The organism is Nocardiopsis sp. CNZ308 (assembly GCF_004217075.1).
In genome coordinates, this window is record NZ_SHKJ01000001.1 from 1 (window position 1) to 115343 (window position 115343).

98 protein-coding genes and 2 pseudogenes (1 of these 100 running past the window's edge) are annotated in these 115343 nt (G+C 72.9%); 42 read left to right on the top strand and 58 right to left on the bottom strand.

Translation table 11 applies throughout. The annotated features are described in order from the left end of the window. Positions 1 to 34 precede the first annotated feature (34 nt). The 3 genes and pseudogenes from EV372_RS00005 to EV372_RS29295 all read left to right on the top strand — a co-directional run bounded on the left by EV372_RS00005 (position 35) and on the right by EV372_RS29295 (position 3861). Positions 35 to 1162: a MarR family winged helix-turn-helix transcriptional regulator gene (locus EV372_RS00005; RefSeq protein ID WP_486484394.1), complete on the top strand. Its 1128-nt coding sequence runs from the start codon at positions 35 to 37 to the stop codon at positions 1160 to 1162. Further along, positions 1054 to 3133, top strand: a pseudogene (locus EV372_RS00010) (helix-hairpin-helix domain-containing protein). The gene EV372_RS00005 and the pseudogene EV372_RS00010 overlap by 109 nt, the downstream one beginning before the upstream one ends. 221 nt (positions 3134 to 3354) lie before the next feature. Beyond that, complete coding sequence (locus EV372_RS29295; protein WP_486484395.1) at positions 3355 to 3861, top strand: hypothetical protein; 507 nt, start codon at positions 3355 to 3357, stop codon at positions 3859 to 3861. A 605-nt stretch (positions 3862 to 4466) separates the two neighbouring features. Here EV372_RS29295 and EV372_RS00025 read toward each other — a convergent pair. The 5 genes from EV372_RS00025 to EV372_RS00045 all read right to left on the bottom strand — a co-directional run bounded on the left by EV372_RS00025 (position 4467) and on the right by EV372_RS00045 (position 6163). Continuing rightward, positions 4467 to 4673: a hypothetical protein gene (locus EV372_RS00025; protein ID WP_130394109.1), complete on the bottom strand. Its 207-nt coding sequence runs from the start codon at positions 4671 to 4673 to the stop codon at positions 4467 to 4469. Positions 4674 to 4810: 137 nt separating this feature from the next. Further along, positions 4811 to 4990: a DUF397 domain-containing protein gene (locus EV372_RS00030; RefSeq protein WP_130394111.1), complete on the bottom strand. Its 180-nt coding sequence runs from the start codon at positions 4988 to 4990 to the stop codon at positions 4811 to 4813. Positions 4991 to 5051: 61 nt separating this feature from the next. After that, positions 5052 to 5225 carry a DUF397 domain-containing protein gene (locus tag EV372_RS00035; protein ID WP_130394113.1) on the bottom strand — a complete coding sequence of 58 codons (174 nt, stop codon included), beginning with the start codon at positions 5223 to 5225 and terminating at the stop codon, positions 5052 to 5054. A 3-nt stretch (positions 5226 to 5228) separates the two neighbouring features. Then, positions 5229 to 5405 (bottom strand): DUF397 domain-containing protein, encoded by a 177-nt coding sequence (locus EV372_RS00040; RefSeq protein WP_130394115.1) that lies wholly within the window; start codon positions 5403 to 5405, stop codon positions 5229 to 5231. Continuing rightward, the gene (locus tag EV372_RS00045) at positions 5402 to 6163 is read right to left on the bottom strand and encodes a Scr1 family TA system antitoxin-like transcriptional regulator (protein WP_130394117.1); all 762 of its coding nucleotides are present in this window, start codon (positions 6161 to 6163) and stop codon (positions 5402 to 5404) included. Before EV372_RS00045 ends, EV372_RS00040 begins: the two co-directional genes overlap by 4 nt. 229 nt (positions 6164 to 6392) lie before the next feature. On the opposite strand from EV372_RS00045, the gene EV372_RS00050 reads away from it, so the two are divergent. Together EV372_RS00050 and EV372_RS00055 are read left to right on the top strand one after the other, a co-directional pair. After that, on the top strand, positions 6393 to 6845 hold the full coding sequence (locus EV372_RS00050) for an ATP-binding protein (protein ID WP_130394119.1): 453 nt from the start codon (positions 6393 to 6395) through the stop codon (positions 6843 to 6845). A gap of 199 nt (positions 6846 to 7044) precedes the next feature. Beyond that, positions 7045 to 7257 (top strand): helix-turn-helix domain-containing protein, encoded by a 213-nt coding sequence (locus tag EV372_RS00055; protein ID WP_130394121.1) that lies wholly within the window; start codon positions 7045 to 7047, stop codon positions 7255 to 7257. 143 nt (positions 7258 to 7400) lie between these two features. On the opposite strand, the gene EV372_RS00060 is transcribed toward EV372_RS00055, so the two are convergent. After that, positions 7401 to 8027, bottom strand: a complete 627-nt coding sequence (locus EV372_RS00060; protein WP_130394123.1) for a TetR/AcrR family transcriptional regulator — start codon at positions 8025 to 8027, stop codon at positions 7401 to 7403. Positions 8028 to 8089: 62 nt separating this feature from the next. On the opposite strand from EV372_RS00060, the gene EV372_RS00065 reads away from it, so the two are divergent. Continuing rightward, the gene (locus EV372_RS00065; protein WP_130394125.1) at positions 8090 to 9508 is read left to right on the top strand and encodes a serine hydrolase domain-containing protein; all 1419 of its coding nucleotides are present in this window, start codon (positions 8090 to 8092) and stop codon (positions 9506 to 9508) included. Between the two features lie 144 nt (positions 9509 to 9652). Here EV372_RS00065 and EV372_RS00070 read toward each other — a convergent pair whose 3' ends face one another. The 5 genes from EV372_RS00070 to EV372_RS00090 form a co-directional block, all read right to left on the bottom strand. After that, on the bottom strand, positions 9653 to 10414 hold the full coding sequence (locus EV372_RS00070) for an SDR family NAD(P)-dependent oxidoreductase (protein ID WP_130394127.1): 762 nt from the start codon (positions 10412 to 10414) through the stop codon (positions 9653 to 9655). 207 nt (positions 10415 to 10621) lie between these two features. Further along, positions 10622 to 11386 (bottom strand): enoyl-ACP reductase FabI, encoded by a 765-nt coding sequence (fabI, locus tag EV372_RS00075; protein ID WP_019608363.1) that lies wholly within the window; start codon positions 11384 to 11386, stop codon positions 10622 to 10624. A gap of 85 nt (positions 11387 to 11471) precedes the next feature. Further along, the gene (gene fabG, locus EV372_RS00080; RefSeq protein WP_130394129.1) at positions 11472 to 12176 is read right to left on the bottom strand and encodes a beta-ketoacyl-ACP reductase; all 705 of its coding nucleotides are present in this window, start codon (positions 12174 to 12176) and stop codon (positions 11472 to 11474) included. Positions 12177 to 12518: 342 nt separating this feature from the next. After that, positions 12519 to 13178, bottom strand: a complete 660-nt coding sequence (locus tag EV372_RS00085) for a response regulator (RefSeq protein ID WP_130394131.1) — start codon at positions 13176 to 13178, stop codon at positions 12519 to 12521. Further along, a complete protein-coding gene (locus EV372_RS00090) occupies positions 13153 to 14439 on the bottom strand; it encodes a sensor histidine kinase (RefSeq protein ID WP_197044342.1) in 1287 nt (428 codons plus the stop codon). Before EV372_RS00090 ends, EV372_RS00085 begins: the two co-directional genes overlap by 26 nt. Positions 14440 to 14773: 334 nt before the next feature. On the opposite strand from EV372_RS00090, the gene EV372_RS00095 reads away from it, so the two are divergent. Both EV372_RS00095 and EV372_RS00100 read left to right on the top strand, forming a co-directional pair. Then, complete coding sequence (locus EV372_RS00095) at positions 14774 to 15541, top strand: ABC transporter ATP-binding protein (RefSeq protein WP_130394132.1); 768 nt, start codon at positions 14774 to 14776, stop codon at positions 15539 to 15541. A gap of 5 nt (positions 15542 to 15546) precedes the next feature. Further along, on the top strand, positions 15547 to 18315 hold the full coding sequence (locus tag EV372_RS00100; protein WP_130394134.1) for an ABC transporter permease: 2769 nt from the start codon (positions 15547 to 15549) through the stop codon (positions 18313 to 18315). A 208-nt stretch (positions 18316 to 18523) separates the two neighbouring features. Here the strand turns inward: EV372_RS00100 and EV372_RS00105 are convergent, their stop codons facing one another. From EV372_RS00105 to EV372_RS00120, 4 genes are all read right to left on the bottom strand, one after another. Next, on the bottom strand, positions 18524 to 18955 hold the full coding sequence (locus EV372_RS00105; protein ID WP_019608358.1) for a hypothetical protein: 432 nt from the start codon (positions 18953 to 18955) through the stop codon (positions 18524 to 18526). A 131-nt stretch (positions 18956 to 19086) separates the two neighbouring features. Further along, a complete protein-coding gene (locus tag EV372_RS00110; RefSeq protein WP_130394136.1) occupies positions 19087 to 19905 on the bottom strand; it encodes a polyprenol monophosphomannose synthase in 819 nt (272 codons plus the stop codon). A 130-nt stretch (positions 19906 to 20035) separates the two neighbouring features. Continuing rightward, positions 20036 to 20842: a DeoR/GlpR family DNA-binding transcription regulator gene (locus tag EV372_RS00115; RefSeq protein ID WP_019608356.1), complete on the bottom strand. Its 807-nt coding sequence runs from the start codon at positions 20840 to 20842 to the stop codon at positions 20036 to 20038. A 52-nt stretch (positions 20843 to 20894) separates the two neighbouring features. Further along, positions 20895 to 21122 (bottom strand): hypothetical protein, encoded by a 228-nt coding sequence (locus EV372_RS00120; protein WP_130394138.1) that lies wholly within the window; start codon positions 21120 to 21122, stop codon positions 20895 to 20897. A gap of 94 nt (positions 21123 to 21216) precedes the next feature. Here EV372_RS00120 and EV372_RS00125 point away from each other — a divergent pair, with 94 nt between their 5' ends. Then, complete coding sequence (locus tag EV372_RS00125) at positions 21217 to 22041, top strand: 4'-phosphopantetheinyl transferase family protein (protein ID WP_130394140.1); 825 nt, start codon at positions 21217 to 21219, stop codon at positions 22039 to 22041. A gap of 188 nt (positions 22042 to 22229) precedes the next feature. Here EV372_RS00125 and EV372_RS00130 read toward each other — a convergent pair whose 3' ends face one another. Continuing rightward, the gene (locus tag EV372_RS00130; RefSeq protein ID WP_130394142.1) at positions 22230 to 23387 is read right to left on the bottom strand and encodes an acyl-CoA dehydrogenase family protein; all 1158 of its coding nucleotides are present in this window, start codon (positions 23385 to 23387) and stop codon (positions 22230 to 22232) included. A 220-nt stretch (positions 23388 to 23607) separates the two neighbouring features. Here EV372_RS00130 and EV372_RS00135 point away from each other — a divergent pair, with 220 nt between their 5' ends. After that, positions 23608 to 24600: a LysR family transcriptional regulator gene (locus EV372_RS00135; protein WP_130394143.1), complete on the top strand. Its 993-nt coding sequence runs from the start codon at positions 23608 to 23610 to the stop codon at positions 24598 to 24600. A gap of 213 nt (positions 24601 to 24813) precedes the next feature. Next, positions 24814 to 26124 (top strand): ABC transporter substrate-binding protein, encoded by a 1311-nt coding sequence (locus tag EV372_RS00140; RefSeq protein ID WP_130394145.1) that lies wholly within the window; start codon positions 24814 to 24816, stop codon positions 26122 to 26124. A gap of 112 nt (positions 26125 to 26236) precedes the next feature. Here the strand turns inward: EV372_RS00140 and EV372_RS00145 are convergent, their stop codons facing one another. The 5 genes from EV372_RS00145 to EV372_RS00165 all read right to left on the bottom strand — a co-directional run bounded on the left by EV372_RS00145 (position 26237) and on the right by EV372_RS00165 (position 32261). Further along, positions 26237 to 26893: a VTT domain-containing protein gene (locus tag EV372_RS00145; protein WP_130394147.1), complete on the bottom strand. Its 657-nt coding sequence runs from the start codon at positions 26891 to 26893 to the stop codon at positions 26237 to 26239. Positions 26894 to 27091: 198 nt separating this feature from the next. Then, entirely contained in the window at positions 27092 to 28510 is a 1419-nt protein-coding gene (locus EV372_RS00150; RefSeq protein WP_130398680.1) for a sensor histidine kinase, read from the bottom strand. A 102-nt stretch (positions 28511 to 28612) separates the two neighbouring features. Beyond that, positions 28613 to 29386, bottom strand: a complete 774-nt coding sequence (locus tag EV372_RS00155) for a TIGR03943 family putative permease subunit (RefSeq protein ID WP_130394149.1) — start codon at positions 29384 to 29386, stop codon at positions 28613 to 28615. Further along, positions 29383 to 30489 (bottom strand): permease, encoded by a 1107-nt coding sequence (locus EV372_RS00160; RefSeq protein WP_130394151.1) that lies wholly within the window; start codon positions 30487 to 30489, stop codon positions 29383 to 29385. The genes EV372_RS00155 and EV372_RS00160 overlap by 4 nt, the downstream gene beginning before the upstream one ends. Before the next feature lie 140 nt (positions 30490 to 30629). After that, positions 30630 to 32261, bottom strand: coding sequence for an alanine/glycine:cation symporter family protein (locus EV372_RS00165; protein WP_130394153.1), 1632 nt, complete (start codon positions 32259 to 32261; stop codon positions 30630 to 30632). A 192-nt stretch (positions 32262 to 32453) separates the two neighbouring features. Between EV372_RS00165 and EV372_RS28930 the strand changes: the two are divergent. Next, positions 32454 to 32642 (top strand): annotated as a pseudogene (locus EV372_RS28930) (MFS transporter); the annotation flags it as partial. Between the two features lie 315 nt (positions 32643 to 32957). On the opposite strand, the gene EV372_RS00175 reads toward EV372_RS28930, so the two are convergent. The 6 genes from EV372_RS00175 to EV372_RS00200 all read right to left on the bottom strand — a co-directional run bounded on the left by EV372_RS00175 (position 32958) and on the right by EV372_RS00200 (position 40084). Beyond that, the gene (locus EV372_RS00175) at positions 32958 to 34592 is read right to left on the bottom strand and encodes a DEAD/DEAH box helicase (protein WP_130394155.1); all 1635 of its coding nucleotides are present in this window, start codon (positions 34590 to 34592) and stop codon (positions 32958 to 32960) included. 425 nt (positions 34593 to 35017) lie between these two features. Continuing rightward, positions 35018 to 35857: an enoyl-CoA hydratase/isomerase family protein gene (locus tag EV372_RS00180; protein ID WP_130394157.1), complete on the bottom strand. Its 840-nt coding sequence runs from the start codon at positions 35855 to 35857 to the stop codon at positions 35018 to 35020. An 82-nt stretch (positions 35858 to 35939) separates the two neighbouring features. Then, positions 35940 to 36146: a helix-turn-helix domain-containing protein gene (locus tag EV372_RS00185; protein ID WP_013153820.1), complete on the bottom strand. Its 207-nt coding sequence runs from the start codon at positions 36144 to 36146 to the stop codon at positions 35940 to 35942. 209 nt (positions 36147 to 36355) lie between these two features. Further along, positions 36356 to 37954, bottom strand: coding sequence for an ABC-F family ATP-binding cassette domain-containing protein (locus tag EV372_RS00190; protein WP_013153821.1), 1599 nt, complete (start codon positions 37952 to 37954; stop codon positions 36356 to 36358). A 269-nt stretch (positions 37955 to 38223) separates the two neighbouring features. Beyond that, the gene (locus EV372_RS00195) at positions 38224 to 39528 is read right to left on the bottom strand and encodes an AI-2E family transporter (protein ID WP_253797480.1); all 1305 of its coding nucleotides are present in this window, start codon (positions 39526 to 39528) and stop codon (positions 38224 to 38226) included. A gap of 148 nt (positions 39529 to 39676) precedes the next feature. Beyond that, entirely contained in the window at positions 39677 to 40084 is a 408-nt protein-coding gene (locus EV372_RS00200) for a YccF domain-containing protein (RefSeq protein WP_130394161.1), read from the bottom strand. An 802-nt stretch (positions 40085 to 40886) separates the two neighbouring features. Here EV372_RS00200 and EV372_RS00205 point away from each other — a divergent pair. Beyond that, complete coding sequence (locus EV372_RS00205; RefSeq protein ID WP_013153824.1) at positions 40887 to 41186, top strand: WhiB family transcriptional regulator; 300 nt, start codon at positions 40887 to 40889, stop codon at positions 41184 to 41186. Positions 41187 to 41362: 176 nt separating this feature from the next. Here the strand turns inward: EV372_RS00205 and EV372_RS00210 are convergent, their stop codons facing one another. Next, a complete protein-coding gene (locus tag EV372_RS00210) occupies positions 41363 to 42694 on the bottom strand; it encodes a phosphoribosyltransferase family protein (RefSeq protein ID WP_130394163.1) in 1332 nt (443 codons plus the stop codon). Between the two features lie 130 nt (positions 42695 to 42824). Beyond that, on the bottom strand, positions 42825 to 43385 hold the full coding sequence (locus EV372_RS00215; protein WP_130394165.1) for a GNAT family N-acetyltransferase: 561 nt from the start codon (positions 43383 to 43385) through the stop codon (positions 42825 to 42827). 509 nt (positions 43386 to 43894) lie between these two features. Here EV372_RS00215 and EV372_RS00220 point away from each other — a divergent pair. Further along, positions 43895 to 45091, top strand: a complete 1197-nt coding sequence (locus EV372_RS00220) for an MFS transporter (protein ID WP_130394167.1) — start codon at positions 43895 to 43897, stop codon at positions 45089 to 45091. Positions 45092 to 45227: 136 nt separating this feature from the next. On the opposite strand, the gene EV372_RS00225 is transcribed toward EV372_RS00220, so the two are convergent. The 5 genes from EV372_RS00225 to EV372_RS00245 all read right to left on the bottom strand — a co-directional run bounded on the left by EV372_RS00225 (position 45228) and on the right by EV372_RS00245 (position 50378). Further along, a complete protein-coding gene (locus tag EV372_RS00225; RefSeq protein WP_130394169.1) occupies positions 45228 to 46082 on the bottom strand; it encodes a hypothetical protein in 855 nt (284 codons plus the stop codon). Positions 46083 to 46112: 30 nt separating this feature from the next. Next, entirely contained in the window at positions 46113 to 47609 is a 1497-nt protein-coding gene (locus tag EV372_RS00230) for a hypothetical protein (protein WP_130394171.1), read from the bottom strand. A 393-nt stretch (positions 47610 to 48002) separates the two neighbouring features. Continuing rightward, positions 48003 to 48776, bottom strand: coding sequence for a hypothetical protein (locus EV372_RS00235; RefSeq protein ID WP_486484077.1), 774 nt, complete (start codon positions 48774 to 48776; stop codon positions 48003 to 48005). Further along, entirely contained in the window at positions 48773 to 49228 is a 456-nt protein-coding gene (locus tag EV372_RS00240) for a hypothetical protein (protein ID WP_130394175.1), read from the bottom strand. Before EV372_RS00240 ends, EV372_RS00235 begins: the two co-directional genes overlap by 4 nt. A gap of 139 nt (positions 49229 to 49367) precedes the next feature. Next, positions 49368 to 50378, bottom strand: coding sequence for a YihY/virulence factor BrkB family protein (locus EV372_RS00245; protein WP_130394177.1), 1011 nt, complete (start codon positions 50376 to 50378; stop codon positions 49368 to 49370). Between the two features lie 128 nt (positions 50379 to 50506). On the opposite strand from EV372_RS00245, the gene EV372_RS29300 reads away from it, so the two are divergent. The 10 genes from EV372_RS29300 to EV372_RS00290 all read left to right on the top strand — a co-directional run bounded on the left by EV372_RS29300 (position 50507) and on the right by EV372_RS00290 (position 62307). Continuing rightward, positions 50507 to 50596 (top strand): putative leader peptide, encoded by a 90-nt coding sequence (locus tag EV372_RS29300; RefSeq protein WP_017564358.1) that lies wholly within the window; start codon positions 50507 to 50509, stop codon positions 50594 to 50596. 178 nt (positions 50597 to 50774) lie between these two features. Beyond that, positions 50775 to 52472: a nitrite/sulfite reductase gene (locus EV372_RS00250; RefSeq protein ID WP_013153833.1), complete on the top strand. Its 1698-nt coding sequence runs from the start codon at positions 50775 to 50777 to the stop codon at positions 52470 to 52472. Positions 52473 to 52599: 127 nt separating this feature from the next. After that, positions 52600 to 52806: a hypothetical protein gene (locus EV372_RS00255; RefSeq protein WP_013153834.1), complete on the top strand. Its 207-nt coding sequence runs from the start codon at positions 52600 to 52602 to the stop codon at positions 52804 to 52806. Next, positions 52803 to 53507: a phosphoadenylyl-sulfate reductase gene (locus tag EV372_RS00260; protein WP_130394179.1), complete on the top strand. Its 705-nt coding sequence runs from the start codon at positions 52803 to 52805 to the stop codon at positions 53505 to 53507. The genes EV372_RS00255 and EV372_RS00260 overlap by 4 nt, the downstream gene beginning before the upstream one ends. Before the next feature lie 103 nt (positions 53508 to 53610). After that, the gene (locus EV372_RS00265; RefSeq protein WP_130394181.1) at positions 53611 to 54402 is read left to right on the top strand and encodes a sirohydrochlorin chelatase; all 792 of its coding nucleotides are present in this window, start codon (positions 53611 to 53613) and stop codon (positions 54400 to 54402) included. 386 nt (positions 54403 to 54788) lie between these two features. Continuing rightward, on the top strand, positions 54789 to 55478 hold the full coding sequence (locus EV372_RS00270) for a pyridoxine/pyridoxamine 5'-phosphate oxidase (RefSeq protein WP_130394183.1): 690 nt from the start codon (positions 54789 to 54791) through the stop codon (positions 55476 to 55478). Between the two features lie 584 nt (positions 55479 to 56062). Then, positions 56063 to 57694, top strand: a complete 1632-nt coding sequence (locus EV372_RS00275) for an acyl-CoA dehydrogenase family protein (RefSeq protein ID WP_130394185.1) — start codon at positions 56063 to 56065, stop codon at positions 57692 to 57694. Between the two features lie 390 nt (positions 57695 to 58084). After that, positions 58085 to 60247 carry a glycogen debranching protein GlgX gene (gene glgX / locus EV372_RS00280; protein WP_130394187.1) on the top strand — a complete coding sequence of 721 codons (2163 nt, stop codon included), beginning with the start codon at positions 58085 to 58087 and terminating at the stop codon, positions 60245 to 60247. Between the two features lie 290 nt (positions 60248 to 60537). Beyond that, the gene (locus EV372_RS00285) at positions 60538 to 61347 is read left to right on the top strand and encodes a dihydrofolate reductase family protein (protein ID WP_130394189.1); all 810 of its coding nucleotides are present in this window, start codon (positions 60538 to 60540) and stop codon (positions 61345 to 61347) included. 174 nt (positions 61348 to 61521) lie between these two features. Continuing rightward, positions 61522 to 62307, top strand: coding sequence for a GntR family transcriptional regulator (locus EV372_RS00290; RefSeq protein ID WP_130394191.1), 786 nt, complete (start codon positions 61522 to 61524; stop codon positions 62305 to 62307). Between the two features lie 133 nt (positions 62308 to 62440). Here the strand turns inward: EV372_RS00290 and EV372_RS00295 are convergent, their stop codons facing one another. Further along, positions 62441 to 62872: a hypothetical protein gene (locus EV372_RS00295; protein ID WP_253794269.1), complete on the bottom strand. Its 432-nt coding sequence runs from the start codon at positions 62870 to 62872 to the stop codon at positions 62441 to 62443. A 205-nt stretch (positions 62873 to 63077) separates the two neighbouring features. Between EV372_RS00295 and msrB the strand changes: the two genes are divergently transcribed. The 3 genes from msrB (at position 63078) to EV372_RS00310 (ending at position 65241) form a co-directional block, all read left to right on the top strand. Further along, the gene (msrB, locus tag EV372_RS00300) at positions 63078 to 63521 is read left to right on the top strand and encodes a peptide-methionine (R)-S-oxide reductase MsrB (protein ID WP_013153843.1); all 444 of its coding nucleotides are present in this window, start codon (positions 63078 to 63080) and stop codon (positions 63519 to 63521) included. A gap of 261 nt (positions 63522 to 63782) precedes the next feature. After that, positions 63783 to 64451, top strand: a complete 669-nt coding sequence (locus EV372_RS00305) for a phosphatidylserine decarboxylase (protein WP_130394193.1) — start codon at positions 63783 to 63785, stop codon at positions 64449 to 64451. Next, complete coding sequence (locus EV372_RS00310; RefSeq protein ID WP_165435947.1) at positions 64438 to 65241, top strand: CDP-alcohol phosphatidyltransferase family protein; 804 nt, start codon at positions 64438 to 64440, stop codon at positions 65239 to 65241. The genes EV372_RS00305 and EV372_RS00310 overlap by 14 nt, the downstream gene beginning before the upstream one ends. A 70-nt stretch (positions 65242 to 65311) precedes the next feature. On the opposite strand, the gene hemQ is transcribed toward EV372_RS00310, so the two are convergent. Next, positions 65312 to 66022 carry a hydrogen peroxide-dependent heme synthase gene (gene hemQ / locus EV372_RS00315; RefSeq protein ID WP_013153846.1) on the bottom strand — a complete coding sequence of 237 codons (711 nt, stop codon included), beginning with the start codon at positions 66020 to 66022 and terminating at the stop codon, positions 65312 to 65314. Continuing rightward, positions 66019 to 67485 carry a protoporphyrinogen oxidase gene (hemG, locus tag EV372_RS00320; protein WP_130394195.1) on the bottom strand — a complete coding sequence of 489 codons (1467 nt, stop codon included), beginning with the start codon at positions 67483 to 67485 and terminating at the stop codon, positions 66019 to 66021. The genes hemQ and hemG overlap by 4 nt, the downstream gene beginning before the upstream one ends. Before the next feature lie 197 nt (positions 67486 to 67682). On the opposite strand from hemG, the gene EV372_RS00325 reads away from it, so the two are divergent. After that, positions 67683 to 68777: a DUF4349 domain-containing protein gene (locus EV372_RS00325; RefSeq protein WP_165435948.1), complete on the top strand. Its 1095-nt coding sequence runs from the start codon at positions 67683 to 67685 to the stop codon at positions 68775 to 68777. Between the two features lie 233 nt (positions 68778 to 69010). On the opposite strand, the gene hemE is transcribed toward EV372_RS00325, so the two are convergent. Next, positions 69011 to 70036 carry a uroporphyrinogen decarboxylase gene (gene hemE, locus EV372_RS00330; RefSeq protein WP_130398684.1) on the bottom strand — a complete coding sequence of 342 codons (1026 nt, stop codon included), beginning with the start codon at positions 70034 to 70036 and terminating at the stop codon, positions 69011 to 69013. 302 nt (positions 70037 to 70338) lie between these two features. On the opposite strand from hemE, the gene EV372_RS00335 reads away from it, so the two are divergent. The 3 genes from EV372_RS00335 to EV372_RS00345 all read left to right on the top strand — a co-directional run bounded on the left by EV372_RS00335 (position 70339) and on the right by EV372_RS00345 (position 73492). Further along, positions 70339 to 70914, top strand: coding sequence for a DUF3000 domain-containing protein (locus EV372_RS00335; protein ID WP_130394197.1), 576 nt, complete (start codon positions 70339 to 70341; stop codon positions 70912 to 70914). Between the two features lie 89 nt (positions 70915 to 71003). Continuing rightward, positions 71004 to 72257, top strand: coding sequence for a ribonuclease D (locus EV372_RS00340; protein WP_130398685.1), 1254 nt, complete (start codon positions 71004 to 71006; stop codon positions 72255 to 72257). Positions 72258 to 72457: 200 nt separating this feature from the next. Then, positions 72458 to 73492: a tetratricopeptide repeat protein gene (locus EV372_RS00345; protein ID WP_130398686.1), complete on the top strand. Its 1035-nt coding sequence runs from the start codon at positions 72458 to 72460 to the stop codon at positions 73490 to 73492. A gap of 178 nt (positions 73493 to 73670) precedes the next feature. Here the strand turns inward: EV372_RS00345 and EV372_RS00350 are convergent, their stop codons facing one another. Next, entirely contained in the window at positions 73671 to 75443 is a 1773-nt protein-coding gene (locus EV372_RS00350) for an ABC transporter ATP-binding protein (RefSeq protein WP_130394199.1), read from the bottom strand. Between the two features lie 260 nt (positions 75444 to 75703). Here EV372_RS00350 and EV372_RS00355 point away from each other — a divergent pair, with 260 nt between their 5' ends. Next, the gene (locus EV372_RS00355) at positions 75704 to 76903 is read left to right on the top strand and encodes an acetyl-CoA C-acyltransferase (protein ID WP_130394200.1); all 1200 of its coding nucleotides are present in this window, start codon (positions 75704 to 75706) and stop codon (positions 76901 to 76903) included. Then, positions 76900 to 78993 (top strand): 3-hydroxyacyl-CoA dehydrogenase NAD-binding domain-containing protein, encoded by a 2094-nt coding sequence (locus tag EV372_RS00360; RefSeq protein ID WP_130394202.1) that lies wholly within the window; start codon positions 76900 to 76902, stop codon positions 78991 to 78993. The genes EV372_RS00355 and EV372_RS00360 overlap by 4 nt, the downstream gene beginning before the upstream one ends. Positions 78994 to 79055: 62 nt before the next feature. On the opposite strand, the gene EV372_RS00365 is transcribed toward EV372_RS00360, so the two are convergent. Continuing rightward, complete coding sequence (locus EV372_RS00365; RefSeq protein ID WP_130394204.1) at positions 79056 to 79355, bottom strand: YrhK family protein; 300 nt, start codon at positions 79353 to 79355, stop codon at positions 79056 to 79058. Between the two features lie 128 nt (positions 79356 to 79483). On the opposite strand from EV372_RS00365, the gene EV372_RS00370 reads away from it, so the two are divergent. Further along, entirely contained in the window at positions 79484 to 80344 is an 861-nt protein-coding gene (locus EV372_RS00370; RefSeq protein WP_130394206.1) for a hypothetical protein, read from the top strand. A gap of 55 nt (positions 80345 to 80399) precedes the next feature. Here EV372_RS00370 and EV372_RS00375 read toward each other — a convergent pair whose 3' ends face one another. Beyond that, positions 80400 to 81038 carry a Rossmann-fold NAD(P)-binding domain-containing protein gene (locus EV372_RS00375; protein ID WP_130394207.1) on the bottom strand — a complete coding sequence of 213 codons (639 nt, stop codon included), beginning with the start codon at positions 81036 to 81038 and terminating at the stop codon, positions 80400 to 80402. A 117-nt stretch (positions 81039 to 81155) separates the two neighbouring features. On the opposite strand from EV372_RS00375, the gene EV372_RS00380 reads away from it, so the two are divergent. Then, positions 81156 to 81617, top strand: coding sequence for a MarR family transcriptional regulator (locus tag EV372_RS00380; protein ID WP_130394209.1), 462 nt, complete (start codon positions 81156 to 81158; stop codon positions 81615 to 81617). A gap of 43 nt (positions 81618 to 81660) precedes the next feature. Here the strand turns inward: EV372_RS00380 and EV372_RS00385 are convergent, their stop codons facing one another. Together EV372_RS00385 and EV372_RS00390 are read right to left on the bottom strand one after the other, a co-directional pair. Next, positions 81661 to 83883: an MMPL family transporter gene (locus tag EV372_RS00385; protein ID WP_130394211.1), complete on the bottom strand. Its 2223-nt coding sequence runs from the start codon at positions 83881 to 83883 to the stop codon at positions 81661 to 81663. A 458-nt stretch (positions 83884 to 84341) separates the two neighbouring features. Continuing rightward, complete coding sequence (locus tag EV372_RS00390) at positions 84342 to 86558, bottom strand: MMPL family transporter (protein WP_130394213.1); 2217 nt, start codon at positions 86556 to 86558, stop codon at positions 84342 to 84344. A gap of 149 nt (positions 86559 to 86707) precedes the next feature. Between EV372_RS00390 and EV372_RS00395 the strand changes: the two genes are divergently transcribed. Both EV372_RS00395 and EV372_RS00400 read left to right on the top strand, forming a co-directional pair. After that, on the top strand, positions 86708 to 87490 hold the full coding sequence (locus tag EV372_RS00395; protein ID WP_130394215.1) for a TetR/AcrR family transcriptional regulator: 783 nt from the start codon (positions 86708 to 86710) through the stop codon (positions 87488 to 87490). A gap of 94 nt (positions 87491 to 87584) precedes the next feature. Continuing rightward, the gene (locus EV372_RS00400; RefSeq protein ID WP_130394217.1) at positions 87585 to 89042 is read left to right on the top strand and encodes a neutral zinc metallopeptidase; all 1458 of its coding nucleotides are present in this window, start codon (positions 87585 to 87587) and stop codon (positions 89040 to 89042) included. A 38-nt stretch (positions 89043 to 89080) separates the two neighbouring features. On the opposite strand, the gene EV372_RS00405 is transcribed toward EV372_RS00400, so the two are convergent. The 8 genes from EV372_RS00405 to EV372_RS00440 form a co-directional block, all read right to left on the bottom strand. Next, the gene (locus EV372_RS00405; protein ID WP_130394219.1) at positions 89081 to 90481 is read right to left on the bottom strand and encodes an FAD-dependent oxidoreductase; all 1401 of its coding nucleotides are present in this window, start codon (positions 90479 to 90481) and stop codon (positions 89081 to 89083) included. 54 nt (positions 90482 to 90535) lie between these two features. Further along, on the bottom strand, positions 90536 to 92464 hold the full coding sequence (dxs, locus tag EV372_RS00410; RefSeq protein WP_130394221.1) for a 1-deoxy-D-xylulose-5-phosphate synthase: 1929 nt from the start codon (positions 92462 to 92464) through the stop codon (positions 90536 to 90538). 222 nt (positions 92465 to 92686) lie between these two features. Beyond that, complete coding sequence (locus EV372_RS00415) at positions 92687 to 93472, bottom strand: sulfite exporter TauE/SafE family protein (protein WP_130394223.1); 786 nt, start codon at positions 93470 to 93472, stop codon at positions 92687 to 92689. A 37-nt stretch (positions 93473 to 93509) separates the two neighbouring features. Continuing rightward, positions 93510 to 94775 carry a styrene monooxygenase/indole monooxygenase family protein gene (locus EV372_RS00420; RefSeq protein WP_130394225.1) on the bottom strand — a complete coding sequence of 422 codons (1266 nt, stop codon included), beginning with the start codon at positions 94773 to 94775 and terminating at the stop codon, positions 93510 to 93512. 407 nt (positions 94776 to 95182) lie between these two features. Next, the gene (locus EV372_RS00425) at positions 95183 to 96463 is read right to left on the bottom strand and encodes a sugar ABC transporter permease (RefSeq protein ID WP_130394226.1); all 1281 of its coding nucleotides are present in this window, start codon (positions 96461 to 96463) and stop codon (positions 95183 to 95185) included. Further along, positions 96463 to 97260 carry an ATP-binding cassette domain-containing protein gene (locus EV372_RS00430; RefSeq protein ID WP_130394228.1) on the bottom strand — a complete coding sequence of 266 codons (798 nt, stop codon included), beginning with the start codon at positions 97258 to 97260 and terminating at the stop codon, positions 96463 to 96465. The genes EV372_RS00425 and EV372_RS00430 overlap by 1 nt, the downstream gene beginning before the upstream one ends. An 88-nt stretch (positions 97261 to 97348) precedes the next feature. Further along, positions 97349 to 98491 (bottom strand): ABC transporter substrate-binding protein, encoded by a 1143-nt coding sequence (locus EV372_RS00435; RefSeq protein WP_130394230.1) that lies wholly within the window; start codon positions 98489 to 98491, stop codon positions 97349 to 97351. Between the two features lie 413 nt (positions 98492 to 98904). Next, positions 98905 to 100077, bottom strand: a complete 1173-nt coding sequence (locus EV372_RS00440) for an ROK family transcriptional regulator (protein ID WP_130394232.1) — start codon at positions 100075 to 100077, stop codon at positions 98905 to 98907. Positions 100078 to 100187: 110 nt separating this feature from the next. On the opposite strand from EV372_RS00440, the gene EV372_RS00445 reads away from it, so the two are divergent. After that, positions 100188 to 100796 (top strand): AAA family ATPase, encoded by a 609-nt coding sequence (locus EV372_RS00445; protein ID WP_130394234.1) that lies wholly within the window; start codon positions 100188 to 100190, stop codon positions 100794 to 100796. A 95-nt stretch (positions 100797 to 100891) separates the two neighbouring features. Here EV372_RS00445 and EV372_RS00450 read toward each other — a convergent pair whose 3' ends face one another. From EV372_RS00450 to EV372_RS00465, 4 genes are all read right to left on the bottom strand, one after another. After that, positions 100892 to 101584: a potassium channel family protein gene (locus EV372_RS00450; RefSeq protein WP_486484078.1), complete on the bottom strand. Its 693-nt coding sequence runs from the start codon at positions 101582 to 101584 to the stop codon at positions 100892 to 100894. A 77-nt stretch (positions 101585 to 101661) separates the two neighbouring features. Continuing rightward, positions 101662 to 104001, bottom strand: coding sequence for a serine/threonine protein kinase (locus tag EV372_RS00455; RefSeq protein WP_130394236.1), 2340 nt, complete (start codon positions 103999 to 104001; stop codon positions 101662 to 101664). 204 nt (positions 104002 to 104205) lie between these two features. Continuing rightward, positions 104206 to 105567, bottom strand: a complete 1362-nt coding sequence (locus tag EV372_RS00460) for a hypothetical protein (RefSeq protein WP_130394238.1) — start codon at positions 105565 to 105567, stop codon at positions 104206 to 104208. After that, on the bottom strand, positions 105557 to 107566 hold the full coding sequence (locus EV372_RS00465) for a hypothetical protein (protein WP_130394240.1): 2010 nt from the start codon (positions 107564 to 107566) through the stop codon (positions 105557 to 105559). Before EV372_RS00465 ends, EV372_RS00460 begins: the two co-directional genes overlap by 11 nt. A gap of 348 nt (positions 107567 to 107914) precedes the next feature. Here EV372_RS00465 and EV372_RS00470 point away from each other — a divergent pair, with 348 nt between their 5' ends. Beyond that, on the top strand, positions 107915 to 108166 hold the full coding sequence (locus EV372_RS00470; RefSeq protein ID WP_013153881.1) for a hypothetical protein: 252 nt from the start codon (positions 107915 to 107917) through the stop codon (positions 108164 to 108166). A 557-nt stretch (positions 108167 to 108723) separates the two neighbouring features. Further along, positions 108724 to 108987 (top strand): hypothetical protein, encoded by a 264-nt coding sequence (locus EV372_RS00475; RefSeq protein ID WP_130394242.1) that lies wholly within the window; start codon positions 108724 to 108726, stop codon positions 108985 to 108987. A gap of 166 nt (positions 108988 to 109153) precedes the next feature. Here EV372_RS00475 and EV372_RS00480 read toward each other — a convergent pair whose 3' ends face one another. The 3 genes from EV372_RS00480 to EV372_RS00490 all read right to left on the bottom strand — a co-directional run bounded on the left by EV372_RS00480 (position 109154) and on the right by EV372_RS00490 (position 113844). Continuing rightward, positions 109154 to 109585, bottom strand: coding sequence for an SRPBCC family protein (locus tag EV372_RS00480; RefSeq protein ID WP_013153883.1), 432 nt, complete (start codon positions 109583 to 109585; stop codon positions 109154 to 109156). 206 nt (positions 109586 to 109791) lie between these two features. Further along, positions 109792 to 112515, bottom strand: a complete 2724-nt coding sequence (gene acnA, locus EV372_RS00485) for an aconitate hydratase AcnA (protein ID WP_130394244.1) — start codon at positions 112513 to 112515, stop codon at positions 109792 to 109794. Positions 112516 to 112908: 393 nt separating this feature from the next. Beyond that, positions 112909 to 113844, bottom strand: coding sequence for an LLM class F420-dependent oxidoreductase (locus tag EV372_RS00490; protein WP_130394246.1), 936 nt, complete (start codon positions 113842 to 113844; stop codon positions 112909 to 112911). Positions 113845 to 113969: 125 nt separating this feature from the next. On the opposite strand from EV372_RS00490, the gene EV372_RS00495 reads away from it, so the two are divergent. Together EV372_RS00495 and EV372_RS00500 are read left to right on the top strand one after the other, a co-directional pair. Continuing rightward, complete coding sequence (locus EV372_RS00495; protein ID WP_017564300.1) at positions 113970 to 114557, top strand: RNA polymerase sigma factor; 588 nt, start codon at positions 113970 to 113972, stop codon at positions 114555 to 114557. Continuing rightward, a protein-coding gene (locus EV372_RS00500) for a zf-HC2 domain-containing protein (protein WP_130394248.1) crosses the window boundary here: on the top strand, positions 114554 to 115343 show its 5' portion. 11 nt of this gene lie beyond the right edge of the window; 790 of the gene's 801 nt are visible here — the first part of the coding sequence; its start codon is at positions 114554 to 114556; the stop codon falls past the right edge of the window. The genes EV372_RS00495 and EV372_RS00500 overlap by 4 nt, the downstream gene beginning before the upstream one ends.

The window sequence follows — 115343 nt, forward strand, 5'->3', positions numbered from 1 at the left end:
GGGAGGAAGCCGGAACTAGTTTGTCGAATCAACGATGTTGGCAACAACTTATCTTGTGTGCCACCTATTCCTGGTAGCCTCGGGGCATGGCACTCCCCACTCCGAAGCCCGGCCGGTCCCCGGCCGGGACGCGGGCCCGGCCTCGGGCGCGGACGCGACTCCGGGACAAGGCACCGACCTGGGGTGGTCGCTGGCCGTGGTCCTGCGCCGGTGGCACGAGCGGGTGGAGGCGGTCCTGGACGGCGTCCCGCACGGCAGCCGCGGCTACCACGTGCTCACCGCGGTCTCACTCGACGAGCCCCCCACGCAGGCGGCCCTGGCCGAGCGGCTGCTGATCGACCGCAGCGTGATGACCTACCTCCTCGACGACCTGGAGGAGGCCGACCTCGTGCGGCGGGGACCCGGTGACCGGCGGGCGGCGGGTGTGCGCCACCGCGCACGGCCGCGAGGTCCTGGCCTCGATCAGCGAACGCGTGCGCGGGGTGGAGGAGGAGGTCCTGACGGGACTCGACGCGCCCGCGCGCGAGCTGTTCCGCCAGATCGCCCAGCGCGCGGCCGTCGCCATCCAGGAGTCCTCCCCACGACCGACCCGTGCGCGGCCGTGCGCCAGGTCGTCGGCCCGGACGGACCGGACGGGAAGCCGGGAAAGCGGGAGGGGCGCGCGGGCGCGGCAACCGGGCGAAGCGGGAGTAACGGGCGGACCGGGGGCGTTCCCGGGCTCCGGAACGCGTACGGGAGGCGTGCGGGGTGCGGCGGGCTTCGGCGGGCGACCGGGGCGGGCGGTAACAGACGACCGGGGTACGTGGTGGCGGGCAACCGGAGCGGGCCACGGCGGGCGTCGGGGTGCGTGGTGGCGGGCGGCTGCGGGCAGACGGGGTATGTGGCGGCGGGCCACAGCAGGCGGCCGGGGTACGTGGCAACGGCTGGACGGCCGGAAGCGGGAACTGAGCGTCGTCGCCAGTCGATAGGCTCCCCCAGAGTCCGTGAACCGTATGACGAGGGGAACCGCCCGAGGTGTCCGAGGCAGAACAGGTCAGTGCCGTCCTTGACCGGATGGGCGCGCCGGGCGCCCTGGCGCCCCGGCTGCTGGGCGTACTGGGGCCGGGGGCCGCCGCCGCGCTGGACGCGAACCCGTGGCTGCTGCTGCGCCTGCCGCAGGTGACCGCGGAGCAGGCCGACTTCTGCGCCCGCAGGCACCTGGGCGAGGGCGCGCGGCCCGACGACCCCCGGCGGCTGGCGGCCTTCACCGAGCACGTGCTGCGCATGTCCGCCGCGCGCGGGCACACCGTGGTGGAGGAGAAGAAGCTGGCTTCGGTCGTGGGCAAGCTCGGGGTGGCCGACCCGGCCGCCGCGCTGGAGGCGGCCGTGGCCGACGGAGCGCGGTGGTGCTGGAGAGCACCGACGAGGACGACGACGAGGACTTCGACTTCAGCGGGGCGGGGTCCCGGACCTGCCCGACACCGAGCTGTTCTACGCCCTGCCCGAGGTGGGGCACGCCGAGCAGCGGCTGGGCGAACAGCTGCTGCGGCTGATCGGCGGCAACGAGCCGATCATGGACTCGATGACCGCGGGCGAGACGGTGGACGCGGCCGAGGAGCGGGGCGGGTTCACCGTCTCGGACCGCACACGCGAGGCCCTGGTGACGGCGACCCTGCGCCCGGTGACGGTGCTGCGCACGGCCCCGGCGACGCGGCGGAGATCGCGCGGGCACTGGTGTGCCTGGACGCGATCGCCACCGACAGCCAGGTGGGGATCGCGGTGGCGGCGCCGACCGCGCAGGCCGCGGCGGCCGTCAACGCCGACCTGGCGCGGGTCCGCCGGGAGCGGGCCGCTGCCGGAGCTTCCGAGGGGGCGCGGACTTCCGGGGATGCCGGAGGGGCGCCGGAGACCGGGGCCGGAGACGAGGCCGCCGAGGAGACCCGGGGGGCCGAGGAGGACGAAGCGGCGCAGGGACCGAGGGAGCTGAGGCTGCCTCGGGCGAGCAGGGAGCTTCGGAGGCCCAGGGGACTTCGGAGGTACAGGACACTGCGGACGCGCAGCAGACCCCGGCGACACAGGAGGCTCCGGACACGCAGGGGTCCGAAGAGTCCGAAGAGGCTGGCGAAGCGCGGGAGGTCCGGGAGCAGCCGGAACAGCGGAGCCAGCGGGTACAGCAGGGCCAGGAGGGTCAACAGCGCCACGAGGGACAGCAGGGCCAGCAGGGTCCCGGGGAGGCGGTTCAGGCCCCCGTGCGGGCGGTGTCGCTGCCGCGCTCCTGGCGCAGGCCCCGTTGAAGGCCGGTCTCGTGGTGCTGTGCGAGGCGATGTCGGTGGGCGCGGCCCGAGCCGCCGAGCTGGCGTCGGTGTGCGCGGACGACGCGCACCTGGTGCTGCTGGCCGACCCGAACCAGGCGCCCTCGGCGACACCGGGCCAGGTGGTGGTGGACATCGCCGCTTCGCGGACCGCGCACGTGGCCGAGGTGTCCGACGACGACGCTCCGGGGCCGATCGCGGAGCTGGCGGCGGCCGTGGCCGAGGCGGGGTTCCCGAGGTGGAGGCGCCCGGGCGCGAGGTGGTGCGGGTTCCGGCGGCGTCGGCCGAGGAGGCGTGCACCGGGTGGTGCAGTTGGTGACGGACTCGATTCCGCGCGCGTTGGGCATCGGGCCGAGCACGTGCAGGTGGTGACCGCGCGGAGGACGGCCCGGCCGGTGCGCGGCGGTCAACGCCGCGTGCAAGGAGAGACTGAACCCGGGGCCGGGCGCGCACGGCGGGTTCGACGTGGGCGACCGGGTGCTGTTCACGGCGGAGGGCCCCGGCTACGGGCCCGGTGACACCGGTCATCTGCGCGAGGTGGACGGCGGTGCCGTGGTGGAGCTGGTCGGCGGCGGTCGCGTCAAGGTGACCGACCCGGCGGCGCTGCGCCCGGGCTGGGCGGTGACGGTGGCCGCCGCGCACGGGGCCGGTGGCCCGCCGTGGTGGCGGTGTTCCCGCCCGAGGTGCCGGTGTCGCGGCCGCAGGTGTACACGGCGCTGACCCGCGCGACGCGACACGTGTCGCTGGTGGACGCGACCGGCGGCGGGCTGGAGACCGGGGTGCGTGAGAACGCGGCGAAGGAGCGGACGACCCGCCTGGTGAGAATCCTGCGCGAGGGATAGACCCGCAGCCCAGGAAGCACGCGCCCCGCGCACGGACTCTCCCGGTCGACCGGAGTGGAGTTGGTACCGCCGGGCTCCGGTCCCGACCCGTTCGCCCTGCGCGCGAACGGCGGTTGGGCGATGCTGGAGTGCAACCCGAACGGCCAGTGGGCCTTCCTGGACCCCGACACCGTCCGGGGCATCACAATGGCGCTTGCCGACCTACTGGAGAAGATCCCTGCATGAGTGAGGACGTGACGGGGCAGCGGTTGCGCCTCGCGCTGGCGCAGGAGCTGCACGCCAACGGGGTACTGCGCGGAAGCGGGTGGAAAGAGGCGGTCGAAACGGTCCCGCGCGAGGTGTTCGTGGGCGAGGCCGTGTACCAGCTCGACCGGGAAGGCCTGTGGCGGGTGGTCCGCCGCTCGGACCTGCCGGAGGCGGACTGGCTGACGATGGTCTACCAGGACGACACGTGGGTCACGCAGGTGGAGGGAGTCAACGCCGCCGACCCGCACCCGCCGTCGGTGGGAGCGCCGACATCGTCCTCGTCCCTGCCGAGCCTGGTGGTGGGATGCTCGAAGACCTGGACGTGCGGGACGGCCAGAGGGTTCTTGAGGTCGCGACCGGAACCGGGTACTCCACGCGTTGTTGTGCGGCTTGACGCCGTTATGGACCAGGACGCGGCGGCGTGGGCTACTCTTGCGGCGTGGGGTCGACGGGGTGGCGGGCATCGGCGAAGGTCCTCGTGACCTTGGCGGGATGGCTGGGCGCCAACGCACAGGTGCTGCTGGAAGCCGAGGAGGACGGAACCATGCGGGGCCGGTTCCTGCCCGTGCAGAGGTCGTTCATGATGGCACGGTCGATGCGGGCACCGGCGGAGGCGCCGCTCGTACTGGGCCGAACGTGCCCCAGCGTCCCACGGATGTGGGGGCCGAAGTACTCGATGACTGGACGGGGCGGTTCGTGGTCCAGCTCACCGTTCCCGAGGCCGTACCGATGGTGGTGGGGCCGAGCCGCGGTGTGCGCGATATCGAACCGGATCGTGGGCGTTGGTCGACGAGGACGCAGACGGGACCGGGGTGAGCCAGCACGGCCGGTCAACCTCTGGGGCCGCGTCGAGAGCAGCGTTCGGTGGTGGAGGGCGCTGGGTGAGCCCTCGGTGTCCGAGTTCGGCCTCACCGTGTCTCCAAGGGAACAGCGGGTGTGGCTGGGGTCGCCGGGAGGGCCGTCGTGGAAGCTGCCGGTGTGAGGGATCGGTGCTGTAGCGGTCAGGGCCAGGGAAAGAGGTCCCCTACCGTCTGCTCGGGGGCCGTACGACGGCGGTCCGCGCCTGGAGGACCAGGCGCGGGCGTCGTCATCCCATCTGGCCGGGGTACTTGACCGCTCGGGCGACGACTTTCGCGTACCTGTCGGCCTGCTCGTCGGTGTGCGCGTACATGATGATCGTGTCGGAGCCGCGGGACCGGACCTCCCAGACCGCCCCCGTGCCGTGGGTGCCGGGCGGCAGGTTGGTGAAGAGGACGTCGGGATAGCGGGAGGACAGCTCCTCGTGAGTAGCCATGGTGGACACCGTAGCCAGGTGTGGCCGGTTGTGGGCCCGGTTTGGCGGTGTATGCGTGGCTGGTGCGGAGCGGGTGACGGGTGGGAAACAGAAACCGGCCCTGCCCAGGCGTGGGCAGGGCCGGATCGAGTACTTCGCTACCGGACGCGCATCGCAGCCAGTAGTGCTGTCCACTCCGAGGCCTCGGCCGACAGGTAGCCCAGCTCCCGGTTCTGGGTGTCCCGAACCAGTGTCTCAGAGCCCTCACTAACCTCGACGCAACTTCCGCTACCGCTGCTGTAGCTGGACGTGTGCCAGGAAGCGTTCTCGCTGCTCATCACAGACCTTTCAAGCTCGCATGGAGGGTTTCGAGGAACCGTCGTGAAGACAGCGCCACCGCTACTGGCCACGCACCACAGCCAGTAGCGCCGTCCACTCGGAAGCCTCGGCCGACAGATGGCCCAGCTCCCGGTTCTGGGTGTCACGAACGTGGGTGGTAGGCCCTTCCGCGACCTCCACACAGTTCCCGCCGTCACCACCGCTGTAGCTGGACTTGTGCCAGTCAGACTTCACGGCTCATCCCTTCGTGACAGCGAGAACGGCGGCCCACTCCTGACGAGCGAACGTCAGATGCCCCTGGTTCCGATTCTGAGTGTCACGCACGTCCGAACCAGCCTTGTGCTCGCGGATCTCAACGCAGTTGCCCCCGTTGGCGCTGTAGCTGGACTTATGCCATTCGGTGGTGGTGTTCATGTGAGCTTCCTCAGTACATCGAGCGAGAGTGCAAGTGGCAGGGATGCTGCCAGCGCGGTGGTGGCTTGAGCGGACAGTCTGTCGTGCGTGCTGTCCTCGTGGATCACGTTACCGTCAGCGTGATCACTGACGACCGCGAGTTCCCCTGACTCCAGACGGAAGAGCATCAACGGAGCCGAAGGGCCGAGGAGCGTCGTTCCCTCAGGCACAAGGTGCACCGCGACCCGCCCTGTTTCAGCCCACTCGATGAGGTACGGCACCTGCGCCCGACGAAGGGGCTCAGGGAGGCCAGATACAGCCGCAACAGGAAAGACAGCAGTCACTTCGAGGTCAGGCAACTCTTCCAATCTGCCTGTGCGCAGAGCCACCAAGCGATCAAGCTCCTTCGCGGTGGCAAGCGGCTGCGCTGTCCGAAACACACCACGGGCGACCTCCGGACACTGCAACAACCCAGGAATAAGAGCAGGCGCCACAATGCTGAGCTGCCTTGCGGCACGCTCTATGGCTTCCAAATCTCGTGCCCACTCGGGCAGGGCATGTCCACTCGTAGCCTGACGCCACGCAGCGATCAGCTTCCCATCCGCGCGGAGTACCTTGTCCATTTTCTCCGCAAGAGGGAGGTGGGGAAGGGATTGTCCGTTCACCCACCGGGATACGGAAGCGGCAGAACAGCCCACCCGAGCAGCCAACTGCTCCTGAGTGAGGCCTTGCAAATCGCGGAAGGTCTTAATGAGTTCACGAAACGGAGGGTCGCTCATGCTCGGAATATTACGCCGAGCTTCCGAGGCCTGTCCGGCCTTTTCGCAAGTTCTTCAGGTAGTGGCGTGAGGAGAGCAAGAAACACCAAGGTTAGGGCTCGAAGGCCCGGTGCAACCGCGAGGTAGCCAAGGCGCACAAGTATGTGATGGCAGCAAGAAGCCCCGGAGACCGAAGTCGAAGGCGGCCCCCGAGGCAAGGCGCTCCACCCCGAAAGCCCCGAGGTGAAACATGCAAAAGTCTACCGTTCCGCCCATCCCGCTTCCACGCCGACTGTGCGGAACCGCCACCAAATCAGGCATTCTGCTCGGCCCCGAACTCGGCCACGTCAAGATCGCCCGCCGCTGGGCCGCCCAAGCCACCCGCTCCCGGCCCAGCCTGGCCGAACCCGTCGGCATCGCCGTCTCCGAGATGACCACCAACGCCCTGCGCCACTCGGCGTCCGGGCTCCCCGGAGGCACCATCCGCGTCGAGATCGAACGCACCCCGCGCCACCTCGAACTCCGCGTCACCGACAACGGACCCCGCCCCGGAGAACAACCCACGTTCCCGGCCGTGCCTGCGGCCGAACCCCTCCGGGTCGGCGGCAACGGCCTACGCCTGGTCGAGGCCGTGTGCTCCTACTGGGACTGGAAGCAACACTCCTGCGGCGCGATCACCGTCCGCGCCGTCTTCCCCTGGTAACCCGCTCCCCGGGCGGACCAGCCCTTCCAGACTCCGCACCACCCACCTGTCCCCCGGGCCGGTGCGGATGGGCCGATGCGGAGTGCACCGGCCCAAAGCCCCGCCCTCCCCTTCCCCGGGAGGGCGGGGCCACCCCACCAACCACCCGCACAACACCCAGCGCCGAGTACCGAACCCCCGAAGACACGGAAAGCCCCTCATGCCCGACTACAGCTACCTCCTCGACGGACGCCCCGACGTCCTCACACCCAGCGAAGTCGCCGCCCTGTTCAACATCCGCCCCCGCAGCCTCCACCGAGGCGAATGGGACAACGTCCTCAAACCCTTCCGCACCCCCGGCGGAGCACGCCGCTACCCCAAAGAACACATCGCCACCCTCCTCAACCAGCCAGACCCCCCGACCTGCCCCTGAACCCGCGCGAACACCTCCAGAGCCCACGCGAGGGCATCGACAGCGCGTCTGCGGGGAGGCAACCCGCCACACGACCGGGGCACTCGGGCCACTCCGGCCCTCCCGGAGGCGGCACCGCCACCGCAGCCGAGAAAGTCAGCGGTTCAGCGCGCGTACTGGCGGCACTCTCCCGTGAACACCGAACCCAGTTCCGCGCGCAACGCCTCCCGGGCGCGCTCGGCGGCTCCCGGCCCGCCCCGGTAGACCTGGGTGGCCAGCCCCTCGGCCACGGCGGCGACGCGGGCGGCGGACGCGGCGGCGTCCACGTCCGCCTCCACCTCACCGCACTCCACGCCGTTGCGCACCGCCCGGGCGATCTCGGCGTGCAGCGCGTCCGCCGTGCGCGCGTCCACCTCGGCCAGGGCCGGGTTCTCCAGGGCCCGTCCGGCGAAGACGCGGATCACCCGGAACTCCGCCCGGCGGGGTTCGTCCAGGGGCAGGTGCTCGGCCAGCGCGGCCAGCAGGATCTCGGAAATGGTCCTCTCGTGCCGGGTCCCCTCACCGACGACGTCCGCGACGCGGGTGGCGACGGCCGTACTGACCCGCTCGAACGCGTGCAGCAGCATGTCGTCCTTGGACGGGAAGTAGTGCTGCACGAGCCCGACGGAGATCCCCGCGCGCGCGGCCGTGCGGGCCACGGTCACGGCGTCCAGCCCCCGTTCGGCGATCAGCTCGCACACGGCACCGGTGATCTGCGTGCGCCTCTGGGCGTGGTCTGCGGTTCTCGGCACCGGATAACCGTATCATGGTACGGTCATAATCGTATGGACATACGGTTATCGGAAGGCCCCTCATGCCGCTCCCCCTCGCGCACGTCCCCCTCGCCCTGCTGCTCGCCCTGTCCCCCGTGGTCACGACCCCACCGGACGACGCGTCTCCCCCCACCCCCTCCGTGATGGACGCCTACGTCCGGGAGCGGATGGCGGCCACCAACACCCCCGGGCTGGCCTACGCCGTGGTCGGCCCCGAGGGCGTCGAGCACCAGGGAACCTTCGGCGTGGACGGCGACGGCGCCCCGGTGGACGAGCACACCCCGTTCCTGTGGGGGTCGGTGGCCAAGCCCGTGACCGCCACCGCCGCGCTGGTCCTGGCTATGGAGGGGCGCCTGGACCTGGACGCCCCGGTCCGGGACTACCTGCCGGTCTTCGCGGAGTTCGGCGCCGACCCCACCGTGCGCGACCTGCTCACCCAGACCTCGGGGCTCACCGGGCGCACCGCCGCCGCCACCAGCGACCTGTACGGCGAGCGGGCCCCGGACCTGGACGCGCGGGTGGCGCGCGTCGCCGCCTCGGAGCCGGGGACCCCGGGCACGCACGAGTACAGCAGCGCGAACTACCTCGTGCTGGGCGCCGTCCTGGAGGAGGTGACCGGCGACTTTCGCGGGTACCTGCGCGAGAGCGTCCTGGAGCCGACGGGGATGGACGGCGTCTTCGCCAGCGCGGCCCAGGCGCGCGAGGCCGGGCTGAGCCCGGGGCACCGCACACTGTGGGGCGTGCCGGTGGCCGACGCCGACGGTGTGGACGACGCGGGAGCGGCCTACGGCTACCTGGGCGGGGACGTCACCGACCTGGCCGCGTTCGCGCGGGCGCAGGTGGCGGCGGAACCGCCCGTGCTGGACGCCGCCGCGCTGGAGCGGGCCCGCACAGGGCTGGTCCCGGTCCCCGGTTCGGCGCAGGAGTACGGCCTGGGCTGGCGCGACACCGCCCTGTCCGATCTCGGTGAGCCGATCGTCTTCCACGGCGGTTCGACCCCGGGGTACGCGGCGATCGTGGTGGTGCTGCCCGAACGGGAGAGGGCGGTGGTGGTCCTCCAGAACACCTACGACATGCTGCGCGACAACGGGATCCAGGCGGTCGCCTTCGGGCTGGCCCACATGCTCGCGGGCGGCGACTCCCCCTCCTCCCCCGGCACCGACCCGCTGTACCTGGCGTCGGTGTGGACGCCCACGGCCGCCGCGGCGGCGCTGGGCGCGGGCGCCGTCGCGGCCGTGCGGGTCCGGCGGCCCCGCAGGTGGGCGAGCGCGCTGTGGTCGGCCCTGGGGCTGGTCGCGGTGGCCGCCGCGGTGGGGGTGGCGGCGAGCCACGGTCTGCGCCCGGCCCTGACCTGGGTGCCCGACGTGACGGCGGCGACGCTGGCGGCGGGTGTGCTCGGTGCGGCGGTGGTGGTCCTGCGCCCGCTGGCGCACCGGCGCGACGCCCGGTCCCGGACCTGACCCCCGGCGTACGAGGCGACGCCACCGTCATGGCCCCGCACCCTCTGGCGCACCGGCGCGACACCCGGTCCCGGACCTGACCACCGGCGCACGGGGCGGCCCCGCCGCGGCCCGACCGGCGGGCCCGGCCGCGGCGGGACGCGCTCAGATCCGGTCGAGGAAACCGCCGTCCACCATCAGGTTCTGTCCGGTGACGTAGGCCGCGGCCGGGCTGGCCAGGAAGGCCACCGCGCGGGCGACCTCGTCGGGGTGGCCGAGGCGGCCGTAGGGGATGCGCTCGCGGACGGACTCGTAGAACCCCGGGTCGCTCTCACGGCGGCGCGCCCAGCCCCCGCCCGGGAACTCGATCGGGCCGGGCGAGACGGTGTTGACCCGCACCCCCTCCCCCGCCCAGGCGCGGGCCAGCGAGGACGCGTGGTGGTTGAGCGCGGCCTTGACCGCGCCGTAGGAGCGCGGTCCGGCGGGCACGGTGGTGTGCAGCGCCGAGGTGCTGGAGATCAGCACCACCGAGCCGCCGCGCTCGGAGGCCAGCAGGTGGGGCCTGGCCGCCTCGGTCAGGCGCACGAAGGGCATCAGGTCGGCCGCGAAGCCGCGCTCCCACTGGTCGGGGGTGGGCGCGCTGCCGCCGGAGACGTTGGACACCAGCACGTCCAGGCCGCCGAGTCCGGCCACCGCGTCCTCGACGAAGGAGGGCAGCGCGTCGTGGTCGGTGACGTCCAGGGCGCGCGAGAACACGCGGGCGCCGGTCTCCTCCAGCTGCCGGGCCGCCTCGGACAGCGGTTCGGGGGTGCGCGCGCAGATCGCGAGGTCGGCGCCCTCGGCGGCGAACAGCTGGGCGATGGCCCGGCCGATCCCCCTGCTGGCGCCGGTCACGGCGACCCGTGCCCCCTTCAGTCCCAGATCCATTGCCCCGTCCCCTTCGCTCTCGGCTCGCACGGCCGCCTGCCGGGGTCGCGCGCACCGCTTCGGGCACACGGCGGGCGCTCGCCGCACCCGCCCCGCGACGGCAGACGGGCGGGCCGCCCCTGGGGGTGGCCCGCCCGCGTCAACCTATCGCACGCGTGTGCCGGGACACCGGTTCCGGAGGAGCCGGAGCCGGTGCGTTCGGGGCGGTCAGGCCCCGGTGGAGTGGAATCCGCCGTCGACGTGGACGATCTCGCCGGTGGTGGCGGGGAACCAGTCCGACAGCAGCGCCACGACCGCCTTGGCCGCGGGCTCGGGGTTGGTGACGTCCCAGCCCAGCGGGGCGCGCTCGGGCCAGTGCTTGGCCAGCTCGGAGAACCCGGGGATGCTGCGGGCGGCCATGGTGCTCAGCGGTCCGGCGGAGACGAGGTTGACCCGGATGTTCTGGTCGCCGACGTAGCGGGCCAGGTAGCGGGCGGTGGAGGTCAGCGCGGACTTGGCCACGCCCATCCAGTCGTAGATGGGGTAGGAGACGCTGTTGTCGAAGTCCAGGGCCACGACCGAGCCGCCGTCCTTCATCAGCGGCAGCAGCGAGGTGGTCAGCGACTTCAGGGAGAAGGTCGAGGTGTGCATGGCCGTGGCCACGTCCGACCACTCGGTGTTGAGGAAGTTGCCGCCCAGGGCGTCCTGCGGGGTGAAGCCGATGGAGTGCACGACGCCGTCGAGGCCGTCCACGTGCTCGCCGACGCGGGCGGCCAGGGTGGAGAGCTGCTCGTCGTCGGTGACGTCCAGCTCCAGGATCGGGGGCGTCTCGGGCAGGCGCTTGGCGATGCGCTCCACCAGGCTCAGGCGGCCGTAGCCGGTGAGCACGACCGTGGCGCCCTGTTCCTGGGCCAGGCGGGCCACGTGGAAGCCGATGGAGGAGTCGGTGAGCACCCCGGTGACGAGGATGCGCTTGCCTTCGAGGATTCCCATGTTCGGGTCGTCCGTCCTGTCTGTGGTCCGTTGCGGAAGGGGAGCCCTTCCGGTGGCTGGAGGAAAAAGAGGGGGCCGGACCCGGTCAGTGGCCCATGCCCAGGCCGCCGTCGACGGGGATCACGGCGCCGGAGATGTAGGCGCCGCCGGGCCCGGCGAGGAAGCCCACCGTCCTGGCGATGTCCTCGGAGGAGCCGAGGCGGCCCAGCGGGACGTTCTTCTTGATGTCGGCCTGGCGCTCCTCGGACAGGGCCGCGGTCATGTCGGTCTCGATGAAGCCGGGGGCGACGATGTTGACCGTGATGTTGCGCGAGCCCAGCTCGCGGGCCAGGGAGCGGCCGAAGCCGACGAGCCCGGCTTTGGAGGCGGCGTAGTTGACCTGGCCGCCGGAGCCGAGGAGGCCCACGACGGAGGAGATGAGGATGATGCGGCCCGAGCGCTTGCGCATCATGCCGCGCACGGCGCGCTTGGACACGCGGAAGGCGCCGGTGAGGTTGGTGTCCAGCACGGAGGAGAACTCGTCCTCGCTCATCAGGGCCAGCAGCTGGTCCTTGGTGATGCCGGCGTTGGCCACGAGCACCTCGACGGGGCCCTGCGCCTCCTCGACCTCCTTGAAGGCGGCGTCGACCTGGGCGGAGTCGGTGATGTCGCAGCGGACGCCCAGCAGACCCTCCGGGGGCTCGCCGGAGCGGTAGGTCACCGCGACGTCGTCTCCGCCCGCGGCCAGCTCACGGGCGATGGCCAGGCCGATTCCGCGGCTGCCGCCGGTGACCAGTACCGAGCGCGACATAGGGGCTCCTCTTCTCCTGCGGCTGCTGTGATCAGCCACGACGTGGTGTTGCGGGGGGTGGGATCGCATTGCAGCGTACCGAGCTACCCGGCGGTAGACGCAACCGAGGCGGGCAGGGGCGACGATCCGCCCATGCGTGGGGATTCCGGACACGCTGGGGGGACGTCCCGAGCCCGGCGGGTGTTGGTGAGGTGTGTCACCGCCGCGCCGGAACCGGGGAGCCGGTCCTGGCGGCCCGCTCCAGGGGGTGCGACAGAGCGTGGCCGCAGGGAACCGGGTCCTCGGCGAAGCGCGGCCACGCACCCCCTGAGCGCGCAGCGGTAACACCCCGCAGGGATTTCCTCAGGCCCAGCCCGCGTCGTGGGCCAGGATGGCGGCCTGCACCCGGTTGGACATGCCCAGCTTGGCCAGGATCCGGCTGACGTGGGCCTTCACCGTGGCCTCGCGCATGCCCAGGTCGCGGCCCGCCTCGGCGTTGGACCGGCCCCGGGCCACCGCGAGGAGCACCGACCGCTCGCGCTCGCTGAGCACCGACAGGCGGCGCACGGCCTCGGCGCGGCCCGCCGCGGAGTCGGCGGGGGCGGGCGCGGCGAAGCGTTCGAGCATGCGCTTGGTCACGCTGGGCGCGAGCATCGCGTTGCCCTCGTGGACGGTGCGCACCGCGCCGATGAGGTCGCGGGGCGGGGTGTCCTTGAGCAGGAAGCCCACCGCCCCGGCCCGCAGGGCGCTGTGCACGTACTCGTCCAGGTCGAAGGTGGTCAGCAGGACCACGCGGGGCGGCCGGGGCAGGGCGGTCAGGCGGGCGGCGGCGGTGATCCCGTCGGTGCCCGGCATGCGGATGTCGAGCAGCACCACGTCGGGGGCGAGTTCCTCGGCCAGGCGCACGGCCTCGGCGCCGTCGCCGCCCTCTCCCACCACCTCGATGTCGGGGGCCGAGTCCAGGATCATCCGCAGGCCGGACCTGACCAGGAGTTCGTCATCGACCAGGAGCGCGCGGATCACCTTCGGAAACCTCTTCCTCCGTACCGGATGGATCGTCGGTTCGCACGATAGCGCGCAGACGCCACCCGCCGTCGGGGCACGGCCCCGCGCTGAGGCTTCCGCCGGAGAGCACGACGCGCTCCTGCAGCCCCGTCAGACCGAAGCCGCTGCGGGGCATGGGCGAGGCCGGGCCCCGCGCGGGCGCGTTGGCCACCTCCACCTCCAGCTGGCGGTCGGCGTAGTGCAGGCGCAGGGTGACGGCGGCGCCGGGCGCGTGCTTGGCGGCGTTGGTCAGCCCCTCCTGGACGATCCGGTAGGCGGTGCGCTGGGCGCCCGTCGGCAGCGTGCGGACCCGGCCGCTCTCCTCCCGGTCGATCGGCATCCCGGCGGCGCGCCACTCCTCCACCAGGCGGTCCAGGTCGGACAGGACCGGCTGGGGAGCGGTGGGCGCGGCGTCGGTGTCGTCGCGCAGCACCCCGAGGATGCCGCGCAGTTCGGTGAGGGCCTCGCGGCCGGTGGTGCGGATGAGCCCGGCCGCCTCGACGGTGCGCGGGTCCTCGGCGGAGACCTCCAACCCGCCCGCGTGCAGCACCATGAGGCTGACCCGGTGGGCGACCACGTCGTGCATCTCCCGGGCGATGCGGGTGCGCTCGGCGGTGATGGCCTGCTCGGCCATCATGTGCTGTTCGCGTTCGAGGCGCTCGGCGCGCTCGTGGAGGCGGTCGATGAGCTGGCGGCGGGTGCCCACCCACAGGCCGAAGACCATCGGCACGACCAGCAGCATGCCGATGAGGAAGACCTGCCCGAGGGGGTTGGCCTCGTAGGCGACGACCATGGCCAGGCTGTACACGGCGAACCAGCCCACCAGCAGGCGCCGGTTGGCCTGGTACACCGAGTACGAGTACAGGGCGATCACGGCCGGGACGAAGTTGGCGAAGCACAGCAGCAGCACGAGCGCGGTGACGAGCATCCACTGCGGGAAGCTCCGCCGCAGCAGGACCGTGGCACCGGCGAACACGACCGGGATCACGTAGAGGACCACCCCGGCGGCCAGGGCGAACGCGATGTTCACGTTGGACAGGACCGCCAGGAGCGCGGGGACGAGCCCGCCGAACAGGCCGAGCTGCGTGCTGCCCACCAGTTGCAGTACCCAGCTGAACGGCAGCGGCAGCACGGCGTAGAGCCAGTCGGCGATGGTCAGGCGGCGGGCCCACCACCACTCCCGGTTCTTGTTCCACAGGGCGCCGGCGTCCCTGCCCCGGTCGCTCACCCAGCTCCTCATGCTGGGGAGTCTACGGCGGCGCCCCAGGTCGGCCCGTGCGCGCGCCGCGCCCGGTCCCGCGCGGTCCGATCGTCGGTCCACGCGCGAAAGCCCAGGCGGGCAGGGGCGCGTGGCGCCCCCGTGACTCCGGGTGACCTCTCGGACCCCGACGAAAGTCGGTGCGCCGACCAGACGAAGGAGTCGCGAACCCGCCCGTCACCGTTCCTTTGGCCGAGTCGCGAATCGGCCCAGCGGGGGACGCCCGGGCCGGGCGGGCGGACCTAGCGTTGTGGACAGCCGCGACGGAGAGCCCGTCCGGCCCGCACACCATCCCCGATTCCTGGAGCTGTCTGCCGTGACCGAGTTCACCGTGAAGCCCGACCCGACGGTCACCTCACCGCCGGTGGTGGTCGCCCGGGGCCTCACCAAGACCTACGACACCGGCGACAGCCAGGTCCACGCCCTGGCCGGGGTGGACGTGGAGTTCCACCGGGGCGCGTTCACCGCCATCATGGGCCCCTCGGGGTCGGGCAAGTCCACCCTCATGCACTGCCTGGCCGGGCTGGACGTGCCCACCTCGGGCACCGTGCACCTGGGCCGCACCCAGATCACCGGCCTGCGCGACGCCGAGCTGACCCTGCTGCGCCGCGACCGGATCGGGTTCATCTTCCAGTCCTTCAACCTGCTGCCGATGCTGACCGCCGAGCAGAACATCCTGCTGCCGTCGCAGATCGCCAAGCGCGGGGTCGACAAGCAGCGCTTCGACCACATCATCGACGTGGTGGGCCTGCGCGACCGGCTCAGCCACCTGCCCGCCAAGCTCTCCGGCGGCCAGCAGCAGCGCGTGGCCGTGGCCCGGGCCCTGCTCAACGCGCCCGAGGTCGTCTACGCCGACGAGCCCACCGGCAACCTCGACTCGCGCTCGGGCGCCGAGGTGCTGGAGTTCCTGCGCGACTCGGCCCGCGACCTGAACCAGACCATCGTCATGGTCACCCACGACCCCGTGGCCGCCTCCTACGCCGACCGCGTGGTCTTCCTGCGCGACGGCCGCCTGGTGGACGAGGTCGTCGAACCCACCGCCGAGCTGGTCTCCGCGCGGCTGCTGAAGCTGGAAGAGGCCTGAGGGACATGCTGCGCACCACACTCGCCGGGCTGCGTCTGCACAAGTCCCGGTACGTCACCACCGTGCTGGCGATCCTCCTGGGGGTCATGTTCGTGTCGGGGACCATGGTCTTCGCCGACACCCTCAACGCCAGCTACGAGAAGTCCGTCATGGGCTCGGCCACCAGCGTGGACGCCATCGCCATGCCCTCCGAGCCCGAGTTCGACCCCGAGAGCACGGAACCGCCCGAGGAGCGGGTTCCCTTCACCGACGAGCAGCTGGACGGGGTCCGGGCACTGCCCGAGGTCGCCGAGGCGGGCGGGACCCTCCGGGGCGAGGCCGTGCTCCTGGACGACGAGGGCCGGGCGACCGGCTTCCTGCCGCCCAGGGCGCTCGGGCTGAACGGGGTCAGCCGGTTCACCGCCGACGAGGGAGCGCTGCCCGCGAACGGGGACGAGATCGCCCTGGCCACCTCCACCTCGGAGCAGCTCGGGTTCACGATCGGCGACACGGTGACCGTGCTCGACCTCGAGGGGGACAAGCGCGACTTCACCGTCACCGGACTGGTCGAGTTCGGTGTGGACAGGACCTACAGCGCCGCGGGCGCCGTCGTCTTCGACCCGGACACCACCCGGGAGATGACCGGCGTGACGGACTACGCCGAGATCGACGTGCTCGCCGCCGAGGGCCACACCCCGCAGGAGGCGGCCGACGCCGTCGCCGCCGAACTCGGGGCGGCGGCCGACGTACGCACCGGTGAGGAGGCCGGTCTGGAGATAGCCGAGAGCTCGGGCGGCCAGACGGAGCTGATCCGCACCGCGCTGCTGCTGTTCGCCTTCGTCGCGATGTTCGTCGCCGGGATCGTCATCTACAACACCTTCGCCATCCTCATCGCCCAGCGCCAGCGCGAGCTGGCCCTGCTGCGGTGCGTGGGCGCCAAGCGCGGCCAGGTCTTCCGGTCGGTGCTGACCGAGTCGGTGGTCGTGGGCCTGGTCTCCTCCGCCCTGGGAGTGCTGGCCGGTGTGGGCGTCGGCATGGCCGGTGCGGCCTACGGCGGCCCGCTGTTGGGCACAGGGGAGGCGGTGCCCGTGGTGGTCACTCCGACGGCGGTCCTGGTCGGCCTGGCCGTGGGCACAGTGGTGACCGTGTTCTCCGCCCTGGTCCCGGCCACGCGCGCCACCCGGGTGGCGCCGCTGGCGGCCCTGCGCACCAGCGCCACCGCCGCCGGTCTGGAGAAGGGCACCGGCTGGGTACGCGTCGTCGTCGGCCTGCTGGCCTTCGCGGTCTCGGCCGCCCTGGTCGCTCTGGTCCTGAACGCGGACATGGCCCAGGTGGGCATGGTGGTGGTGACCGCCGCCGCCCTCGTCGCTTTCGTGGGCGTGGTCGTGCTGGGTCCGCTGCTGGTGCGCGGCATCGTGCGCGTGGTCGGCGTCCCCCTGCGGAAGGTGGGTGTGCCGAGCATGCTGGCGGTGGACAACTCCACCCGCAGCCCGCGCCGCGCGGCCACCGCGATGATCGCCCTGACCGTGGGCGCCACCCTCATCACCGGCTACTCGGTGATCAGCGCCTCCACCGAGACGACCATGACCCGGCAGCTGGAGGAGCAGTTCCCGGTGGACTACCAGATCACCCCGCAGTTCTCCATGCGGGAGCCGGGGACCGGCACCGAGACAGCCGGGGCCCCGGAGGGTTCGGAGAGCTCGGAACAGCCCGCAGGCGCCGAGCAGGCTCCCGCCGGTGACGAGGCCGCGGCCGGAGAGGCTCCCGCCGACGGCGCCGAGGGTCCCGTCGAGCCCGCGGGGCCGACCGGGGACGCGTCCTCCGGTGAGGGCGCCGGCACGGAGGCCGCCTCCGCCGGGGCCGCCCAGGAACCGGAGTCCCCCACCGTCCCGGACGAGGTCCGGGCGGCGCTGGAGGGCCAGTCCGCCCTGGGCAAGGTCTTCAGCCAGCGCAGCGTCTACGTCGAGACGGACGGCGACCAGTCGGTTCCCGTCTACACCTACCCGGGCGCCGAGATCGGCGTCGACCTCACCAGCGACACCGTCGAGGGCGACCTGACCGACATCGGACCGGGCAGGGCTACGGTGACGGAGGGCTACGCCGAGGGCGCCGGGGTGGGCGACACCCTCACCCTTCCGGCCGAGGACGGCCAGGACCTGTCCGTGGAGATCGTCGCGGTCGTGGAGGACATGCAGTCCCTGACGGGCGTGACCCTGCACCCGGAGGACTTCGCCGCGGCCTTCCCCTCGGTGGACGGGGACGAGATGCTGCTCATCCGCGCCGCCGAGGGAGCCGACGCCGCCGAGGTGCGCGACGCGGTCAACACCGCGGTCGAGGACCACCCGACCATGCAGGTCGGGTCGGCCGCCGAGATGAAGAACCAGTTCTCCCAGATCCTGGACATCGCCTTCTACACCATCGCGGCGATGCTGGGCCTGGCGATCATCATCGCGGTGTTCGGCATCTCCAACACCATGGCGCTGTCGGTGCTGGAGCGCACCCGCGAGTCCGCGCTGCTGCGGGCGCTGGGGCTGGCCAGGGGGCAGCTGCGCCGGATGCTGAGCGTGGAGGCCGTGCTGCTGTGCCTGATCGGCGCCGGTATCGGCATCGTGCTTGGCGTGGTGTTCGGCTGGGCGGCCGGGGCCTCGGTCCTGCCGGACATGGTCTTCACCGTGCCCTTCGGCCAGATCGCGGTGTTCATCGTAATCGCCGTCCTGGCCGGGCTGCTGGCCTCGGTGCTGCCCGCCCGCCGGGCGGCGGCCACCTCGATCACGGGGGCGCTGGCCAGCGAGTAGGCGGCCACGCCTCCGCGGGCGCACGCGTCGCCGCGACGGGAAACGCGCGGGCCCCCTTCCGCCTCCGGGCGGAAGGGGGCCCGCGCTCTCGGCGTTCTCCCCCGCCGAACGGGGGTCGCTCCGCCGGAGGCCGCACCCCGCGCCACGACCGTGGACGCCGTGTCCCGGGCGCCGTGCCCCGGGCGGTACACCTCAGACGGCGTGGCCCTCAGGTGTCCGGGGCGCCGGTGTCCCTGGGGTCCTCGGCGTCCGGAACGTAGCCCGCCGTGTCGGTGGTCCGGTCGCGCTCGTCGTCCCGGTCGCCGTGGGGCGTGTCCGCCGGATGCTCGTAGGGCCTGTCGGGGTGCTCGCTCCGCACGGCCGCGCCCTCGTCGACGTCGGGCGTGACGTCGTCGCTCTCCTCGTGCATGGCCTCCTGCTCGGCGCTGCGGGTCTCCCCTCCCCAGCTCTCGCGCGGGTAGAGGTCGCTGCGCTCGGAGCGCACCGCCTCGTCGATCCCCCGCGGCTCGGACGAGCTGTCGGTCCCCGGCATGTCGGGGTCCTCGAAGTCGTACTCCTGGATGTCGTAGTCGGCCTCGATCCGCCGCTCCCGGGCGACGGCCTTGCTCAGCTCGGGGTCGTCCCCCATGTCGGTGTCCACGTCATAGGGCTCTTCAGTCATGTTCGCCCCCTTTCCCTCGTTAGTCCCGTGCCCCAAACCGGCGCACCTATGTCACCGGCGGGCGCACGGGACGGCGGGGCGGACCGGGGGCGGTCCCGCCGAACGCCCCGCTACCGCCGGCGGGCGCGCTCGGCGCGGCGCAGCAGCAGCGGGCGCAGGGCGGCCTCCAGCGCGACGGAGCCGTCGAGCTTGCTCTGGCCCACGACGCGGTCCTCGAAGTGGATGGGGATCTCCACCATCTTCTGCCCGCGCCGGTAGGCCCGGTAGTGCATCTCCACCTGGAAGGCGTAGCCGGTGCTCTCGATGCCGGGCAGGTCCAGGACGCGCAGCGCCGAGGCCCGCCAGATCTTGAAGCCCGCGGTGACGTCGCGGATGGGGATGGACAGCACCGTCTTGACGTAGGCGTTGGCCCAGCCGCTCAGCAGGCGGCGGCTGAGGTTCCACCGCTCGGACAGGCTGCCGCCGGGGACGTAGCGGCTGCCGATCACCACACCCGCGTTGGTGGCGTGCAGGGTGCCGAGCAGCTGGGGCACGTAGCCCACGGGGTGGCTGAGGTCGGCGTCCATCTGCACCACGTGGTCGGCGCCCTCCTCCAGGGCGCGGGTCATGCCCGCGACGTAGGCGCGGCCCAGGCCGTCCTTGGCGGTGCGGTGGACGACACCGACGCGTCCGGCGAACTCGACCGCGAGCTTGTCGGCGACCTCACCGGTGCCGTCGGGGGAGCCGTCGTCCACGACCACCACCCGCAGCCGCGGCAGGTCCAGGGCCATGAGCTGGCCCACCAGCACCGGGAGGTTGTCCGCCTCGTTGTAGGTGGGCACGACCACCGTCACCCGGGAGTCGGCCCACGGCGCGGGGAGCGGCACGGGTTCGGGGGTGACGCGCACGGGCGGGGAGGGCGGCTGCTGGGGGGACGGCTGGGAGGACATGCGCGGCGGCTCCTGCGGATCGGACGGGTGGCGCGGGACGGGCGGAGCGTACGCGGGATACGCGTGTGAACGGTAGGGTACGCGGTCCTTTCCTCCGTTCGCAGAGGAGAAGTCCCCTTTTCCCTCCCCCTCACTGCCCCCGCTCTTGGGCGACCACCGCGACGTGGACGAGGGCGCCCGTCTCCTCCAGGGTCATCAGCACCTCGGGGTCGGCGCTGCTGTCGGTGACCAGGTGGGCGATCTCCTCGGGGGCGACGGTGGGCACCATGGTGTCGGCGCCGATCTTGGTGTGGTCGGCCAGGACGATGGTCTCCTCGGCGCACGCGGCCAGGGCGCGGTCCACGCTGGCCACGGCCGGGTTGGGTGTGCTCAGGCCGCGGTCGGCGCTGACCCCGTTGCCGGAGAGGAAGGCCCGGTTGACGCGCAGCCCGGCCAGGCTCTCCTCCGCCGCCGCCCCGACCAGGGCCCGGATGGGGCCGTGCAGGGTGCCGCCGGTCACGACCACCTCGACGCCGGCGGCCCCGGCCAGGACGTCGGCGACGCGCAGGGAGTTGGTGACCACGGTCAGGTCGGTGCGGGTCAGGAGCGCGCGGGCGAAGGCCTCGGCGGTGCTGCCGGGGCCGATGGTGACGGCGTCGCCGGGGCGCACGAGTCGGGCCGCGGCGGTGGCGATGGCGGCCTTCTCGGCGGCGCACTGGCCGCTCTTGCCGGAGTAGCTCTGCTCGTGGCCGATCCTGCCGGGCAGGGCGACCCCGCCCCGGCGGCGGTCCACCAGCCCCTCGGTCTCCAGCGCGCGCACGTCGCGGCGGATGGTGACCTCCGAGGCGCGGACCCTGACGGCGATGTCGCGCAGGGACATGGTGCCGTTGGCGCGCACGAGTTCGAGAATGCGCTCCCGGCGCTCGGCGGCGAACGCCGGACGGTTCTCCTCGGCCATGGACCCACTTCCGTGCTCTGCTCGGGCACGGGCCACGGTCCCGCGCGACTCCCTAGACTACGGACCCGTCGGCGGTGGTGATCCGTCCGGGCCGGACGGCGTCCTCGGGCGCCGCCTGCTCCGGAACCCTCCCGGAGGCGGTCCCGGGCTCCCCGGCCTCCGCGGCGGCCTCCTCCTCGGTGGTCTGGCCCCCCTCTCTCAGGAGGGTGACCACGACGATCGCCGTGAGCGCCACCAGACCGACGAGCGCTCCCGCGCCGAGCAGTACCACGACAGACATCTGGGCCTCCCAGGGGACGGGCTGACCTGCCAATAACCGAATTCCCGGTTTGGGTTGACCTCACACCACCGAACGCGGGGGAGATCGGGACACAATGGGGGGCATGAAGCTCGATCCGGCACCCCTGTCCATCGAGGTGTGGTGGGTACGCACCTCAGCCGCCGACGACCGCCTGCTGCGCCTGTTGGACGAGGAGGAACGGTCACGCAACGCCCGCTTCCGGCTCCAGGCCGACCGCGACCGGCACCTGCTGGGCCGGGCGGTGTCCCGGCTGCTGCTGGCCGAGCGGGCCGACTGCCCGCCCGAGAAGGTGACCTTCGCTTTGCGCTGCCGTTCCTGTGAGGAGAAGGAGCGGGCGGGCGCCAGCCGGGGCGAGGACTCCGCGCAGGGCCCGCACGGCAAGCCCCACCCCTCCGGCCCCGCCGAGGGGTGGGAGCTCTCCGTCAGCCACTCGGGTGAGTGGGTGGTGCTGGCCCTGGCCCGCGAGGTGCCCGTGGGCGTGGACGTGGAACGCGTGTCCCCGGCCCGCGACCTGGAGGGCCTGGCGGGCTACACGCTGGGCGAACCCGAGCAGCGGGCCTGGGAGCGCCTCTCCCCCGCCGACCGGGTCGGCGCCTTCTTCCGCTACTGGGCCCGCAAGGAGGCGCTGCTGAAGGCGACCGGCCTGGGCCTGTCCGGCGGGATGCGGCGGGTGCTGGTGAGCCCGGCGGACGCCGCCCCGGAACTGCTGTCCTGGGAGGGCGGCGGGGCGCCGGGGGCGGTGGCGCTGGCGGACCTGGACGTCGGGGCGGTCCCGGACCGGGGCGGGGAGGAGTACCGCTCCGCGCTGGCGGTGCTGACCGACCGGCCGCTGGAGCTGGAGCCGCGCACCCACGAGGAGACCGTCCGGCTGCTGCGCTCCCGGCCGGGCGGAGGCTGAGCCCCCGAGGGGCGGCAGGGCCCCTCGGGGAAGACCGCGTTCCTCGGGGAGGGCGGGCCTCCCGGAGCGGACCGCCCCCGGGTCCCGCGCTCTCGCGGACCGGGCGGCGGCGTCCTTCCGCGCGGGGGGACAGCGCAGGCGTCCCCGCGGGCCGGACGGCGGCGCGGGTCGTCCCCGGGGGGAGGCGGTCAGGCTCCCTCCCTGGCCAGGTGGCGGCTGATGACCATGCGCTGCACCTGGTTGGTGCCCTCCACGATCTGGAGCACCTTGGCCTCGCGCATGTAGCGCTCGACGGGGAAGTCGCGGGTGTAGCCGTAGCCGCCGAAGACCTGCACGGCGTCGGTGGTGACCCTCATGGCGGTGTCGGTGGCCAGGAGCTTGGCCATCGCGGCCTGCTTGCCGAAGGGGAGCCCGGCATCGCGCAGGCGGGCGGCCGACAGGTAGAGCTCGCGGGAGGCCGCGACCTGGGTGGCCATGTCGGCGAGCATGAAGCCCACGCCCTGGAAGTCGCCGATGGCGGTGCCGAACTGGTGGCGTTCGCGGGAGTAGTCCACGGCGGCGTCGAGGGCGGCCTGGGCGAGGCCGACCGCGCAGGCGGCGATGCCCAGGCGTCCGGAGTCCAGCGCGGACAGGGCGATGCCGAAGCCCTTGTCCCGCTCGCCCACCAGGGCGTCGGCGCCGAGGCGGACGTCGTCGAGGAGGACCCCGGCGGTGGTCGAGGAGTTCATGCCCATCTTGCGCTCGGGGGCCGCCGATCCCAGGCCGGGGGTGTCCGCGGGGACGTGGAAGCAGCTGATGCCGCGGGCACCGGAGTCGGGGGCGCCGGTGCGGGCGAAGAGCGTGTAGTAGTCGGCCTGGCCGCCGTGGGTGATCCAGGCCTTGGCGCCGTTGACGCGGTAGCCGTCCCCGTCGGCCTCGGCCCGGGTGGCCAGCGCGGAGGCGTCCGAGCCCGAGGCGGCCTCGGACAGGCAGTAGGCGCCCAGGAGGTCGCCGCCGAGCATGCCGGGCAGGTGGGCGTCCCTCTGCGCGTCGGAGCCGAAGGTGGCCAGGGGGTAGCAGGACAGGGTGTGGACGCTCACGCCCAGGCCGACCGCGAGCCAGCCCCGGGCCAGCTCCTCCACCACCTGGAGGTAGACCTCGTAGGGCTGGTCCCCGCCGCCGTACCGGCCGGGGTAGGGCAGGCCGAGCAGTCCGGCGCCGCCGAGCACGCGGAAGACCTCGCGCGGGAACAGGCCGCCCTCCTCGTCCCCGGCGGCTCGCGGGGTCAGCTCCTTGTCCACGATCTCCCGGGTCAGTTCCAGGAGCTGCTCCGCCTCGGGGGTGTGCAGAGTACGTGCGACCGTCATGAACCTCTCCCGCGCCTGTCCGACATGTGGACACCTAGTAGGACGTCCAACTATATGGTGACGTACGGCACCCCCGCTCCACAAGCCGACGGGGCCGGGCGCTCCGGTCCCTTGGACGGCGCACCGCTCCGGCGGCCGTCGCGTTAGACGGGGCGGCCCGCCGCGCCCGCGACGACAGCACGCCTGTACACGAGCCCCCTCCTCGTCCTAGATTCCACGCATGGACCTCGAACTCCGCCACCTGCGCACCATCTGCCTCCTGGCCGACACCGGCAGCGTGACCAAGGCGGCCGCCGCGCTCTCCACCTCCCAGCCCGCGCTGACCACCCAGCTCCAGCGGATCGAGCGCGAGGTCGGCGGGCCGCTGTTCCACCGCGGGCGCTCGGGGGTCCGCCCCACCGAGCTGGGCGAGTTCGTGCTGGTGCGCGCCCGTTCGGTCCTGCTGTCCATGGACGACCTGCTGCACGACATCACCGCGCGCGGGGCCTCCCCCACCACCCTGCGCGTGGGCGGGGTCGGGCCGCTGACGCTGGAGCTGTCGGCCCGCATGCCCGAGGTCTTCCCGAACGTGCCGGTCCACGTGCGCACGGAGTACTCCCCCAAGCTGGTCACCGACCTGGTGCGCGCGGGCCGCCTGGACCTGGGGACCACGATCGACTACGTGGACCGCGACCTGTCCACCGACGGCCCCCTGTCCTGGGCGATGCTCTCGGTGGAGCCGCTGCACGTGGCGCTGTGGGCCGACCACCCCCAGGCGAAGCGGCCGCTGGTCCGGCTGGGCGACCTCGCGAGGTCGCCGTGGGCGCTGACCCCGCCGGACGGCACCGGCTGGCCCGAGTGCTTCTACCTGGCCTGCCAGCGGGCCGGATTCACCCCCGAGGTGCCCTACCGGCTCTACGACCGCTCCGAGATCCGCGACCTCATCGCCGACCGCCGGGCGGTCGCGCCGTGCCAGCCGGACTTCGACACCGGCCCGGACGTGGTGGTACGCCCCCTGGAGGGTGAGCCCATACAGCTGCGCCACCTGCTGGTCTGGCGGCGCGACAGTCCGATCCAGCAGGCCTCCGACACGATCGCCCGGTTGGCCCGCGAGATCCTGGGCGGCCCGTCCCGCACACCGGACCCCCCGCCCCCGGGCGCCGCCGCGTCCGCTCTCGGCCGGACGCCGGACGAGCGGTGCAACGGGCGTGCGCCGGGGGCGCTCAACGGCTGAGCCGACCGCGCTCCACCCCCTCCCACCTGGACACACGCCACATAGCGACCGGTCGGTTTGCGAGGTGGGGCGGCACGCGTAGAGTGTTTACTCGCAAGTAACGTACTCGTGAGTAGACATCCCCCCACCGTCCGCTCCGCAGACACGTACCTCTCCCCCACGGGCCCCGCCCCGCCCGTTCCGCGAAGGCACGACCGAGTCCAGGACACCATCATGCGACCACTGAGCATCATCTCCTCGACGCTGGCCGTCACGGTTCTCCTCACCTCCTGCTCCAGCGGCACGGACGGCTCCGACCGGGCGGTCACCCCCGGGGTGACGGACGACGCCGTCGTCATCGGGACGCACCAACCGCTCACCGGAGCGGCCTCCCCCGGTTTCCGCCACGTCTCCACCGGCGCCCGCGCCGTGTTCGACTACATCAACGACAACGGCGGCGTCCACGGCCGCCGGATCGAGTACCAGGTCCAGGACGACGCGTTCGACCCCGCGCAGACCCAGGAGGCCACCCGCAGCCTCATCGACGACCAGGAGATCTTCGCCATGCTCGGCGGCCTGGGCACCCCCACCCACGAGGCCGTGATCGAGGAGCTCAACGAGGCGGGCGTCCCCGACCTGTTCGTCTCATCCGGCGCCCTGGCCTGGGACCAGCCCGAGGTCTACCCCTACAGCTACGGCTTCCAGGTCGACTACACCCGCGAGGCCAAGATCCAGGGCCAGTACATCGCCGAGAACTTCCCCGGTGACAAGGTCGGCCTGCTCTACCAGAACGACGACGTGGGCCCCTCCTCGCACGCGGGGATCGAGCAGTACCTCACCGAGGAGATCGTGGCCTGGGAGTCCTACGACCCCGGCGTCCCCGAGCTCGCCGGGCAGGTCGCGGAGCTCAAGCGCTCGGGCGCCGAGGTCGCCGTCTGCCACTGCATCCCCGCCTTCCTGGCCCTGGCCGTCCTGGAGGCCACCGCGATCGGCTACACCCCGCAGTGGGTGGCGCCCAGCTTCGGCGGCGACGTGGCGGTGGCCACCGGGCTGATCGAGGAGTACGCGCAGGGCACGGCGGCCGAGGACGTCCCGCCCGAGGCCTTCCTGGACGGTCTGATCATCACCGCGTTCCTGCCGATGGCCGCCCAGCGCGAGGACCCGTGGACCGAGTTCTTCCTGGAGATCCACGAGAGGTACAACGAGGGCACGCCCTTCACCGACACCACCGTCTACGGCATGGTGCAGGCGGTCCTGTTCGCCCAGGTGCTGATGGAGACCGGCCCCGACCTGACGCGGGAGAGCCTGCTCGCCACCCTCAACTCCCACGAGTGGACGGGGCCCGGCCTGGTGCCGTTCAACGCCACCGGGAACGACCACAGCGGCTACGCCGGGGTGATGGTGGTGCGGCACCAGGCGGGTGAGGAGCCCGAGGTCCTCCAGGAGCCCATGGTCACCGACAGCGGAGGCGGTGAGGTCCTGCCCTTCGCGCTGGACCGGCCCGCGCCCGACGAGGTGACCCTCTTCGGGGGGTCCGGCGGGTAGACCGGTGAACCGGCGGCGGCCCCGGAACGGTGCCGCCGCCGGTCCGGGTACGGCGGACGGCCCGGCCCGTGGGCAGGAGGGCGTGCGCGAACGCGCGTGTTCGGGGCGGGTCTCAGGACCGTGTCCGCCGACGGCGCGAGCGCGCCCACCAGACCGCGCCGATCACCACCGCGAGCACCGCCCCGCCCACGGCCACCGGCAGGCCCAGGTCCGTGCCGCCGACGCCGACCATCACCAGCGCCGCCGTGCCGGGCGCCCCGCCCAGGAGCGTGCCCAGCGCGAAGGGCCACATCCGCATCCGGGTCAGCCCGAAGCCGTAGTTGACCACCTGGTAGGGGATGGCCGGAACCAGGCGCAGCTGGAGCACCGCCAGGAGGGCGCGTCCGCCCGCCAGGGTCTCCAACCGGGCGCGGGCCCCCTCGGGCAGCCGCCGGGCCACCGCGTCGCCCGCCACGTGGCGGGCGACCCAGAACTGGGCCAGGGCGGCGCACACCCCGCCCGCCACGGCCAGGAACAGGCCCAGGGACATTCCGAAGAGCAGCCCGGCGGCGGCGTTGAGGGCGGGCCGGGGCAGGAAGGCGAACACTCCCAGCAGGTACACGCCCAGGTAGGCCAGCGGAGCGGCCGCTCCGGCGTCCTCCACCCAGGCCTGGAGGGTCTCCAGGTCGGGGCCCCACAACAGAGCCGACACCAGCAGCGCCACCCAGAGCAGCAGCAGGGCGAGCCGCGACACGTCCGCGGCTCGCACGCCGCGCGTGTCCTCACCCATGGCCACAGCGTACGCCCGGCGCCGGACTCCCACGGAACCGGCGGATACGCACCGTTCGGCGCAGGTGGGGCGAACGGTGCGTCCAGTGTCGTTCGGGACGCTCCGAACGCCGGTGCGGTCCGGGGCGGACGGTGAGGTCCGCGCTGTTCGGAACAGCCGGGATGACCGCGGCACCCGGGACGAACGGGACCGTCCGCGTTACTCGGGACGGTCGTGGTGCCCGTGGTGTTCGGGGTCCTCGGGTGCCTCGGGGAGGCGCAGGACGAACGCCGCCCCGCCCAGGAGTTCGCTGTGCCCGGCCAGCAGACTGCCGCCGTGGGCCCGGGCGATCTCGCGGGAGATGGCCAGCCCCAGACCGCTGCCGCCGGGATCGCGCTCCCGCGACTCGCTCAACCGCGCGAAGCGCTCGAAGATCCGCTCCCGCTCCCCGGGCGGAATCCCCGACCCGTCGTCGTGCACCTCCACCACGGCGAAACCGTCCTCCCGCCCGACGATGACGTCGACGCGGGATACGGCGTGCCGGTCGGCGTTGGCGATCAGGTTCGTCAGGACCCGCACGAGCCGCAGGCGGTTGGCGACGACGTGGACCGGCCCGGAGGAGTGCAGTCGCAGTTCGGGGATACGGCGCTCGAACGGGAACTCCTCCGCGACCAGCGCGGACAGGTCCAACCGTTCCTGGACGGGCGCGGTACCGGCGTCCAGGCGGGCGAGTTCGAGCAGGTCGGTGACGATGTTCTCCAACCGCTCGGTGTCCGAGAGCAGGCCGGTGAGCAGCCGTTCACGCGCGCGGGCGTCGGGATCGGGATCGGAGAGCTCCACCTCCAGCTTGGTCCGCATCCCGGCGATGGGGTTGCGCAGCTCGTGGGAGGCGTCCGAGACGAACCGCCGCTGCCGGGCCATCCCCTCCTCCATCCGTTCCAGGCTGAGGTTGGCGGTACGGGCCAGGTAGGCGATCTCGTCGTCGCTGTTGGGCACCGGGAGCCTGCGGTGCAGGTCGCTGGCGGAGAGGGTGTCGAGCTGGGCCCTGATCTCCTCCACCGGGCGCAGCGCCCGGCCGACCCCGTGCCAGATGACGAACCCGGTGATGGCGAGCAGGACGCAGGACATCACCACCAGCGCGTCCTCCAGCACGTGGGTGGCCACGAGCTGGGGCGTGCCCACGGCCGCCAGCACGACGACGTCGCCGTAGGCCGTGTCGTCGGCGGCGTAGCCCGCCACCAACAGGCAGGTCCGGGGGTCCACGCCCGCGACCGGCCCGCAGACCGTGGTGTCCACCCGGGGGTCGGAGGCGGTGGGGCGCTCGGCGGTCAGCTGCGGCTGGCCCTCCATGGCGTCGCTGGAGGCGAGCACCGCACCGGAGTCGCGCTCGACGACCTGGATCCGCAGGACGGACTCCCCGTCGGGGATCAGCTCCGGGTAGCGCTGGACCGCGATGTGGGCGGCGACGTCGCGGGCCTCCTCCGCCGCCAGGTCGCGGACCTGCTCCACGATCGCCTCACGGACGAGGAAGATGGTCAGGGCCAGGCCCAGTCCGGTGACCACGGCCAGTGCCGCGACCGCGCCGAACGTGACCCGGGCCCGAATCGACCGGGGACGTATCCGCTCCCACACCCTCATGGGCCCGTCATCCCAACCTGGCACCGACCCATTGTCACCCAGGGGACCGGACATCCGTCGAAGCGACGGCGGTGTGGCGGCGGTTGGCGAACGGACCGGCGGTTACTGCTCGTAGGGGGAGGGCGGGTTGCTGACCTCCTCCATCTCCAGCACCTCGAACTCGTGCTGGCTGACGTCGGCGATGTCGCCCTCGGGCTCGACCCAGGTGCCGCGCACCGTCCACCAGCTGTCGGTCTCCGGCGAGGGCTCGTTGGAGATGTGCACCTTGTTGACGATGGCGTCGGCCGCGCAGCAGGACATCTGGAGGCGGGCCAGGAACCAGCCCTCCCCCTCGGGGTCGGGCACCGCGAAACCGGTCAGCTCGACCTCGCGCCCCGCCAGCTGACGCTCCTCGTCCACCCAGGCGCGCATCACGAACTGGCGGATGTCCATCGCGACGGCCTCACCCGGTCCGGCCTCGGCCAGGCCGTCGTCGAAGCGGCCGGGGCGCGCCTGCTCGGGCGGCGGGGCGGAGGAGGCTGCGGTGGACTCCACGGTGTAGGCGCCCAGCGCGGGCGGGGCGACGACGAAGACCGCGACCACCGGCAGCAGGAGCAGCCAGGCCACTCTGGGCGCGCGGGAGTGGTCGTGCCCGTGGTCGTGGCCGTCGGCGGAGTGGTCGGAGTGCTCCTCCGGGGCGGTCGCGGCCGCCCTCTCACCGCGCAGCTCGGTCACGATGATGAGCACGCCGAGCACGGCCATGACCACGCCCGCGGCGATGAGGAAGGGGCCGAAGCCCGCCTTGACCCAGTTGAGGTAGAGGTCGGTGGCCACCGTGCTGGTCAGCGCGGCGGCGCCGAGCAGGACGAGGGTGAGCCCCTGGGCGATGCGGTTCACAGGAAGAGGCCTCCGATCAGGAAGGTGCTGAGCAGCCCGACCAGCAGGCACATCGGCGCGAAGCGCACCACGAAGCGCCAGCCGAACACACCCGCCTGCATCGCGATGAGCTTGAGGTCGACCATCGGGCCGATCACCATGAACGCGAGCTTGGCGGTGGGCGAGAACTCGGTGAGGCTGACCGCGACGAACGCGTCGGCCTCGGAGCAGATGGACAGCAGGATGGCGAGCAGGGCGAGTACGAGGACCGAGACGACCGGGAGTCCGGCCACCGTCACCAGCCACTCGCGCGGGACCAGGACGTTGAGGGAGGCCGCGGCGAGGCCGCCGACCACGAGGTAGCCGCCCGCGTGCATCATGTCGTGCAGCATGGACTCGCGGAAGACGGTCCACCGGGACTCGCCGGGGGCGTGCGTGCGCGCGGGCAGGCGCAGCCAGTCGGTGCGGCCGAAGCGCACCCAGATCCACCCGATGACCACGGCGGCCAGCAGCGAGGCGACGAACCGGGCGAGCACCATCTCGGGCTGCCCGGCGAAGGCCACCGCGGTGGCGATCATCACGATCGGGTTGATGGCGGGCGCGGCCAGCAGGAAGGTCAGAGCGGCGGCGGGCGCGACCCCGCCCTTGATCAGGCTTCCGGCGATGGGGACCGAGGCGCACTCGCACCCGGGCAGCAGGGCGCCGGAGGCCCCGGCCACCGGCACCGCCCGCGCGGGGTTGGAGGGGATGAGGCGCTGGTAGACCGAGGTCGGGACGAACGCGGTGAGCGCCGCCGACAGCGCGACGCCGAAGACCAGGAAGGGCAGCGCCTGGAAGCTGATCGCGGTGAAGATGGTGGCCCAGGCCAGGAAGGCGTCGCTGGTCAGCCGGTCGGTGACCCAGGCGTGCCCCATCGCCATGGCGGTGATGAACAGGGCGAACAGCCAGACCGTGCCGGTCCTGCGCTGGCCGCCCCTGCGCCCCCAGTCCTCGGGGGGCAGTTCGTCGCCGCGGTCGTTCCACCCTCCGGCGAGGGTGTCGCCGAGCGAGGCGGAGGCGCTGGGCGGGGCGGAGCCGGGCACGGCGGGGTCGGGTGCGGCGGCGGGCGTCGTCCGGTCGGACACGGTGGTACTCCGCGGTGGTCGGGTGGGAACTCCACGCATCGTACCGAAAATCGTTTTCGCCCGTCAGCGTCCCACTCCGACCTGTGGACAACCGGGCACCGGGTTCAGCCGGCGGAGGGGGTGTTCCCGGCACACCACGGCTATCGCTCCGTGTCGGAGCCCCGGTCGCCCTCGTCGGGACCGTCGTCACCGTCGGAGCGGTCCGCGTCACCGGCCTCGTCCACGGCCGTCGCGCCGTGCGACTCCGCCTCCCCCGGGCCGGACCGCTCGCCGTCCCGCCCCCGCTCCTCCGCGACCGCGCCCGGGTCCGGGGGCGCCTCGCCCTCGTCGCGGGGGACGTCCTCGGGCTGGGGCCCGGAGGCCGGGCCCCAGCACTCCACGTTGCGCAGGCCGGGCATCTTGGCGAGCGTGAACTGGGGGTCCAGGCCGTTGCGCAGCTGGCGGCTGTAGTCGGCCAGCAGCCGGAAGGCGACCCCCGACAGCGGCGCCAGGGCCAGCAGGTTCACGGTGGCCATCACGCCCATGGAGATGTCGGCCAGGCTCCACACCAGGGTCAGGGGCGCCACGGAGCCGAGGAAGACCGCCGCCAGGACCGCGTAGCGGAAGTAGGTCATGTGCTGGGGGCTGCTGTCGAGGAACTGGAGGTTGGTCTCCCCGTAGTAGTAGTTGCCCAGCACGGAGGTGAAGGCCAGCAGGAAGAGGATGACCGTGAGCGCGTGGACCGACCACCCGCCCAGGCTGGCCTCCAGCGCGCCCTGCGTGACCTGGATGCCCCGGTCGCCGCCGTACTCGGGGCCGCTGACGAGCACGATGAAGGCCGTCACCGAGCACACCAGCCAGGTGTCGAAGTACACGCCCAGCGTCTGCACGAGCCCCTGTTTGACCGGGTGGGAGACCGAGGCGGTGGCTCCGGCGTTGGGTGCCGACCCCAGACCCGCCTCGTTGGAGAACATGCCGCGCCGCATGCCCTGGACGATGGCCGTGCCCACGCCCCCGGCGACGAACTCGCGCGCGCCGAACGCCGACGCGAAGATGTCGCCGACGATCCGGGGCAGCTCCCCTATGTTGAGGGCGACCACCCACAGGCCGATGAGGATGTACAGGACGGCCATGAGCGGGACCAGCGCCTGGGCGGCGTGCGCGATGCGCCTGACCCCGCCGAAGATCACCAGCGCGGTCAGGCCCACCAGCACCAGCCCGATCACGGCCGACAGCAGCAGGCCGGGCGTCCCGCCGAGGTCGCCCACGGAGGTGGACACGGCGGCGGCGATGCTGTTGGCCTGCACCGTGTTGAACACCAGGCTGAAGGTCACGGTGATGATCACCGCGAACAGCACGCCCATCCACCGCCTGCCCAGCCCCTTCTCCATGTAGTAGGCCGGGCCGCCCCGGAAGCCGGTGTCGGTGCGCACCTTGTACAGCTGGGCGAGGGTGGACTCCACGAACGCCGCGGCGCCCAGCACCGCGGCCATCGTCCACATCCAGAACACCGCGCCCGGTCCGCCCAGGATGATCGCGGTGGACACGCCGACGATGTTGCCCGTCCCCACCCGTGAGGCGGCCGAGATGGAGAAGGCCTGGAAGGAGGAGATCTCCCGTCGGCCGTCGGGTGCCACGCCCGGGGCGCTGCCCAGGACGCGGAACATCTCCGGCAGCAGGCGCAGCTGCACGATCCCCGAGCGCACCGTGAAGTAGACGGCGAGGACGATCAGGAGCGGGATGAGGAAGTAGCTCCAGAAGAAGTCGTTGACGGCGACGACTGCGTTGTTCACGCGCTCCCCTTCAAGCGGTCCGGTCTTCGGCAAGTGTCCACGTCACCGGAGGTGGGAGCCCGTGCGGACACGCGAAGGGGCGGTAAAGGACCGTAACGGGTCAACAACCCGCCGCGGGCACGTGATCGGCCCCCGGCCCGTGGTGGGGGCGCCCGTGGTCAGCCGTGCCCGCGCTCCCTGCGGTTGCCGGACATGAGACAGAAAGCCTGCTTCGGGCGGGTGGTCACCGCCAGCCTCATCGGCACGACGATCGAGTGGTACGACTTCTTCCTCTACGGGTCGGCCGCCGCGCTCGTGTTCAACCACGTCTTCTTCCCCGAGTCCGACCCGCTGGTGGGCACCATGCTGGCGTTCACCACCTGTGCGGTGGGGTTCGTCGCGCACGAGCGGGCGGCGTGCTCGGCCCGGCCCGGGCGCGCCCCGATCCCGGGCGTGCTGCGCGACCACTGGCGCGAGGCCCCGGTGGCCATGGGCGTGCGCGTGGCCGAGAACGTGTCCTACTACGTCGTCGCCGCGTTCACCCCGGTCGCCGTCGCGGCCGCCCGCGAGACCAGGGGCCGCGACCTGCGGGATGTGGCAGTGTCCGAGAGAAGTGGGTGACCCCGGAAAAAGGGCCCGGGCCCGGCAGGTGCCACCTGCCGGGCCCGGGTCTGTCATCGCACCGGTACCGCTCCGAGCACGGGAGCGGTGACGGGATCAGTACTGCGGAGCGGAGTCGAAGCGCTCCTCGCGGCGCGGGCCACGACGGTCGCCTCGGTAGCCGCCGCGGTTGTCGCCGCCACGGTAACCACCACCGCCGCCCCGGTAACCGCCACCGCCGCCACGGCGCTCGCCGCCGCGGTAACCGCCCTCACCGCGCGGGGCGAAGTCACGGCGCTCGCCACCGGGACGGTCGCCCCGGTAACCGCCGCCGCCCTCGGCCCCGCGGCGCTCGCCGCCGCGGTAACCGCCCTCGCCGCGCGGGGCGAAGTCACGGCGCTCACCGTCGGGACGGTCGCCCCGGTAGCCGCCACCGCCGCCGCGGCGGTCACCGCCGCGGTAGCCGCCGCCACCCCGGTAGCCGCCACCGCCACCGCGGGGGCCGCCCCGACGGGGGCCGCCGCGGCCGCGGCGCTCGCGCACGGGCTCCGGCGGCTCGATCCACGGCTCCCAGGAGGGCTCCTTGGCTCCGGTCACCTCGCTGAGCAGCTCGTCGCCCGGGTTGACCAGGTGCTGCTTGGCCTCGACACCGGCGTCGCTGAGCAGGCGGCGGGCCATGCGGCGCTGGTTGGGCGCCACCAGGGAGACCACCAGGCCGGAGGCGCCCGCGCGGGCGGTGCGGCCGCCGCGGTGCAGGTAGTCCTTGTGGCCGGTGGGCAGGTCGACGTTGACCACCATGTCGATGCCGTCGACGTGGATGCCGCGGGCGGCGACGTCGGTGGCGACCAGGGCCTGGATGCGGCCCTCACGGAACTTGGCCAGGGTGCGGGTGCGCACGCTCTGGGTCTTGCCGCCGTGCAGGGAGGCGCAGGGGACACCGGCCTGGGCCAGCTGCTCGCTGATGGTGTCGGCGCGGTACTTGCTGCGCACGAACAGGATCGTGCGGCCCTCGCGCGCGGCGATCTGGGTGACGATCGTGTTCTTGTCGCGGGGCAGCACCTTGAGCAGGTGGTGCTCCATCTTGGTGACCTGCGAGACCGGCGGGTCCACGGAGTGGGTGCGCGGCTCGTTCATGTACTTGCGGACCAGCTTGTCGACGTCGCCGTCGAGCGTGGCCGAGAACAGCAGGGTCTGGCCGTCGGGGCGGACCTGGTCCAGGAGCTCGCTGACCTGCGGCATGAAGCCCATGTCGCACATCTGGTCGGCCTCGTCCAGCACCGAGACCTCCACGTCGCCCAGGTCGCAGGCGCCCTGGTCGATCAGGTCGGACAGACGGCCCGGGGTGGCGACCAGGACCTCGACGCCGCGGCGCAGCTCGTTGATCTGGCGGGTGTAGGAGCTGCCGCCGACGACGTCGCCCACGCGCACGCCCACGATGCGGGCGTAGGTGCGCAGGGCGTCGCGGACCTGGTGGGCCAGCTCGCGGGTGGGCACCAGGATCAGGGCCCGGGGCCGGTTGGCGGCGGCGCGGCGCTCGGCGGCGCGCATCAGGACCGGCAGGCCGAAGGCCAGGGTCTTGCCCGATCCGGTGCGGCCGCAGCCGAGGACGTCGCGGCCCTCGATGGCGTCGGGAATGGTGGCGGCCTGGATCGGGAACGGGGTGGTCACACCGTTCTTGGCCAGCTCCTCGACGATGTCCTGGGGCAGTCCCAGGCTGTCGAAGGCAGGCGTTACGGCAGTGTCCGTCGTCAAGTGACGTGTACCTTCCTCATCGTTTGGCAGCGTTTCGAGGAAGGCTTCACACGGCCATGACCGACCCAGCGAAGAAATCACACAAACGCGCCTGATCACACGCGGAAGCGGGCCCCATCATGTGCGTGGGGCTCCTGAGCTCGTGAGATCCTCACTGGCGTGGGGGGACGAGCGACTCTTCGGGTCAAGAGTGGCGCCGACCGGGTCGGCACGCTCTCCGCGTCTTGCGCGGCCTCGGCGCGCTCGGATGCGCGCGGCATGTCACGACCGCTCGTAGAAGACTACTAGAGATCCCCCCACGACGGGGACCGGGTGGGGGTTTTCGACCGGTGACAAGGGTCTCCCCCTCCCGTCCACATCTTCGCGCGACCGCTGGGTACGCGGCGTCGCCCCTGGTCCGGGGCAGGAGGACGGGAGGCGGAGCGCTAGCGGGATCCGTCGGCCGCGGCCCGGGCCAGGGCGGCGAGCCGGGCGGCCTGCGCCGCGCGCTCGGCCTCGGCCTGCTGCTGGAGGGTGTTGCCCGCGGCCTGCTGGAGCAGGGCCTTGGTGGCGGTGGCGGCCGCGCGGTCGGTGGCGAGCAGGGCGGCCACGACGTCGTCCACCGCGGCGGAGAGTTCGTCCGCGGGGACCACGAGCTCGGCCAGGCCCAGCTCACGCGCCTCCTGGGCGCCCACCCGGCGGGCGGTCAGGCAGATCTCGATCGCGCGGTTGACGCCGACGATGTCGACCAGGGGCTTGGTGCCGGTGAGGTCGGGGACCAGCCCCAGGGCGGGCTCCTTCATGCACAGCTGGGCGTCGTCGGCCAGGATGCGCAGGTCGCAGGACAGGGCCAGCTGGAAGCCCGCGCCGATGGCGTGGCCGCGCACGGCGGCGACGGTGACCAGGTCGGGGCGGCGCAGCCAGAGGAAGCCCTCCTGCAGGCCGGCGATGTAGTCCCGCACCTCGGCGTCGGAGGCGGTGCCCTCGGCCAGGCCCGCGACCATGGAGCGCTCGCCGTCGACGCCCTCGGGACCGAACATGCCGAGGTCGATCCCGGCGGAGAAGATGTCGCCGTCCCCGTCGATGACGACGATCCGGACGTCCTCGGGGAGGGTCTGGCCGATGCGGGCCAGCGTGGTCCAGGTGCGCCCGGTCATCGCGTTGCGGCGGTCGGGGCGGCTGATGGTGACGTGGGCGACCGGCCCCCGCACCACCAGCCTGAGCCTGGCCCGGGAGAGCTCCTCCTCGGTGGGCGCCGGTCCGGACCCGTTCGTCGCCTGTGCCATGGGTTCCTCCGTCGTGTTCGGGGTCACCCCGGATATTACCCATCAGTAACACAGGGCGGCCAGCGGGCCGGGCCGTGATGCCTCACGCCTTGCGCGTGGGGCCCCCTCGACCGCGCAGCTCCACACCGGCCTCGCTCAGGAGCCGGTGGACGAAACCGTAGGACCGTCCGGTGGCGGCCGCCAGCATGCGGATGCTCTCCCCCGCGTCGTAGCGGCTCTTGAGCTGGGCGGCGAGCGCGGAACGGTCCTCCCCCGCCAGCCGTGGGCGCTTGATCGGCGCGTCGTTCACTCACTCGCTCCTCAGAGTCGTCGGATCACCCGTCGTGGGACACCCTCATGATCCGGTATCGGACCCGCGGACCGCCACACCACGCGGGCGCCCCGCCGAGAACACCGTTTTCGGCACGGGGCGAACACTGACCGAAAAGAGGGGAGGTGAACCTCCCGGGCCCGCCGGGCGTCCACCTCCCCCACACCTCGCGTCCGCCGCGAGCGGCGTCAGGCCAGCGCGATGAGGTCCTCGAACTCGGCGTTCCACACGTCCTCGACGCCGTCGGGCAGGAGGATGACCCGTTCGGGCTGGAGTGCCTCGACCGCGCCCTCGTCGTGGGTGACGAGCACGATCGCGCCCTTGTAGTTGCGCAGCGCCGCCAGGATCTCCTCGCGGCTGGCCGGGTCGAGGTTGTTGGTGGGCTCGTCCAGCAGCAGCACGTTGGCGCTGGAGACGACCAGCGTGGCCAGCGCCAGCCGGGTCTTCTCACCGCCGGAGAGCACGCCCGCGGGCTTGTCCACGTCGTCGCCGGTGAACAGGAACGAGCCCAGCGTGCGCCGCGCCTCGACCTCCGGCAGGTCCGGGGCCGCGCTCATCATGTTCTCCAGCACGGACCGGTCCACGTCCAGGGTCTCGTGCTCCTGGGCGTAGTAGCCGAGCTTGAGCCCGTGACCGGGCACGACCCGGCCCGTGTCGGGTGTCTCGACACCGCCGAGCAGGCGCAGCAGGGTGGTCTTGCCCGCGCCGTTGAGGCCCAGGATCACCACGCGGCTGCCCCGGTCGATGGCCAGGTCCACCCCGGCGAAGATCTCCAGGGACCCGTAGGACTTGGACAGGCCCTCGGCCATGAGCGGCGTGCGGCCGCTGGGCGCCGGGTCGGGGAAGCGCAGCTTGGCCACCTTGTCGGACTTGCGCACGCCCTGCACGCCGTCCAGGAGGCGGTCGGCCCGGTTGAGCATCTGCTGCGCGGCGCGCGCCTTGGACGCCTTGGCCCGGAACCGGTCGGCCTGCTTGCGCAGGGTGTCGGCCTGCTTCTCGGCGTTGGCCAGCTCGCGCCTGCGGCGGCGCTCGTCGGCCTCGCGCTGCTCCAGGTACAGCTTCCAGCCCATGTTGTAGACGTCGATGACGCTGCGGTTGGCGTCGAGGTAGAACACCTTGTTCACCACGTGCTCGACCAGTTCCACGTCGTGGCTGATCACGATGAGCCCGCCCTGGTGGGACTTGAGGAAGTCGCGCAGCCAGGCGATGGAGTCGGCGTCCAGGTGGTTGGTGGGCTCGTCCAGGAGCAGGGTGTCGGCCCCGCTGAACAGGATGCGCGCCAGCTCGATCCGGCGGCGCTGACCGCCCGAGAGCGTGTGCAGCGGCTGGCCGAGCACCTTGTCCGGCAGCCCCAGGCTGGAGGAGATGGCGGCGGCCTCGGACTCGGCGGAGTAGCCGCCCAGCACGTGCAGCCGCTCCTCCCAGCGCGAGTAGGCGCGCACGCCCTTGTTGCGGGTCTTGGTGTCGGTGCTGGCCATCTTCTTCTCGGCCTCGCGCATCCCGCGCAGGGCCTCGTCGATGCCGCGCGCCGACAGGATCCTGTCCCTGGCGATCACGTCCAGGTCGCCGGTGCGCGGGTCCTGGGGCAGGTAGCCGATGCTGCCGGAGGAGGTGACCGTACCGCCGGTGGGCAGGCCCTCGCCCGCCAGCACCTTGGTCATGGTGGTCTTGCCCGCACCGTTGCGGCCGACCAGTCCGATCCGGTCCCCGGCGGCGACGCGGAAGGTGGTCGGCTCCAACAGGAGTCGAGGACCGACGCGCAGTTCGAGGTCGGTGGCGATCAGCATGGTGGGGCTTCCTACGGGGTGGTGGGACGTTTGGGTGCGACCGGTGTGGCTGGTCGGGGCGGCCGGGCACGCGTGTGCGCCGCGGGGAGACATGATCTCCCTCGCGCGGCGGCGGGAGGGGCGACTCGGGGCCTACCGACCCAGACTAACGGCACCGGTGGGGGGCGGCGCGAGGATGTGACCGGAACGCGGGCGCCCCCGCCCGGTCAACGGGGCGGGGGCGCCGGGCATTCCCGGGGCGGCGCGGACCTGGCGGCGCCGCCCCGGACCTACTTCTGTTCGGGGGGATCGACCGGGGTGGCTCCGCCGGAGGCGTCCTGACCGGTCCCCTGGTCAGCCCTGACCACGACGGTGTCCGCCTTGACCTCGGCCACGTCCGCGTCCCCTCCGCCGGAGTCGTCACCGCTGGAGGGCGGGCGGTTGCGCAGCAGCGCGGCCAGCACCGCGACCACCGGGGTGGCCAGGAACATGCCGGGGATGTTGCCCAGGACCGCGCCGACGGAGATCGCGATGAGCACGACGGGCGAGGGCAGATCGAGCGAGGCGCCGTAGATGCGCGGCGCGAAGACGTTGCTCTCCAGCTGCTGCACCAGGAGCACCGCGCCGACGATGATCAGGGCCACGACCCAGCCCTCGGTCACGAAGGCCACCAGGGCGGCGAGCAGACCGGTGAGGAAGGCGCCGATGATCGGCAGGAAGGCACCGACGAAGGTCAGCACGATCAGCGGGATGGCCAGGTTGATGTCGAGGAAGATGACCAGCGCGATACCGATGCCGACGGCGTCGAAGAAGCCGACCGCGGCCACGCCGCGCACGTAGCGGCCCATGACCCCGTAGGCGACCTCGCCCCCGTGACGCAGACCCGGGCGCGAGCCGGGCGGCAGCAGGCTCAGGAGCCAGTCCATGAGCTGGTCGCCCGAGTGCACGAAGTACACGGTCAGGGCGATGATCAGGACGATGCCGACCAGGACCGAGATCACGGCCGAGGTGGCGGTCCAGGCGCCGCTGAGCAGCTGGTCCTGGTTCTCGGTGATCATGCCCTGGATCTGCGCCCAGGCGTCGTCGATCATGTCGGTGAACAGGGCCGGGTCGACGAAGGGCAGCCGGATGTCCTGGAGTTCGGTGATCGCGCTGGTGACGCTGTCCACCAACGGGCCGAAGCCCTGGACCGCGGGTGTGACGATCAGCGAGATCACGCCGCCGAAGACGACGAGCCCGACCAGCAGCGCGATGGTGGTCGACAGCCCACGGCCCATCCCCCTGCGGCGCAGCCCGTTGGCGATCGGCATGAGCAGAGCGGTGATGAACACCGCCAGGATCACCGGCAGCGTGACGACCGACAGGTAGACGAGCACGTAGACGAGCAGGCCCGCCACCACGCCGATGAGCAGTACCCGCCAGGCCACGTCGCTGATGGAGCGCAGAAGGTTGTCGTGTCCGTGGTACTGCTCGGCCGACCCCTCGTCCGCGGCCTGGGGTTCGGCACGGGAGCGGTCGTTCTCCCCCTCCAGTCTGGCGAGGCGCTCGGCGCGGGCTCTGCGGGCGGAGAGCCACTTGTTCAGGAGCGCCCACACTCCCGGCCGCTGGGCTTGCACATGGACTCCATTCTCTGGACGTTGCGCGGTGGAGGTCGGGGGACCGACGGCCGCATGGGGGTGGTCTCGCGGGGGGCGAACGTGTGGGGCCCGTGTTCCCCACGGGCCCGGTGGGAGGTCAACGCTGTCAGAACTGCCAGGGTTCCCGCGGGCGGCCGCTCTCGACGATCTCGTTGCCGAAGGGCGCGAGGGCCACGGGGATCATCTTCAGCGAGGCCCAGGCCATGGGGATACCGATGATAGTGACGGCGAGGCCGATCGCGGTGGCGATGTGGCCGAGGGCCAGCCACCAGCCGGCGACGATCACCCAGATGACGTTGAGGAAGGTGCTGCCCCCGCCCGCGCCGGGCCTGCGCACGAGATCGCGTCCGAAGGGCCAGATCGCGTACCTGGCCATGCGGAACGAGGCGACGCCGAAGGGGATCGTGACGATGAGGACGCAGCAGATGACGCCCGCGAAGACGTAGCCGACGGCCAGCCAGAACCCCGCGACGAAGATCCAGATGACGTTCAGGATGAACCGCAAGAGGCCCACGGTGTTCTCGTCCTCCCTCGTGTTGGTGTCCCGCTACGGGGACACGCGGCCGCGAAGCGGCCGTGTCCGTTGTTTCTACCGTCTGGGACGTCCGCGCACCACGACCCGTTCGGGCGCCCCACCCTGGTACTTCCCCTAGGGGAGGCCTTCAGGCATGCGGGAGGGGTTGGCGCGGGAGCCGCCGGACGGCGTGTCGTGTGGGGATCGCGGACCGACGGGGTAGGGGCACGGGACGCGAGGGAGAACACCCGGAAACGGACGCGGGAGGGACCGCTCACCCCCCTCACCGGCATCGACGGAGGGTGAGGACATACGGTCAGGCCCGAACCGGGAACTCCGCGCAGACCGCAATGTGACCCGCACATCAGGAGGACCCCCTAGGCAGGAGGGACATCGCACCATACGATGTGCTGTGTCCTTCGCAAGGCCCCAGATCTTGCGATGCACAACAAACTCAGACAAAAGACCGCACACCGGTCAGTTGTCATCTGGTTTCGGTAACGGTTGTGCGAGTAATTTCCCTACCCCCCGTGCATGATCGGGACGAGGGATGGCATGATTACGTACCGGCTCGGACGGAGGCCGTCACCGCCTCCGCAGCCGTTCGCGTGAGAGCACTCCGCCCCTCGGCGGATCGGTGCCGCAGTACCTGTGCTTCTCGTGGTCTCAGCCACACCGGGGAACATCACTCGCACCGCTCGGCGTTTGCGTCGTGCGGGGTGACTCGCGCCGCATGACCAATTTTGGTGACTGAAGCTTTTTCCGACAGCTTACTAGTGATTTCAGTAGAGGTGGTTCAAGCATGTCTCAGGTACGTCGGCAGGCCGCGCTGCGCCCCCGCCCGCACTGGGGGTGGCAGGATGCCGCCGCGTGCCGGGGCGAGGACCTTGTGCTCTTCTTCGGTCCGGACGGCGAACGCCAGCCGGAGCGGGAGATCCGTGAGCGCAAGGCCAAGGAGATCTGTGCGGCCTGCCCGGTTCGAAACGACTGCCTGGACTATGCGATCTCGCGTCCGGAGAAGTACGGCACCTGGGGCGGGCTGAACGAGGACGAGCGCGCCTCCGAGCGCCGTCGCCGCATGCGCCGCGCGAACGCCGCGTAGTCCGGAAATTCCCGCAGGCGGATCTCCCCCGGTGGCCCCGGCCCCCGAACAACCCGCGGCGCCCCGACGAACAACGTCGAGGGCGCCGCGGGTTTTCTCATGCCCGGTGTTCTCCCGTGTCCGGTGAAAGGCGCCGCTCCCGCCCGTGGAACGGCCGCGCCCGGCCCGCCGGCGCCTCACCTTCGACCCGCCTCCAGGTGCCGGTCGAACCAGTCCAGGGCCTCGGCCGCCACACGGCGCCACTCGCGGGAGTCGCGGAGCAGCCGCTCGGCCCCCGACACCACCCGCAGGTCCGTGGAACCGCCGATCCGGGCGCGCGTCCACTCGCCGAGCTCGCGCAGGAAGGAGTCGTCCCCCTCCAGCAGCACCAGGACCGACGCCCGCACGTCCGGCAGGCTCGCCTCGGCCACGTCGATCCGCCCACCGTGCGCCACCACCGCGGCCACGTCCCGCGGGTACCGGGCCGCGGCGACCAGGGCCGCGGCCGCGGCGTCGCCCGAGGCCAGCACGCCCAGGGGCTCGTCGGCGGTCTCCGGGGTCCGGCGCAGCCAGGCGGCCGCGGCGCCCAACCGTTCGCCGAGCTCGTCGGCGCCGACACCGGAGGCGGCCTCGGGAGCGGTTCCGGAGGAGCCGGGCGGGCTTTCCCCCTCGGTCAGCAGGTCCATGAGGAGGGTGGCGTACCCGGCCTGCCGCAGGACCGAGGCGACCGACCGCCACCGCTCGTCCGCGCGCCCCTCCCCCGCGGCCATCACCACCGCGCCGCGCGTCTCGGCGGGCACGGTGAGGTCGCCGTCGAGGTGGACCCCTCCCGCGGGCACCCGCACGCGCCGTGTCCGGCCCGACCGCGGCCGGGTGTGCTCGTTCTCGGCGAGGATGGCGGTGACGTGGTCGTCGGAGAGCTGGCCGAAGTCGCGGTACCACTCCCCCACCGCGCGGAAGTTGTCCGGCGCGCTGAGCACCACCAGGGCGTCGGCCTCCTCGCGCAGCAGCGCGACCGCCTCCGGCGAGGCGACCGGCACGGCCAGGACCAGCCGCGCCGGACCGGCCTGGCGGACCATGCGCAGCGCGGCGCGGGCGGTGCCCCCGGTGGCGACGCCGTCGTCCACGACCACGCAGTCGCGCCCGGCGATCCGCGGGGGCGGGCGCTCTCCCCGGTAGACGCGGCGCCTGCGGTCGAGTTCGTCGCGTTCGGCGGCGACGGTGTCGGACAGGGCCTGGCGGGGCACGTGCAGCCGGGCCAGGGCGCGGTCGTCGTAGAGGACGCGCCCGTCCTCGGCGACGGCGCCGACCCCCATCTCGGGGTGTCCCGGCAGACCGATCTTGCGAACCATGAGCACGTCGAAGTCGGCGCCCAGACGCAGGGCGAGTTCCGCGCCGACCGGAACGCCCCCGCGGGGCAGGGCCAGCACGAGGGGTTCGTCGACCGCGAAGGGGCGCACCCGCTCCGCGAGTCGGCGCCCCGCCTCCGACCGGTCGGCGAAGGGCAGTGAAACGGGTACTGGGTTCATGGCCTCACCGGCGCCGGGGACCGGGCCCCGGTACCGCTCCTCTCGGCTGTGTGGATGAGCCGCTGGAAAGTGGTACCGAGATACCCCCCGACACGGCGGTTCCAACCCCGCGCCCGAGCAAAACCGTCCCTCAGGTGCGACGGAAGCCGTTCCGGAACACGGCCATCAGCAGCGCGTCGTAGCGGCGCCCGTCCCACAGCAGGGAGTCGCGCATGCGCCCCTCCACGGCGAAGCCGCAGGAGCGGTAGACGGCGATCGCCCGCATGTTGAAGGCGTAGACGTACAGCCAGACGCGGTGCAGGCCGATGTGCTCGAAGGCGTACTCGAGCACGAGCTGGGTGGCCTCCCTGCCCAGGCCCCGGCCGGTGAACTCGATCGCGGACAGGGCGATGCGGTACCCGGCGCTCTCGTTGTCGGGCGCGACGGCGTAGAGCGACAGCTCGCCCAGGTAGCGCCCGTCCTTGGGCGCGGTGATGGCCAGGTCCAGGCGGTCGGTGCGGTCCGCGCGGGTCTCGCACCACTCCCTGGCCTGCGCGTAGGTGATGCGCCGGTGGGTGCCGGTGAGTCTGCGGACCTCCTCGTCGAGGCTGGCGGCGAAGTAGGCGTCGGTGTGTTCGGCCGCCAGGGGCGTCAGGCGTACGCTCCTCCCGGTGAGTGTGGGCTTCTCTCGCAGCGCGCTCGTGTTGATCATGGGCTCTTCCGGTTCCGTCCGGGCCGTGCGGACACGGTTCCCGGCGTGGGGAGGCGGCGGACAGCGGGCTGGACGCCCTGCGCGGGAGCGGGCCGCTGGGCGGGGGCTCGGGTCGGGGACCCGGGGAGGGTGGCGGACGGGGGCCGGGGCGGAGGGTCTCGGGCGGAGTGGAGGCGGGTCCTGTCGCGCGGGTCGTATCGGGGGCGGAGCGTGTCGGGGGCGGGGCGTGTGGGACGCGGGTCGTGTCGGGGGCGCTCAGGGGTCTGTCCGGTGACGGAGCAGGACCTCTATTTGACTTCCTCTTCCATCCGAAGGCAAGAAGGGTCCGGCGGGACCCGCCGGGGTGGTCCCACCGCGGACGACAGCTCCGCGGCGGAGGCCGTCCCGCACGGGCGGTGGATCGGGAGCGCCCCGGGGCCGGACCTGTCCGGGGCCGTTCACAAGGCCTGCCATCCCATGACCGGACTCGATAGCATCTGCACGCACCGAAAGCCGTCCTGGGAGCCGCAGTGAACGTCCAGACCAGAACCGAGTCCCCTCCGCCGGAGGCCCGCAGGGCCAGAGTCGCGGTCTCCACCCTCTTCTTCGTCAACGGCTTCACCTACACCAACGCCGTCCCGTGGCTGCCGGTGCTCAAGGCCCAGCTGGGGCTGAGCAACGCGGAACTGGGCCTGGCGATCGCGGCGATGCCGACCGGTGCGATCCTGACCGGCATGCTGGCGGGCCCGCTGATCCACTGGTTCGGCAGCGGCCGGACGGCGGTGGGGACCAGCCTCATCTCTTTGGGAGCGCTCCCATTCATCGCGCTGGCGCAGAACTGGTGGATGCTGGCGGCGGCGCTGTTCGTGCTGGGCAGCGCGGACGCCTGGACCGACTCGGCGCAGAACTCGCACGGCCTGCGCGTCCAACGGCGCTACAGACGCAGCATCATCAACACCTTCCACGCGCTGTGGAGCATGGCCGCGGTGGCCGGAGGCCTCCTGGGCGCGGCCATGGCCGGTACCGGCGTGCCCATCCTGTGGCACCTGGGCGGCGTGACCGCGGTGCTGGTGTGCGTGAACCTGGCGGTGAGCCGGATGCTGCTGCCCGGCCCGGAGAGCAGCGAGCGCGAGGACGGCACGGACGCCGGGAGCGGGCGACGCCTGCGCGTGCCCGGGCGGGCCGTGCTGCTCCTGCTGGCGCTCAGCGTGCTGCTGATGTTCGCCGGAGGCATCGAGGACTCCGCCGCCACCTGGGGCGCGGTGTACATGACCTCGGAACTGGAGGCGTCGCTGTTCCTGGCGGCGATGCCCTTCGTGGCCTGCCAGGCGATGATGACGCTGGGTCGCCTGGTCGGCGACCGGGTGACCGACCGGTTCGGCGCCGCCGCCGTGGGACGCGCGTGCGGACTGCTGGCGGGCGGCGGAATCGCGTTCGCCCTGCTGGTACCGAACCCGGTGGCCACGGTCATCGGCTTCGGGGTGATGGGACTGGGCGTGTCCACGCTCTTCCCGCTGACCCTGGCTGCGGCGGGGAACGTGCCGGGCGTGCGCACCGGGGACGGGATCACCGTCGTCGGGTGGCTGGGCCGCGCGGGCTTCCTGGCCTTCCCGCCGCTGGTGGGCTTCCTCGCCGACTCCTCCAGCCTGGGGAACGCGCTGTGGGTGATCGCGGGTGCGGGCGTGGGCGCCTTCCTGCTCGCCTTCGCCCTGCGTCCGCGCACGTGAGGTCCGAAGCACCGTCGCGCCGCCCCCGCCGGGGCGGCGCGGTTTTCCTCCCGCGCACGTGAGAGGGCCCCCGACCCGACGGTCGGGGGCCCTCGTCGCCGCGTGGTCACGGGGACCGTGCGGCGGGGTGATGCCGTTAGGCGATCGGAGCCGGACGGCGGGCCCCGGCCCACAGGGCCAGAGCGCCGATGCCCGTCACCACGGCGCCGCCGAGCACGAAGCCCTGCATGTCGACGCCGGTGGTGGCGAGGGTCTCGTCACCGTCGTCGTCGCTGCCGCCGTTGCCCTCGCTCACCGGAGCGGCGGCCTCGGGGGCGCTACCACCGGGGGCGGTGGTACCGGGGGCCTGGATCTCGTCGCCGTCACCAGGGGCGGTGCCGCCGTCGCCGTCACCCGGGGGGTTGCCGCCGCCGTCACCGCCACCGGGGGGGTTGCCGCCGTCGTCGCCGCCACCGTCACCGGGGTCGCCACCGCCGTCACCGGGGTCGCCACCACCGTCACCGGGGTCACCGCCGCCGTCGTCGCCACCGCCGTCACCGGGGTCGCCACCGCCGTCGTCACCGCCACCGGGGGGGTTGCCGTCGTCGCCGCCGTCGTCACCACCGCCGTCACCCGGGTCACCGGGGCCGGGACCGGGGTCGCCGCCGTCGTCACCACCACCGTCACCCGGGTCACCGGGGCCGGGACCGGGGTCGCCGCCGTCGTCACCACCACCGTCACCGGGGTCACCGGGGCCGGGGTCACCCGGGCCCGGGTCGCCGGGACCGGGGGTGCCGCCTTCACCGCCGTCACCGGGGCCGGGGAAGACGGGCCCGTCGAGCTGGGGCTCGATGTCCTCGGCAGTGAGGTTGACGACCGTGGTCTCAGCGGCCTGGGGGGCAGCCTCGAGCGCGGTCGCGTCCAGGGTGTCGGCGAACGCCGGACCCGCGGAGAAACCGGCCATGAACAGGCCGGCCGCGGTCACGGTGAAAACACGCTTCTTGGGGGTCATCCCACTCCTTTCTTCTTCTCGTGTACTGATCTATTCAGAGGGGATGGCATAGAGGTGGTCCTCATGGACCACGACGGCCCGCTCGCCGAGCAGGCCGATGGGTGGGACGGACTCCGCCGCGGCCTCCTCGACCCTGCCCTCGGCGTCGACGGCCACCGGGGCGCCGTCGATCTGGCCGAAGACGAGGGAGCCGACCGCGATCTGGGGCTTGAGACCGGGGACCACGGCGGTCCGGCCGTTCTCGGGGTTCATCACCGCGGGTCCGTAGGCGACCAGGCGGGGGCCGACGGCCTCCGAGCGGTGGCGCACGTCCTCCAGGTCGGCGGGGTCGATCTGGGCACTGCCGACGACGCTGCCGTCCTGGGTGTCGTGGAAGGCCAGGACCGTGCCCTCGCCCCTCAGGGGCTCCCAGCGGATGATGACGTACTCGCGCAGCGCGGTGAGCACGGCCTCCATGTCACCGGCGGCGTCGGGCCGCTGGGCGGTGACCTGCACGGGGTTGTCGTCGGGGCTGACCCAGGTCCAGGGTCCGTTGACCACGGCGGCGAGGACGTTGTGCCCGTCGGCCAGCATGGGCGCGGAGCCCTCGGGAACCGGGACCGGCTGGAGTTCGGCGCCGATGGGCACGAAGGCCTCGCTCTCGGTGCGCACGAGCACGGAGCGGCCCACGTACTGGACGGAGGCGTTCTCGGGGAGGTCCACGCCGGTGGGATCGCCGCCCGCGACGGGCCAGAACCAGAGGGTTCCGGCGGTCTCCATGACGACGGCGTCCTCACCGTCGTACTCCAGGATCCGGAGTTCGCCGAGGGCCTCGCTGGACTCCACGGGCAGGTCGGCCGACCACAGGCGCTCACCGTCGGCGTCGAGCAGGTTGAGCCGCTGCTCGGGGTCGACGTAGGCGAGCAGGTCGCCCACGCGGCTGACCCCCGGCTGGCTGCCCGGGGCGACCTGCGCGCTGAAGTCGACGGTCGTGGAGAAGTGGGGCGGCGCGGGGTGGTTGAGGGTGGTCAGGTCCGTGGCGACATCGCCCCCGGGCCCCCCGCCGAGGCCGGGCAGGAAGCGCCAGGCGGCGGCGCCCGCACCGGCGAGCAGCACCAGGGCGAGCACGGCGGCGCCCACGATGACGAGGGCCCGGCCGCCCTTCCTCTTGGCCTTGGCCTCGGGCCGGGCGCCGGGCTGGGGGCCGGTCTCGGCACCGCTGGCGGGAGGGTCGGCCGGAGCGGGAGGAGGCGGCGGCGTCGGCTCGTGGCTGGCCACGACCTGGTCGGCGGCCTGCACCACGCCCGTGGGCGTGGCGACCAGACGCCAGTAGCCGTTGGCGTCCCGGGCGTCGATGAGGACCGGCTGGCCGATCCTGGCGGCGTAGCCGGTGGCGACGTCCAGGGCGGCGCGGCGCGTCTCCTTGGGCGCCTGGCCCGTGACGACCTGGCGGCGCCCCTCGACGAGGATCTCGGCGCTGCGTTCGTCGGGTGCGATGACGATGACGGCGGTGGGCCGGGACTGCCCCGGGCGGGACTCCCGGCTCATGGTGCCTCCGAAGGCATGGGAAACGTGGACCTGTTCGTGTACGGGGGTACGGGGACCTAGGTCAGCGATGACGGTGGTTCGCGGCCGGGGACTACCTGGAGACGGTGCCGACGCACGCGTAGTCAGTGCTGCACGCGATCATACTGATCGTCGCTCGTCACGCCTATTCCGGCCATGCGCCGAAGCAGCGCGCACGGACCGGTGTACCTGGGGCAGTTGTCCCGCCCTCCCCTCCGTGACCTGGAGACTCACCCGAACATGGGATGTGACTGGTGCCGTGGGCACCGCCGTCACTATGGAGTGGACACCTGGGGAAGATATTTAGTTCACACCGAAAATGGCCGGATCTGGCCACCTGGTTCCCACCGGTCGCACGCGTAGCAGGTCAGGGCCTCACCAGGGCGGGACCCGGACGAGGCGGAAGTACTCGCCGGGGCGCGAGCGCCGGTCGGCGTTGGCCTGGCGGTCCGGACTGGCCGGTTCGACCGTGAAGTGGACCGCGGCGTCGGGTTCGGCCGTGAAGGGGACGGGGGTGTTGGTGAGTCTGCCGAGGGCTCCCTGGACGCTGTGCGGGCCCGGGGGGAGGCCGAGCACGAGGGTCTGGCCGGGGCCGAGCGTGCCGACCCGGTCGCCGTCCACGAGGATCCGGTAGTCGACGAGCATGTCGAACCTGCCGCGGTCGATGCGGTGGACCAGCACCGGGCTCCAGCCCGGCGGCACCTGCTCCGGGCTCCGGATACCGATGACCTTGGGGCCGGTGAGTTCGGGCCGGGCGAGCACCTCGCGCAGCTGTTGGCGTTCGCGTCTGCCGGCGGAGAGGGAGAGCACGCCCGCCGTGCAGGCCACCACCAACAGCGGCACCAGTGTCCACGCGGCGTTGGAGACGACCGAGAACAGCGCGAACAGCGTGTGGAAGGCGACCAGGAGCCACCACAGACGCGTCACGCGGAAGGGGTGCCGCGAGTCGTGCATCCGGTGGAGTTCGCCGGAGGTCAGTTCCGGGTGGGCATCCGCCCAGAGCGCGACCGGGTAGAGCAGCAGGAACGCGAGGAAGATCCCGGCGGCCACCGGAACGGGGTCGCCGGTGATCCCCACCCATCCGGCGATCAGGCCGCACGCGATCAGGCCGAACGCTGCCTCCTGGAGCAGCAGGAAGGACACCCTCACGACCGCCACCTCCGTTCGCGCACGAAGGCCTCCGTGCCGAGGGCCGGCGGAGCGAGGGCGATTAGGTGGAGCGCCAGCAGCGGCAACGGAAGGGCCCCGGCGCGGAGGCTCCAGGCTCCGACGAGGAGGTAGACCGCGCCAGCGACCCACAACATGCTCAGCATGACGATCTCCATCAGCGGCGACCTGGTCGGATGCCGCCGCCGTTCGATCATCCCCGGGAGGAAGCGCAGGTAGAGGAGGGGCATCAGGACCAGGGCCGACAGCAGCATGACGAAGAGCCCGAAGTAGATCTCGCTGCCGCCCCTCAGATACATGTGCAGGGTGTGCGTGAGCATCAGTACGGGCAGGCCGAACGAGGCGTAGAACATGGTCTTCGATCCGCCGAGCACGGTCTCGACGGTGACGGGCACGGAGTCCTGATCGCCCTCGTCCGGCGGGGGAACGGTCATGGGGGACGGCCTCTCACGGGCGGCGCCGTCCGGGCTCGGGTGCGGCGGGATCGCGGCCTCCCGCCCGTCGGCACGACAAAACTACCGGCGACACAGGACTTTCCGGGCTTTTCGGACGCCGAAGCGCGACCGGAACCGGTCAGTGCCCGTTGCTCTCCACGATCGTGTCGATGAACGCCTTCTCCCGGCGCTGGACGAGCCGGTTGGCCCGCTCGAAGTCCCGGTTGGCGATCTCGGCCCGGGCGGCGGCGGTGCGCGGCATGGGCCACATCGCGTCGATCTCGGCGTTGAAGGACGACCCCACCAGCACGGCGATCGCCATCACGAACAGCCAGGCCAGGATGGCGATCGGCGCGGCCAGGGAACCGTAGATGGTCACCTGCCCGAAGGAGGCGTCCAGGTAGACGCGCAGGGCCACCGAGCCCGTGATCAGCACCAGGGCGGCCAGCAGCGCCCCCGGCAGGTGGCGCCACAGCGGGGTGCGCACCGGCACGCTCAGGGCGTAGAGCAGGGTGACCGCGGCGATGGCGAGCAGCGCGACGGTCGGCCAGTAGAACAGGTTGAGCCGCCCCACGGTCATGGGCAGCAGCCGGTTGACCAGGTCCGGCCCCGCCACCAGGACCGGCAGCAGGAGGATGGCGAACAGCAGCCCGCCCAGGTAGGCGACGAAGGCCAGGACCCGCTGGCGCACCCAGCCGCGCAGTTCGTCGAGGCCGTAGGAGATCGTGATCGAGCGGATGAAGACGTTCATCGCCCGCGACCCCGACCACAGCGACACCAGGAACGTCACCGACAGGACCCCGCCCGGGACTCCCCCGAGGAAGTCGTCCACGAGCGGCTCGACCACGCTGTCCACGGTGTCCGGGGTCAGCACCCGCGCGGTCAGGTCCAGGATCCACAACCGGATCTCCTCGACGAAGTCCTCGCCGAGCACGACGGTCAACGGGCCCAGGGCGCCCAGGAGGCCCAGCATGAGCGCGGGCAGCGAGATGAGGGTGAAGAAGGCCGACTCGGCGGCCAGCCCGACGACCCGGTCGCGGGCGAAGGCCCGGACCGTGCGCAGGACGAGGAGCATCCCGCTGCGCAGGCGGGCATGACGTCTCAGCCACCCGTCCACGGCGTACCACAGCCGCTCCCAGAAACCCGCCACGGAGAGAACGTTAGCGCTCCTCGGGAGCCGTCCCGCGCCGCAGGCGCACGGATCTAGTGACGTGACTCACTCGGGGGCGGTCAGACCCCGTCTGGACAAAGCGTCGACGCCCGTGACATTCTCATTACATGATCGCTGCTCTGGACCCCATGCTCTACGTGCGCCGTCACGTGGACTTCCTGCGGGTCGGCAGCGCCATCTGTTGCAGCGTCGGTTAATCTCACCGCCCTTTGACGCACCCCAGGGGTGCGCGCGGCACCGGCGCCCTGCCTCTTCTCCTTATCCCACACGCGGATCCCTCCCGATCGCCAGCACGACGATGTGCGGCGACGCGGGCGTGCGGTGTGGACGCCGGGGCTGTGAGCACCCCGCGACACCTCATCGGAGACACCCGCGATGCCTCCCTCTTCCGCGCAGCCCGGCAGGACAGCGACCGCGGCCAAACCGCGCCGCCGCCGTGGTGAGGGCCAGTGGGCCCTCGGCTACCACGAGCCGCTGAACAAGAACGAGGAGAACAAGAAGAACGACGACGGGCTCAACGTCCGCGATCGGATCATCAACATCTACTCCAAGGGCGGGTTCGACTCGATCGACCCCGCCGACCTGCGCGGACGGTTCCGCTGGTTCGGCCTGTACACCCAGCGCGCGCCGGGCATCGACGGCGGCAAGACGGCCGTCCTGGAGCCCGAGGAGCTCGACGACCGCTACTTCATGCTGCGGGTGCGCATCGACGGGGGACAGCTGACGGTCGCCCAGCTGCGCGCGGTCGCCGAGATCTCCCGCGACTACGGGCGCGACACCGCCGACATCACCGACCGCCAGAACGTCCAGTACCACTGGATCCGGGTGGAGGACGTCCCGGCGATCTGGGAGAAGCTGGAGTCGGTGGGCCTGTCCACCATGGAGGCCTGCGGCGACACCCCGCGCGTCATCCTGGGCTGTCCGCTGGCCGGGGTCGCCGAGGAGGAGGTCATCGACGCCGGTCCCGCGATCCGCGAGATCTACGAGGACCACATCGGCAGCGAGCTGTACTCCAACCTGCCGCGCAAGTTCAAGACCTCGGTGTCGGGGTGCACGGTGCACTGCGTCAACCACGAGATCAACGACGTGGCGTTCGCGGGCGTGCGCAACGAGGCGGGCGAGGCGGGCTACGACCTGTTCGTCGGCGGCGGCCTGTCCACGAACCCGATGTTCGCCCAGCGCCTGGGCACGTTCGTGCGCCCGGACCAGGTGAGCGAGGTGTGGGCCGGGGTCTGCGGGATCTTCCGCGACTACGGCTACCGGCGCCTGCGCACCCGCGCCCGGATCAAGTTCCTCATCAAGGACTGGGGCGCGGAGAAGTTCCGCGACGTCCTGGAGAAGGAGTACCTGGGCTACGCCCTGCCCGACGGCCCCGCCGTCGAACTGGACTCGGGCCTGCGCCGCGACCACGTGGGCGTGCACCGCCAGAAGGACGGCAGGTTCTACGTGGGCTTCGCGCCCAAGGTGGGCCGGGTTTCGGGCACCGCGCTGCTGCGCGTCGCCGACATCGCCGAGGAGCACGGTTCGGACCGCGTCCGCACCACCGCCGACCAGAAGCTGGTCATCCTCGACGTGGAGGAGGACCGGATCGCCTCGATCACCTCCGCCCTGGAGACGGAGGGGCTCCAGGTCAACCCGAGCGTGTTCCGCCGCCAGACGATGGCCTGCACCGGCATCGAGTTCTGCAAGCTGGCGATCGTGGAGACCAAGGACCGCGCGGCCACCCTGATCGACGAGCTGGAGAAGCGGCTGCCCGACTTCGAGGAGCCGCTGACCATCAACGTCAACGGCTGCCCGAACTCGTGCGCGCGCATCCAGGTCGCCGACATCGGCCTCAAGGGCCAGCTCGTCATGAACTCCGAGGGCGAGCAGGTCGAGGGCTACCAGATCCACCTGGGCGGCGGCATGGGGCTGACCCAGTCCTTCGGCAAGAAGATCCGCGGACTCAAGGCCACCGCCGACGAGCTGCCCGACTACGTCGAGCGGGTGGTGCGCCGGTTCCAGGACCAGAAGGAGGACGGCGAGTCGTTCGCCTCCTGGGTCGGCCGGGCCGAGGACGCCGACCTGAAGTAGTTCGTCCGGGCGGTCGGGACCGCCGCGGCCTCCCGGCCGCGGCACCGGGGCCGGTCCGCGTGCGGACCGGCCCGGCCCACGGCCGCGAAACGACCTGGAAGACCCGAGCGAGAGGAAGAGGTGCGCCATGTCCGAGAGGGCCGCGCCCCACTACTGCCCCTACTGCGGCGACGAGGACCTCGTGCCGGAGGAGGGCGCCGCCGTCAAGGGGGAGGGCTATCCCTGGGCCTGCCTGTCCTGTGCCCGGGTGTTTCGGGTCAAGTACGTCGGGTTGCGCTCCGCGTCCTTCTCCGCGGGAGGCGCCCCCTCCAGACCGACGGAAGGGAACTCATGAACTCCACCACCATCACCCCCCTGGGCGGTCCCGAGCTCGCCGAGCGGGCCTCGCGCGAACTGGAGGAGGCCTCCGCTCCGGAGGTCATCTCCTGGGCCGCCGAGACCTTCGGCGACCAGCTGTGCATGACCTCGTCCATGGCCGACGCGCTCATGGTGGACCTGGTCTCCAGGACGGTGCCGGGGATCGACGTCATCTTCCTGGACACCGGCTACCACTTCCCCGAGACCATCGGCACGCGTGACGCCGTGGCCTCCGTGTACGACATCAACCTCATCAACGTCGAGCCCACCCGCACGGTGGCCGAGCAGGACCTGGCCCTGGGCCCGCGCCTGCACGGGCGCGATCCCGGCATCTGCTGCCACTTGCGCAAGGTGGAGCCCCTCCAGCGGGCCCTGGAGCCCTACGCCGCGTGGCTGACCGGCCTGCGCCGGGAGGACTCGGCGACCCGCCGCGACACCCCCGTCGTGCAGTGGGACCGGCGCCGGCGGATGACCAAGGTCAACCCGATCGCCCGGTGGACCCAGGACCAGGTGGACGCCTACATGACCGAGAACGGGGTCATCGTGAACCCGCTCCAGTACGACGGCTACCCCTCGATCGGCTGCGAGCCGTGCACGCGGCGGGTGGCGCCGGGCGAGGACCCGCGCAGCGGCCGGTGGTCCGGCACGGGCAAGACCGAGTGCGGAATCCACGTTTGAGTGCGCCCTCGGCGGCCGGGCGGTGTGGCCCGGCCGCGGCTCCGCCGGGGTTGGGCGGGGCCGAGGGCGGCGGCGGTGCTCGGAAGCGACGAGGAGGACGGCCATGACGGTGGGCGGAGCCGGGGCGCACAGCGGCGGAGACCGGGACGGGGGCGTGCCCCTGCTGGCGGTGGCGCACGGCAGCGCGGACCCGAGGTCGGCGCGGGCCGTGTCGGCGGTGTTCGACCGGGTACGGGCGCTGCGGCCGGGACTGGACGTGCGCGTGTCCTACCTGGACCACGTGGCGCCCTCCGCGCGGGACGCGCTGGAGGAGCTGGCCGCGCGCGGGGCGGGTGAGGCGGTGGTGCTGCCGACGCTGCTGACGGCGGCCTACCACAGCAAGGTGGACCTGCCGAAGGTGCTGGCGGACGCGCGCGAGCGCAGCCCGTGGCTGCGGGTGCGCTACGCCGACACCCTGGGCCCGCACCCGCTGCTGACGGAGGCGGTGGAGCGGCGCCTGGACGAGGCGGGGGTGCGTCCCGGCCCCGGCACGGCCCTGGTGCTGGCCTCGGCCGGTTCCAGCGACCCCGGGGCGAACGCGACCGTGGCGGCGATGGCCGCCGAGCTGGCCCGGCGCGGCCCCTGGCGGGAGGTCGTGGCGGCCTACGCGTCCGCGGCCTCCCCCGGCCCGGGGGAGGCGGTGGCCGCCCTGCGCGAGCGGGGGGCGTCGCGGGTGGCCGTGGCCACCTACCTGCTGGCGCCGGGGTTCTTCGCCGACCGGGTGCGCGCCCGGTCGTCGGAGGCGGGCGCGTACGCGGTGTCCGAGGCGCTGGGGGACGCGCCCGAGATGGCCAGGGTGGTGCTGGACCGCTACGACGCCGCGGTGGCGTCGCGGCACGCGACCAGCTTCCGCTGAGGAGCGGGGCGCCGTCCGGTCGCGGCGGGAGCGCTGACGGCCGCGGTGCCCGGCGTCCGCTCGGCGGGAACGCGCGGCCGGACGAGGCGGCGCAGGGCAGACGACGCGGGACAGGGCGCATGGGACGGAGGGGCGAACGGGCGGTCCGCCGGGCGGGCCGCCCGTTCGCGCTGTCGCGGGCGGGATCGCCGCCAGGAGGGGCGAACGCGGGAACCGGCCCGACGAACCGCTCCGGCCGCCTTCCGGCCCCTCCCCCGCCGCGCCCCCGAGAGGGCCCCGCGCGGTTGTCCACAGCCGCGGGAGGCGGCTTGTCCGCGCGACCGCGACCCAGAAGAATCGAAGGTGGGCGCCGCGAACGCGCGCCGACCGACCGAGGAATCGTGGGGGTGTCCGTGTCGGAGGAACGGAGTGCGGTGCGCAGCGGTGTCCGGGACCTGCTGCGGGGGCTGCCGGTGTTCTCGGGGGTGCTGCCGGGGTTCGACCCCGGAGCGGCGCCCGAGGATCCGGCGGAGCTGTTCCTGGAGTGGTTCTCCGAGGCGGTCGAGAGCGGTGTGGCCGAGCCGCACGCGATGACGGTCACGACCGTGGACGGAGAGGGGGCTCCGTCGGCCCGCGTGGTCATCATGAAGGACTTCACGCCCGAGGGCTGGTGGTTCGCCACCACGACCGGCTCGCGCAAGGGGCGGGAGCTGGCCCGGAACCCGGCGGTGGCGCTGCTGTTCCACTGGATCGGGCAGGGCCGCCAGGTGCGGGTGCGCGGGCGGGCGGAGCTGGCCGCCCCGGAGCGGTGCGCGGCGGACTACCTGGCGCGGCCGCTGGAGTCGCGGGTGGCCGGTCTGCACGGCAGACAGAGCGAGCCCCTGGACGACCTCGCGGACGTCGACCGCGTGGCGCGGGAGAGCCGGGAGCGGCTGGAGCGCGACCCGGAGCTGGTCCCCGAGGACTGGGGCCTGTACCTGGTCCGTCCGACCGAGGTGGAGTTCTGGCAGGCCGACCGGGACCGACGCCACACGCGGCTGCGCTACACCCGTCCGGGCGTCGACGCGTCCTGGGAACGCGGCCTGCTCTGGCCGTGACCGGGCGCGAGCGCCGCGGCGGGAGGGAAGGGGGACCGCACGGCGGAGCCGCCCGGGAGGCCGGATTCCGGAGGGGACCGCCGAGCTGGCTTGCGCCGCAGTCGCACTCGCCGCCACCGCGGCGCCGCCCGGAAGGACGGGGCGCGGAAGGGCTCGCCGTGCCGCTTCCCGCCACAGCCGTGGTCGGAGGCCCCGTCACGGCCGGACCCGCCTCGGTCGGGCCGAGGCCCCGCCACAGCTCCGCCCTTCGTCTCGCAGGACATCCGCGGTCGGAGCCCTCCTGACGGCCGCGCCCGGTGGTCGCCGGGGCGGACAGCGACCCGGGTCCCGGCCACGGCCGCGTCCGACGGTCACACGGGCGGGCGCGGACCCACGGCCCGCCATGTCCACAGCCCCGCCCCCGGGAACTGTCCCGAGAGCGGTCACGGGCCCAGAGCCCGCATAGCCGAACCCGCTGTCCCCGAGAGCGGTCATCGGCCCGGGACACAAGCGTGACCGAACCCGGTTCTGTTCGGTGTCCCCTCCGGGGATAGGATTCCCGCACTCCGACCACCCGCGACCAGCAACGAAAAGAGGTGGCCGCCGTGCCCCCCACACACGAGGTGTTCAACCAGGCGCCCCCGCTCGGCGACTACGCGGCGGCGGAGGACCCCGCGCTCGTGGAGGGCCTGCGGCGCGAGGGCGCCGGATGGGCCGAGGCCGAGGTGCGCGAGGTCGGCGACGCGGCCGGGTCGGAGCGGGTCCGCGCCTGGGGCGAGTCCGCCAACGCCTACCCGCCGGTGCTGCGCACCCACGACCGCTACGGCCACCGGGTGGACGAGGTCGACTACCAGCCCGCCTACCACGTGCTCATGGACCAGGCGGTGGAGCACGGCATGCACGCCGCGCCGTGGGCGGACGGGCGCCCGGGCGCGCACGTGGCCCGCGCCGCCAAGTTCTTCCTGTGGTCCCAGCCCGAGGCGGGCCACGGGTGCCCGGTGTCGATGACCTACGCGGCGGTCCCGGCCCTGCGCCACTCCCCCGAGCTGGCACGGCGGTACGAGCCCCTGCTCACCGCACCCGTCTACGACTTCGGGCTGCGGGCGCCGCACACCAAGCGCGGGCTCCTCGCGGGCATGTCGATGACCGAGAAGCAGGGCGGCTCGGACGTGCGCGCCAACACCACCCGCGCGGTCCCCACCGCCGAGGGGCACCACGTGCTGACCGGGCACAAGTGGTTCACCTCGGCGCCGATGAGCGACTTCTTCCTCACGCTGGCGCAGGCGCCCGAGGGGCTGAGCTGCTTCCTCGTGCCCCGGGTGCTGGAGGACGGCGGGCGCAACGCGCTGCACATCCAGCGGCTCAAGGACAAGCTGGGCAACCGCTCCAACGCGTCGGCGGAGCTGGAGTACGACGGCGCCGTGGCCCATCTGGTCGGCGAGCCCGGCAGGGGCGTGCCCACCATCATCGAGATGGTCAACAGCACCCGGCTGGACTGCGTGATCGGCTCGGCCGCGGGCATGCGCGCCGCGGTGGTGCACGCCCTGCACCACGCCGAGCACCGCAGCGCCTTCGGCGGGGTGCTGGTCGAGCAGCCGCTGATGCGCAACGTGCTCGCCGACCTGGCGCTGGAGTCGGAGGCGGCGACGGCGCTGATGACGCGTCTGGCCGGTGCCGTGGACCGCGCGGCGCGCGGGGACGCGGCCGAGGCGGCCTTCCGCCGTCTGGGGGTGGCCGTGGGCAAGTTCTGGGTGACCAAGCGCCAGCCCGCGCACGCCGCCGAGGCGTTGGAGTGCCTGGGCGGCAACGGGTACGTGGAGGAGTCGGGGATGCCGCGGCTGTTCCGGGACTCCCCGCTCAACTCCGTCTGGGAGGGCTCGGGCAACGTGGCGGCGCTGGACGTGCTGCGCGCGATGGGCCGCAGTCCCCAGTCGTTGGAGGCCTTCCTGGCCGAGCTGCGCACCGCCGCGGGCGTGGACGACCACTACGACGCGGCGGTCAAGCGGTTGGAGCAGGTCCTGGGCGACCCGGAGGAGGCGCAGTACCGGGCGCGGTCGGTGGTGGAGCTGATGGCGCTGGTCCTGCAGGCGTCGGTGCTGCTGCGCCACGCGCCCACCCCGGTCGCCGAGGCGTTCACCGCCTCGCGGCTGGGGGGCGAGTGGGGGCACGTGTTCGGCACCCTGCCCAGAGGGGTGGACACCGGGCTCATCCTGGACCGGGCCCGCCCGAGCCGGTGAGGCCGGGGGTGCGCCCCTGCCGTGCGGAGAGGGCCGGGGCGCGCCCCCGTACGGCCCCGGTCGCATCCCTCCCGGAGCGCGCTGGACGCGAGGGGAACCAGAGGCGCACCGAGAGCACGCGGACACCCTTTCTTAACCTCATAAATCCCGATTACCACTCTTAACCCTGATAATTCCCACAAAAACCCGCAAGAGGGACGGCCGATGAATGATCATCGGCCAGGTCGGCATACTTCGGCGTCCGGAGCGGAACAAAGAAGTCGTCACAAACCACGACCGCCTGCTTTCGGACGGGGAGCGGGCCCGCGCAGACCCTGCAGGAACGGCCGGAGGCGCGCGGGCCCGAACAGCCCCTTCCGAAGGCCCGAATCCAAGAGACTGACGACGCCTATGGTGGAAGTCTGGCCAGGTAGTTCCTATCCGCTCGGTGCGACCTACGACGGGTCCGGCACCAATTTCTCCCTCTTCTCCGAGGCCGCCGAACAGGTGGACCTGTGTCTGTTCGACGACGACGGCGAGGAGACGCGTATACCACTGACCGAGTACGACGGTTTCGTCTGGCACGGTTACCTTCCCGGCGTCGGGCCGGGACAGCAGTACGGGTACCGCGTCCACGGGCCCTACGCCCCGGAGCAGGGGCTGCGGTGCAATCCGAACAAACTGCTCACCGACCCCTACGCGAAGGCGCTGAACGGCAACCTCACCTGGCACGAATCCCTGTTCAGCTACCACTTCGCCGCGCCGGAGCGCAGGAACACCAAGGACAGCGCGCCCTACGTGCCCAAGTGCGTGGTGGTCAGCCCGTTCTTCGACTGGGGAAACGAGTCCAGGCCCCGTACGCCCTACCACCGCACGGTGATCTACGAGGCGCACGTACGCGGGCTCACCATGCGCCACCCGGGCATCCCCGAACACCAGCGGGGCACCTACTCGGGGCTGGCACACCCGGTGATGATCGACTACCTCACCTCGCTGGGGGTGACCGCGGTCGAGCTCATGCCCGTGCACCACTTCGTGCCCGAGCACGCCATGGTGGCCCGGGGGCTGACCAACTACTGGGGGTACAACACCCTGGCCTTCCTGGCCCCGCACAGCGGGTACGCGGCACGCGGCTCGCGCGGGCAGCAGGTCCAGGAGTTCAAGGCGATGGTCAAGTCGCTGCACGAGGCGGGCATCGAGGTGCTACTCGACGTGGTGTACAACCACACCGCCGAGGGCGACCACATGGGGCCCACGCTGTCGCTGCGCGGCATCGACAACCTCAGCTACTACCGGGTCAGCGACGAGGACCAGCGCTACTACCTGGACTACACCGGCTGCGGCAACAGCCTGAACGTGCGCCATCCGCACTCGTTGCAGCTGATCATGGACTCGCTGCGGTACTGGGTCCTGGAGATGCACGTGGACGGGTTCCGCTTCGACCTCGCCTCGGCCCTGGCCCGCGAGTTCCACGACGTGGACCGGCTGAGCACGTTCTTCGACATCGTGCAGCAGGACCCGGTGATCTCGCAGGTCAAGCTGATCGCCGAGCCCTGGGACGTGGGCCCGGGCGGCTACCAGGTGGGCAACTTCCCGCCGCTGTGGACCGAGTGGAACGGCAAGTACCGCGACACCGTGCGCGACTACTGGCGGGGCGAGCCCGTGGTGGGCGAGCTGGCCTCGCGCCTGGCCGGGTCCAGCGACCTGTACCAGGACGACGGCCGCCGACCGGTGGCCTCCATCAACTTCATCACCTGCCACGACGGCTTCACCATGGCCGACCTGGTGTCCTACGACCGCAAGCACAACGAGGCCAACGGCGAGGACAACCGGGACGGCACCGACGACAACCGGTCCTGGAACCACGGCGTGGAGGGGCCCACCGAGGACCCCGCGATCATCACGCTGCGCCGCCGCCAGGTGCGCAACTTCCTCACCACCCTGTACCTGTCGCAGGGGGTGGTGATGCTCTCCCACGGTGACGAGGTGGGACGCACCCAGAACGGCAACAACAACGCCTACTGCCAGGACAACGAGATCGCCTGGATCGACTGGAAGGGCGCCGGGCTCGGCGAGGACGAGGAGCCCGACAACGACCTGCTGGACTACGTGCGCGGGCTGGCGCGGCTGCGCCGCGACCACCCGGTGTTCCGGCGCCGCCGGTTCTTCCGGGGCAGCCCGGTGGGCGGCGCCAAGGCCGGGAAGAGGGGGCTGCCCGACATCGTGTGGCTGCGCCCGAACGGAAAGAAGATGACCGGTGACGACTGGAACTCCGCCGGCCAGGCCCTGGGCGTGTTCCTCAACGGGGACGCCATCACCGAACCCGACCCGCGCGGTCGGCGGATCCGGGACAGTTCGTTCCTGCTGCTGCTCAACAGCGGCCCGGAGACGGTGGACTTCACCGTTCCGGGCACCGAGTACGGCATGGCCTGGGAGACCGTGCTGGACACCGCCGAGCCGGACGTGGAGGGACGGCCGTTCGTGGCGGCCTCCGGTCCGGTGCGGGTGATCGACCGGGCGCTGCTGCTGCTGCGCCGGGTGTCGCACAAGCACACGCCGTCCCCCCGGTCCTGAGGGACCGGGCACACGGGCCCCGGAAGCTCCCCGGCGGGAGCGGCCGGGGCCCGTCGGCGTGGACGACCGGTGGAACGCGATGGACGCAGGAGGGCACCAACGGGGGCGACGGAGAAGCCGTTTCGGCCGGGGCCCGACGCCGCGCACGCGGCGTCCCGGTTGTCCACAGGAAAAGATCCGCTCTGGTGGTGGCACGGCGCGTGGGAGACGCTGGGTGAAAAAGGCTGGGCAGGGGGGCTCGCGCCCCCCTCCTCGGGGTGCCCCGGGGCCAGCGCCTACTCTGGGTGACCATGTCGAGTACACACACCGGCGCGGACGCCCCCGCCTCCCCCATCGCGTTCCGGCAGCTGCTGCCCGTCCCCGGCGGCGCGGACGCGGACCCGGCCGCCGCCTACGCCTACCCCGCCGACCTGGACCGCCCCTGGGTGCGCGCCAACATGGTGGCCAGCGCCGACGGCGGCGCCGTGGGCCCCTCGGGGCGCAGCAGGGACCTGTCCTCGGCGCCCGACCGCAGGATCATGGGCGCGCTGCGCGCCCTGTGCGACGTGGTGCTGGTGGGCGCGGCCACGGCGCGCGTGGAGGGGTACGGGCCGGTCCGCGTCCGCAGGGCGTGGGAGGGGCTGCGCGAGGGACGGGCGCGGACACCGGCCGTGGCGGTGGTCTCCCGCTCCCTCGACCTGCCCGCCGACCTGCTCACCGAAGCGCCGCCGCACGCGCGCACCCTGGTGTTCACCACGAGCGGCGCCCCCGCGGACAGGCGCCGCGAGGTGGCCGCACGCGCCGACCTCGTGGTGGTCGAGGGGGACTCGGTGGCGCCCGCGCACATCGTGGACGCCCTGGCCGAGCGCGGACTGCACCGCGTGCTGACCGAGGGCGGCCCGCACCTGTTGGCGGAGTTCGTGGCGGCGGGGCTTTTGGACGAGCTGTGCCTGACCCTGAGCCCGCACCTGCTGGGGTCGGGTCCGCCGCGCATCGTGGCGGGGGGACCGGACGCTCCCGGAGCGCCGGAACACGCCACCGGCGCGCGGAGCACGCCCGTGCGGATGGCGCACCTGCTGGAGGCGGAGGGGAGCCTGTTCGCGCGTTACGTCAGGGAATAGGGCGTCTGCGGAGGACACACGGGTAACCGCTCGGTTTCGGCCACCTCACAACCACGCATGAACCATCCCGCAACCGGACATACCCGAGGTGTGCCCTCCACTGGAAACACCGCTGCTGGACACAGGACACACCGCATTGACGGGGCTTACCGGCTTGGCCCCCCGGCCGAGAGGATGAACGTGGTGCCGACGTCCGAAAACGGATCCCCTCCGGTCTATCGCGGAATAGCCGAGGAACTACGCGAACAGATCCGCTCCGGACGGTACGCCGACGGCGACCGCCTGCCCGGGGAGAACACCCTCATGGAACGCCACGGCGTCGCACGGGCCACCGCGAGGCAGGCGCTCTCCGTACTGATCAACGAGGGCCTGGCCGTGGCCGTGCGCGGCTCGGGCATCTACGTCCGCCTGTTCCGGCCCCTGCGAAGACACGGCGCCCGGCGGCTGTCCCAGGACCTGTGGGGCAGCGGGCGCGCGATCTGGCAGGTGGACAGCGAGGACCGCGGGTACGAGGTGGACAGCCTGCGCGTGGACGAGCCGGCGCCCGCCGCGCACGTGGCGCGCGCGCTGGGCCTGGCCGAGGGGGCCGGGGTGGTGCGGCGCTCGCGCCGCTACCTCGTGGACGGGCGTCCGGTGCAGCAGGCCGTCTCGCACCTGCCCCTGGCCGTGCTGGGGGACGGCGGGGAGCCGTCGGCCCGGCGGGTGCGGGACCACGACAGCGGGCCGGGGGGCATCTACGCGCGCCTGGCCGAACTGGGGCACGCCCCGGCGCACTTCACCGAGGAGATCCGGGTGCGCATGCCCACCCCCGAGGAGAGCGAGGTGCTGGAACTCGCCCCCGGAACCCCGGTGCTGGAGGTGGCGCGCACCGCGCTGACCGCCGACCACCGGCCGGTGGAGTTCAACGAGATCACCATGGACGGCTCGGCCTACGTGCTGCGGTACGACTTCGACGCCTGAGCCGGGTCCTGGTCCCCGCCCGCGCGTCCCGCCCGTTCCCGGGGCGGCACCGCGCGCCCCCGAAAGCCCCGAGCCCCCGAAAGCGGGGGGAGGGGCGCCGCCCCGGCGCCCCTCCCCGCTTCTCGGACCGACTTCAGCGACCGCCTCGCTTGGAGGCGAACACCAGGTACGCCAACGGCAGGAGGACGAGTCCCACCGCCAGCGCACCGGCGGCGGCGAAGGGCAGGGAGTCCGACGCGGTCATGGCCCACCGCGCCATGCCGAACCCCAGGAGGAGCGCGACCGCCAGCGCGCCCACGGCGACGGCCGCGGCGGCGAGCAGCAGCGTGCGTTCGCTCCAGGGTTGGGGCCGGGCGCGGTCCGCCCGCACGACCGCGGAGCGGACGCTGAGCTCGGCGGCCCAGCGCAGCTCACGGCCGGTGGCGGCCGCTCCGTCGGCGACGGTCCTCAGAAGGGACCGCGCGCCCGTGGTGTTCTGGTCGAGCCACCACAGTCCGTACCGGATCCTGCCCACGCGCAGCGGTCGCCTGTTCACTCCGAGTGCCTGATGCGTTGTAACGGTCATGTCACCTGCCTCAAGTGCACTGTTCGACCACTGACCCTGGCTACAGCCGTACCCTCGCCTTCGGCTACCGAACGTCGCATAGGCCGAAGTTAGGAGGGTCTGGCCGTTTGGGACGGTTTTCCTGTCCCGAATGTCATATGTGAGTGTTTGCGGCACGAAGGGTGCTGAGGCGGCATCCGGAGCCGATTCGGGGTAGCGTCGTCCCATGGCTGACTCAGCGGACCAGGCCCAGGACAACGGCAGCGGGCCCAAGGACATCCCCAGGACCGACCAGGAATGGCGCGAACGGCTCAACTCCCAGGAGTACGCGGTACTGCGCGAGGCCGCCACCGAGCGCCCGTGGACCGGGGAGTACGTGGACACCACGACCGCGGGGGTCTACCGCTGCCGCGGCTGCGGCGCCGAACTGTTCCGTTCCGGCGAGAAGTTCGAGTCCCACTGCGGATGGCCCAGCTTCTACGACCCGGCCGACTCCGACGCGGTGGTCCTGCACGAGGACCGCTCCCTGGGCATGGTGCGCACCGAGGTGCGGTGCGCCACGTGCGACTCGCACCTGGGCCACGTCTTCCACGGCGAGGGGTACGCCACCCCCACCGACGACCGGTACTGCATCAACTCCGTCGCCCTCACCCTGGAGCCGACGGAGTAGGTTGCCGTACGATCCTGGTGCCGGACGGCGGGACCGGGACCGCCCGGGGACGGCGGCGCGCACCCGCGGCCCGTTCTCGGCGGAATCAGGAATAATCGCATTCAGCGCACCAACGGCCGGTCCCCCACCGGCCCGCGGGGCGCGGCGCGCGGGGCCGGTCACATCCGGCCCCTCCGCCAGCAGGCCCGGGAAACCCGGGCCGACCCCCGCAGCGGCAACCCATGTGCGGGCGAACCGACAGACCCGCGACGAAAGCGCTCGATGACCGACGACTCACCATTCTCATCCGCCTCCCACCGCCCCGCGGCGCGTCCGCGCCTGGGCATGGCACAGGGTTCGGCCCCGTGGCTGCTGCCCGCGCTGGGAGCCGCCGGAGCCGCCGTCCTGACCGCCCGGGGCTCGCGGGCCCGCACGGCGCTCGCCGTCCCGGTGGTCGCGCTCGCGGCGGGGATGACCTGGTTCTTCCGGGACCCCGAGCGCGGCCCGGCGACCGGACGGGTGCTGTCCGCGGCGGACGGCGTCGTGCAGAGCCTCGACCCCCAGCCCGACGGGCGGACCAGGGTCGCGGTGTTCATGAACCCCCTCAACGTGCACGTCAACCGTGCCCCCCTCGCCGGCGTGGTGACAGGCGTCGAGCACCGACCCGGCGGCTTCCGCCCCGCATTCGACAAGGACAGCGAGCGTAATGAGCGCGTCATCTGGACCCTTGAAACCGAGATCGGTGCGATCACGGTCGTTCAAATCGCCGGCGCGATGGTCAGGCGTATCGTCCCGTATCTCGCTGCGGGGCAGAAGGTCGAGCAAGGGGAGAGGATCGGTCTCATCCGGTTCGGGTCCAGGGTCGACGTCTACCTTCCGTCCGGGATCACCCCGGCGGTGGAGGTCGGCCAGAAGGTCCGTGCCGGAGAAACCCGCCTTGACGCCGACTGAGAACGCCGTGGCGGCCGACGGGGCCGCCTCCACCGTTGCGCAGGAGGCTCCCAGGCTGCGCCTGGGGGTGGCCGACTACCTGACGCTCGGCAACGCCCTGTGCGGCTTCCTGGCGGTGTGGGCGCTGGTGGTGGCCCAGTCCGCGCAGGAGGCGGCAGGGATCGCCGGACCGCTGCCGCGCACGGCCATGGCCACGGTCGTGGGCCTGATGCTGGTCGCGGCCGCCCTGGACGTGCTCGACGGCCGGGTCGCCCGCAAGCTGGGCGGCAGCGGCATGGGCGCGGAGCTGGACAACCTGGCCGACGTGATCAGCTTCGGGTTCGCGCCCGCGTTCTTCTTCGTCGTGTGGGGCATGCGGACCGAGGGCCCGGACCTGCTGCCGGTCGCGGCGGGCGGGGCCGTGCTGCTCGCGGTCATCGTGCGCCTGGCCCGGTTCTCCTGCCAGGCACCGGGCGCCAGCTACTTCACCGGGCTGCCGTGCCCGTTCGGCGCCATGGCCGTGGTGACGGTGGTCCTGCTGGACCCGCCGCTGATGGCGGGGGTGACGGCGGTGCTGCTCATCTCCTGGCTGATGGTGAGCCGGATGGAGTACCCCAAGCCGCGCGGGCGCAAGGCCCACGCGGTGCTGGGCATCCTGGCCGTCGGGGTCGCCCTCATGGCCGCGTGGGGCATGGGCCTGCCCGCGGGCCAGACGCTCATCTACCTGATGAGCGCCGCCGTGCTGGGCTTCATCGTCACCATCCCGTTCTACGTCCTGGCCGTCCGGCGGGCCGCCGCGGCGCAGGACTGACGCACACGCGCGGGGGCGCCCCGGGGAAGGAGTACCTTCCCCGGGGCGCCCCCGTTCGCGTTGCGGCCGTCTACGGCAGGGACTCGACCAGCTCGGCGACGCTCTTGCGGCGACCGGTGTAGAACGGCACCTCCTCGCGGGTGTGCAGGCGGGCCTTGGCTCCGCGCAGGTGGCGCATCAGGTCCACGATGCGGTGCAGGTCGTCGGCCTCGAAGGCGAGCAGCCACTCGTAGTCGTTGAGCCCGAACGAGGACACCGTGTTGGCGCGCACGTCCGGGTAGGGGGCGGCCATGCGGCCGTGCTCGGCGAGCAGCGCGCGGCGCTCGTCGTCGGGCAGCAGGTACCACTCGTAGGAGCGCACGAACGGGTACACGCACAGGTGCTCGCGCGGCTCCTCCCCGGCCAGGAACGCGGGCACGTGGCCGCGGTTGAACTCGGCGGGGCGGTGCAGGCCCACGACCGACCACACCGGGGTGCTCACCCGGCCGATCCGCGTGCGGCGGAAGGCCGTGTAGACGTCCTGGACCTGCTCGGGGGAGTCGGCCACCCACCAGAACATGATGTCGGCGTCGGCGCGGAAGCCCTGGACGTCGTAGCTGCCTCGGGTGGTCACACCCTGCTCGGCGGCCTTGTCCAGGAGCGTGGCCAGTTCGTCGGCCGCGGCGGCGCGGTCGATCCCGTCCAGGGCCCCGACCTTGAAGACCGACCACATGGTGTAGCGGATGAGGGAGTTGAGGTCGCTGCCGTCCTGCTCGACGGCTTCGTTGTGCTGGCCCGTCACGGGTTGACTCCTTGCTGGTTCGTTCCGGCGGCCTCGTCGCCGCCGGCGGGACTGTTCGTCGTGAGGGCGCCCGCCAGGAGGTCGGCCTGCTGGAGGGCGTCGGCGACGCAGGCGGGGACGCCCACGCCGCCGTAGACCGCGCCGCACACCCCCAGGCCGGGGCTGCGGGCGACGTCGGCGCGCACGCGCTCGACGAGGGAGGCGTGGCCGACGGCGTACTGGGGCAGACCGTCGGTCCACCGGGTGACCCGGGTCTGCACCGGCGCCCCGGCCATGCCGGTGACCGTGGACAGGTCGCGCACGGCGGCCGCGGCCAGCTCCTCGTCGGAGCGCTCCAGGACCCGCTCCTCGCCGAAGCGCCCGATGGAGCAGCGCAGCACGACCAGGTCGTCGCCGGGGTTGGCCGCGGCCAGCTCCTCGGCGATCCAGGGCCACTTGTTGCTGGAGAAGGTGGCGGCCTTGACGGTCAGCCCCTCCCCCGCCGGGACGAGGAAGCCCGTGCCGGTGAGCGGCTCGGGGAAGGCGGACGCGGGCAGGGCCAGGGTCACCAGGGCCATGCTGGCGTACTCGACTCCGCCGAGGTCGCGGGAGGCGCCGGGGGCGTGCTCGGCGAGCAGGCGGGCCGCCTCGGGGGCGGGGCAGGCGAGCAGGACGCCGTCGCAGGTGATGCGTTCGTTGCTGTCCAGGCGCACCCGCCAGCCCTCGGGCAGGCGCTCCAGGGCGCGCACCCGCGAGCCCACACGCAGGCTGTCGGCGTGGCGTTCGGCGAGCGCGCCGACGAGTCCGGCCACGCCTCCGCGCAGGGAGGCGAACACCGGCCCGGGCTTGGTGGGCGCCGCTCCCCTGCCGCGCAGGCTGGTGCGCACGGCGTGCATCAGGGAGCGGTTCCGGCGGGCCATGGGCGCGATCTGCGGCAGCGTGGACTCCAGGGAGAGCCGGTCGGCGCGGCCCGCGTACACGCCGCCCAGGAGGGGCTCGACGAGGCGGTCGACGACCTCCGGGCCCATGCGGGCCCCGACGTAGTCGGCGACGGACACGTCGCCGCGCACCGGCGTGCGCGGGAGCACGAGGTCGAGTCCGGCCCGCAGGGTTCCGGTCGCGGAGAGCACCCCGCTGCGGGCGAGCGCGCGCAGGTCGCCGGGCACGCCCATGAGCTGGCCCTTGGGCAGGGGGCGCACCCGTCCGCGGCTGTAGACGGCGGCGGCGCCGGGTCCGGGGTGCACCACCCGGTCGTCCAGGCCCAGCTCGGAGAACAGGTCCAGCGCCTCGGGGCGGCGGGCGAGCACCGCCTCGGCGCCCGCGTCCACGGACACCCCCGCCACCGGTGAGGCGCGCAGCTTGCCCCCGGGGGCGTCGGAGGCCTCCACCACGGTGACGGCGGCGCCCAGACCACGGAGGCGGTGCGCGGCGGTGAGTCCGGAGACCCCGCCCCCGACCACGACGACGTGCGGTGCTTCAGGCATACCCCCAGCTTCCCAGATGACCTGGGTCACCGTGATCCGCCTTCCCCCGCGACACCCCGTGATTCGCGTCGCGCCCGCGGCGGATCCGCGCGCGGCGCTCCGGGCGGACCGGGGCGGTCCCGCCGCCGCGCGCCGCCGTTGCCCGGTCGTTACCACGGCGCCGCAACGGGCCCGCCCCGGAGGACGTCGAAGCGGGCATGGTTACCTCAGCCCTCCTCCCGACCCGGCGTGTCGCCGGGACCGTGCTCTCCGTGGGCCTGGCGGCCCTCCTGGCCACGTCCTGCTCCTCCCCCATGTCCGACAGCGGCGCCGGGAGCGCCGCCGAGTCCGCGGCCGTGGCCCCCGAGTCCGGTGACCGGGCCCTGTCCGAGGAGCAGGCGGGCCCGGAGTCGGCCGAGGAGGGCGGCGGCTCGGCCGTCGGCTCCGAGGTGGAGATCGGTGAACGGGAGCTGGTGCACACCGCCGATCTGTCGGTACGGGTCGAGGACGTGTCCGAGGCGGTCGGGCTCGCCAAGGAGCTGACCCTCGACGCGGGCGGCTACGTCGCCTCGGAGCGGGTGTCGACCCCCCAGGGCGGCTCCCCCGAGGGGTCGCTGACGCTGCGCGTCCCGGGTGACGGCTACGAGGGCGCCCTGGAGGAGCTGTCGCGGTTGGGCGACCGCTCCCACCTGGAGCGGTCGGTGCAGGACGTCACCGAGGAGGTGGCCGACGTCGAGAGCCGCATCGAGTCCTCCGAGACCGCCCTGGAGACGCTGCGCGGCTACCTGGAGGAGGCCGAGAACGTCGACGAGCTGCTGCGGGTGGAGGGCGAGATCCAGAACCGCCAGGCGGAGCTGGAGGCCTTCCAGGCGCGGCTGGAGACGCTGCGCAACCAGACGGCGTACTCGACGGTGAACCTGACCCTGCTGCCCCCGGAGACCTACCTGGAGGAGCCCTCGGAGGACTCCATCGGCTTCCTCGGCGGCCTGGAGCGCGGCTGGCGCTCGCTGGTGACCTTCGGCCAGGGCGTGGCCGTGGCCGCGGGCTGGCTGCTGCCGTTCCTGGTGGTGGCCGCCGTGCTGGGCGCGGGACCGCTGTGGTGGTACCGCTCGCGTCGGCGCGCGTCCGCGAAGGGCGCCGCCTCCGCGGGCGGCGGCAGGGCGGGCTCCGCGAAGGGCGCCGCCCCGGTGCGCGCCGCGTCCGACCGTCCGGCCTCGGGCCGCGCCGCGGGCGACGCCGAGGGCACCGCGAAGGACCGGGGCCCCGGCGCGTCCTCCGGGTCCGGCGGAAGGCCGCCCGGGGACGGGGAGTGAACCCGCGCCGACGGCGCCCGGCCCCGCGTGTCGGGGACAGGCGGGCCTGGGGGCTGTTTTCGGACCGGCCTCGGCTTGTGGGGGGGGGTTGGTTCGGGTGCCCACGGGGTTCTGGAGGTGTCGGAGGTGAGACTGCGAGGAACGAGCCGTCTCACCGGAGACACCGGAGGTTCCCGTTCTTCGGGCACCCGAACACGGACCAAAGCGAAGCGGAGGTCCCCAAAAAACACCGCCTAGACGGCGGTCTCCTCGTGCACGAACGCGGTGAGCCGCTGGAGCATGTCCGGGTCGGTGCTGGGCAGCACGCCGTGGCCCAGGTTGAAGACGTGGCCGTCGGCGGCGCGGCCCCGGGCCAGGATGTCGCGGGTGCGCTCGGCGACCACCTCCCAGGGCGCGAACAGGGTGGCCGGGTCGAGGTTGCCCTGGAGGGCGGTACCGGGCTGGACGCGCTGGACCGCCTTGTCCAGCGGCACGCGCCAGTCCACGCCCACGACGTCGGCCCCGGCCTCGCTGAGCAGGCTGAGCAGTTCGCCGGTGCCCACGCCGAAGTGGATGCGCGGCACCTCGTGCCGGGCGAGCTGGCCGAAGATCCACGAGGTGTAGGGCAGCACCGAGGCGCGGTAGTCCTCGGCGCTCAGGGCGCCCACCCAGGAGTCGAAGAGCTGGACGGCGCTGGCGCCCGCCTCGATCTGGGTGCGCAGGAAGCCCAGGGAGATGGTGGCCAGGCGGCGCATCAGCTCGTCCCACAGCTCGGGCTCGCCGTACATGAGCGCCTTGGTGTGCTCGTGGTTCTTGGAGGGGCCGCCCTCGATGAGGTACGAGGCCAGGGTGAACGGGGCGCCCGCGAAGCCGATGAGGGGCTTGTCGCCCAGCTCGCCGACCAGCTGGCCCACGGCCTCGGTGATGTAGGGCACGTCGCCGGGCTCGATCTCGCGCAGCCGCTTGACGCCGGTCGCGTCGCGGATGGGGTCGGCGACCACGGGGCCGACGCCGGGCTTGATGTCGAGGTCGATGCCGATGGCCTTGAGCGGCACGACGATGTCGCTGAAGAAGATCGCGGCGTCGACGTCGTAGCGGCGCACCGGCTGCATCGTGATCTCGGTGATCATGTCGGGGCGCGCGCAGGCCTCAAGCATCGGCACGTCGGCGCGGACCCGTCGGTACTCGGGCAGGGAGCGCCCCGCCTGGCGCATGAACCACACCGGGGTGTGGGACACGGGAAGGCGCCGGCAGGCGCGGAGGAAAGGAGAATCTTGCAGGGTCACCCCTCGATCGTGCCATGCCCCGCCCGGTGCTCCCACTCGGATCGCCGAACCCGGACGCGCCCGTGCGCGCACCCCCGGCGGGGCCGGGAGGGGCGCGAACCGGCACCGTCGGCGACCGGCCGGTTCCAAGATCATCACAAAACGCCGACACGCCGGGCGAACTCCGACTCGCGGCCCGTGACTCATGCCACGGTCTTTGACGTGCCCACCTTTCCGCCCCCGGCGGGGAGGCGGAGCACGTCCGCACGCCCCCGCCCAGACGTGATCACCCCAGAATGAAGGCTGACGTTCCCACCATGCCCGATGTCGGTAGCGCCGAGGACGCACACGAGACGTTCCGGCGAGCGGTCGAGGCCCTGCGCTCACCCCTCCCGCGACCCGAGATCACCGTCCGGGAGATCCCCGCCCCCCAGCGGCTGGCCCCCCACTCCGCCGCGGTCTCGGCCGAGGTGACCGTCCACGGAGAGGAGGTCGCCTGGGGCAGACTCATCGTCCTGTACGACCCCGAGGGCACCCGCGACTGGCCGGGTCCCTTCCGGGTGGTCTGCCAGGCCAACTCCGAACTGGAGTCGGAGATCGCGACCGACCCCCTGCTCGGGCCGGTCGCCTGGAGCTGGCTGACCGACGCCCTGGACGCGTGCGGCGCCACGCACCACACGCTGAGCGGCACGGTCACCCGTGCCACCACCGAGGGCTTCGGCACCAAGGCGGACCAGGGCGCCACCACCGAGGTGGAGATGCGCGCCTCCTGGACACCGGAGTCCGACGACCTGACCGGGCACGTCCGGGCGTGGTCGGCGCTGCTGGCCTCGGCCGCGGGGCTGCCGCCGCTGGACGTCACCGACATCACCGGAAAGCGCTCCCGGCCCTGACCGCGGGCCCCCGCGTCCCCGGGGCCCGCGGCCGGTCCGGATCCGCGTCCGGTGGCGACAGCGCATACCGTAGTGGTGTGGCGAACGCGTTGAACTCCAAGACAGAACCCCGCGAACCAGGCAACGACGACGACGCCGAGAGGGCCCCCCTTCTGCGGGAACCTCGCGAGGGCCTGCCCGAGGTCACCTCCGACGCCGACGCGCTGGCCGGTGTGGTCGCCGCGCTCTCCGCCGGGACCGGCCCCGTCGCGGTGGACGCCGAACGCGCCTCCGGCTACCGGTACGGGCAGCGCGCCTACCTGGTCCAGCTGCGCCGCGAGGGAGCGGGGTCGGCGCTGATCGACCCCATCGCCTGCCCGGACCTGAGCGCGCTCAACGACGCCGTGGGCGAGGCCGAGGTGGTGCTGCACGCCGCGCACCAGGACCTGCCCTGCCTGAGCGAGATCAACCTGCGCCCCCGGAGCCTGTTCGACACCGAACTGGCCGGGCGGCTGCTGGGCTACCAGCGGGTCGGCCTGGGGTTCATGGTGGAGCGGCTGCTCCACCTGCGGCTGGCCAAGGAGCACTCGGCCGTGGACTGGTCCCAGCGCCCGCTGCCGGAGGACTGGCTGCGCTACGCGGCGCTGGACGTGGAGATCCTCATCGACCTGCGGGACTCCCTGGAGGTCGAGCTGGAGGAGACCGGCAAGCTCGCATGGGCGCGCGAGGAGTTCGCCGCGGTCCTGTCCGCGCCGCCCAAGGAACCGCGTACCGACCCCTGGCGGCGCACCTCGGGCATCCACCGGGTGCGCAACCAGCGCGCCCTGGCCGCCGTGCGCGAGCTCTGGTACGAGCGCGACCGCATCGCTCAGGAGCGGGACATCTCGCCCGGCCGGGTGCTGCCGGACGCGGCGATCGTGGAGGCGGCCACCGCCATGCCGCGCACCACCACCGAGCTGGCCAAGATCCGGCAGTTCGGCATCAAGCTGGCGCGGCGCTACCTGACCACGTGGATCAAGGCGGTCAACCGGGCGCGCGACATGCCGCAGGCGGAGCTGCCCCGGCCCAACGCGCCGGGCGACGGCCCGCCGCCGGTGAACCGGTGGGGCGACCGTGCGCCGGAGGCGGCGCGGCGGCTGGAGGCGGCCCGGGCCACGGTCACGGGGATCGCCGAGGACGTCGTCATGCCGACCGAGAACCTGCTGCTGCCGGACACGGTGCGCCGCCTGGCGTGGGCGCCGCCGCGGGCGGTGGACCCCGACGCGGTGGGCGCGTTCCTGCGTGAGCGCGGAGCCCGTGAGTGGCAGGTCACCCTGACCGCGGAACCCCTGGCCACAGCGTTGCGGACGGCCGATCAGGCGTAGCGTTTTACCCCGTTCTGTCACGATCAACCCAGGAGTGAGCGAACTCACCGTGCCCTCAGGGCGTTTGGTGCCTGTTCCGTAGCCCGGTGTCCGATTAAGTTATAGAAACGTGCCCTGGCGCTTTCTGGGTACGGGTTGTCCAACGGGTGTTACGCCGCAGGCCTGGGGCCTCGGTGCGCGATCAGGGGAATGTGGTGATTGTGCTGTCGTTCTGGCGTGCGTTGCTGCGCGAGACCGGACTCAAGGGCGCGACCAGGACCCGGTCCGCCGATACCACCGTGCCTGCGCGCGCGGAGCAAGCGGAGCAACCCGTGGAGAGGCCGGCGGAACGGCCGTCCGGGGTCTCCGTGCCGAGCCCCGCGCCGGCGAGCGGTGCGCCCACCGAGCCGCTGGCCCTGACCGGGGCGCGCGAGGAGGCGGCGCGGACGGCCTCCGGGGTGGTCCAGGCCCCCGCCCCCACCGCCGGGATGCGGGCCGCCTCCCTGGAGCGGACGCTGCGTTCGCTGGTGGAGCGGCTGGGTACCGAGCACCCGGACACGATCACCGCGCGCAACAACCTGGCGACCAAGTACGCGCAGATGGGGCGCCGCCAGGCCGCGGTGCAGCAGTTCGAGCTGACCCTGGCCGAGGCGGTGGCGGTCTTCGGCGAGGAGCACCCGCGCACCGAGATCATCCGCGAGAACCTGGCCTGGGCCTACGAGGACGCCGGTCGTCCGGCGGACGCCGCGGGGCAGTGGGAGATGCTGCTGCGCGAGCGCGAGCGCCAGTTCGGCTCGGCCGACGAGGACACCGTGGAGGCGCGCATGCGCCTGGCGGTCTGCTACCGGCGCAGCGGCCGCCTGGACGCGGCCGTGGTGCACTACGAGCGGGCCATCGAGGACGTGGCCTCGACCGAGCGCCGTGAGGAGCTGCGGCTGGGTCTGAGCGCGGCGCAGAGCATGTCCGGGCGCTACGAGGACGCGATCGGGCAGCTGCGGATGGTGCTGGCCGGGCGTCGGCGCCGCCTGGGCAAGGGGCACCTGGACACCCTGACGGTGCACCACCGCCTGGGCCGCGCCTACACGCAGGCGGGGCGCTCCGACGAGGCGGTGGAGGTGCTGCGCGACGCCTACCGGGTGGCGCTGAACTCCTCCGGCGACCCGGAGGTGCGGCGGCTGACGCTGCGGCTGCGCCGCGACCTGGCGGGCGCCTACAACGCCGCGGGCCGGTACCGCGAGGCCAACGCGCTGCTGTGAGCGGCCGCGCCCTCCCGGGCGCGGCCGCCGCCGGGAGGGGACGGCGCGCCGGAGACGACCGCCGTCCCCGTCGATCGGCCCGCGGGCGATGGCGGGAGGGCGGCGCGCGCAGGGCGCCTGGCCCGGCGAGACGGCCTTCGAGGGGCCGGGGTCGCGCGACCCCGGCCCCTCGGCGTGTTCAGGGGGCCTCGGCGGTGAGCAGCTGCCCGGCGGCGAGGTCGCGGTAGAGGTCGTCGGCGGCCACCAGCTCCTCGTGGGTGCCCACGGCGCGCACCCGTCCGGCGTCCATGACCACGATCCGGTCGGCGCTGGTGACCGTGGACAGCCGGTGCGCCACGACGATGACGTTGGTGTGGCGGGCCGCGTCCAGCATGACCTCCTTGAGGGCCCTCTCGTTGGCGGCGTCCAGTTGGGAGGTCGCCTCGTCCATGAGCAGCAGCCGGGGGCCGCGCAGCAGGGCGCGGGCGATGGCCACCCGCTGGCGCTCCCCTCCGGAGATCGTCACGCCCCGGTGGCCGATCGCGCTGTCCAGTCCGTCGGGCAGACGGGCCACCAGGTCCCCCAGGCGGGCGCGCAGCACGGTCCGGGCCAGCTCCTCCTCGGTGGCCTCCGGGGCGGCCATGAGCAGGTTCTCGCGCAGGGTGCCGTCCAGGACCGGGGCGTCCTGCTCCACGTAGCCGATCTGGGCGCGCAGCGCCGTCAGCGGCCAGGCGCGCACGTCGGTCCCGTCCAGGAGCACCCGGCCGGAGGTGGTGTCGTAGAACCGCTCCACCAGGGAGAACACGGTGGTCTTGCCCGCTCCGGAGGGTCCGACCAGGGCGGTCAGACCGGCTCCGGAGGCCTCGAAGCCCACGCCGTGGTGCACCGGCGCCAGGTCGGGGTGGTAGCGGAAGGCCACGTCCTCGAAGACGACCGAGGCGGGGCGGCCGGGGTCCGCCGCGGGGGCGGCACCCTCCCGCAGGTCCTCCTGGTCCAGTTCGGCGACCTCGTCCACGCGCCGCACGGCCGCCAGGCCGGTCTGGAGCTCGGTGGCCGAGCTGACCAGGGTGCTGATCGGCTCCATGAGGTAGAAGAGCAGGAGCAGGAAGGCGATGAGGGAGGAGACGGGCAGCTCCCCCGCGGCCACGCGTCCCCCGCCGACGGCGAGGATGGCCAGGAAGGCGACGTTGACCGCCAGCGAGGCGGTGGTGCCCGACACGGCCGTCCACACGGCCACCGCCACGCCCCTGCGCCAGGACTCGACCGCGGCGGCGTCCAGGCGGGCGGTCTCCGCCTCCTCCGCCGAGGAGGCCTTGACGGTGCGGAAGGCGCCGAAGATCCGCTCCAGGCGCGAACCCATCTCGCCGAGAGCGGCCTGGGCCGCCTGGGTGGCGGTGCCGATCCGGGGCAGGATCACGCCCATGACCAGGCCGACCATGACGATCATCGCGGCGGCCAGCAGGAACAGGAGGCCGTCGAGGACGGCCATGACCACGACGCCGCCCACCAGGAGCACCGAGCCGGTGAACAGGTTGGTGATGCCGCTGGTGGCGACCGTGCGCAGCAGGGTGGTGTCCGCGGTCAGGCGGGCCACCAGGTCTCCGGGCTTGAGGCGGTCGACCTCGGCCACGCGCAGCCGGACCAGTCGGCCCATCAGGCCCCGGCGCACGCCGAGCACGACGCTCTGGCCGGTGCGCTCCAGCAGGAAGGCGCCCAGGGAGCCGACGAGGGCGCCGCCGAGGATGACGGCGGTCAGGGCCAGGACCGGCCCGAGGACGGGCTCCCCCGCGCCGAGGGCATCGATGACGTACTTGGCCAGGAGGGGCTGGGACAGGCTGGTGAGGCCGCCCAGGAAGGTGAGGGCCCCGCCCAGGACGAGCACCCGCCAGTGGGGGCGGGCGTGCTCCCACAGGCGGCGCGGGGACGCCTTGGGCGCGGCGCCCGGTGCCGCGGCGTGGTCGGCGTCGCGCACGCCCGGATCTGACACGTGGGCCCCCGATGTCGTCGCACGGCGTCTTCGCGCCGCCCGCTGTGGTTCGCTGTGTTCCGTGGTGGAACGTCCGATCAGCAAACCGCGCGCGGGACGGGCGGTGCCACCGCCGAAAGTCGGAGATCGCCCCTGACTTCCGCCCCTGACCGAAGTCGGGGGGCTCCACTGCTCGCAGAAGTTGTTACTGACGAGTAGCATGGGGGTCGACGAGTCCATCCACCCTTGGAGAAGGAGGGGCCATCGTGCCGCGAACTGCCCGCGATGTCGTGTTTGTCGACGGGGTCCGCACCCCGTTCGGCAAGTCAGGCAAGGGCCTCTACGCCGAGACGCGCGCCGACGACCTCGTCGTACGCGTGATCCGCGAACTGATGCGCCGCAACCCGGGGCTGCCCCCCGAGCGCGTCGACGAGGTCGCCATCGCCGCCACCACCCAGATCGGCGACCAGGGCCTGACGATCGGGCGCAGCGCCGCGATCCTCGCCGGACTGCCCCGCAGCGTCCCCGGCTACGCCATCGACCGCATGTGCGCCGGTGCGCTCACGGCCGTCACCACCTCCGGCGCGGGCATCGCCTTCGGCGCCTACGACGTGGTCATCGCGGGCGGAGTCGAGCACATGGGCCGCCACCCCATGGGCGAGGGCGTCGACCCCAACCCGCGCTTCCTCTCCGAGAAGCTCGTGGACCCGTCCGCGCTGGTCATGGGCAACACGGCCGAGAACCTGCACGACCGCTACCCCTCCATCACCAAGGAGCGGGCCGACGCCTACGCGGTGCGCAGCCAGGAGAAGGTCGCCAAGGCCTACGCCGACGGCCGGATCCAGCCCGACCTGGTCGAGGTCCTGGTCCGCTCCCTGGAGAAGGGCTACGGCCTGGCCACCCAGGACGAGCCGCCCCGGCCCGGCACCACCATGGAGACGCTGGCCTCCCTCAAGACCCCGTTCCGCGCGCACGGCAACGTGACGCCCGGCAACGCCGCCGGCCTCAACGACGGCGCCACCGGCGCGATCCTGGCCGCCGAGGACGTGGCCGAGGAGCTGGGGCTGGGCGCCAGGATGCGCCTGGTCGACTTCTCCTTCGCCGGCGTGGAGCCCGAGGTCATGGGCGTGGGCCCGGTCCCGGCCACCGAGAAGCTGTTCGCCCGCCAGGGCATCTCGATGGACGACATCGGCCTGATCGAGATCAACGAGGCCTTCGCCGTGCAGGTGCTGGCCTTCCTGGAGCACTTCGGCCTCGCCGACGACGACGCCCGCGTCAACCCCTGGGGCGGCGCCATCGCCCTCGGCCACCCGCTGGCCTCCTCGGGTGTGCGCCTGATGATGCAGCTCGCGCGCCAGTTCGCCGAGCGCCCCGACGTCCGCTACGGCCTGACCACCATGTGCGTCGGCATGGGCATGGGCGGAACCGTCCTGTGGGAGAACACCAACTACGAGGGGGGCAAGTGAGCACCGTCATCGACCAGGCACGGGAACTGTTCAGCGACGAGGTCGTCACCAACGCCCTCTCCCGCGACGTCGAACTCCCCTACGGCGCGGGCACCGCGGTCCTGATCACCCTGGACAACGGGCACGACCACACCAAGCCCAACACCTTCGGCCCCGGCGGGCTGCTCAGCCTGGACGCGGCGATCGAGGCCGCCAGGGCGCGCACCGACATCGTGGCCGTGGCGGTCACCGGCAAGCCGTTCATCTTCGCCGTGGGCGCGGACCTGACCGGCGTCCCCGCCCTCCAGAACCGCGAGCAGGCGCACGCCATCGGCAAGCTGGGCCACGACGTGTTCCGCAAGCTCGGCGAGCTGGACGTGCCCACCTTCGCGCTGGTCAACGGCGCGGCCATGGGCGGCGGCGTCGAGGTGGCGCTGCACTGCACCTACCGCACCATCTCCTCGGGCGTCCCGGCGCTGTCGCTGCCGGAGACCTTCCTGGGCCTGGTGCCCGGCTGGGGCGGCACCTACCTGCTGCCGAACCTGATCGGCGCCGAGAAGGCCCTCAAGGTCATCATCGACAACCCGCTCGCCCAGAACAAGGTGCTCAAGGGCACGCAGGCCTTCGAGATGGGCATCGCCGACGCGATGTTCGAGCCCGCCGACTTCGTCGAGGAGTCGCTGCGCTGGGCCGCCAGGGTCCTCAAGGGCGACGTCGTGGTCGAGCGCCCCGAGGTCGACAAGGGCGAGGCCTGGGACAACGCGGTCAACATGGCCCGGTTCACCGTCGAGGGCAAGCTGCACGGCGCCGCCCCGGCCCCGGCCCGCGCGGTCGAGCTGGTCGCCCAGGCGAAGACCCGCACGCGCGACGAGGGCTTCGCGGCCGAGGACGACGCGCTGGCCGACCTGATCATGAGCGACGAGCTCAGGGCGGGCCTGTACGCGTTCGACCTGGTGCAAAAGCGCGCCAAGCGCCCCGCGGGAGCGCCCGACAAGTCGCTGGCCCGCAAGGTCACCAAGGTCGGCGTCGTCGGCGCCGGTCTGATGGCCGGGCAGCTGGCGCTGCTGTTCGCCCGCCGCCTGGACGTGCCGGTCGTCATGACCGACCTGGACCAGGAGCGCCTGGACAAGGGCGTGGCCTACGTGCACGGCGAGGTGGACAAGCTCCTGAAGAAGGGCCGGGTCAACAACGACAAGGCCAACCACCTCAAGGCCCTGGTGACCGGCTCGCTGACCAAGGACGCCTTCTCCGACGCCGACTTCGTCATCGAGGCCGTGTTCGAGAAGATGGAGGTCAAGCAGCAGGTGTTCGCCGAGGTGGAGGCCGTGGTCTCCCCCGAGGCCATCCTGGCCACCAACACCTCCTCGCTGTCGATCACCGAGATGGCGTCCAAGCTCCGGCACCCCGAGCGGGTCGTGGGCTTCCACTTCTTCAACCCGGTCGCGGTCCTGCCGCTGCTGGAGATCGTCCGCGGCGAGGCGACCGACGAGGCCGCCCTGGCCACGGCCTTCGCCACCGCCAAGAAGCTGAAGAAGACCGCGGTGCTGTGCAAGGACGCCCCGGCGTTCGTGGTCAACCGCCTGCTCACCCTGTTCATGGGCGAGGTCCTGGGCGCCGTCGGCGAGGGCACCGAGCCCGAGACGGCCGACCGCGCGGTGGCGCCCCTGGGCCTGCCGATGTCGCCGCTGCTGCTGCTCCAGCTGGTGGGCCCGGCGGTCGCGCTGCACGTGTCCGAGACCCTGCACGAGGCCTTCCCCGAGCGCTTCGCGGTCTCGGCCGAGCTGGCCGAGATCGTGAAGGCGGGCAAGACGGCGATCTACGCCCCCGACTTCAGCATCGACCCCGAGGTCCGCGCGCTGCTCGTGGGCGGCGACGAGCCGTCCGAGGAGAGCGAGATCCTGGACCGGGCGCTGCGGGCGCTGGCCCGGGAGATCCGGATCATGCTGGACGAGGGCGTCGTGGCCGAGGCCGCCGACATCGACCTGTGCCTGATCACCGGCGCGGGCTGGCCGTTCCACACCGGCGGCATCACCCCCTACCTGGACAAGGTCGGGGTGTCGGAGGCCGTGAACGGCAAGCGGTTCCACGAGGGCGACCCGAAGGCGTTCTAGCCTTCGCGAGACCCCGCGGCGGGCCCGGCAGCGGATGCCGGGCCCGCCGTTTCGTGTCCTGGTCAGAAGTCCTGGGAGGACTCCTCCCCGGTCGAGCCGGGGCTGGAGGAGCGGACGCGCCGGATGTGCAGCTGCCTGCCCAGCCGGATCACCGGGCGGATCAGCAGTTCGACGCTGCCGACGAGGAAGCACCAGGTGCCCGCGGTGGTCCAGGCCTCGGAGAAGAACATGATGCTTCCGGCGATGAACCACAGGGCGATGAGGATGTCGTTGACGATGCTCGCGGTCTCGTAGCGGCGCCGGACGACGAGTTCGTCGTGCCCCACGTGCAGGACCAGCGGTCTGCTCTGCTTCTCGGACATGTCCGGCCCTCCCCGGGGGGTCGTCTCGGCACCGCGTCTTCCCCTGCCCGAAGTGGGCGGAAACGAAAAGTCACCACATAACGACTACTCGTACATACTTACCGGTAACCCTGTGTAACGTCTGCCTCGTGGCAGTATCCGCTGAACACCAGATCTACTCCGAGTTGTTCGCCGACGCGCCGGACACGGCCGTCGGCTTCCTGCGCGGCCTCGGCGTGGACGTACCCGACTACGACCGCAGCGAGGTCACCTCGTGCGACCTCGGCCACGTCGATCCCGTCGAGCGCCGGTCGGACGTCGCGATCATGCTGCGCGGCCCCGGGCCGAAGGACCCCTTCGACAAGCTGATGGGCATCGTCGTGGAGGTCCAGCGCGACGAGAAGGAGCGCAAACGCTTCACCTGGCCCGAGTACGTGGCCGCGCTGCGCTCACGGCACGAGTGCCCGGTCGTCCTGCTGACCATCTGTCCGAAGCAGTCCGTGGCGGACTGGTACGCCGAACCGATCCACCTCGGCCATCCCGGTTTCGTCCTGCGTCCCCTGGTGGTGGGGCCGTCCAGGATTCCGGTCATCACCGATCCCGGGGAGGTGGAGCGGTACCCGTCCCTGGGCGTGCTGTCCGCCGCCGCGCACGGCGGTCAGGACATGGACGTGCTGAAAGCCCTGCACACCGGCCTCGACGCGATCGACCGGGAAAAGGCTACGAAGTACATTGGATTCACGTTGAACCTGCTGGCGAAGACCGAAGGCCAGGCCGCCCTGGAGGAACTCATGATGACGGACACGTACGAGTACAGCAGTGCCTGGACCGAGAGCCTCAAGGCCGAAGGACGGGCCGAGGACATCCTGCTCTTCCTGGACGCACGCGGCATCGAGGTTTCCGCCGAGGCGCGCGAGCGCATCAGCGCATGCCGCGACCACGACCAGCTCAGTACCTGGGTCCGTCGCTCCGCGGTCGTCGACCACATCGACGAACTCTTCGACGAGTGACCGGGGAACCGTGACGGGTCCGGCGTCCCCCGGACGCCGGACCCGTCCCCCGCGCTCAGCGGCGCGCGGAGGCGCGCACCGCGCCCGCCGGGAGCATGCCGTGCCGCCGGTACCACGTCCCCGTCGCGGACACGGTCTCGGCCGCGGAGCGGAACCGCGCCCCCAGGTCCCGCCCGGCCAGGCCGGAGGTGATGTCGCGGCCCTCGCCCTCGCCCTCGCGCGGGACGCGCGCCCCGGCGCGGGTGGCGGTCGGCTCCCCTCCGCCCAGTCGCGCCTGGAACTCCACCAGCGAGGCCACGTCCCGCGCGTCCACCACGTAGTCGGACAGCCGGGGCACCGCCTTGACCGCCCCCTGGGCCACGCCCAGGAAGGGACGCCCGGCGGAGGCGGGCCCGGCGTCCCCGTGCCCCCGCATCCACCCGGGCAGCACGACCGCGACCCGGGTGGGCCCGGCGCGGCCGGAGCGGATCAGGTCCTCCACCGCCCGCTCGGCGCGGACCTTGCTGGAGGGGTAGCACCGGCAGGCCGACAGGCCCACGAAGCGGTCCGGGGGCGGGGGGGACTCGTCGGCGGGGTCGTCGGGCAGCAGGCGTCGGGCTCGGTCGGTGTCGCGGACCAGGGCGACGCCCTCCTGGTCCAGGCCGGGCAGCAGGCGAACGATGCCGCTGCCGAGGAGGCCGATCGCTCCGGTCACCACGGACCTGCTCCGCCCGGGGAGCGGTGTGGCGTGGACTTGCGTATCGTTTCACGTCCCAACCATAGAGTTCTATGATCATCTGGTGAACAGAGGCGTTGGAGAGGGGGCCGAGGCATGGAGAACGCACCCGGATGGGACACCCCCATGTGGCACACGACCGGTTTTCGACTGATCAAGCTGGGCGAACTGGTCCAGGCGACCACCGCGGCGGTCTTCGGGCCCCAGCAGATCACCTCCCGGCAGTTCCACGTGCTCTCCGCCACGGAGGCGATGCCCCATCTCTCGCAGAAGGAGCTGAGCTGTGTGCTGGGTGTGGATCCGAACGTGATGGTGGGGCTGATCGACGACCTGGAGGAGCAAGGGCTGGCCAGACGCGAGCGCAACCCCAGGGACCGCAGGCGCTACATCGTGACGCCCACAGACAAGGCGAGGACGCTGCTGGAGGAGGCCCGCGACGCGGTGGCCCGGGCGGAGTCGGAGTTCTTCGCCACCCTGTCCGAGCACGAAGTGGCCCTCCTGCACGAGCTGTCGGGCCGCCTGCTCACCGAGCACCCCCGGGTGACCAAGTACGAGTGAGGTTCCGGTGCCGGGGCCGCGCTCCCCGGCACCGGGCCCCCGGTCACTCGGAGACGCCAAAGCGGGCGTGCACGCGCTTGAGCGGCGCCGGGGCCCACCAGTTGGCACGTCCGGCCAGCCGCATGAACACCGGCACCAGCACGCCGCGGATGAGGGTGGCGTCCACCAGGATCACCACCGCCATGCCGACCGCCAGCATCATCAGGTACAGCACGTCGGAGACGGCGTAGGCGGCGAAGGAGGCGGCCAGGATGACGGCCGCCGCCGTGACCAGGGGGCCGCTGCGCTGGAGCCCGGCCGCGACCGCGCGGGTGTTGTCCCCGGTCAGGTCGTACTCCTCCTTGATCCGGGACATCATGAACACCTCGTAGTCCATGGACAGCCCGAAGGCGATGCAGAACATCAGGATGGGGAACGTCGTCTCCAGGGTGCCGTCGGCGGTGAAGCCCAGCAGCCCGGACAGGTTCCCCTCCTGGAAGATCCACACCATCACGCCGAACATCACCGCGAGGCTGAGCACGTTGAGCACGATCGCCTTGGCGGGCAGCAGGATGCTCCCGGTCATGAGGAACAGGATGCCGAAGGTGATGGCGAGGATCAGGCCGAACACCAGCGGAACCTGTCCCAGCAGGGCCTCGCGGAAGTCGGTCAGGTCGGCCGGGTAGCCGCCGATCCGGGTCTCACCGGGCGCGGGCACGTCCCGGACCCGGTCGATGAGGTCCTCGACGTCCTCCAGGGCCCCGGCGGTGGGCACCACGGACAGCCACGTCCGCTCCGCCGACCCGAACCGCTCCCGTGCCCGCGGTTCGGCCCCGTCGGTCCGCTCCCCGCCGCTGAAGCGCCCGGTGAGGGCGTCCACCTGGTAGACGCCCTCCACCCGGGACAGGTCGGCGGCGTAGGCGCTGACGGCGTCGGCGCTGGCCTCCTGGCCCGGCACGTCCACCAGCACCTGGACGGCGTCCATCTCCTCCTGGACGAAGTTCGCGCCGATCTGGTCCTGCACGTCGCGGCTGGAGACCCCCTGCGGCAGCACGCGCGCGTCGGGCAGGCCGAAGTTCAGCCCCACCGCAGGCGCGGCCAGCACCAGGACCACCGCGAGCGCGGGCAGGCCCCACAGCAGCGGACGGCGCATCATCCGCAGCGCGGTGGAGTGCCACCAGCCGCTGTCGGGGCCGGGCTCGCGCTTGGGGCGGACCCGGTGCCCGACCTTGGCCAGCGCCGCGGGCAGGATGACCAGCGCGGCGAACACGGAGGTCAGCACGGTTCCCACACCCGCGTAGGCGAAGGACCGCAGGAAGGGGAACGGGAAGAGCATCAGGCAGGACAGGGCCACCGCGACCGTCAGTCCGCTGAACAGGACGGTGCGCCCGGCCTTGGAGACGGCCAGGGAGACCGCCTCGGGGACCTGCCTGCCCCGGGCCAGCTCCTCGCGGAAGCGGTTGATGACGAACAGGCTGTAGTCCACGCCCAGGCCCACGCCCATGACCAGGGTGAGGTTGGCGGCGAAGGTGGACACGTCGGTGAGGTAGGTGACCCCGCGCAGGAGGGCGAGCGTGGTGACCACGGAGAACAGGCCCATGCCCAGGGTCAGCGCCGCCACCGAGATCCTGCGGTAGAGGACGAGCAGGAGCACGAACACCAGCGGGAAGATGATGGCCTCGGCGAGCAGGAAGTCGGCCTGCGCCTGCTCGGCGGCCTGGCGGAAGACCTCGTCGCCGCCGCCGACCTCGACCCGGATGACCTCGCCGTCGCGGGTGAAGTCCGGCGAGATCTCGCCGAGCGCGGTGCGCGCCTCGGTGACCGTGCCCTCCATGCGCACGGTGATCAGCGCCTGGGTGCCGTCCTCGGAGCGCATCGCCGGGGACTCGCCGCGCCCCCAGTAGGAGGCGGTCTCGGCGACGCCCTCGCGTGAGGCCAGGTCCCGTTCCAGGGCGGTGGCGGCCTCGACGACCCCGGGGTCGTCCACGGTGCCCCGCTGGGCGGTGACGAGCAGGAGGAAGTGGTGCTTGCCGGTGCCGAAGCCCTCCTCCAGCTGCTGTTCGACGCGCAGCGACTCCGATCCGGGGCTCTCGAAGCGGCTGAGCAGCAGCCGGTCCATGGTGCCCGCCGCCAGGGCCAGGGCGACCAGCACCAGCGCGACGCCAGCCAGGATCACCCGGCCCGGGCGGCGGGCCAGCCCGTCGCCGAGCCGGACCAGGAACGGGGGCCTTGCCGGTGGCGCCCCCTGGCGGCCGGGGGGTGAGGTGGTCGTCGGGGACGTGGCCATGGTGGTCTCGCCTTCCAGGCGCAGGACGTCGTGGGTGCGAGGGGACGCCGGTGGCGGCCGGAGTCCCCCGGTCGCCACCGCGCGTTCCCTCGCCGCCACATTACAGTAAAAAACTTAGACGATCGCCACTCCTAATAATATGATTCACATATCGTTTACGCGAGGGGCCGCTGGATCCCGGGAAGCGACGACGCGCCCGCGGAGTCCTCGGCCCGCCGGGCGGAGACGGACGGGTCGGCCACCACCGCCGCCACGGCGTCAGGGCGCGTGTGGACGGCCCACTCGCCCAGCCCACCGCGTCACGCGCCAGCCCGCCCTGCGCGGGGCGCACCGACGGCCCACCCCGGATCCCGCGACACGCACCCGACGCGCTCCGGCCGCGGACGGCCTCGTCACGGCGCCGCCGACAGCGAACGACCCCGTCCGGGAACTCCCGGACGGGGTCGCGCGACGATCGGTCACACCCCCGCGTGCACCCTCCTGCGCCCGTCCCGCTCCACGGCGGGTTCGGGCCCGTCCCCGTAACCGCCCTCGGAGATCCCGATCCGGTCGTGCAGCCAGCGCAGCGGCCGGGGCAGCCACCAGTTGGCCCCGCCCAGCAGGCGCATCGTGGCGGGCACCATGACCGCGCGCACCAGGGTGGCGTCCACCAGGACCGCGATGGCCAGGCCGATGCCGATGACCTTCAGGAAGAGCAGGTCCGAGGTGCCCATGGCCAGGAGCACCACCATCAGCAGGATCGCGGCGCTGGTGATGATCTGGCCCGTGTGCTGGAGCCCCGCCGCGACCGAGCGGGTGTTGTCCCCGGTGCGCAGGTACTCCTCGCGCACCCGGCTGAGCAGGAACAGCTCGTAGTCCATCGCCAGGCCGAAGGCCACGACGATGATCAGCACCAGGTAGGTGGGGTCGATGGTGCCCACCGCCTCGAACCCGAGCAGTCCGGAGAAGGCGCCCTCCTGGAAGCCCCAGACCACCACGCCCAGGGAGGCGCCCAGGGACAGCGCCCCCATGAGCACCGCCTTGATCGGCAGGATGATCGACCCGAAGGCGAGGAAGAGCAGGAGCAGGGTGGCCGCGGCGACGAAGCCCACCGTCATGGGCGCCGCGTCGACGATCGCCGCCACGTTGTCCTGCTGCATGGCGGCCACGCCGCCGACCAGGGTCTGCTCCGCCCCCCGCGGAACCGGTTCGGCACGCACGTCGCGCACCAGGTCGGCGATCTCCGGGGAGTCGGACGCGCCCTGGTAGGCGACCACGACGTGGGCGATTCCGTCACCGGTGCGCTCCACCGTGGCGGACGCGGCCTCCTCCAGGTCCCCCAGGCGCTCGGTGTACTCCTCCAGGGCCCCGTCGTCGGCCCCGCCGACCACGGCGACGTCGAGCGTGCCCAGGCCGCCCGCGGGGAAGTCGTCGGAGAGCGTCTCGGTGGCGATCCGGCTCCCGGAGTCGGCGGGCAGGTAGCGCTGGTCGGTGGAGCCGAGTTCGGTGGAGGCCAGGCCGGAGCTGAAGACCAGCAGGACGCCGCCGACCGCTACCAGGGACACGGCGGGGCCGCGCATGACGACGCGGGCCAGGCGCGACCAGGCCCCCTCGTGCACGGCGCCGGTGACGGTGCGGCGGGGCAGCGGCAGCCGGAGGCGGTTGATCCGGTGCCCGACCGCGGCCATCAGCGCGGGCAGGAAGACCAGCGCGGCCAGCAGGTCGAAGACCACGACGGCGATGCCGCCCCAGCCGATCGACTTGAGGATGGGTTGGGGGAAGAAGAGCAGGCCCGCGAAGGCGATGCCGACGGTGATGCCGGAGAAGGCCACGGTGCGTCCGGCGGTGTCGACGGTACGGCTCACCGCGTCGGCGATGCCCCGGCCCCGGCGCAGCTCCTCCCGGAAGCGGCTGACCATGAACAGTCCGTAGTCGATCGCCAGCCCCAGGCCCAGGATGGTGGCGACGTTGATCGCGAACACCGACACCTCGGTGACGTGGGTCAGCGCGCGCAGGAGGGTCAGCGAGCCCAGGATGGCCAGGCCGCCGACGGCGAGCGGGACCAGGCCCGCGACGAGGCCGCCGAAGATGAGGACGAGCAGGAACAGCAGGATCGGCAGGGTGATGAGCTCGGCGCGGACGACGTCGCTCTCGGCGCTCTCGGCCAGCTCGTGCTCGATCGCCACCGAGCCGCCCAGGTGGACCTCCAGGTTGCTGGAGGACAGGTACTCGGCCACCTCCTCGTACTGGTGGAGGCGGTCGGCGTGGGACTCCCCGCTGAGGGTCACGGGGATGTAGGTGGCGTCCATGTCCTCGGCCACGAGCATGCCGCGCTCGGTCTCGCCGAGGTCCTCGTCGAGGTAGGTGTCGAAGTCGGCGACCGCGTCCTCGGGCATGTCATCGGCGATACGCTGGATCGCCGCGGCGAAGGTGGGGTTGTCCACCCGGATCTCGTCGCTGCGGTAGACCGCGACGAGGTCGACGCCGTCGTGGCCCAGCTCCTCCTCCAGGACGCGCGTGGCCCGCGCGGACTCGGCGTCGGGGTCCTCGAACCCGCTCTCGCTGACGTCGGAGAAGAGTCCCGAGCCCCAGATCCCGGAGAAGACGGCGAAGACCGCGGTGGCGGCGAGGACCGCCCAGCGCCAGCGGTGGACTCCCCGCCCCAGCCGACCGAAAAGCCCCGTTTGTGTCGGCATACGCCGCCCTTTCAGGAAACAGACCCCATGTCCGTTAACGGTGTTTGCTAACGGTGTTCACTAAAGCGTGCGGGCGTTACGCTGTCAACGTCGGCGACGAGGACCACGGCGCCCCGACCGGGCGCCCGAGACGGGGTGTAGCGCAGCAGATGGCGAAACCGCAGCTGGACCGGGTGGCAGGGAGGCCGAGCCGTCGCGAGCGTGTGCGCGAGGCCACACTGGCGGAGATCAAGGGGATCGCCCGCCGGCACCTGGTCGAGCACGGGTCCGGCGGGGTGTCCCTGCGCGCCATCGCGCGGGAGATGGGGATGACCGCGCCGGGGCTGTACCGCTACGTGACGGGGATCGACGCGCTGCTGGTGCTCATCACCGCGGACATGTTCCAGGAACTGGGCGACGCGGTGGCCTCGGCGGACGCCAGCGTGCCCGCCGAGGACACCGACCTGCGCATCCTCACCTCGCTGCGGGCCTTCCGGGCCTGGGCGGTCGGGCACCGGGCCGAGTTCGCCACGATGTTCGGCCCGCGCGTGCGACTGGCCCCCGAGACCGACGTCACACCGGCGGTGGAGGCCGGGCGGCGCTTCGGGGCGACCTTCTACACCCTCTTCGACCGGCTTCTGTCGGAGGAGCGGTTCGTGCTGCCCGACGGGGACCGCATCACCCCGGAGCTGGCCCGCGATCTGCGCGCCTTCGCCGACACCTGCGGCTTCTCGGCGCCGCACATCCCGGTGGAGGCGGTCATGGTGCTCAGCACGTGCTGGGTACGCCTGTACGGGGTGGTGTGCATGGAGGTGTTCGAGCACCTCGACTTCGTGATGCGCGACATGGAACCGCTCTTCGAGTCCGAGCTCCAGAACATGCTGACAGGCCTGGGGGTTCGCTACCGGCCGCCGGAGAGCGGCGCCCCCACGACCATGGGTACGCCCGGTTAAGCCCCATACTGGAGTTCTGCGACTCTTGCCGGATTCGCCCCCAGGCGGAGACGACACCCCGGCACGCTGCGGCACGATAGCGAGGACTGACCCCGTGGAGAACCCATCCGGCGGTGAGCGGCCCGGAGGCGAGACCCCCAGATCCGAGCGGCCCGGTACCGGAGGCGCCGCCGACGGACCCGGCGCCGAGGAGGCCACCGGACCCCGAGCGGACGGACGGGAACCCGGCGAGGCGGAGCAGGGGCGGGACGGAGCCCCCTCCGCGCCCGTTCCCCCGCGCCCCGGACCGGCCGCGGACAGCACGCCCCCCGCCCCGTCGGTCCCGCACGCGGAGCGGACGGGGAGCACCGCCCGACACCCCGCTCCCCCCTACCCCGGGCCGGGCGCGGGCGCCCCGCCGTACCGCACCGCTCCCCCCTCCCCGGGGCTGACACAGGCCGGTGCGCCGTACGGCCCCGTCTACCCCGCCGCCCTCTACGGCCACCCCGTCCACCCGGGCGCCGGGTACGGCACGCCCGTCACGGGCCCCGTCCCCGCGCCGCACCCCTGGCGGGCACCGGCCGCCCACACGCACCCCCACCCCTTCGCCCTCCCGCCCGGCGGCCACCCCACCGCCCACCCGGGGATGGGCTGGCAGCCGCCCGCGCCGCCCTGGACGCAGCCGCCGGGACGGCCCTCGCGCCGCGGCGGCGCGAGCGTGCTGCTCGGTTCGGCGAGCGCGGCCGCGATCGCCCTCGTGGCGCTGGCCGCGAGCATCCTCATCGTCGCCACCACCCCCCAGGAGGAGCCCCAGCCCACCGGCGTCGACCTGTCCGCCCACTACGACGACCGCCTCAGGGCGCGGCCCAACCAGGTGGAGGTCGACGTCGTCGACCACCCCCTCTACGACGTCGCCATGCCCGAACCGGTCGACTGCGACGTCCCCGAGCTGGACATGGGCTCCGACGAGTCCTGGGAGGAGTTCGCGACCGTCTCCGGGGAGTGCCTGAACAGGCTGTGGGAGCCGGTGTTCGAGGACCTGGGCGTGTCCGTGGAGCTGCCCGAGTTCGCCGTCACCCGGACCTCGCCCGACCCCCCCGACGCCAGCCCGGAGGACGGGTACACGCTCGCCTACTACGAGAGCGACCTGAGCCGCGTCACCGTCGTGCTGCCCAACGTGCGCCACCTGGGCGCCCTGCTCCCCCCGGGCGAGCGCGAGGAGGTCTGGCTCGCCCTGATGGGCCACGAGTACGGCCACCACGTGCAGTACGCCACCGGCATCCTGGGCGTCGCGCACGGCATGACCTGGAAGGCCGAGAACGAGCAGGCCGAACTGGAGGCGCTGCGCCGCACCGAGCTCCAGGCCGAGTGCATGGCCGGGGTGGGCCTGCGCGGGATCACCGGCGCCGACGAGGAGGCGCTGCGCACGGCCAACGAGCACTTCAACGGCGGCGGCGACCTCGACACGCACGGCAGCGCGGGCAACCGGGCGTTCTGGCTGGAGCAGGGCTGGTCGCAGGCGACCGTGGAGGGCTGCAACACCTACGGCGCCGCCACCGGCCAGGTCGCCTGAGCCTCCGCCGTGGGCCCGGGGAGGACGGGGCGGGGCGGTCAGCCGCCGACGACCCTGCGGTAGGCCTCCCAGCCGTGGAGCTTGACCCGCTCGCCCCGGTCCAGCTCCACGGCCTGGTCGGCCTCGGCGGTGTCGATGCGCAGCCAGTCCTCGTAGTCGCTGTGGGCCACCCCGCGCTCGTCCAGCACGGTCTCCAGCGGCACCAGCTCCGGGGCCGCCGCGCGCAGCGCCCCGGCGTCCTCCAGCAGGGCGCGCACGGTCGCGGCGGCGTCGGACTTGTTGGTGCCGATCACCCCGGTGGCGCCCCGTTTGATCCATCCGGCCACGTAGTCCCCCGGGACCGCGCCGCCCTCGGCGTCCAGGACGCGACCGCCCTCCTGGGGGACGGTGCGCCCCTCGGTGTCGAAGGGCACCCCGGGCAGCGCGACGCCCGCGTACCCCACCGAGCGCAGCACCATCCCGGCGGGCAGGTCGGTGGTCCGGCCGGTCCCGGTCAGACGTCCGTCGGCGTCCAGGCGGGTCTCCTCCACCCGCACACCGCTCACGCGCCCCTCCTCCCGGCCCAGGACCTCCACGGGCCGGGCCCAGAAGTGCAGCCGCACGGTGCGGTCCCGCCCGCGGGGCCCGCGGGCGGCGTGTTCGGCCAGGAGCCGCAGGTTGGTGCGGGCGGCCCGGGCGACGTCGCGCGTTTCGGGGGCGCCGGTGCCCACGGCGGCGGGGTCGATGTCGACCTGTTCGGGGCGCACGACGACGTCGGCGCCGGGCAGCGCGAGCAGGTCGCGCAGCTCCGGCGCGGTGAACTTGGCCTGGAGGGGGCCGCGCCGCGACAGCAGGTGGACGGTGCGCACGCGGCTGGCGGCGAGCACGTCCAGGACCGGCTGGGGGATGTCGGTGTGGCGGAGCTCGTCGGCGGTCTTGGCGAGGATGCGCACCACGTCCAGGGCGACGTTGCCCGCCCCGACCACGACGGCCTCCTCGGCGTCGAGCACGAACCGCTCCAGGGCGGTGTCGGGGTGCCCGCAGTACCAGTTGACGAAGTCGGTGGCGGCGACGCTGCCGGGCAGGTCCTCCCCCGGCACGTCCATGCGGCGGTCGACGCTGGCGCCGGTGGCGTAGACGACGGCGTGGTGGGTGCGGGCCAGGTCGGCGCGGGTGAGGTCGGCGCCGAACTCGACCCCGCCGACGAAGCGCACGTCGGGGTGTTCCAGAACCCTGCGCAGCGCCCGGGCCACACCCTTGATCTTGGTGTGGTCGGGGGCCACCCCGTAGCGCACCAGCCCGTAGGGCGTGGGCAGGCGGTCCATGACATCGACCCGCACGGGCACGCGCCGCTGCCGGGTCAGGGCGTCGGCGGCGTAGACGCCCGCCGGGCCGGAACCGATCACGGCCACCCGGAGCGGTGCGGCGGTGCTGTGCTGCTCAGGTTCGGAGGAGCTCATGCGCCCATTCTGGCAGCCCGGGGGCGTCCCCCGGGCTGCCTGGGACACGTGCGGTCAGGCGGTCTCGTCGGCCAGTTCGCCGGCGGACTTGGCGCCGTCGGTGTGCCGGGAGACCGTCTCGGTGAGGCTGCGGGACAGCTCCTGGGGGGTCAGGCCCTGCTCGCGCAGGATGTCGTCGCGCTTGGCGTGGTCCAGGAACTCCTGCGCGATGCCGAACGTGCGCACCGGCATGTCCACGTCGTGGTCGCGCAGCAGGCGGGCCACGGCGTCGCCGACCGCGCCGGTGCGGCCGTTGTCCTCGATGACCGCGACGACGCTGTGCTCGGCGGCCTCGGCGACCAGGGCCTCGTCCAACGGCTTGACCCACAGGGGGTCGACGACGGTGACGCCCAGCCCCTGGGCGGCCATCCGGTCGGCGACCTCGCAGGCGACCTGGGCCATGGTGCCCACACCGACGATGAGCAGGTCCTTGGAGTTGCCGCCGTCGGCGGCGCGGCGGAGCAGGTCCATGGAGCCGACCCTGCCCACGGCGTCCAGCTGCTCGGCGACCGCGCCCTTGGGGTAGCGCACGACGGTGGGCGCGTCCTCGACGGCGACGGCCTCGCGCACCAGGGCGCGCAGGCGCTCGGCGTCGCGGGGCGCGGCCAGGCGCAGGCCCGGGACCACCTGGAGGATGGACATGTCCCACATGCCGTTGTGGCTGGCGCCGTCGTTGCCGGTGATCCCGGCGCGGTCCAGGCAGAAGGTGACGCCCTGGCGGTGCAGAGCGGCGTCCATGAGCACCTGGTCGAAACAGCGGTTGAGGAAGGTGGCGTAGACGGCCACGACCGGGTGCAGGCCGTTCATGGCCATGCCGGTGGCCGCGGTGGCGGCGTGCTGCTCGGCGATACCCACGTCGAAGGTGCGCTCGGGGTAGGCCTCGGCGAACTTGTTGAGGCCGGTGGGGTGGAGCATGGCGGCGGTGATGGCCACCACGTCGGGGCGCTCGGCGCCGATCTCCACCATGGTGTCGGCGAAGACCGAGGTCCACTTGACGGCCTTGGAGCCGGGCTTGGCCTGGCCGGTGGCCACGTCGAAGGGGCCGGGGGCGTGGAACTGGTCCTCGTCGTGGTTCTCGGCCGGGGCGTAGCCCTTGCCCTTCTGGGTGATGCAGTGGACGATCGCCGGGCCGCCGAAGTCGCGGGCGCGGCGCAGCGCCTTCTCTAGGGCCTGCTCGTCGTGGCCGTCGATGGGACCGAGGTACTTCAGGCCCAGGTCCTCGAACATCATCTGCGGCTGGATGGCGTCCTTGAGGCCCTTCTTGATGCCGTGCAGCGCCTCGTAGAGGGGCTGGCCGACCACGGGCGTGCGGTTGAGGGTGGTCTTGGCCAGGTCCAGGGCCTGCTCGTAGCCGGGGGCCATGCGCAGGGAGGCGAGGTGGTCGGCCAGACCGCCCATGGTGGGCGAGTAGGAGCGGCCGTTGTCGTTGACCACGATGACCAGGCGCCGGTCCCGGCGCTCGGCGATGTTGTTGAGCGCCTCCCAGGCCATGCCGCCGGTGAGGGCGCCGTCGCCGATGACGGCGACCACGGTGCGGTCCGTGCGGCCCTGCACCTCGTTGGCCTTGGCCATGCCGTCGGCGTAGGACAGCGCGGTGGAGGCGTGGGAGTTCTCGACGAAGTCGTGCTCGGACTCGGCGCGGGAGGGGTACCCGGACAGGCCGCCCTCGGACTTGAGGTTGGTGAAGTCGTGGCGGCCGGTGAGCACCTTGTGCGCGTAGGCCTGGTGCCCGGTGTCGAAGATGATGGGGTCCTTCGGGGAGTCGAAGACCCGGTGCAGCGCGATGGTCAGCTCGACGACGCCGAGGCTGGGGCCCAGGTGCCCGCCGGTCTGGGAGCAGGAGTCGACCAGGAAGTCCCGGATCTCCTGTGCCAGCGCAGGGAGCTGGTCGGCCGGAAGCCTCTTGAGCGCTTCCGGATTGTGTATCGACTCGAACAGTGCCACTGTCTCGTCAGTCCCCTCGTCCCGCGTGTCCGTTGAGTTTGCCGTCCCGTGCCCCTGACGTGGGCCGGTCCTGGCTACCGGCAGGTATCCATACCCGAGTTTATGGGCGTACGTCCACGGGTCCTGCCCAACCCCGCGCGAGAGCGGCCCGTGGAACGCCCGTGCCGTCCGGTTGCCGGGTTTTCGCGTACATTACTCGGTTCCCGGAGCGGTGGCCGCGCGTCAGCCCAGGAAGGCCCGGGCGAGCAGCCCCAGCGCGGAGGCCGCCACCACCGCCAGCAGGGCCGCGCGCAGCCGTCCGGCGTCGACGCGGCGGCGCAGCGCGGTCCCGGCGAAGAAGCCCGCGACCACGAGGGGGATCGCGCAGGCCCCGACGGAGGCGGTCCGGGCGTCCATCTGGCCGCCCAGGGCCAGGGCCGCCAGCGAGACCGCGCCGCCCAGCAGGAAGAACGCGGCCAGGGTGGCGCGGACCCGGGCGGGCTCCTCGTACTGGTAGAGCAGCGCCATGGGCGGGCCGCCGATCGTGGTGGCGGTACCCGTCAGCCCGGACAGGGTTCCGGCCGCCACGAGCGAGACGGGGGTGATGCGCACCCTCAGGGACCAGAGCGAGAGGGCGACGGCCACCAGCACCATCGCCCCGACCGCGCCCGCCAGGGCGCGGGGCTCCAGGGCGGCCACCACCCACACCCCCAGGGCGGTTCCGGGCAGGCGCGCGGGCAGCCCCCAGGCGAGGCCGCGCCAGTCCACGTGCCGCCACTCCTGGAGGAGTGTGAGTCCGGGCAGGACGATCACGGCGACCAGGAGCGCCCCCGGTACGAGGGTGGGGTCCAGGAAGGACAGGACGGGCGCGGCGACCAGCCCGAGGCCGAGGCCGACGGTGCTCTGCACCGCGGCCCCGACGAGGACGGCGACCGCCGCGGCGACGACGAACGCCGCCACGTCGGTGGGGGCGAGCAGACCGTGGCCGCTGGGGGCCAGGAAGGAGGCGGCGGAGAGTTCTACGGGCACGGCGTGCGACGCTACAACCCCACCGTCCCGACCGGGTTCAGGAGGTAGGGAGATGGGATGACCGCGCGGGCTCGGCGCGCCGGACGCCGTCCACGTAGGCCAGGGCCCGTTCGGGGTGCAGGAACCAGCCGATCAGGTCGCCGGGGTCGCTGAAGCAGTTGGCGAAGCGGTCGGCCGTCTCCTGGTGGCGCGCGGCGAGGCGGTACAGCTCCTCCAGGTGCGGCGGGGCGGTGAGCAGGACCCTGCTCCACGCGGTCACCTGGCTGGCCAGGCGCCAGTAGGCGGCGAACGCCGAGCGCATGAAGGCCTCGTCGAAGGGCCGACGGCCGTGGTCGACGACGGCACGGCGGTAGACCTCGGCTCCGAAGGAGGCCATGTTGGCCCCCTGCGCGGTGACGGGGTCGTTGGCGACCACGGAGTCCGCCATGCCCAGGACGGGGGTACCGTTCGCCAGGCGGGCGACGGGTTCGCGCACCACCGGCGCGTAGCCGCCGCGCAGGGCCGCCCCCGGGTCGGCGAGGCGGGCGTGGGCCAGGCGCTCGTACTCCCAGGGCGCCTCGCGGTACAGCGCGTCCAGCAGGCCCGCGAGGACCTCCTCGCCGGAGGCGTCGGGGGGCAGCGGCCGGTCCAGGGGGCCGCCGGGCACCGCCTCGACCATGACGGCCTCGCAGATCCCGGCCAGGGAGTAGGTGGGCAGGGTGGTGACCTCCCCCGCGCCGGGGACGACGGTGCGGCTGAGCACGGGCCCGTCGGGGTGGGGTCCGGCGCCGGTCACGTAGGCCAGCGCCAGGGAGCGCTGCGGGGAGCGGAAGTGCGAGCGCCGGGTGTCGCGGGGGAAGACCTCGGAGAGCGCGCCGCGCCCGGAGGCGACGACGGTGAGCTCGTGGTCGGCGGCGAGCCGTTCCAGGTCCTCGACCAGGACGCGCCCGCGCAGGAGGGCGCCGCCGCGCCGGACGAACAGGTCGAGCCAGGCCGACATCTTGAGCCGCTGGTCGACCGACTGGGCGTGCTCGTCCAGCGCGCCGACCCAGGACAGGGCGGGGGCGCCCGCCCCGGCGCGGTCGGCCACGCGGAACCCGACGCCGCGGACGGCGGGCGCCCGGTCGTCCCAGAAGGCGAGGCCGTGGCGGCGCTCGCGGCGCAGGGCGGGGCCGAAGAGGCACTGCGTGGACGTGACCCGCCCGGCGCGGACCTCCTCCGGCCCGGCCTCGGTGGCCAGGGTCACCTCGTATCCCTCGTCCAGCAGGCCGACGGCCAACTGGAGTCCGGACTGTCCGGCTCCGACGACGAGGATCCTGCGCATGTCTCTCCCGGGATGGTGCCCGCCCCGTACGCCGCGGCGCGGCGCCGTGGGCGCGTGGCGGACCGGCCGCGCGGCGCGGCGGACGCGCCCCGCGGCGCGGCCCGGTGGTCTCTCCCGCGAAGCTAGCAGCGCCTTCCGGAGGCCGTTCACCACCCTCGGTTTCGGGGCCTCCCCTCCGCGCGCGGGAGCCCTGGAAGAGTGGTCGGCGCCCTGCGCGGCGGCGGCTCGCCCCGTGTGCCGGGCCCCTCGCCCCCGGCCCCGCTCGGTCGCGGGCGGCGGCACCGGGCACGGCGGACGGCGCGGGGCCCGGCCCGGCGCCTGGGGCGCCGGACCGGGCGGGAGGGGGCGGGGACGGCGGGGAGTGGGCGCCGTCCGCCGCCCGGGGGTGGTTCGCGTCGCCGCGCCGGTCAGGCGCCTCCCCTGGCGTGGGTCTTGCGTCCCCGGCGGGAGACCGAGTCCAGGATGACCGCGATCAGCAGGACGGCGGCGGTGATCATGAACCGGACCGAGGTGTCCATCTGGAGCAGCAGCAGGCCGGAGGTGATCGCGCCCAGGACCAGGCCGCCCAGCAGGGCGGAGTAGGCGTTGCCGCGCCCGCCGAAGAGGCTGGTGCCGCCGATGACCGCGGCGGCGATGGCCATCATCAGCTCCTCGCCGCCACCGGTGGCCACGCTCGCCGCGAAGTTGCGCGAGGTCAGCATGATCCCGCCCAGGGCGGCCAGGGCGGAGGCGATCCCGAACACCGAGATGCGGATCATGTCCACGTTGATGCCGGCGCGGCGCGCCGCCTCGGCGTTGCCGCCGACGGCGTAGACCATGCGGCCGTAGCGGGTCTTGCGCAGGACCAGGTCGAGCACGACCACGAAGCCCACGAAGATCAGGAAGGCCAGCGGCACGCCCTTGTACTGGTTGAGCACCCACACCGCGACCAGGATCGGCACGAACAGCAGGGCCGCCCGGAAGAGGATCTCGGTCCAGGGCTTGTAGGGCAGGTTGGCCTGGCGCCTGCGCCGCTCCACCGCCGCCACGGAGACCACGTACAGGACGACGGCCAGGACGGCGAGCGCCCAGCCCACCACCGGGACGAAGAAGGTCTGCGTCAGCAGCGAGATCGGCCCGTTCGGGCTGGTGTTGATGGTGCCGTCGGCGCCCATCAGGTACAGGTGCAGGCCCTGCCAGCCCAGCAGTCCGGCGAGGGTGACCACGAAGGCCGGTACCCCGAGTTTGGCGAAGACGACGCCGTGGAGCAGGCCCACCACGAGGCCGACGGCCAGGGCCGCGCCGATCGCGAGCCATTCCGAGACGCCCTGTTTGACGGCCAGCACGCCCAGGACCGCGGCGGCCAGTCCGGCGACCGAGCCGATGGACAGGTCGATCTCGCCGAGCAGCAGGACCATGATCACGCCGGTGGTCATCAGGCCGATGGCGGCGATCTGCACGGTCAGGTTGGACAGGTTCTGCGGCGACAGGAACCGGTCGTTGGCCGACTGGAAGACGACGGCGATGAGGATCAGGCCGACGACCACGGGGATCGGGCCCAGTTCACCGCTGCGCAGGTTGCGGCGCAGGGCGTCGAGCCAGCCCTTGGGCGAGGCCGCCGTGGTCAGCAGGCGCGGGTCGCGCTTGGACTCGGCGGAACCGTCCGCACCCGTGGCGGGCGCCTTGGAGACGGGGGTCTGCTGGGTCATCACTTGTCCTCCGTGGCCAGGGCCGAGGCGCCGGTGCGCTCGGAGCGGCGGCTGACCGGGTTGTCGGCGGCACCGGTGATGGCGGCCACGATCTCCTCGTAGCTGGTCTCCGCGACGGGGAAGTTCCCGGCGTTGCGGCCCAGGCGCAGGACCACGGCGCGGTCGGCCACCGCGCGCACGTCGGCCATGTTGTGGCTGATCAGCAGTACGCCCAGGCCCTGGTCCCGCAGGCGCTCGATGAGGTCGAGGACCTGGGCGGTCTGGGCGACGCCCAGGGCGGCGGTGGGCTCGTCGAGCATCACCACGCGCGGCTTGCCCAGCAGGGAGCGGGCGATGGCGATGATCTGGCGCTGGCCGCCGGAGAGGGAGGCCACCGGGACGCGCAGGCTGGGGATGCGCACGGACAGCGAGTCCAGCAGCTCCATGGCCCGGCTCTCCATCTCGACCTCGTCGAGGGTGCCGGGGAAGTGCAGTTTCTCGTTGCCCAGGAAGAGGTTGCCGACGATGTCCAGGTTGTCGCACAGGGCGAGGTCCTGGTAGATGGTGGCGATCCCCAGGCGCTGGGCGTCGGAGGGGGCGTTGATGCTGACCGGCTTGCCGTCCCAGGCGATGACACCGCCGCTGTCGGCGGGGTGCGCTCCGGAGATGACCTTGACCAGCGTGGACTTGCCGGCGCCGTTGTCGCCGAGCAGGGCGACGACCTCGCCCTCGCCGACGTGGAAGTCGACGTCGCTCAGGGCGCGGACGGCGCCGAAGGTCTTGGAGATCCCGGACAGTTCCAGGACTGGTGTGCTCATGCGTTCGCTTCTCTTCTCTCGCCCTGGCCGGGGACGGCGGGGCGGCGGGGCGCCCCGCCGTTCCGGGCCCGGAACGTCCGCACCGGCTCTACAGGGCTTCCTGGCAGAAGTCCGTGTCGGCGTAGTCGTCGGTGCAGATCTCCTCGATGCTGTAGATCCCGTCCGAGACGACCGTGTCGCCGACGTTCTCCGCGGTGACCGCGATCGGCTCCAGCAGGACGGCGGGGACGGTCTCGCCGCCTCCGTCCTCGACCTCGGTGAGCGTGTGCTCGCCCAGCTCGGGGTCCTCGCCGGTGGCCAGGCCGACGGCCATGGCGGCGGCGACCTGGGCCTCGGGCTGGATCGCCTTGTAGACGGTCATGTACTGCTCACCGGCGATGATGCGCTGGATACCCGCGAGCTCGGCGTCCTGTCCGGTCACCGGGGGCAGGTCCTCCACGCTCACGCCCGCGCTGCGCAGGGCGGAGATGACACCGGAGGCGATGCCGTCGTTGGCGGCGTAGACGCCGGTGATCTCGTCCAGGCCCAGGGAGGTGATGGCGCCCTCCATCTGGGCGTTGGCCTCGTCCGGCGACCACTCGGGGGTGTCGAACTCCTGGCCGACGTCGATCTGGTCCTCGAAGACCCCCATGGCCCCGGCCTTGAAGCTGGCGGCGTTGGGGTCGGTGGGCGAGCCGTGCATGACCACGATCGAGCCGTCACCGGTGGTGCCCTCCTCCTCCAGGGCCTCCAGCAGCGACTCGGCCTGGACCTGGCCGACGCGGTTGTTGTCGAAGGAGACGTACATGTCCGCGCCGCCCTCGGCGAGGCGGTCGTAGGCGATCACGGGCACGCCCTGGGACTTGGCCTCGTTGACCGTCCCGGCCGCGGCCGCGGCGTCCACCGGGTCCAGGACGAGCACGTCCACACCGTCGGTCAGCATGGCCTGGGCCTGGGTCTGCTGCTCGCTCACGGACTGGTCCGCGTTGGCGTAGGAGATCTCGCAGTTGGGGCACAGTTCGGCCATCGCCTCCTCGAAGAAGGGGCGGTCGAAGGCCTCGTAGCGGGCCGTGTGCAGGTCGGGCAGGAGCAGTCCGACGTGGAAGCCCTCCTCCACGGTGTGGGTCTCCTGCTCGGCCTCGCCGCCGGTGGTCGTGAGCGAGCCACAACCGGAGACGAGGAGGGCGAGAGCGGCTCCTGCGGCGGCGAAGCCGGCAGCCGTGTGCCGCGGTGTGAAGCGTCGTGCGTTCAACGCTAGGTACCTCTCATGACGGGGGATGGGGCGGTGGAACTCGCGAGTGGTGGAGTGAAGTCAAACCCCGCCGCTACCTTGCCGTCAACTCCTGAACACATAACCGAAACATCACGGACCTTGCGTTCAGAGTGTGAAATCATGGAAAACCCAGGCCAGAGCGGGGTTCTGGTCGTGTGAGCTCACGTGAAGGAGTTTCGGTTTTTACCGAGAGACGGCCCGTTCCGGCACTGACCTCGGTGTTCACCACCTCGTCAGCCTACGTGCGCACCCCGTCGGACCCGGGGGCCGCCCGCCGTCCGACCTGCTTCGGGTCCCGCCGAGGTCCCGCACTCCCCCCGCCACGGGAACGCGGAGTCGCGGAACGACTCCTCAACGCCACCGGTGGTACAGGAAATCAGGTTTCGGACTGTTCAGTTCGCCTGGGCGGCCATGCGCAGCGCCCCGTACAGCGAGGCGTCCCTGCCCAGTGCGCTCGGCACCAGTTCGAGCCGGTCCAGGGCGCTGCTCAGCGAGCCCAGCTCCATCGACCGGCGCATCGGATCCAGCAGCAGGTCACCGGCCTGGGCCAGTTCCCCTCCCACGACGACCCGGTCCGGGTTGAACAGGTTGGCCACGATCGCGGTGCCCTGGCCCAGCGCGGTGCCCGCCTCGGCGATGATGCGGCGGCTGCCGGGGTCGCCCTCCAGCGCCGCGGCCACCATGTCCGGGATCCGGACGGGGTCGGGGCCGCGGGCCACGTCGGTGTTCTGCGGCAGCATGTCCAGCAGGTAGCTCGCACCGACGAAGGTCTCCAGGCAGCCCCGGTTGCCGCAGCGGCACACGTGCCCGCGCGGGTCCAGCGCGATGTGCCCGATCTCCCCGGCCGTGCCGCCCGCTCCGCGGAAGAGCTGGCCCGACATCATGATGCCCGCGCCCACGCCGTCGTTGAGGACCAGGTGGACCACGTGCTCGGCGCCCACGCCCGCGCCCCGGTGCTGTTCGGCCAGGACCGCGAGGTTGGCGTCGTTCTCGGCCAGCACCTCCAGGCCCAGCCGCTCGGTCAGCGCCCTGGCGGGGCGAAAGCCCGCCCAGCGGGGCAGGCAGGAGATACCGCCGACCTCGCCGGTGCCGGGGTCGATCGGCCCCGGGATGGAGGCCACCACCGAGGACACGGTGCCCCGGTCGACCCGGCTGCGCAGCAGGATGGTCTCGGCCAGCCAGGCGGCGCGGCGCACCCCGCGCTCGGGGTCGGAGGCCACGTCGTAGCCGATCTCCTCGCGGGCCAGCATGTTGCCGTCGCTGTCGCCCACCGCGACGCGGACGCTGTCGGCGGTGAAGTCCACGGCCACGACCGCGCCGGGCTGGCGCACGAGGGTGATCGCCTTGGCCCGGCGGCCGTTGGAGGAGGTGTCGCGCACCAGGACCGTCCCGGCGGCGCGCAGGCCGCGGACGATGTTGGAGACGCTGGCCGCGGACAGGCCGGTGGCCCGGGCCAGCTCGGCCTGGGTGCGGGTGCCCTCACTGCGCAGCACGTCCACGACCCGCCGCTCGTTGGCCCGGCGCAGGGCTGACTGTGATCCCGGTGTCGCGGCGGCCTTGGTCACCAGGTGCCCCTCCCCCTGCTTTCGCGGCCGCGTTTCGGCGCTGTTGCGAGGAATGCTACAAGCAATGAACGCAAGCTGGAACTTCGCATCCGCCGCGTTAGGGTCCGAAGGTGAGCAGAGTACGCATCAGCACCGCCGAGCCGGGGTGGGCCGACCTCCTGGCCGAGGCGGTGCCGCCGCCCGCCCCGACCCCGGGCCGAACGCGCGCCGTGGCGGTCGAGGGCCGCTCGGGCGCGGGCAAGAGCACGGTGGCCGACGCGCTGCGCGCGGCGCTGGTCCGGCGGGGCGAGGCCGCCGCCCTGCTGACCATGGAGGACCTCTACCCGGGATGGCGGGGCCTGGAGGAGGGCTCGGAGCTGCTGCGCGAGTGGGTCCTGGCCCCGCTCGCGCGCGGGGCGCGGGCGGCCTGGCGGCGCTACGACTGGGAGCGGGGGGCGTTCGCGCGGGAGTGGACGGCGCTGCCCGGCGACGTGGCGGCGGGCGGGGTCCTGGTGGTGGAGGGCGGCGGTTCCGGTGCCGCCGCCGTGCGCGGCCTGCTGGACCTGCTGGTGTGGGTGGAGGCGTCCGACGACGAGCGCGCGCGGCGGCTGGACGGCCGGTGGGACGCGTCCGTCTACGCGCCGCACCGGCGGACGTGGGCGGAGCAGGAGGAGGCGTTCCACCGGCGCGACCGCCCCCGGGAGCACGCCGACGCGGTGGTCGCCAACCCCGCCCGGTGACCGGCCGCCGGGTGCGGTCGGGCCCCGACCGCTCCCGGCGCCTCCCCCTCGCGCAGGGCGTGCGCGGCGGAGGGCGCGCCCCGGCGCCGGACCGGTCAACCGGTGACCGCGCCGCCCTCCTCCCGGCGCAGGCCGGTGAAGGCGCCGACGAGGCGGGCCACGACCGTGGTCAGGAACAGCGTGCCCACCACGCCCTCGGCCGCGGACAGCGAGCGCGCCCACGCCGAGACCGGCACGACGTCGCCGTAGCCCGTGGTGGCCAGCGTGACGTAGGAGAAGTAGACGAACTGCTGCCAGGTGACCCGGCCCTCCGGGTGCGCGGAGTCGGCGAAGCTCCCGGGCCGCAGGCTCTCCAGGGCGCCGAACACGGTGGTGAACAGGCCGCCGAGCAGGAGGTAGACGCACACCGCCGCCAGGACGATCTCCAGCTCGTGGGTCCGGCTCCGGCGGTAGACGAACCGCAGCAGGGAGTACATGAGCGCGAGCTGGAAGGCCGCCCCCGCCGCGAACATCGACACCAGCGACGCGCCCCCGCCGCCGGTCGCGCCGACCCAGGCCGCGCAGCAGAGCAGGGCCGCGCCCGTGGCTGCGGTGGGGGCGATCCGGTCGTGCGCCCCGCGCACCAGCACGACGCCGGAGAGCACCACTCCCACGTAGGCGACCAGGTAGAGCCCCGTCCAGACGGGTCCGTGGAGGGTGACCGGGTACCCGAACTGGAGCAGGACCACGAACCCCAGGAACACCCCCAGGCGCACGGGACGCCCCGGACCGCCTCCTGCTCTGCGCACGGTGCCCACTCTGGCACGGCCGCTCCGCGGGGCGGCGGAGGCCGCGCCGGACCCGGGTCCGATCCGCGCGGCGCGGGTCAGCTCCGCCCGCAGATCTCCCTGGCCCTGCGCAGGTCGCCCTGGATGCGGGCGACGCCCGACGTCAGCTGCGGCAGCTGCGCCGCCGCGCCGTTGAGCTCCTGGGAGCGCTGGTTGCGCCGGGCCACGCCGCCGGAGACGACCCGCACGGTCATCTCCAGGGCGATCGCCCCGACCAGGCCGAGCAGACCCACCGACATGAGCAGACCGGCGGGCCCCTCCAGGCCGTCGCCCGTCGCCATCCCGACGAGCAGACCGGCGGGGATGCCGAAGACGGCGAACCGGCAGAGCCGCAGCCCCAGGAGCAGGCGCTCCTGGAGCCTGACCCCGCGCCGCAGGTCGGCGTGGTCGGCGCTGACCTTGGTGTGCCGGGTCTCCCAACTCCGCCGCTGCTCGGCCAGCGACCGCATGGTCGGCAGGGAGCCGTAGACCACGGCCGCGTACCCGGCGCTGACGGGCGTCGGCGCGCTCTCGACGCGGTTCCAGAGGATCGACACCCACTCCCCCAGGCCCGTGTCGCCGCCGTCGCCGGGCGGCACCAGGCGCTCGGGGCGCAGCAGGAAGGCCAGGATGAGGGCGGCGCTCACGTTGACGCGCGCCGCGCGCCAGCCCTCCAGCTCTCCGGTGAGCTGCTCCTGGAAGGCGTTGGCGGCCCGTTCGGCCTCGTCGAGCTGATCGGCGAGCCGCATCAGGTCGGCGGAGTCGGCGCCGTGGTGGGCGCCCATGGTCCTGAGCACGCTCGGGCGGGCCATCAGGACCATCTCGTTGGCCTTGGGCGCGCCGGTGAGCAGCGGGCGCGGGTCGTCGAACATCTCGCCCAGCTCGGCCACGGTGGCGCCCCGGCCGCGGAAGATCGGCGGCAGGTCGGGGCGCAGCTGCGAGACGAACGAGGCCAGCGCCAGGTTGGCGTCGTTGTGGACGTGTCCCCGGAACAGGGAACGGTCCACCGTGGTGTCGCCGAGGTCGTTGACGAGCCAGGCGCCCAGGGCCGCCCGTTCGGCCGGGTCGCTGAAGACCTGGACGGCCGCGCTCCAGTTCTGCTGCATGGCCTCGGCCAGCTCGCCCGGGTCGGTGAAGCGGATGCCGTGGAAGTGGTACGGGGGCACGCCCGAGCGGTACGGCGGGGTGTGGGGGCCGCTCACCGCGCCCGTCTCGAACGCCCGGGAGTAGGGCGGCGGGGTGTGGAGACCGCTCACCGCACCCGCCCCGGACGCCGGGGTGTGGGGCGGCGGGGTGGTGGAGTACGGCGGCGCGGACGGCGGTGCCAGACCGGCCGCGGCGGCGCCCGGGGCCATCTGCGTGTAGGCGCGGGTCGCGTCCGTCCTCGGGGCGTCCGCGGGGGCGACCCGGGTCGGGTCCACCGGGACCGGAGGGGCCACGCGGGTCGCATGGGCCCGCGGGTGCTCACTGGGGGCCACGCGGGTGGGGTCGCTCTCCCACCCGGCGCGCGCGTGGGCCGGGGGCAGGACCCGGGTGCCGCCGCCCGTCGCCGGGCGCGCGGCCGTGCCCTCGGCGGGCGCGGAGATCAGCAGGTTGAGCAGGGTGGTGGCGTCGGGGCGGCGGTCGGGGTCCTTGTCCAGGCAGGAGCGGACGATCCCGGCCAGCGGCTCGGTGAGGGGGCCGAGGTCGGGCTCGCCGCCCAGGATGCGGGCGATGCGGGAGGCCTGGGTCGGTCCGGGGAAGGCCTCGTGTCCGGTGGCGGCGTAGACCATCACCGACCCCCAGGAGAAGATGTCCACCGCCGAGGTCAGCCGCATGCCCTCCAGCTGCTCGGGCGCCATGTACCCGATCGTGCCCACCACACCGCTGGCGGTGACCGAGGTGGTCTCGACCGCGCGGGCGATGCCGAAGTCGATCACGCGCGGCCCGTCCGCGGCCAGCATGATGTTGTCGGGTTTGAGGTCGCGGTGCACGACCCCGGCCGCGTGGATCGCGGCCAGCGCGGTGGCCGTGGAGACGGCCAGGCGGTGCAGTTCGACACCGCCGCGCGGGCCCGCGGTGGCCACGGCGCGCTGGAGCGTGGGACCGTCGATGAACTCGGTGGCGATCCACGGCTCGGCGGCCCCGGGGTCGGCGTCCAGGATCGCGGCGATGCAGAACCCGCTCACCCGCCGGGCCTGCTCGACCTCGGCGCTGAAGCGGCGGCGCATCTCCGGATCCCCCGCCCAGCTGGCGTGCAGGATCTTGACCGCGGCGCGACCGCCGTCGGAGTCCTCTCCGAGGAACACCTCGCCGAAACCGCCGCGCCCCAGCGACCGCACCAGCCGGTACTTCCCCGCCGTGCGGCCGGAGGGCTGGCCCGCCCCGCCGCTACCCTTCTGGACGTGCTGGTCCTCCACCAGGCCACCCCGTATCCGTCGTCATCGCTTCCCCCGGCGGACCCGTGACGGGCCCGTGGGAACTATAGCCACGTTTCGGTCGGCCCGGACCCGGGGACATGGGCGGGCACCGAAGTCCCGTTCCGTGTGGTCCGATGCCGTGCGGAGGCGAAACGTTCTCTCTCCGTGCCCGTCCGAATACCTTCCCGCGGCACGGCCGGACCGTCAGCGGGCCCGCCCCCGGGGCCGGTGGTCGCCGCGCTGGACGCGCTGGACGAGGTCGTCGGTGAGCGTGCCGTAGCCGGTGGCGGCCCACACGCTCTCCTCCGCGGGCACCTCGTAGTAGGGCACCTGCGCGCCCTCGTGCTCGGCGGGCAGGACCACGGGACGCGCCCGGTTGCGGACGGCCTTGGCGCAGTCGGCGCACAGCGGGACGCGGATGGTGCGCGTGCCGCCGAACTCCCGCCAGGGCGTCATTTTGGTGTTCGTGCCGTGCAGCGGGTTGGCGTAGCAGTGGCGGCGCCGGACGGCGGAGCGCGAGCCCCCGGCCGCACTCTCCAGCGCGTCCTCGGCGATGTCGAGCAGCACGAGCACGCCCACGGCGTCGGGCAGGGCGGCCCCCTCCGCGGCCATCCGGTCGTGGACCGCCGCGGCGGCGGAGCGGGCGTCCAGGGCGTGCTGGAGGCTCTGGCCCGACCTGGTGTCGGTCCCCGGGTCCGCGTCCATGCGGCTCAGGCGCTCGCCCATCTCGATGAGGTCGCGCTCGCCCTGTTCGACCAGGGAGGCCAGCTGGGCGCGGTCGGCGTTGTCGAAGGCCGCGTGCTGGGTGATGGAGGCCGCCCTGCGCCTGCCCACGCGCGCGGTGAGGCGGCCGCGCACGAACAGCGCCAACATGATCGCGAGCAGGACCGCGATGACGGCCCCGACCGCGAACAGCGGGCCGGATCCCGTGCCGCTCCCCTGTCCGATGCCCCCGCCCGTGCCGGTGATGTGGGGATTGGCCTCCTCGTAGGCCTGGAGGGCCGCCTCGTAGGCCGCGCGCGGGTCGTCGGACAGCGCGGCCTCCACGGCCGCGTCGGCCTGCTGGAGCATGGAGCCGTCGAAGTCCGTCCCGTAGGAGGCGGTCAGGGCCCCGTAGTGCGCGGGGGCCGCCTCCTGGACACCGGGACCGTAGTCCTCCCCGTGGTACCCCGACGCCTCGTCGTAGGCCAGGTAGTGCGCCTCGCCGCCGCCCCTGCGGTCGTGCACGACCGACACGAGCGTGGCCGCGTCCCCGTTCCAGGCGTCGCCGGCCGTCAGGGGCACCGCGATCACGTACAGGTCCAGGTCGGAGGACTCGATGACCCCGGCGACGCGCTCCTGGTCCTCGGCCGGGAAGGCGGACTCGTAGGCGGGGTCGACGTAGACCGGCGACTCCTCCAGCGCGTCGGCGATGGCCTGGGTGCGGTCCTGTAGGCCCTGGGCGCCGGGGTCCCGCGCGTCCAGGTCCTGGGCCAGGGCACCGGTCGCGGGGCACAGGAGCAGCACGGCGCAGGTCGCGGCCAGCGCCCGCGCCGCGTACCGGGCCAGCGGGGAATCAGCGGGCATCGATCTCCTCCAGGAGCCTCTCGGCCATGCGCGCGGGGTTCTTGGCCCCGAAGCGGTACTGGACCCACGCACGCTCGTTCATCGACAGGTGGTCCCGCCGACTCCCCGCGCCGTCGCGCAGCCGCAGCAGGGCGGCCGTACGCTGCTGGTCGGTCAGGTCGGCGCACGCCCGGCACACGGGGAACAGGCCCCTCCGGTCCCGTGGACCGGCGCGCTTGAACGCCTCGGCGGGGCCGTGCAGGGGGTTGACCATGCACGGGGAGGTCTCGGCGGAGCCGGGGTCCGCCAAGGCGGCGTGCGCCCTGCGGGAGACGACCGCCACGCCGACCAGGTCGAGGTCGTCGGGGTCGGCGTCCATGACCATCAGCGCCGCCTCGACAGGGGGCATCATCGAGACGGGGAGGCGCCCGGCCCGCTCGGAGGAGACCAGGGCGGCCAGCCGCGCCCGCTCGCGCTCGGCCGTGCGGCGCAGGGCGCGCGGGGAGGGCTGGACTCGGCGCCACGCGCGCGAAGCCCGTACCAGGGCCACCGTTCCCAGCACCGTGCCCAGCAGGAGCGCGCCGACGATCGGGCCCAGGACCAGCGCCCCGGCCCAGAAGTCCTCCCAGAAGCGCGCCTCCCGCGGTTCGAGCGGCTCCGTCGAGGTGTCGGGGGGCAGCGGGTCCGCCGCCTCCGGGTCGCGCGGAACCTCCTCGACCGCCCGCAGCAGCAGGTCGAGCGCCCGCGCCGGGGTCGTGGCCGTCCCCTCGTCCACGGCCCGGCCCAGGTAGTAGGTGTCCAGGTCGGTGCCGAAGGCGAGCACGGTCGTCTCGGGCGTCTCCTCGTAGGACTCCTGGGTGATGACCGCGTAGACGCCGTCCTCGCCCAGGACGTGGTGCATCGCGTGCGCGAACCGGCCCGGGTCGCCCTCGCTCTCGTCGGTGTCGGCCATCGGCAGGAGGACCGCGTACACCGGGACGGAGGAGCGCTCCGCGCGCTCGGCGACGTCCGCGAGCCCTTCGCGGGACAGCGGGCTCAGGGGGTCCGCGTAGAGGGAACCGTCGCCGAGCCCGTCCACCACCCGTTCCACGCGCACGGTGGAGGGCACGTAGGGCGGCTGGGACCGGACCCGCTCCAGGGGGTCGGGGCGTTCGTTCGCGCCCAGGGGCACGCTGTCCAGGTAGTACAGGGCTCCGGCCACACCGGCGGCGGGCAGTGCCAGACCGAACACCGAGGCGACGGCGACCGCGGCGACCGTGCTGCCGCCCCTGCGGCGCGTCCACCACACGTGGAGGAGGGACAGGGTGAGCAGCGCGCCGGTCGCGGTGCTGACCAGGAAGCCCAGGTTGCTGGGCCCGACCGACGTGGTCGGGTCCAGGTCCTCCAGGAACTCCTCCCAGGCCGTGGGGCTCCGGTAGGCGTCCTGCTCCGCGGAGTACTCCTGCCGGAGGCGGTCGGCCGTGGCCTGCGCGTCCGGGTCGGCCAGGGCCGCCGTGAAGGCGTCGGCGACCTCGTCGAGCGGGGCGCCGTAGTAGTCCAGCTCGGGGGAGTAGCGCACCGCGTCGGAGGCGGCGTCCACCGGCAGGTCCGCGCCCGCGGCCCGGGCCAGGGGAACGCTGTCGGGCTGGAGCAGGACGTAGAGGCCGTCCGCGCCGACCCGGTCGGTCAGGGCGGGGAGCATGTCCCCTCCCCACCGCGGCTCGGTGCCGGGGAAGGGGCTGGCGACGACGTGGTAGGGCACGTCCAGGGCGCCGAAGGAGTCGTGGAGGTCGGCCTCCAGCTCCTCCAGGTCGTAGCGGCCGGCCAAGGCGTCGTCCACGACCACGGCCGCGCCCTCGGGCTGTTCGGCCAGCAGGGCGGCGTAGTGCTCCGCGGGGGTCACGCGCTCCTCGCGGGTCCCGGTTCCGGGCTCGGGCTGCGCCGAGGCGGGGGCGGCTCCGAGGACCGGGAGGAGGATCAGCAGCGCCGGGAGGACGACGGCCGGCGTGAGCCGGAGGAGGGGGCTGGTGGGGCCGGGCATGCGGTGAGCATAGCGGAGGTTTACGGACATCAGCCGGGGTGGGACCGGCCCCCGGCGGCGGACGCGGACGGGCCGGGGAGGCCGGGAGGCCCCTCCCCGCAGGGGATCCGGACGCCGCGTCCGGCGGCTTCGGCACGCTCCGCACACGCTTTTTTGCTGAATGTCCCGATTTTGGAGTTTAGTCAGCTTTCTGGTGTTCCCCCTTGGTCCGTCCGGCCGCAGGCTGGGAAGCGGGGAAAACGCCCGGTGGTTCCACGCGCTTTCGCACCTCGCGGACAGCGCCGACCCGCGACCGCCCGCACGGCGTCGGAGTTCCCCGCACCAAGCCACGAAGGGAAACCCACTGTCATGCAGAAGAAGACCCTGCGCCGCATCGCGATCACGGCCGTCGCCGCACCCGCCCTGGCGTTCGGAGCGCCGGCCCTGGCCTCGGCGGACGCGTACTACGAGGTGGAGTCCAGCGGAGCCAACTCCCACGGGGCGTACAACTACGAGCTTGAGGCCTTCGCCGGTGACGGCAAGTCCTGGTTCGAGGAGTCCTTCAACGTCGCCGGCAAGGGCGGTGCCTACTCCTCCAGCACGGAGAGCGGCGCCGGCTAGGGTCGCAGGCCCACGATGACGGCTCCCGGTGCCGCACGGCGGCGCCGGGAGTTCGCGTGTCCGGGACCGGGAAGGACTCGGCGTCCGGGACGGTCCGACCCTGACGCGCGGGGCCGCGCACCGGTGGCCTCCGGTCCCGCGCGGCGCCCGAAGGCCCGACTCGGACACACGGGGCCCGCGTGGGACCCCGGTGGGGGTGAGATGTCCGGGGTTTACCCCACGACGCCGCCGCGAGCCCTCTTCCGGGCGCCCCCGAGGCCACTCCCGCACGTCCCGCCGAGCAGAACCCGCGCCAGCGCGCGGATGCCGCCGCCGACCCGGCTCCCCGGCGGCGCCTCGAAGGCACGCGGGGCGCGACATCCCGATTTTGGTGTTTGCGCAGGTCCCTTGTGTTCCCTCTTGGGCCGCCCCGGCGTCAGGATGAATAAAGAAGACAAAAGGGACGAAAGGGACGCAGTCCGGCGGTGTCACGCGTCCAGGACCGCGCCGACGGTGCGGCTGGAGGCGAGGGCACGCGCACGGCCGCTCCCCGCACCGAGCTTCGAAGGGAACCCACCATGCAGAGGAAGACCCTGCGCCGCTTCGCGTTCACCGTCGTCGCCGCACCCGTCCTGGCGCTCGGGGCTCCGGCCCTGGCCTCGGCGGACAGCTACTACTCGTCCAGCTGGTCGGGGGCCGGTGGAGACGGTGCGTACAGCTACGTGGTCAAGTCAGGCAGCGGCCACGGCCACCACCACGGCCACAGCTGGTACTACCACTCCTGGTCGCACGCCGGCCCCCACGGGGCCTACCACTCCAGCGTCAGCAGCGGCAGCCACTGACGCACCGGACGCGAGGGACGGCTCCCGGCGCCGCACGGCGGCGCCGGGAGTCCGCGTGTCCGGGACCGGGAAGGACTCGGCGTCCGGGACGGTCCGACCCGGAAACGGTCCGGTCCCCCGCCGCCGGGGAGGCGACGGGGGACCGGACCGCGGACCGGGACCGGCGTCAGCCGGTCGGGTTCTCCCGGCCGGGCTCGACGAAGGCCTTGAAGCGCTTCATGTCGCCCTTGGCACGGGTCTTGACCAGTCCGAGCTTGTCTCCGAGCTGCTCGACCACGCCCTCCGGGACGGTCTTGAGCTGGAGGGTGATCCTGCTGCTGGTGTCGGACAGGCGGTGGAAGGTCACCACCCCCGCGTGGGTCGTGCCGTCCGTGGTCTTCCAGGCGATCCGCTCCCCGGGGACCTGTTCGGTGACCACGGCCTCGAACTCCCTCTTCTGGCCACCGATCTCGATGGTCCAGAGCATGTGCCCGTCACCGGTGCGGACGACCTTGTCGACCCCCTCCATGAAGGAGGGGAACTCCTCGAACCGCGTCCACTGGGCGTAGGCGGCGGTGACCGGGACGTCGACCTCCACCGTCTCGATGATCTCTGACATTGATCCGGTTCCTTCGCCGTAGGTTGCGTTCGTTCCTCACCCGTGCCGCTACCCGAGCCGACGCGGGCAAACCGCGTCGGCTATACCTTTTCGTTACCTGGAGGAGGGGAGAACGCGAACGGGGCCGCCGCCGTCCCTCGGACGGCGGCGGCCCCGCGAAGCCGCGTGGGGCGCCCGCGCACGGGTCCGCCCGCGGGCGGACCCGCCTACTTGGCGATCAGCTGGCGCAGCACGTACTGCAGGATGCCGCCGTTGCGGTAGTAGTCGGCCTCACCGGGGGTGTCGATGCGCACCACGGCGTCGAACTCCACGCCGGTGTCGGTGCTGACCTTCACCGTGTCGGGGATGCCGCCCTCGTTCAGCTCGGTCACGCCGGTGATGGAGAAGGTCTCCTCGCCGGTCAGGCCGAGGGAGTCGGCGGACTGGCCCTCGGGGAACTGGAGGGGCAGGACGCCCATCCCGATCAGGTTGGAGCGGTGGATGCGCTCGTAGGACTCGGTGATGACCGCGCGCACGCCCAGCAGGCTGGTGCCCTTGGCCGCCCAGTCGCGCGAGGAGCCGGAGCCGTACTCCTTGCCGCCCAGGACGACCAGCGGGGTACCCTGCTCGGCGTAGTTGCGCGCGGCGTCGTAGATGAACGACACCGGGCCCTCGGGCTGGGTGAAGTCGCGGGTGTAGCCGCCCTCGGTGCCCGGCGCGATCTGGTTGCGCAGGCGGATGTTGGCGAACGTGCCCCGGATCATCACCTCGTGGTTGCCGCGGCGCGAACCGTAGGAGTTGAAGTCGCGGCGCTCCACACCGTTGGCCTTGAGGTACTCGGCCGCGGGGGTGCCCGGCTTGATGGCGCCGGCCGGGGAGATGTGGTCGGTGGTGACCGAGTCGCCCAGCTTGGCCAGCACCCGGGCGCCGGTGATGTCGGTGACCGGGGCCGGGGTGGTCTCCATGCCCTCGAAGTAGGGGGGCTTGCGGACGTAGGTCGACTCGCCCTCCCACTCGAAGGTGTTGCCCGTCGGGGTGGGCAGCGAGCGCCAGCGCTCGTCGCCGGCGAACACGTCCGAGTACGCGGACTCGTACATGTCCGAGGCGATCGCGGAGTCCATGACCTGCTGGATCTCCTCGGCGCTGGGCCAGATGTCGGCCAGGAAGACGGGCTCGCCGTCCTTGTCGATGCCCAGCGGCTCCGTGGTGATGTCCACGTCCAGCGACCCGGCGAGCGCGTAGGCGACCACCAGCGGCGGCGAGGCCAGGTAGTTCATCTTCACGTCCGGGTTGATCCGGCCCTCGAAGTTGCGGTTGCCGGACAGGACCGCGGTGACGGCCAGGTCGTTGTCCTGGACGGCCTGGGAGATCTCCTCCGGCAGCGGGCCGGAGTTGCCGATGCAGGTGGTGCAGCCGTAGCCGACCAGGTTGAAGCCCAGCTTGTCCAGGTACGGGGTCAGGCCGGAGCGCTCGTAGTAGTCGGTGACGACCTTGGAGCCCGGGGCCATGGAGGTCTTGACCCACGGCTTGCGGGTCAGGCCCTTCTCCACCGCCTTCTTGGCCAGCAGGGCGGCGCCCAGCATGACCGAGGGGTTGGAGGTGTTGGTGCAGGAGGTGATCGCGGCGATCACCACGGCGCCGTGGTCGATCTCGGTCTCGGTGCCGTCGGCCATGGTGACCTTGACGGCCTTGTGCGGCCGGGCGCCGTTGGCGGTCTGGGACGGGGCGTCCGAGGCCGGGAAGGACTCCTCGCCCGCCTCGTCGGTGCTGTCCTCGACGTAGTTGCGCACGTCGTGGCGCCAGGTGCTCTTGGCCTCCGACAGCGCGATGCGGTCCTGCGGGCGCTTGGGACCGGCGATGGAGGGGACCACCTCGGCCAGGTCGAGCTCCAGGTACTCGGAGAACTCGGGCTCGTTGGCCGGGTCGTGCCAGAAGCCGTTGGCCTTGGCGTAGGCCTCGGTCAGGGCCACCTGCTGCTCGGAGCGGCCGGTCAGCTTCATGTACCGGATGGTCTCGTCGTCGATCGGGAAGATCGCGGCGGTGGAGCCGAACTCCGGGCTCATGTTGCCGATGGTGGCGCGGTTGGCCAGCGGCACGGAGGCCACGCCCTCGCCGTAGAACTCGACGAACTTGCCGACCACGCCGTGCTGGCGCAGCTTCTCGGTGATGGTCAGCACCAGGTCGGTGGCGGTGGTGCCGGGCTGGAGCTCACCGGTCAGCTTGAAGCCGACCACGCGCGGGATGAGCATGGAGATCGGCTGGCCGAGCATGGCGGCCTCGGCCTCGATGCCGCCCACGCCCCAGCCCAGGATGCCCAGGCCGTTCTGCATGGTGGTGTGCGAGTCGGTGCCGACGCAGGTGTCGGGGTAGGCCTGGCCGCCCCGGCTCATGGTGACGCGCGCCAGGTGCTCGATGTTGGCCTGGTGCACGATGCCGGTGCCGGGCGGGACGACCTTGAACTCGTCGAAGGCGGTCTGGCCCCAGCGCAGGAACTTGTAGCGCTCGTAGTTGCGCTCGTACTCGATCTCGACGTTGCGCTCGAAGGCGTCGGGGCGGCCGAAGAGGTCGACGACGACGGAGTGGTCGATCACCAGCTCGGCGGGGGCGAGCGGGTTGATCTTGTCCGGGTCGCCGCCCAGCTCGCGCACGGCCTCGCGCATGGTGGCGAGGTCGACGACGCAGGGGACGCCGGTGAAGTCCTGCATGATCACCCGCGCGGGGGTGAACTGGATCTCCTGGTTGGGCTGGGCCTTGGGGTCCCAGCCGCCCAGGGCCCGGATGTGGTCGGCGGTGACGTTCGCACCGTCCTCGGTGCGCAGGAGGTTCTCCAGCAGCACCTTCAGGCTGTAGGGAAGCCGCCTGGAGCCCTCCACGGTCTCCAGACGGAAGATCTCGTACGACTCGTCGCCAACGCGCAACGTGTCACGGGCGCCGAAGCTGTTCGCGGACACGGTGTCTGCCTCCTGATCTCGCCACTTGCGTTCCCAGCATCCTCCCCCATGGGAGGGACGCGGGACCTGTCGAGGCCGCCCTGACCGATTGCCGGGGGCGAAGGGCCGCGGGGGTGACCTCCGCCTGCCTCCCGGCCTCCGTCAGGCCCGCCGTGGCCTGCGGCGACACCACTCGCCACCGGCCGGGCGGCCCACTGGTAGCGGGCGCCCACGTTGTCCGGACCGGGTGCGCTCAAGCGGTCAACTTCACACACCCGAACCGGGAGCGGGCCGAGGGGAACCCCGCTGTTATCTTGATGTCAAGGTATCTAACTTGTATCTCGATATCAAGTTATCGGGCGGCCGCCAACGGTGTGCGACCGCCCCCGGCCCAACCCCTTTCGGGGCTCCGGATCAGTCCAGCTGCGGCGCGACCCGCGAGGCCACCAGCTCCAGGTGGTCCAGGTCGGACATGTCCAGCATCTGGAGGTACATGCGCTCGGCGCCCGCCTCGGCGAAGCGGCCGATCCTGTCCACCAGCTCGTCGGGGGTGCCCGCCAGGCCGTTCTCCCGCAGCTCGGGGACCTCGCGGCCGATCCGCTCGGCCCGCCGGGCCACCTCGGCCTCGTCCCTGCCCACGCAGAGCACCTGCGCGGCGGAGTAGACCATCGGCGCGCTGCGCCCCGAGGCCCGCACCGCGGCCCGGGTCCGCTCGAAGGCGGCCGAGGTGTCCTCGATCGAGCTGAAGGGCACGTTGTACTCGTCGGCGTACTTGGCGGCCAGGCGCGGCGTGCGCTTGGGGCCGGTGCCGCCGATCAGCACCGGAGGACGCGGGCCCTGCTGCGGCTTGGGCAGCGCGGGCCCCTCCGCCAGGCGGTAGTGCTTGCCCTCGTAGCGGAAGGTCTCCCCCACCGGGGTCGACCACAGGCCGGTGATGATGTCCAGCTGCTCCTCGTAGCGGTCGAAGCGCTCGCGGGCGGTGGCGGGGAAGGGGATCCCGTAGACCGCGTGCTCCTCCTCGAACCAGCCCGAGCCGAAACCGAACTCCACCCGGCCGTCGCTCATGCGGTCGACCTGGGCGACGGAGATCGCCAGGGGCGCGGGGTGGCGGAAGGTCGCCGCGGTCATCAGCGTGCCCAGGCGGATGCGGGAGGTGTCCCGGGCGAGCCCGGCGAGAGTGATCCAGGCGTCGGTGGGCCCGGGGAGGCCGCTGACGTGATCCCCCATGTGCAGATAGTGATCGGACCGGAACAGAGCGTCGAAACCCAGGTCCTCGACGGCCCTGGCGACGGTGAGCTGGTCCTCGTAGGTGGCCCCCTGTTGGGGCTCAAGGAAGATCCTCAGACGCATAAGCCCCATTTTCTCCCACGTCGCGGACCAGACCGAAACCGCCGCGCGGTTACCGTGGAAAAGGCGCTTCCGCGCCCCGCCCGTCCGCCGAACCGAAACGCCCGTCCTCCGCGATAGTCCCTCCTGTGAAGCTGCTCCGCCGCGCGCGCCGCCGCGCGCCCTCCTACGACCCGGACAGCACCGACCCGGTGCTGCTGGCCGCCGTCGCCGCGGGCGAGACCCGCGCGCTGGAGTTCCTGCACCGCAGGCACGCCACCTGGCTGCGGGCCCGGCTGCGCTACCGGTGCTCCGACCCCGACCAGCTCGACGCCGCCCTCCAGGAGACCTTCCTGGCCGTGTGGAGGAACGCGGGCTCCTTCACCCCCCGCCCCGGCGACACCGACGCCGGGGCCTGGCTGTGGACCATCGCGATCCGCCAGCTCATCTCCCAGCTGCGCAAACGCGCCAACCGCTGGATCGCCGACAGCGACACCGAACCCTACGAGACCATCGGCGACGCCTCCGCCGAGGACACCGTGCTGCTCAACATCGAGCACGGCCCGTTGGGCGCCGCCCTGCACTCCCTCTCCCCGGAACTGCGCTCGGCCATCCAGGCCACCGTGCTCGACGGGCTCACCGTCCGGGAGGCCGCGCAGATCCTCCAGATCCCCGAGGGAACCGTCAAGACACGGGTCATGCGCGCCAAGGCGCGGCTACGGGAGGCACTGACATGAGCTGGCACCTGACCCCTGCCCAGGCACACGAGTACGCCCACCACCGCTCCGACGACGTCACCGCCATGTCCGTGGAGGCACACATCACCCACTGCGCGCCCTGCCGCGACCTGCTGCCCGCCGACGAGCCCTGGCTGGCCCGGAGCTGGGAGGACCTGCGCGACGTCGTGGACCGCCCCCGGCGCGGGCCCGTCGAGTCCCTGCTGTCCTCACTGGGGCTGGGCGAGGGCACCGCCAAGCTGCTGGCCGCCACCCCCTCCCTGTACCGGGCCTGGCTGCTGGCCACGGTCGTGGTGCTGACGGCAGCCCTGCTGGCCGCCCACCACCTGCCGCACGGCTCGCTGATGTTCACCTTCACCGCCCCGGTGGTGCCCCTGGCCGGGGTGGCCCTGGCCTACGGGCGCGGGGTGGACCCGGCCCACTCGCTGACCTCGGTCACGCCGCTGGCGGGCCAGCGGCTGCTGTTCCTGCGCACCTGCGCGGTGCTGGTGCCCGCGCTGACCCTGTGCATGTCGGCGGCGCTGCTGCTGCCCCACGCGCACACCCCCTGGAAGGCGGTGTTCTGGCTGCTGCCCGCCCTCACCCTGGTCGCCGGGTCCCTCGTGCTCAGCCGCTGGACGCACCTGGGCGCGGCCAGCGCCGCGGTGGGGCTGCTGTGGCTGGCCGCCCTGGGCGTCCTGACCGCCTCCGAGGACGCCACGCCCCTGCACCTGCTCGCGCCCCAGGCCCAGATGTGGTGGGCGGGCGCGCTCACCGCCCTGCTCGGCGCACTCCTGCTGCGGATGA

Bases quoted from the DNA above. Each gene is read 5' to 3' on its own strand.
- EV372_RS00005 (WP_486484394.1), top strand. From the start codon at position 35: ATGTTGGCAACAACTTATCTTGTGTGCCACCTATTCCTGGTAGCCTCG.
- EV372_RS29295 (WP_486484395.1), top strand. From the start codon at position 3,355: ATGAGTGAGGACGTGACGGGGCAGCGGTTGCGCCTCGCGCTGGCGCAG.
- EV372_RS00025 (WP_130394109.1), bottom strand. From the start codon at position 4,673: ATGGCTACTCACGAGGAGCTGTCCTCCCGCTATCCCGACGTCCTCTTC.
- EV372_RS00030 (WP_130394111.1), bottom strand. From the start codon at position 4,990: ATGAGCAGCGAGAACGCTTCCTGGCACACGTCCAGCTACAGCAGCGGT.
- EV372_RS00040 (WP_130394115.1), bottom strand. From the start codon at position 5,405: ATGAACACCACCACCGAATGGCATAAGTCCAGCTACAGCGCCAACGGG.
- EV372_RS00045 (WP_130394117.1), bottom strand. From the start codon at position 6,163: ATGAGCGACCCTCCGTTTCGTGAACTCATTAAGACCTTCCGCGATTTG.
- EV372_RS00050 (WP_130394119.1), top strand. From the start codon at position 6,393: ATGCAAAAGTCTACCGTTCCGCCCATCCCGCTTCCACGCCGACTGTGC.
- EV372_RS00055 (WP_130394121.1), top strand. From the start codon at position 7,045: ATGCCCGACTACAGCTACCTCCTCGACGGACGCCCCGACGTCCTCACA.
- EV372_RS00065 (WP_130394125.1), top strand. From the start codon at position 8,090: ATGCCGCTCCCCCTCGCGCACGTCCCCCTCGCCCTGCTGCTCGCCCTG.
- EV372_RS00070 (WP_130394127.1), bottom strand. From the start codon at position 10,414: ATGGATCTGGGACTGAAGGGGGCACGGGTCGCCGTGACCGGCGCCAGC.
- fabI (WP_019608363.1), bottom strand. From the start codon at position 11,386: ATGGGAATCCTCGAAGGCAAGCGCATCCTCGTCACCGGGGTGCTCACC.
- fabG (WP_130394129.1), bottom strand. From the start codon at position 12,176: ATGTCGCGCTCGGTACTGGTCACCGGCGGCAGCCGCGGAATCGGCCTG.
- EV372_RS00090 (WP_197044342.1), bottom strand. From the start codon at position 14,439: ATGAGGAGCTGGGTGAGCGACCGGGGCAGGGACGCCGGCGCCCTGTGG.
- EV372_RS00100 (WP_130394134.1), top strand. From the start codon at position 15,547: ATGCTGCGCACCACACTCGCCGGGCTGCGTCTGCACAAGTCCCGGTAC.
- EV372_RS00110 (WP_130394136.1), bottom strand. From the start codon at position 19,905: ATGTCCTCCCAGCCGTCCCCCCAGCAGCCGCCCTCCCCGCCCGTGCGC.
- EV372_RS00115 (WP_019608356.1), bottom strand. From the start codon at position 20,842: ATGGCCGAGGAGAACCGTCCGGCGTTCGCCGCCGAGCGCCGGGAGCGC.
- EV372_RS00120 (WP_130394138.1), bottom strand. From the start codon at position 21,122: ATGTCTGTCGTGGTACTGCTCGGCGCGGGAGCGCTCGTCGGTCTGGTG.
- EV372_RS00125 (WP_130394140.1), top strand. From the start codon at position 21,217: ATGGGGGGCATGAAGCTCGATCCGGCACCCCTGTCCATCGAGGTGTGG.
- EV372_RS00130 (WP_130394142.1), bottom strand. From the start codon at position 23,387: ATGACGGTCGCACGTACTCTGCACACCCCCGAGGCGGAGCAGCTCCTG.
- EV372_RS00135 (WP_130394143.1), top strand. From the start codon at position 23,608: ATGGACCTCGAACTCCGCCACCTGCGCACCATCTGCCTCCTGGCCGAC.
- EV372_RS00140 (WP_130394145.1), top strand. From the start codon at position 24,814: ATGCGACCACTGAGCATCATCTCCTCGACGCTGGCCGTCACGGTTCTC.
- EV372_RS00145 (WP_130394147.1), bottom strand. From the start codon at position 26,893: ATGGGTGAGGACACGCGCGGCGTGCGAGCCGCGGACGTGTCGCGGCTC.
- EV372_RS00150 (WP_130398680.1), bottom strand. From the start codon at position 28,510: ATGAGGGTGTGGGAGCGGATACGTCCCCGGTCGATTCGGGCCCGGGTC.
- EV372_RS00180 (WP_130394157.1), bottom strand. From the start codon at position 35,857: ATGGCACAGGCGACGAACGGGTCCGGACCGGCGCCCACCGAGGAGGAG.
- EV372_RS00190 (WP_013153821.1), bottom strand. From the start codon at position 37,954: ATGCTGATCGCCACCGACCTCGAACTGCGCGTCGGTCCTCGACTCCTG.
- EV372_RS00205 (WP_013153824.1), top strand. From the start codon at position 40,887: ATGTCTCAGGTACGTCGGCAGGCCGCGCTGCGCCCCCGCCCGCACTGG.
- EV372_RS00210 (WP_130394163.1), bottom strand. From the start codon at position 42,694: ATGAACCCAGTACCCGTTTCACTGCCCTTCGCCGACCGGTCGGAGGCG.
- EV372_RS00215 (WP_130394165.1), bottom strand. From the start codon at position 43,385: ATGATCAACACGAGCGCGCTGCGAGAGAAGCCCACACTCACCGGGAGG.
- EV372_RS00225 (WP_130394169.1), bottom strand. From the start codon at position 46,082: ATGACCCCCAAGAAGCGTGTTTTCACCGTGACCGCGGCCGGCCTGTTC.
- EV372_RS00230 (WP_130394171.1), bottom strand. From the start codon at position 47,609: ATGAGCCGGGAGTCCCGCCCGGGGCAGTCCCGGCCCACCGCCGTCATC.
- EV372_RS00240 (WP_130394175.1), bottom strand. From the start codon at position 49,228: ATGACCGTTCCCCCGCCGGACGAGGGCGATCAGGACTCCGTGCCCGTC.
- EV372_RS29300 (WP_017564358.1), top strand. From the start codon at position 50,507: ATGATCGCTGCTCTGGACCCCATGCTCTACGTGCGCCGTCACGTGGAC.
- EV372_RS00250 (WP_013153833.1), top strand. From the start codon at position 50,775: ATGCCTCCCTCTTCCGCGCAGCCCGGCAGGACAGCGACCGCGGCCAAA.
- EV372_RS00255 (WP_013153834.1), top strand. From the start codon at position 52,600: ATGTCCGAGAGGGCCGCGCCCCACTACTGCCCCTACTGCGGCGACGAG.
- EV372_RS00260 (WP_130394179.1), top strand. From the start codon at position 52,803: ATGAACTCCACCACCATCACCCCCCTGGGCGGTCCCGAGCTCGCCGAG.
- EV372_RS00265 (WP_130394181.1), top strand. From the start codon at position 53,611: ATGACGGTGGGCGGAGCCGGGGCGCACAGCGGCGGAGACCGGGACGGG.
- glgX (WP_130394187.1), top strand. From the start codon at position 58,085: ATGGTGGAAGTCTGGCCAGGTAGTTCCTATCCGCTCGGTGCGACCTAC.
- EV372_RS00285 (WP_130394189.1), top strand. From the start codon at position 60,538: ATGTCGAGTACACACACCGGCGCGGACGCCCCCGCCTCCCCCATCGCG.
- EV372_RS00290 (WP_130394191.1), top strand. From the start codon at position 61,522: ATGAACGTGGTGCCGACGTCCGAAAACGGATCCCCTCCGGTCTATCGC.
- EV372_RS00295 (WP_253794269.1), bottom strand. From the start codon at position 62,872: ATGACCGTTACAACGCATCAGGCACTCGGAGTGAACAGGCGACCGCTG.
- msrB (WP_013153843.1), top strand. From the start codon at position 63,078: ATGGCTGACTCAGCGGACCAGGCCCAGGACAACGGCAGCGGGCCCAAG.
- EV372_RS00305 (WP_130394193.1), top strand. From the start codon at position 63,783: ATGACCGACGACTCACCATTCTCATCCGCCTCCCACCGCCCCGCGGCG.
- hemG (WP_130394195.1), bottom strand. From the start codon at position 67,485: ATGCCTGAAGCACCGCACGTCGTCGTGGTCGGGGGCGGGGTCTCCGGA.
- EV372_RS00325 (WP_165435948.1), top strand. From the start codon at position 67,683: ATGGTTACCTCAGCCCTCCTCCCGACCCGGCGTGTCGCCGGGACCGTG.
- EV372_RS00335 (WP_130394197.1), top strand. From the start codon at position 70,339: ATGCCCGATGTCGGTAGCGCCGAGGACGCACACGAGACGTTCCGGCGA.
- EV372_RS00365 (WP_130394204.1), bottom strand. From the start codon at position 79,355: ATGTCCGAGAAGCAGAGCAGACCGCTGGTCCTGCACGTGGGGCACGAC.
- EV372_RS00380 (WP_130394209.1), top strand. From the start codon at position 81,156: ATGGAGAACGCACCCGGATGGGACACCCCCATGTGGCACACGACCGGT.
- EV372_RS00385 (WP_130394211.1), bottom strand. From the start codon at position 83,883: ATGGCCACGTCCCCGACGACCACCTCACCCCCCGGCCGCCAGGGGGCG.
- EV372_RS00390 (WP_130394213.1), bottom strand. From the start codon at position 86,558: ATGCCGACACAAACGGGGCTTTTCGGTCGGCTGGGGCGGGGAGTCCAC.
- EV372_RS00395 (WP_130394215.1), top strand. From the start codon at position 86,708: ATGGCGAAACCGCAGCTGGACCGGGTGGCAGGGAGGCCGAGCCGTCGC.
- EV372_RS00405 (WP_130394219.1), bottom strand. From the start codon at position 90,481: ATGAGCTCCTCCGAACCTGAGCAGCACAGCACCGCCGCACCGCTCCGG.
- EV372_RS00420 (WP_130394225.1), bottom strand. From the start codon at position 94,775: ATGCGCAGGATCCTCGTCGTCGGAGCCGGACAGTCCGGACTCCAGTTG.
- EV372_RS00425 (WP_130394226.1), bottom strand. From the start codon at position 96,463: ATGACCCAGCAGACCCCCGTCTCCAAGGCGCCCGCCACGGGTGCGGAC.
- EV372_RS00430 (WP_130394228.1), bottom strand. From the start codon at position 97,260: ATGAGCACACCAGTCCTGGAACTGTCCGGGATCTCCAAGACCTTCGGC.
- EV372_RS00460 (WP_130394238.1), bottom strand. From the start codon at position 105,567: ATGCCCGCTGATTCCCCGCTGGCCCGGTACGCGGCGCGGGCGCTGGCC.
- EV372_RS00465 (WP_130394240.1), bottom strand. From the start codon at position 107,566: ATGCCCGGCCCCACCAGCCCCCTCCTCCGGCTCACGCCGGCCGTCGTC.
- EV372_RS00470 (WP_013153881.1), top strand. From the start codon at position 107,915: ATGCAGAAGAAGACCCTGCGCCGCATCGCGATCACGGCCGTCGCCGCA.
- EV372_RS00475 (WP_130394242.1), top strand. From the start codon at position 108,724: ATGCAGAGGAAGACCCTGCGCCGCTTCGCGTTCACCGTCGTCGCCGCA.
- EV372_RS00480 (WP_013153883.1), bottom strand. From the start codon at position 109,585: ATGTCAGAGATCATCGAGACGGTGGAGGTCGACGTCCCGGTCACCGCC.
- EV372_RS00490 (WP_130394246.1), bottom strand. From the start codon at position 113,844: ATGCGTCTGAGGATCTTCCTTGAGCCCCAACAGGGGGCCACCTACGAG.